Origin of the sequence: Cellulomonas fimi, from assembly GCF_028527925.1 — a bacterium.
Taxonomy (GTDB): domain Bacteria; phylum Actinomycetota; class Actinomycetes; order Actinomycetales; family Cellulomonadaceae; genus Cellulomonas; species Cellulomonas fimi_C.
In genome coordinates, this window is record NZ_JAPESW010000001.1 from 1 (window position 1) to 115098 (window position 115098).

Here is a 115098-nt window from a genome sequence, read left to right on the forward strand (position 1 = left end):
GACCGTGCACCAGCTCGCGTTCCTCCGGCTGCTCGGGTCCGGCGCGTACGACCGGCACCTGCGGTCGTCACGCACCCGGTACCGGCGGCGCCGCGGGGGTGCTGGAGGCGGGGCGCGCGGTCATCGCTTTCCATGGTCGCACCCGATCCGCATCGACGCGAATCGATTCGATATGTCTCCGGTCACCCTGCCCCGGCCGCTCCCGCGACGACCTCCACCGCTGCTGCGAGCCGCGCGACGGCCTCCTCGAGCCGCGCGTCCGCGAGGTTCCCGTACCCGACGACGAGCCCATCCGGCGGCGCGGAACCCGCGGAGACGCGGTACCGCCGCACGTCGGCGACGCGCACGTCCCGGGCGGCAGCCGCCTCGACGACCTGCCCGGCGCTCGTCCCTGCGGGCAGCGTCACGACGACGTGGAGCCCCGCAGCGATGCCCCTGACCTGCGCGTCCGGCAACCGCGTCCCGAGCGCCTCCACGAGCGTCGCGCGGCGCCGCCGGTACCGGGTGCGTGACGACCGCAGGTGCCGGTCGTACGCGCCGGACCCGAGCAGCCGGAGGAACGCGAGCTGGTGCACGGTCGCCGGGGCCGACGCCCCGTCCCGCCCCACGAGGTCCCGCCACCGCGGCGGCAACACCGCCCAGCCGAGCCCGAACGCGGGCGCGAGCGTCTTGCTCACGGACCCGAGCAGCACCGTCCGCCCGGGCGCGAGCCCCTGCAGCGCCGCGACGGGGCGCCGGTCGTACCGGAACTCGGCGTCGTAGTCGTCCTCCACGAGCACCCCGTCGGCCGTGTGCGCCCACCGCACGAGCGCCTCCCGACGCTCCGGCGACAGCGCCGCACCGACGGGGAACTGGTGCGCGGGCGTGACGAGCGCCGCGCGCGCACCGGTCCGGGCGGCCGCGGCGACGAGCGCGTCCACGTCGACCCCCTGACCGTCGACCGGCACGGGCACCGGCGTGAGACCGGCGCTCGCCGCGACGTCGCGCAGCCGCGGCCAGCTCGGGTCCTCGACCAGCAGCGCACGGTGCCCGGAGCCCGCGAGCGCCCGCACGACGCGCGCCATGCCGTCGGTGGCCCCGTGCGTCACGACCACGTCGTCGGCCGTCACCTGCGCCGCGCGCGTCGCGGCGAGCCGGGCCGCGAGAGCGTCGCGGAGCCGGGCGTGCCCACGCGGGTCGGCGAGCCCGAGGTCGTCGCGGGCCGCGTCCGCGAGCGCGTCGCGCGTGGCGCGGGCCCAGTCCGCGCGCGGCACGTGGCGAAGGTCGGGCACCCCGGGCGCGAGGTCGTACGGCGGGCGCCCGGGCGGTGCGAGTGCGAGGGCTGGTACGGGTGCGACCGCCGGCGCGACGAGGACCCCGGTGGGGTCCGACGCGACCCGCGTGCCGGACCCCGTGCGGGCGTCGAGGACCCCTTCGGCGACGAGCTCGCCGTACGCCTGCGTGACGACCCAGCGGGAGACGCCGAGGTGCGTGGCGAGCGTCCGGCTCGGCGGCAGCAGCGCGCCGCGGACGAGCCGACCGTCGCGCACGGCCGTCCGCAGCGCGTGCGTCAGCCGCACGTGCACGGGCCCGTCGCCGGCGAGGTCGAGGTGGACGTCGGCCGTCAGATTGGTCTGGTCGAGGGACATCGGATCGGACAGTACTCCCGGTCCGATGCACATCTAGCGTGGACGCGACGACAAGGAACCGACACGGAGGACGGCCATGCGCTACCGCACGATCGGCACGGGCGAGCACGCCGTCGAGGTCAGCACGCTGTGCCTCGGCACCATGTACTTCGGCACCCGGACCGAGGAGGCGACGGCGGTCGCGATCCTCGACCGCTTCGTGGAGGCGGGCGGCACGTTCGTCGACACCGCCAACAACTACAACGCGTGGGTGGGCGGCAACGGCCGCGACAGCGAGGACGTCCTCGGCCGCTGGCTCGCCGCTCGCGGCCTAGCCGGGACCGTGCGCGTCGCGACGAAGTGCGGCGCCGCGGCCCGCGACACGAGCCGTCCTCTCGCACCCGACAACTTCCAGGGCCTCGCCCCCGACACCATCAAGCGTGAGGCGCACGAGAGCCTGCGCCACCTCGGCGTCGACCGTCTCGACGTGCTCTACGGGCACGTCGACGACCGCGACACCCCGCTCGCGGAGACCGTCGGCGCGTTCGGCGAGCTCGTCGCCGACGGCGTCGTCGGCTCCGCGGGCATCTCCAACGTCGCCACCTGGCGGCTCGTCGAGGGCCGCGACCTCGCGACCCGCGCCGGCACGGCGCCCTGGACCGTGGTGCAGCAGCGCGGCGGCTACGTCTACCCGCGCGCCCTGCCGCCCCGCACCGACTGGGTCACGGGCGACCTGCTCGACTACGCCGCGTCGGCCGGCGTCGACGGCCGTCCTCGGCTCGCCGTCGTCGCCTACTCGCCGCTCCACCAGGGCGCGATGAGCCGCCCCGACAAGCCGCTGTACGCCGGGGCCGACCACAGCGGGAGCCGCGAGCGGGTGCGCGTCCTGCACGAGGTGGCTGCCGCGGTCGGCGCCACTCCGAACCAGGTCGTGCTCGCGTGGATGCTCGGCGGCGACGTGCCGCTCGTCCCCGTGATCGGCCCGAGCAGCGTCGCGCAGCTCGACGAGCTCCTCGCCGCCGCCGACCTCGACCTCGACCCGGCCCTCCGCGCGCGCCTCGACGCCGCCTGACGACGACGGCCGGCCGTGGCCGGCGGCGCCGGGCCGCAGGCGAGTGTGTCACCGGCGCCTGGCAGGCTGGGCGCATGTGCGGTCGCTACGCCTCCTTCCGCGAGGACCAGGCCCTGGCCGACGAGTTCGCGATCGCGACCGTCGCCGACGACGTCCGGCTGCTGCCGCCGTCGTGGAACGTCGCCCCGACCGACGGCGTCCGGATGGTCGTCGAGCGCGCGGACAAGGAGACCGGCGAGATCACGCGCCAGCTCCGCGTCGCCCGCTGGGGCCTCGTGCCGTCGTGGGCCAAGGACCCGTCGGTCGGCGCGCGCATGATCAACGCACGCGTCGAGTCCGTCGCCGAGAAGCCCGCGTTCTCGCGTCCCTTCGCGTCGCGCCGTGCGCTGCTCCCCGCCGACGGCTACTACGAGTGGAAGAAGCCGGAACCGGGCGCGCTGACCCGCACGAAGCAGCCGTTCTACCTGCACCCCACCGACGACGACCTCGTCGCGCTCGCCGGGCTGTACGAGTTCTGGAAGGACCCGACGAAGTCCGACGACGACCCCGACCGGTGGCTCGTCAGCGCGACCGTCATCACCCGGCCCGCCTCCGAGGAGCACGCGCACATCCACGACCGGCAGCCGCTCATGCTGCGCCGCGACGTCTGGGATGCGTGGCTCGACCCGTCGGCGGGCGCCGACGAGGCGCGTCGCCTGCTGGAGGCACCGGCGCCCCGCCTCATCGCGACCCCGGTGTCCACGCTCGTCAGCTCGGTCCGCAACAACGGCCCCCAGCTCCTCGAACCGGTCGACCCGGAGGAGGAGACGCTGCTCTGACCCTCGGGCCGCGTCAGGCCGGCGCGGCGGTGAGGCGGTAGGGGGTGACCGTGCCGATGCCCTGGAGGTCGAGGGCGGGGCGCTCGTCGAGGACGAAGCGCGGGTCGCCGCCGAGCACCTGGGCGGTCTCGGGGTCGGTGAGGACGGTGCTCGGCTCGGCGATGTCCGTGAGGCGCGCGGCGAGGTTCACGTCGGGGCCGAAGACGTCGCCGAACCGGGACAGGACCCGACCCCAGACGAACCCGACGCGCACGGGCGTGACGCCGCGCGCCCCCTCGGCGAGCCCGCCGACGGCCTGCTCGCGGTCGACGTCGAGCGCACCCCCGAGCGCCTCGGCGAGCCCGAGCGCGACGCGCGCGCCGGTCGCGGGGGTGTCGGCGACGAACAGGACGGCGTCGCCGATGGTCTTGACGACGCGACCCCCGGCGCCGGTGACGACGTCGCGCGCGGCGGCCTCGAAGCGCTGCACGAACTGCGAGAGGTCGGTGGACCCGAGCCCGGCGGTCCGGCGGGTGAACGACACCATGTCGGCGAACCCGACGGCCCGCGCGAGCGGCAGCGCGGACGCGTCGACGCCGGGCGAGCGCTGCGCGCCGAACTCGGCGGCGTACCGGCCGGCGATCGCAGCGAGCTGCCGACGGTAGGCGTGCACGAGCTGCGCCTCGAGCAGGGGCGCGAGGTCCGCGAGCCGGTCGAGGGTCAGCAGGCGCGCGGTGGTGTCGTCGAGCTCGTAGCGCGTCGCCATGTCCTCGACGAGCGCCTCGACCTGCCACAGCGCGAGACGGTCGGCGGTGTGGCCGAGCGCGCGCGTGACGGTGAGCACGGTGCGGATGTCGAGCCCGTGCTCGCGCACCAGGGCGACCGCCCGGTCGACGGCCTCGGCGTCGCGCTCGGTGTAGACCGCGTCGTCGGGGTCGGCGTGCGGGAGGCCGACGGTCGTCCAGAAGCCGCGGACGATGTCGACGTCGATGTGCGCGCGTCGGGCCAGGTCGTGCGCGCTGTAGCGACGGGCACCGCCGAGCAGCTGGGCCTCGAGCTCGCCGACGGTCGACTCGGCGACCGCGGTCTCGTCGACGGGTCGCCCGGCACCGGTGTCGGGCGGGGAACCGTCGTCGGGCACGTGCCGAGCCTAGTTCACGCCCCGGACCGCACGTGACGGACGTCACCCGCGAGGACGTGGTGCTCGACCCCGGCGGCGTCGACCACGACGAGGCCGCCGTCGTCGTCGAGCCGCTCCGCCACCCCGCTCAGCTCCGCGCCGCCCGGCAGTTCGACGCGCACGCGTGCGCCGATCGTCGCGCACACCGCGGCGACCTCGTCGGCGAGCCCGGACGCGGCGGCGTCGCCCCCGGCGTCGCGCCACCGCGTGGCGACGTCGTCGAGCGCGGTGACGAGCGCGACGAGCAGCGCCTCGCGCGTGACGTGCTGCGCTCCCGCGAGCGCGAGCGAGGTGGCGTGCTCGACGGGCAGCTCGTCGGCGCGCTGCGCGACGTTGATGCCGATCCCGATGACGACGGCGGGCGTGACGCCGGCCGGCGTCGGCACGACCTCGGCGAGGATCCCGCCGACCTTGCGCGCGGCGCCCCAGCCGGCGACCTCGGTGTCGGCGGGGACGAGGAGGTCGTTGGGCCACTTGAGGACCGCGGGCACACCGGCGGTCGCGCGCACGGCGGTGACGGCGCCGAGCCCGGCGAGCAGCGGGAGCCACCCGAAGGAACGCGTCGGGAGGGCGGGCCGCGCGACGAACGAGCAGGTCAGCGACGTCCCGGGTGCCGTCTCCCAGCCGCGGCCGGCGCGCCCGCGGCCCGCGTCCTGCTGGTCCGCGACGAGCACGCTGGCGTGCGGCCACGCGTCCGGGTCGGCCGCGACGGCCGCGACCAGGTCGGCGTTGGTCGAGCCCGTGCGCGCGACAACGTCGATCCGCGCGAGCGGGCCGGCGGGCAGCAGCAGGAGCGAGGCGAGCGCGTCGGCGTCGAGCGCGGGACGGTCGGGCGGCGGGGACGACGTCATGCCGCCCATGATGACGCCGGGACGAGCGGCCCGACAGGTGGACGGCCACCGCGGTCACCGGCGAGCGGTCACGCACAACGCCCGCCGCGCCCGGTTGTGGGGTTCCGACGACCTGACGCCCCGAACACGGTCATCGCCCTGCAGGTGCCTGGTGGGGTTCCACAACTAGCCTCGGTCGGGTGACCCAGACGGACCAGACAGGCGTCCCCGCCCCCGGCACCGCCCCGCGCGGCACCGCGGCCCGCCTCGCCGACCTCGCCGAGCGCACCCGTGCGGCCGAGGCCGCGGAGCAGGGCGCGGCGGACAAGCAGCACGCGCGCGGCAAGAAGACGGCACGCGAGCGCATCGAGGCGCTGCTCGACCCGGGCTCGTTCACCGAGCTGGACGCGCTCGTGCGGCACCGCTCGACGAACTTCGGGCTCGAGAAGAAGCGCATCCCGGGCGACGGCGTCGTCACCGGGTACGGCACGGTCGACGGCCGGCCCGTGTGCGTCTACTCGCAGGACTTCACGGTCTTCGGCGGCAGCCTCGGCGAGGTGCACGGCCAGAAGATCACCAAGGTCATGGACCTCGCGCTGCGCACCGGCGTGCCGCTGGTCGGCATCAGCGACGGCGGCGGCGCGCGCATCCAGGAGGGCGTCGCGGGCCTCACGCAGTTCGCGGAGATCTTCCGCCGCAATGTCGCCGCGTCGGGCGTGATCCCGCAGATCAGCCTCATCCTCGGCCCGTCGGCGGGCGGCGCGGTGTACTCCCCCGCGCTCACCGACTTCATCGTCATGGCCGACGGCACGTCGAACATGTTCATCACCGGGCCGGACGTCATCCGCGCGGTCACGGGCGAGGACGTCGGCTTCGAGGAGCTCGGCGGTGCGACGACGCACAGCACGCGCTCGGGCGTCGCGCACTACATGGCGTCCGACGAGGACGACGCGATCGACTACGTCCGTTCGCTGCTGTCGTACCTGCCGCAGAACAACCTCACCGACGCGCCCGCGTTCCCGCACGAGGCGCCGCTCGAGGTGACCGAGGAGGACGCCGAGCTCGACGCGATCGTCCCCGACTCGGACACGCAGCCGTACGACATGCGCGCGGTCGTCGAGCACGTGCTGGACGACGGCGTGCTGCTCGAGATCCAGCCGCTGTACGCGCAGAACGTGCTCATCGGCTTCGGGCACGTCGAGGGGCAGCCCGTCGGGATCGTCGCGAACCAGCCGATGGCGATGGCCGGCACGCTCGACATCAACGCCGCCGAGAAGGCGGCGCGGTTCGTGCGGACGTGCGACGCGTTCAACATCCCGGTGCTGACCTTCGTCGACGTCCCGGGCTTCCTGCCGGGCACGGACCAGGAGTGGAACGGCATCATCCGGCGCGGCGCGAAGCTCATCTACGCGTACGCGGAGGCGACGGTCCCCCTGGTCACGGTCATCACCCGCAAGGCGTACGGTGGCGCATACATCGTCATGGGGTCCAAGCAGCTGGGCGCCGACGTCAACCTCGCCTGGCCGACCGCACAGATCGCGGTCATGGGTGCCGGCGGCGCCGTGAACATCCTCCAGCGGGGTGCGCTGAAGGGCGTCGCGGAGGCCGGTGGGGACGTCGAGGCCGAGCGCCGACGCCTCACGGCGGAGTACGAGGAGGCGATCGTCAACCCGTGGGACGCGGCGGACCGCGGCTACGTGGACGCCGTCATCGCCCCCTCGCAGACCCGGTCCGAGATCACCCGGGCGCTGCGCCTGCTGCGCACCAAGCGCGCGAGCCTGCCGCCCAAGAAGCACGGGAACATCCCCCTGTGAGCACGGAGGACGCGTGAGCGAGCACGACCACGACGAGCACACCCACGGCCTGGAGCCGCTGACGGGCGTCGACGCCCTGGAGCTGCACGCGGCCGTCGACCGGCTGGCGACGGCGCTGCACGCGTACGTCGAGACGGCCGTGGGGGTACGCGCGGAGTTCGGTGCGCACGAGGCCGACGAGGACCCGCGGGTGCTGTCGCTCGAGTCGGAGATCGGCGGGCTCAACGCGCAGCTCTACGACCTGCTGCACAGCCGGCTCGGCCTGCACGCGGACCTCACGGGCATGTCGTGGTCGGACGACGACGAGGGCGACGCGGACGCCGCGCCCGAGCGCACCGACGTCGACACGTTCCACCTCGGGTTCGTCGTCGGGCAGCCGCTCGCGACGTCCGACCTCTCGCTCGACTCGGTGCTCGACCTGGTCGACGCGGGCGGTGCCGACGTCGCGCAGCGCCTGGTCGACGCGGGCTTCGAGGTCACCGAGTGGGGCGCCTCGCGCGGGGCGCCGGTCGCGTTCGACGAGGACGAGGAGGGCGACGGGTGAGCGACGCGGAGACCGGCGCGCACGTGCACGTGGTGCGCGGCGCGCCCGACGAGGTCGAGCTCGCGGCGCTGGTCGCGGGCCTGGTCGCGGCGTCGACGCAGGACGCGCACGTCGTCGACGACCACGCCGGCACCCCGTCGGCGTGGTCCGACCGTCGCCGCGTGCTGCGCGGTGCGACGGGCCTCCAGCCGGGTCCCGACGCGTGGCGCTGGAGCCTGCGCGGCTGACGTCCGGGGCGTCGTACCCGCGGGTAGGGTCGTCCGGGTGACGACGACGCCCACCCCCAGCGGAGCCCGCCGACCGACCCCGATCGACGCGGTCGCCGAGGCCCACATCACCGCCTCCGCCGCCCTGCACCCGCTCGCCGCGACGGCGATCGGCCTGCCCGGCCACGAGCACGAGATGACCGACTTCTCGCCCGCGGGCCACGACGCCCGGGCGGACCAGACCCGCTCGACGCTCACCGCCCTCGACGGCCTCGCGCCCGTCGACGCGGTCGACGCGCTGACCCTCGCCGCGATGCGCGAGCGCCTCGGCCTCGAGCTCGAGCTGCACGACGCCGGCGAGCCGCTGCGCGACCTCAACAACATCGCCTCGCCGGTGCAGGAGCTGCGCGACGTCTTCGACATCATGGCGACCGGCTCGATCGAGGACTGGGAGAACGTCGCCGCCCGCCTCAACGCGCTGCCCCAGGCGGTCGACGGGTACGTCGAGTCCCTGCGTCTGGCCGCCTCGCGCGGCGACGTCGCGGCGATCCGCCAGGTCGAGGAGGCCGCCCGCCAGGCGACCGAGCTCGCCGACCCGGCGTCGTCGTTCTTCACGTCGTTCGTCACGGGCGCCGACGTCGACGCGGCCCTCGACGAGTCCGCCGCGTGCGCGCTCGTGCGCGGCGAGCTCGAGCGTGGCGCGGCCGCCGCCCGGCAGGCGTACGGCACGCTCGCGACGTTCCTGCGCGACGAGCTCGCGCCGCAGGCGCCGCAGCAGGACGCGGTCGGCCGGGACCGGTACGCGCTGTTCTCGCGCGCGTTCCTGGGCGCGACCGTCGACCTCGAGGAGACGTACCGGTGGGGGCTCGAGGAGCTCGCGCGCGTCGTCGCGGAGCAGGAGGAGGTCGCCGCCCAGATCGCCGGGCCCGGGGCGACGGTCGAGCAGGCCGTCGCCGCGCTCGACGCCGACCCGTCGCGACAGCTCCACGGCACGGAGGCCCTGCGCGCGTGGATGCAGGAGACGTCCGACGCGGCGATCGACGCGCTCGACGGTGTGCACTTCGCGATCCCCGACGCGCTCCGGACCCTCGAGTGCCGCATCGCCCCGACGCAGACCGGCGGCATCTACTACACGGGCCCGAGCGACGACTTCACGCGTCCCGGCCGCATGTGGTGGTCGGTCCCGGCCGACGTCACGACGTTCAGCACGTGGCGCGAGAAGACGACCGTCTACCACGAGGGCGTCCCCGGCCACCACCTGCAGATCGGCCAGGCCGTGCACGCCCGCGACACGCTCAACCGGTGGCGCCGGCTCGCGTGCTGGACGTCCGGCTTCGGCGAGGGCTGGGCGCTGTACGCCGAGCGGCTCATGGCCGACCTGGGCTTCCTCGACGACCCGGGCGACCGGCTCGGCATGCTCGACAGCCAGCGCCTGCGCGCCGCGCGCGTCGTGTTCGACATCGGCGTGCACCTCGGCCTGCCTGCCCCCGCGGAGTGGGGCGGCGGCACGTGGGACGCCGACAAGGGCTGGGAGTTCCTGCGCGCCAACGTCAACATGCCCGAGTCGTTCGTGCGGTTCGAGTGGACCCGCTACCTCGGCTGGCCCGGGCAGGCACCGTCCTACAAGATCGGCCAGCGCCTGTGGGAGCAGACGCGCGACGCCGCGGCGGGTTCGGCGCGCACGCGCGGCGACGCGTTCGACCTGCGCGCGTTCCACGCCACGGCGCTCGAGCAGGGCGCGCTCCCGCTCGACGTGCTCAAGCAGGTGTTCGCGACGTCCTGAGACGCCCGCGCACGACGCGAGGGGCGGCACCCGGGTGATCCGGGTGCCGCCCCTCGCGTGCGTCCGTCGGCGGGCGCGTCAGAGACGGGTGCGCGCCGTCAGAGCAGCGACCAGCCGTAGCCGAAGAACACGAGCGCGGCGAGGACGACGAGCACCGCGATCGTCACGAACCAGTCGTTGCCGGCCGCGACGAAGCGTCGGGCGCCCGGGCCGAACCGGCCGGGCAGGTTCAGGTGCCCGTCCCTGATGTTGATGCGCGTCAACCCTGCCCAGACCAGCGTCGTCGTCACCGTGATGAGCAGGCACCACGGGCACAGCGCCTTGATGTCGGTGTACGCCTCGTAGAACAGCCACCACGCGAAGACGAGGCCCGCGGTGTAGACGACCTCCGCGGCGAGCATGAACCAGCGCGGGAACAGCACCCCGCCGATCATCGCGACGGCCATCGTGAGGACCACGGCCTCGGCGGCGATGCCGAGGAACGCGTTCGGGAAGCCGAACAGCGACGCCTGCCAGCTCTTCGCGACGGTCGCGCAGTTGATGACGCTGTTGATGCTGCACCCGAGCTCGGCGTCCGCGTCGGCCGCGAGGACGACCGCCTCGATCGACAGGACGAACGACGTGTAGAGGCCGATCGCGCCCGAGACGGCCATCTCGATCGCGGTGCGGCGTCGCCAGGCGACGGGGGCCGACTCCAGCAGGTCGGGGTCGTCGTCGACGAGCTCGTCGTCGTCCCAGTCCTCGTCGTGCTCGTCCACCGCCGCGTCGTGTGCGGCCGCGCTGGTCGCGTCGTTCACCGGGCCTCCTCGGGTGTCGGTGCGCGCGGTACCCCCGCCGCACCAGGATCGGCCCCATTGTGCCCGCCCGACCTGTGCGATCAGCCCGACCTGGGTCCCGATCCGGCAGCGGGTCCGTCGTCGCGCGGAAACCCGTCAGCCCGGGACGGTCAGTCCGACCGCCGCCACGACAGCCGCCGCGGCCCACGCGGTCACGACCGCGCCGTACACCAGCCGCAGGGCGGTGTCGTGCTGGACGGGGGCGATCGACGCACGTCTCGCTGCATACACGCCCCGCTCGACGCCGAGCGCCGTCTCGACCACGCGGGCTCGGCTCACCAGGTCGTCGTGCAGCTGTGAGTTGCGGACGTCGTACAGCCGGATGCCCACGACGACGACCAGCCCGAGCAGCGCCGCACCCACGCGGACGGCCCGGGGCACCCCGGCGAACGGGCCGCCGGGCGACACCACGCCGACGAGCGCGAGCGCGGAGACGGCCGGCACGAGCGCGAGCAGCTTGAACCGCACGTCGACGAGGGTGCGGTGCTGGGTCGCCAACTCCTTGTAGACCATGCGCAGCGTGTCGAGCGCGTCACCGGGCGTCGGGGTGACGTCGGGCAGCACGGGACGCCCGCTGGGCCGTGCGAGGCGTTCGGCGCCGAGGGACACGGCGACGGCAACCTCGCCACGGGCGACGCCCGTCACGTCGCGCGCATGGCCGGCGTGAACGAGGAGCCACGGGCGCCGGGCCGCGTCGGCGTGCTGCACGAGGCGGTCGACCGAGCCGTGCACGGGCCGCAGGTGCACGACCTGACCCTGCTCCGCACCCGGGAGGTCGATCGATGCTCCGTCGTCGTCCGCGACGAGCCGGACGACCCACCCGCCGCGCACCAGGTGGCGGCGGTCGGTGAGCAACGCGGTCCGGCCGTCCGGCGCGGTGCCCCATGCGCGGCCGGCATGGTGCACCAGCACCCGCAGCATCCGCACGACGTCGGCCATGCGCCCACTGTCCCGCGCGGCTGCCCGCCCGTCACCCCGCGAGCCTGCGGCAGGCCCACGAACTAGGCTCGCGCGACGTGACCCGCCTGCTGCTCGCCTCCGCGTCCCCCGCCCGCCGCGCCACGCTCCAGTCGGCGGGCATCGACCCGCTCGTCGTGGTGTCGTCGGTCGACGAGCCTGCGGTGCTCGCGGCCGCCGCCGAGCGGTTCGGCACGCTCGACCCGGCCGACGCGGTGCTCGTGCTCGCGCAGGCGAAGGTCGAGGACGTGGCGCGCGCGGTCGCGGACGGCACGCCGGCCGAGCTGGCCGACGCGGACGACCTCGTGCTGCTCGGCTGCGACTCGATGCTCGAGCTCGACGGCGAGGTCCTGGGCAAGCCCGACGACGCCGAGGACGCGGTCCGCCGCTGGCGCGCGATGCGGGGACGCACGGGCGTGCTGCACACGGGGCACTGGCTGATCGACGAGCGCGCGACCCCCGACGAGGGCGGCGCGGGCACGCGCGGCACGCTCGGCGCGACGTCGTCGACGGTCGTGCACTTCGCGGACCTGTCCGACGACGAGGTCGCGGCGTACGTCGCGACGGGCGAGCCGCTCGCCGTCGCGGGTGCGTTCACGGTCGACGGCCTGGGCGGGCCGTTCGTCGAGCGCATCGAGGGCGACCACCACGGGGTCGTCGGGGTGTCGCTTCCGCTGCTGCGCGGGCTGCTCGCGGAGATCGGCGTGACCGTCCCGAGCCTGTGGCGCACGGCCTGACCGGCACCCGCCGGACCGCCCGGGTTGTGCCCTCCGGACAACGCACACGGGGCAGGAGGGACGTCGGGCACCCGTCCTCGTCGGATCCCTACAAAAGCCTTCCGGGCGGGGTTGGGCGGATCCCCAATCTTGGACGACCGACCCCGACGGAGCCGCGGAGCGCCGGGTCCCGCACGTTACGGTGGACCGTGCCCGTGATCTCCAAGGTCCTCATCGCGAACCGCGGTGAGATCGCCGTCCGCATCGCCCGCGCCTGCCGTGACGCACGGATCGGCTCCGTCGCCGTCTACTCCGACCCCGACCGCGAGGCCCTGCACGTCCGGGTCGCCGACGAGGCGTACGCGCTGAACGGCGCCCGCGCGGCCGAGACGTACCTCGTGGTCGACAAGCTGCTCGACGTCGCGCGCCGCTCGGGTGCCGACGCCGTGCACCCCGGCTACGGGTTCCTGTCCGAGAACGCCGAGTTCGCGCAGGCCGTCATCGACGCCGGCCTCACGTGGATCGGTCCCCCGCCCGCCGCGATCGACGCGCTCGGCGACAAGGTCAGCGCCCGGCACATCGCGCAGCGCGCCGGTGCGCCGCTCGTCGCCGGCACGCCCGACCCGGTGTCGGGCGTCGACGAGATCCACGCGTTCGTCGCCGAGCACGGCCTGCCCGTCGCGATCAAGGCCGCGTTCGGCGGTGGTGGCCGCGGCCTCAAGGTCGCGCGGTCGGCGGACGAGATCGACGAGCTCTACGAGTCGGCGGTCCGCGAGGCCGTCGCGGCGTTCGGTCGCGGCGAGTGCTTCGTCGAGCGCTACCTCGACAAGCCGCGGCACGTCGAGACGCAGTGCCTCGCCGACCAGCACGGCACCGTCGTCGTGGTGTCGACGCGCGACTGCTCGCTGCAGCGCCGCCACCAGAAGCTCGTCGAGGAGGCGCCCGCGCCCTTCCTCACGGACGCGCAGCGCGCGCAGCTCGTCGAGTCGAGCCAGGCGATCCTGCGCGAGGCCGGCTACGTCGGCGCCGGGACGTGCGAGTTCCTGGTCGGGGCCGACGGCACGGTGTCGTTCCTCGAGGTCAACACGCGCCTGCAGGTCGAGCACCCGGTGACCGAGGAGATCAGCGGCATCGACCTCGTCCGGGAGCAGCTGCGGATCGCGCAGGGCGAGCCGCTCGGCTACGACCACGTCGAGACACGCGGCCACTCGATCGAGTTCCGGATCAACGGCGAGGACCCCGCGCGCGGCTTCCTGCCCGCCCCCGGCCGCATCTCGACGCTGCGCTTCCCCGCGGGCCCGGGCGTGCGGGTCGACTCGGGCGTCGTCGAGGGCGACAGCGTCTCGGGCCTGTACGACTCGATGATCGCGAAGCTCGTCGTGACCGGCGCCGACCGGCCGCAGGCGATCGAGCGCGCGCGCCGGGCGCTGGCCGAGCTCGACGTCGTCGGCATCCCGACCGTCGTCCCGTTCCACCGCGCGGTGCTCGACGCGCCCGAGTTCGCCCCCGCGGACCCCACCGAGCCGTTCTCCGTGCACACCCGTTGGATCGAGACCGAGTTCGCCGACCGCCTCACGACGCTCGGCACCGGCGCCCCCGCGCCCGCCGCCGAGGACGAGGAGGAGGCGCCCGCGCTCGAGCGCGTCGTCGTCGAGGTCGGCGGCAAGCGGCTCGAGGTCGTGCTACCCGCGGCGCTCGCGCTCGGCCGCGGCCCCGGCGCCGCGCGTCCTGGCGGCCGGGCCGGTGCGGCCGGTCCTGCGGGTCCCCGTCGTCCCGTGCGACGCGCCGCCGCGAAGGCCGGCAGCAACGGCACGACGCTCGCCTCGCCCATGCAGGGCACGATCGTCAAGGTCGCGGTCGCCGAGGGCGCGGAGGTCGCCGAGGGCGACCTCGTCGTCGTGCTCGAGGCCATGAAGATGGAGCAGCCGCTCGTCGCGCACCGCGCCGGCACCGTGACCGGCCTGTCGGCCGATGTCGGCTCGAGCGTGAGCGCCGGGACGGCCATCTGCGAGATCGTCGGCTGACGCGTGGCGGACGCGACACCCGGGGGGACGCGGGGGTCGCGCGTGCCCGGCGACGGCCCCGGACCGACGGGGACGTCGGCGCCCGTCGTCCCCTCCGACGTCCCGCACCACCGGACGGCCGGCGACGGCTGGGTCGAGTGCGCGTGCGGTCGTCGGCACTGGGGTCGGTTCGGTGCTGCCGGGCTGCTGCTCGCCCGACGTGACGCGTCGGGGTGGCCCGTCGCGGTCGTCCTGCAGCACCGTGCACCGTGGAGCGACCAGGGCGGGACGTGGGGCCTGCCCGGCGGCGCGCTCGCGCCCGACGAGGATGCGGTCACGGGGGCCCTGCGGGAGGCCGCGGAGGAGGCCGGGATCGACCCGGACCACGTGCGCGTGACGGGCACGTCGGTGCTCCGGCACCCCGACTGGTCCTACACGACCGTGCTCGCCGACGAGACCGCCCCCGCGGAGCCCGCCGCGACCGACGCGGAGAGCGTCGAGGTGCGCTGGGTGCCCGTCGACGAGGTGGCGGCGCTGCCGCTGCTCACGGCGTTCGGCGACGCGTGGCCCGACCTGCGCCGACGTCTGGAGGCCGGGTCGCGCGCGGCCCGCAGCGCGGACGACGGTTCGCCCGCCGCGTGAGCGGCGTCACAGCACACGGCGCGGACAGGCGTCGCGGGGACGATCCGGACGGGAGTATCGTCGCGCCCCGGTGAGGTGAGCCTCACCTCACCGTCCCCCTCCCGGGAAGCATCATGGTCGCGAACTACCTGATCGGCCTGCGCGAGGGCCTCGAAGCCGCCCTCGTCGTCAGCATCCTCGTCGCCTACCTCGTCCGTACCGACCGCCGGCACCTGCTGCCCGCGCTGTGGACCGGGGTCGGCGTCGCCGTCGCCGTGTCGCTCGGCTTCGGCGCGCTGCTCACGTTCGGCCCGTCGGGGCTGTCGTTCGAGGCGCAGGAGGCCATCGGCGGCACGCTCTCGATCCTCGCCGTCGGGCTCATCACCTGGATGATCTTCTGGATGGCGCGCACCGCGCGGCACCTCAAGGCGGACCTGCAGCACAGGCTCGACGACGCGGTCGAGGCCGGCAAGCGGGCGGTCGTCGTCATGGCGCTGCTCGCCGTGGGCCGCGAGGGGCTCGAGACCGCGCTGTTCCTCTGGGCGGGTGCGCAGGCCACGGCCGGCTCGGACGGCGACGTCACGCCGCTGCTCGGCGCGGCGCTGGGCCTCGCGACCGCCGTGCTGGTCGGGTGGCTGCTCTACCGCGGCGCCGTGCGCGTCGACCTCCGCCGCTTCTTCGCCTGGACCGGTGCGTTCCTCGTGCTCGTCGCCGCCGGGGTGCTGTCGTACGGCGTCCACGACCTGCAGGAGGCCGGCATCCTCCCCGGCCTGCACGACCTCGCGTTCGACGTCTCCGCGACGATCCCGCCGGCCAGCTGGTACGGCACGCTGCTCAAGGGCGTCCTCAACTTCTCCCCCGCGACCACCAAGGTCGAGGCGATCGCCTGGGTCGCGTTCGTCGTGCCGACGATGTGGTTCTTCGTCCGCACCACGTGGGGGCGCCCGTCGCGCCCGACCCCGCCCGCACCGTCCCCGACGCCCGCGGTCGCCACCACCGCCGCAACCGCCGCGTCGCCCGCCGCCGGCTGACCGGCCCGCGCACCGACCCCTCCACGGTCCCGACCCGCGTGGACCCCGCCTGCTCGAGGAGCCCGATGTCCCACCGGCCCACCGCCGCGCTCACCCTGGCCGCCACGTTCGTCCTGCCGCTCGCCGCCGCGTGCGTCCCGAACGACGCGCCGGCCGACGACGCGACCGCCGCGGGCGCGATCACGGTCTCGTCGACCGCCGACGCGTGCGACGTGTCCACCACGGAGGCCGCGTCCGGCACGCTCACGTTCACGGTCACGAACGACGGCCAGGACGTCACCGAGTTCTACCTGCTCGGCGAGGACGGGCTGCGCGTGGTCTCCGAGGTCGAGAACATCGGCCCGGGCCTGAGCCGCGACCTCGTCGTCCAGGCACGCCCCGGCACCTACTGGACGGCGTGCAAGCCGGGCATGGTCGGCGACGGCATCCGCGCGAAGTTCACCGTGACAGACTCGGGCGCCGACACCGGCCCGACGGGTGACACCGCCGAGCAGCTCTCCGCCGCGGAGGCGTCGTACGTCGCCTACGTCAAGGACCAGGTGGGCGCGCTCGTCGCGGGCACGCAGGAGTTCGCCGACGCGTACGCCGCGGGCGACGACGCGACCGCGCGCGACCTGTACGCCGCGACCCGCGTGCACTGGGAGCGCGTCGAGCCCGTGGCCGAGTCGTTCGGCGACCTGGACCCGCTGCTCGACCTGCGCGAGGCCGACCTCGAGGACGGCGCCACGTGGACGGGCTGGCACCTCGTCGAGAAGGACCTGTGGCAGCCGACGCCCGACGCGAACGGCGGCGTCGCGTACACGCCGCTCACGCCGGAGCAGCGCCAGGCCGCCGCCGACGACATCGTCGCCAACACCGCGAAGCTCCAGGAGCAGGTCACCGACCCGGACTTCACCTTCGAGGCCTTCCAGATCGCGAACGGCGCGAAGGAGCTGCTCGACGAGGTCGCGACGGGCAAGGTCACGGGCGAGGAGGAGATCTGGTCGCACACCGACCTGTGGGACTTCCAGGCCAACGTGGACGGTGCGCGCGTCGCCTACGAGGTGCTCGCGGACGTCGTGCAGGAGCGGGACGCCGACCTGGCCGACCAGCTCGACGAGCGGTTCGCCGAGCTGCAGGACCTGCTGGCCGCGCAGGGCAGCGTCGAGACGGGCTTCACGCCGTACGACCAGCTGACCGAGGACCAGGTCAAGGACCTCGCCGCCGCGGTCGACGCGCTGTCCGAGCCGCTGTCGCGCCTCACCACGACGGTCACCGGGGCCTGAGGACCGATGACCGACGCCCCCGAGACCACGCCCGACCCGGTCGCGCCCGACGCCTCTGCGCCGCGGTCCGAGGGGCTCTCCCGGCGCGCGCTGCTCGGGCTGGGCGGCGGCGTCGCGGCGGTCGCCGCGGCGGCCGGCTTCGGTGCCGCACGCGCGACGACGGCCGCCGCGACCGCACCGACCGCAAGCGGGGCCCCGGGCACCTTCCCGTTCACGGGGGTGCACCAGGCGGGGATCGTGACGCCCGCGCAGGACCGCCTGTACCTCGCGGCGTTCGACGTCACGACGGACTCGCGCGACGAGCTCGTCGCGCTGCTCCGTCGCTGGACCACGACCGCGGCCAGGCTCACGCAGGGCCTGTCCGCGGGGCCGTTCGGCCCGGCGTCCGGGCCGTACGACGCCCCGCCGGACGACACCGGTGAGGTCGCGGACCTGCCGCCCGCCGGGCTCACGCTCACGTTCGGCTTCGGACGCTCCCTGTTCGTCGGCACCCCCGCGCCCGACGGCACGCCCGGCACCGACCGGTTCCGGCTCGCCGACCGGCTGCCCGGTGGGCTCGTCGAGCTGCCGCACTTCCCCGGCGACGCGCTCGACCCGGCGCGCAGCGACGGCGACCTCGTGGTGCAGGCGTGCGCGGACGACCCGCAGGTCGCCGTGCACGCGATCCGCAACCTGTCCCGCGCCGCGTTCGGTGCGGCCGCGATCCGGTGGACGCAGCTCGGCTACGGGCGCACGTCGTCGACGAGCACCGCGCAGCGCACCCCGCGCAACCTGTTCGGCTTCAAGGACGGCACGGCGAACGTCAAGGCCGAGGAGGACGACGCCCTCGACGCGCACGTCTGGGTCCCCGAGCAGGCCGCGCGGGACGACGCGGGCGGCGGCGTCGACTCGGCCTGGCTGACGGGCGGCACGTACCTTGTCGCGCGGCGCATCCGGATGATCATCGAGACGTGGGACCGCACGTCGCTGCGCGAGCAGGAGACGCTCGTCGGCCGCACCAAGGGCGAGGGCGCGCCGCTGTCGGGCGGCACCGAGTTCACCGAGCCCGACTTCGCGGCGACGGGCCGCGGTGACGCGCCGCTGATCGCGACGAACAGCCACGTCCGCCTCGCGCACCCCGACCAGAACGACGGCGTGCGCATGCTGCGCCGGGGCTACAACTTCACCGACGGCAACGACGCGCTCGGCCGACTCGACGCCGGCCTGTTCTTCCTCGCCTTCGTCCGGGACCCCCGCACGCACTACGTGCCCATGCAGAACCGGCTGTCGGCGCAGGACGGGCTCATGGAGTACCTGCAGCACACCGGGTCGGGCCTGTTCGCCGTCCCGCCGGGCGTCCCCGACGGGTCGCTCGTGCTCGGCGCCGACGGCACGCCGGTGACCACGGACGACAGCCCGTTCATCGGCTCGGCGCTCTTCGCCTGACGAACGCCCCCACGGCGGGCGCTCCGCCCGTCGGCGGTCTCCGGCGCCCCGGGACGGGTACCGTGCGGCGCGTGACCACCCCTCCCGGCGGCAGCCGCACCTCGACCCCCGCCGGCAGCGCCCCCGATGTCGACCCCACCGCCGCCGCCGGCAGCCCGACGTCGGCGGCGAGCGGGCGCAGCACGACGCCGCCGGACGCCGGCACCCCGACGCGCGTGTGGCTCGTCGCGGCGCTCACGCTCGCCGCGCTGGAGGCCGTCCGCGCGAGCGGCCCGATGCTCGACCGGTGGTTCGCGGTCGGCACCGTCGCCGCGGGCGGCGCGGCCGTCGCGACGTACGCGGGCGCGGGGATCGTGGCCTCCGCGCTGCTGCTCGCCCGTCGCCGCACGTCGGGCACGCCGGACGCGCGCACGGTCCTCGCAGGTGCGGGCGTCCTGGCCCTCCTGCGGCTCGTCGTGCAGGCGCTCGACGGGCTCGCGCTCGACATCACCGGGCTGGTCTGGGTGGCCGTCACGGTCGCGGTGCTGACGCTCGGCGTCGCGCACGTCGCCGGCCGCAGCGGCGGGGCCCGCCAGGCCGCGACCGGTCTCCTCGTCGGGTCCGGGCTCTCCGTGGGCCTCCAGCTGCTGCTCGGCACGTGGGACGCCGTCTGGCGGTCGGGAGCCGTCGGGTGGGTCGTCGCCCTGGCGGTCGCGATCGCGCCGTTCCTCGTGACGCGCGGGCTCGTCGGCCCGGACGCCTCCCCCGAGCCGACCGGCCGCCCCCGCCGCCTGTGGGCGCTCGGGCCGTTCCTCGCCGTCACCGTGATGCTGCTCGCCAACCCGGCGTTCGCGGCGTCGCAGGCCGACGTGCCGCTCGACGTCGCGGGCCTCGTGCTGCTCGGCGCCTCCGCGCTCGGCGCGTGGCCGCTGCTGCGCCCCGACGTGTGGCCTGCCGCCGTCCGGGTCGGTGCCGCCGCGCTCCTCGCGGTCGGCACGGGCGTGAGCCTCTGGACGTCCGGCCCGGTGGCCCTCGTGGCGCTCGCCGGGACGCAGGTCGTCGCCGGCCTCGTCGTCGCGACCGTCCTCAGCACCCGCCGCCCGGCGCCGCCCGGGATCCCGCGGACCGCGATCAGCACGGGCGCGGCCGGGCTCGGGGTCGTGCTGCCGCTCCTGCTCTACATGCTCGACTACGACGTGCCGCTGCCGATCGACAACGCGTGGGTCGTGGTCCTCGCGGCTGCGGTCGTGGGTCTCGCGGGGCTGCGGCGCCGCACGCCCGAGGTCGCCGCGCAGGTCGACGAACCGCCGCTCGACGACGAGAAGGTCCCCGCTCGGGTCAACGCCGCGCGCCTGCTGCTGATCCCGGGGGTCGTGCTCGCCGTCGTGGGCGTCCTCGCCGGACACCGCGGCTGGAGCACCACCGGCGCGACCGTCCCCACGGCGGCCGCCGACGGGCCGCTCACCGTCGTCGACTGGAACCTGCACTACGGGGTGTCCCCGCTGACCGCGGTCGACCTCGAGGGGATCGCCCGGACGATCGAGGCCCTTGACCCCGACGTCGTCACGCTGCAGGAGCTCGAGCGCGGCTGGGTCTTCGGCGGGGGCGCCGATATGGCGACCTGGCTCGCGCACCGGCTCGACATGACGATCCGCTTCGCCCCGGCCGCGGACCGGCAGTTCGGCAACGCCGTGCTCGCGCGCTCGGGTCTCACCGACGTGGCCGTGCACCCGCTCCCCTACGGGGACGGACCGCAGCAGCGGTCGGCGCTGTCCGCGACGGTGACGACCGCGTCCGGGACCTCGGTGCGGGTCACCTCCGTGCACCTGCAGCACCGCGCGTCCAACACCCCGACCCGCCTCGACCAGCTCGACGCGCTGCTCGCCGCCGAGCCCGTCTCCGGGGCCGCGATCCTCGCGGGCGACCTCAACGCCGAGCCGGGCTCGCCCGAGCTCGACCTCCTCACGGACGCCGGGTGGGTCAGCGCGGTCGACGAGGCGGGCGACCCCGACGCGCTCACCGAGCCGAGCACCGACCCCGGGCACCGCATCGACTGGGTGCTCGGTCAGGGCGTGACGTTCACCGCCGCGACCGTGGGCACGTCGACGCTCTCCGACCACCTCCCGGTGACGGCCACGTTCACGCCCTGACGGGCCGGCCGCGCTCCGGGCTCAGTCCGCACCTAAGCGGCCCGAGCCCTGCGCTCCGCTCCCGGCGCGTGCCGCTGCGCGACCCGCACCGTCCGCTGCGCTCCGGCCTCAGTCCGCGGAACGGTGGTGGAGCATGCGCGCGACCTCGCCGATCGTCCCCGACATCGACGGGTACACCGTCGACGCGTCGGCGACCTGGTCGGCGGTGAGGCGGTGGGTGACGGCGAGCGTGAGCGGGAAGATCGACTCGCTCGCACGCGGGCCGACGACGACCGCGCCCAGGATCGTGCCCGTCCCCTCGGCGGCGAAGATCTTCACGAACCCGTCGCGCACGCCCAGCATCTTCGCGCGCGGGTTCCGGGCGAGCGGCAGCGTGCTGACGGTGTAGTGCACGCCGAGCTCGGCGAGGCGTGCCTCGGACGAGCCGACGGTCGCGATCTCGGGCGCGGTGAAGATGTTCGCCGACACCCCGCGCACCGACAGCGGCTTCACGGCGTCGCCGAGCGCGTGCGACATCGCGATGCGCCCCTGCGTCGCCGCGACGGACGCGAGCGGGAAGACCCCGGTCACGTCGCCGGCCGCGTAGACGCCGCGCACGGACGTCCGGGACACCTTGTCGACCTCGATGTGCCCCGACGGCGTGAGGCGCACGCCCGCCTCCTCGAGCCCGAGCCCCGCGGTGGTCGGGATCGAGCCGACGGCGAACAGCACGTGCGACGCCTCGATGACGCGCCCGTCGGCGAGCGAGACCTCGACCCGGTCGCCGACGCGCCGCGCCCCCGCGGCGCGCGAGCGCGACAGCACGGTCATGCCGCGCGCCTTGAAGACGTCCTCGAGCACCTGGGCGGCGTCGGCGTCCTCTCCGGGCAGGACGCGGTCGCGCGACGACACGAGCGTCACGTCCGCGCCGAGCGACGTGTACGCGCCGGCGAACTCGGCACCCGTCACGCCGGACCCGACGACGACGAGCTTCTCGGGCAGCTCCTGCAGGTCGTACAGCTGCGTCCACGTGAGGATGCGCTCGCCGTCGGGCACGGCCTCGGGCAGGACGCGCGGCGTCGCGCCGGTCGAGACGAGCACGACGTCGGCGTCGAGGACCTGCTCCTCACCGTCGGCCGACGTCGCGACGACGCGCGACGGGCCGTCGAGCCGGCCGTGGCCGAGGACGGTCCGGACGCCCTCGCGGTCCAGTCGCGCGCGGATGTCGGCGGACTGCGCGGCCGCGAGCGCCTTGACGCGCGCGTTGACCGCGGCGAGGTCGATGCTGTGCCGCACGAGCGAGCCGACGCCCGACTCGGCGATCGAGCCCGGGGTGCTGATCCCGTCGAGGCGGATGCCGAGCTCGGGCGCGCGGTCCGCGATCGTCATCCACTCCGCGGTGGCGATGAGCGTCTTCGACGGCACGACGTCGGTCAGCACCGCGGCACCACCCAGGCCCGCCCGCTCGACGACGGTGACGTCGGCGCCCAGGCGGCGTGCGACGAGCGCGGCCTCGTAGCCGCCGGGTCCGCCGCCGACGACGACGACGCGGGGCGCTCGGGAACGGTCGGTGTCCTGCGACGGGGTGCTCACGGGTGCCCATTCTGCCTGCCCGCCCCGCTCGCGGCGTCCTGCGTCGGAGCCGTCGGTGCGGGCTAGCCTTCGAGCATGAGCGACCTCACCGACGTGCCCGACCTCGACGACCCCGCGACCGACCCGTTCGAGGTGGCCCGTGCGGCCGCCGCCCACCTCGCGAGCGCGACCGGTGTCGCGAAGCACGACGTGGCGCTCGTGCTCGGCTCGGGCTGGGGCGGCGCGGCGGACCTGCTGGGCGAGACGGTCGCCGAGCTGCCGAGCACCGAGGTGCCCGGGTTCAGCGCGGCGGCGGTCGTCGGCCACGTCGGCACGATCCGTTCGATCCGCATCGCGGGCTCGCCCGACGACGCCCCCCGGCACGCGCTCGTGCTCGGCTCGCGCACCCACCTGTACGAGGGCCGGGGCGTGCGACGCGTGGTGCACGGCGTCCGGACCGCGGCCGCCGCGGGCGCGTCGGTGCTGGTCCTGACCAACGGCTGCGGCGGGCTCAACCCGGCGTGGGGTCCGGGCACGCCCGTCCTCATCAAGGACCACATCAACCTCACGGCGACGTCGCCGCTCGAGGGCGCGACGTTCGTCGACCTCACCGACCTGTACTCGGCACGGCTGCGCGACGTGGCCCGCACGGTCGACCCGTCGCTCGACGAGGGCGTGTACGTGCAGTTCCGCGGCCCGCACTACGAGACGCCCGCCGAGGTCGCGATGGCGGGGCGGATCGGCGGGGACCTGGTCGGGATGTCGACGACGCTCGAGGCGATCGCGGCCCGTCAGGCGGGCCTGGAGATCCTGGGCGTGTCCCTCGTGACGAACTTCGGCGCGGGCATCAGCGACCAGCCGCTGTCGCACGCCGAGGTCCTCGAGGCCGGTGCGGCCGCAGGCCCGCGGATCAGCGCGCTGCTCGCGGAGGTCGTCCGGCGCGTCTGACGCCGGCCTCGCACGAACCTCGCACGACCCCGCACGACCCCGCACGACGACGGACGCCCGCGGCCACCGGATCCCGGCTGCGGGCTTCCGCGCACGTCAGGAGCCTCGGCACACGTGCCCGCCGCGCCACCGGGACCTTCGGCGGGACCTTCCGCGACGCTTTCAGTACGTTGGCCCCATGACCGGCGACGTGGTGTGGGCGGACCTCGAGGCGCAGGTGCAGGCGTGGATCGACGACGACCCTGACCCGCGGACGGCGCAGGAGCTGCGCGACCTGCTGACGACGGCCCGGACCGGGCCCGTGGGGCTCGCCCCGGGGCAGGAGCCCGACCCGACGCAGCGGCAGGCGCTCGACGCCCGACGCGTGGCGCGCAACGAGCTGGCCGACCGCTTCCAGGGGCTGCTGCAGTTCGGCACGGCCGGGCTGCGCGGGCGCCTCGCGGGCGGTCCGCACCGGATGAACCGCGCGGTCGTCATCCGCGCCGCGTCGGGCATCGCGGACTTCCTGCTGGGCGAGCTCGACGGTGTGACCCCGCCGCCGCGCGTGGCCGTCGGGTACGACGCGCGCCACAACTCGCGGCAGTTCGCGCTCGACACCGCGGGCGTGCTGACGGCGGTGGGCATCGAGGTCCTGCTGCTGCCCGAGGAACTCCCGACGCCCGTGCTCGCGTTCGCGGTGCGCCACCTCGAGGCCGACGCCGGGATCATGGTGACCGCGTCCCACAACCCGCCCCAGGACAACGGCTACAAGGTCTACCTCGGCGGTCGCGTCGTCACGGACGGCGGCCAGGGCGCCCAGATCGTGCCGCCGACCGACACCGCGATCGCCGCCGAGATCGCGCGCGTGCCGTCGGTCGCCTCGGTCCCGCGCGCCGACCACGGCTGGACCGTGCTCGGGCCCGAGGTGCTCGACGCCTACGTCGGCGCGGTGGTGGGCCTCGCGGACCGGTCGCCGGAGGCCCGTGCGGCCGCCAAGAAGCTGCGCATCGTCCTCACGCCGCTGCACGGCGTCGGCGGGAAGGTCGCGCAGCGCGTGCTCGCCGCGGCGGGGTTCACGGACGTGCTCGTCGTGCCGGAGCAGGAGTTCCCCGACCCGGACTTCCCGTCCGTCGCGTTCCCCAACCCCGAGGAGCCCGGCGCGATCGACCTCGCGATCGGCCTGGCCGGCGACGAGAACGCGGACCTCGTGCTCGCGCTCGACCCGGACGCCGACCGGTGCGCCGTCGCGGTCCAGGACCTGCGGACGCGTTCCTACCGCGGCCCCGACACCGCGGGCGCCGAGGGCTGGCGCATGCTGCACGGCGACGAGACGGGTGCGCTGCTCGGCGACCTGGCCGCGCGCCGGGCGACGGCCGCGGGGACCGACCACGCGGTCCTCGCGAGCTCGATCGTCTCGTCGCGCCTGCTCGGTGAGATCGCCACCAGCGCGGGTCTGCGCCACGCCCAGACGCTCACGGGCTTCAAGTGGATCTCGCGCGTCGACGGCCTGGTGTTCGGGTACGAGGAGGCGCTCGGGTACTGCGTCGACCCCGCGCACGTGCGCGACAAGGACGGCATCTCGGCCGCGCTCACCGTCGCCGGGCTCGCGGCCTCGCTCAAGGCGCAGGGTCGCACCCTCGTCGGCGCGCTCGACGACCTCGCGCGCACGCACGGCCTCCACCTCACCGACCAGGTGTCGGCGCGGTTCGCGGACCTCGCGGACATCGCCGCGACCGTGCAGCGCCTGCGCGAGGCGCCGCCGCAGCACATCGCCGGGGTCCGGGTCACGTCCGTGGTCGACCTCGCCGCCGGCACCGACGACGACCGGGACGGCCTGCCGCCGACCGAGGGGCTGCGGCTCCTCACGGCCGACGGGACGCGTGTCGTCGTGCGGCCCAGCGGCACCGAGCCCAAGGTCAAGTGCTACCTCGAGGTCGTCGAGCCCGTCCCGGCGGGGGCGGACGACGACGCCGTCGGGCATGCGCGGCACGCGGCGCGTGCCCGGCTCGACGCGGTTGCGGCCGACGTCCGCTCGGTGCTCGGGCTCTAGCGCCGACCGGCGCCGACGCGCTCGGGCCGCTGACGGACGCCTCGTGCGCGCGTCAGCGCGTCTGCGTGCAGGCGACGGGATGCACCGCCCGGGCGACGTCGGGTGACGGCGCGGTTCCTTGCAGGCCGAACGTCGCGGTCTCACCCGCGCGGAGCGTGCCGTTGTACGACATGTTCTCGGCGGTGACGGCGGAGCCGGACGTGCCGAGCTGCGCGTTCCACACCGCCGTCACGTTCTTGCCCGCGGGCAGGGTCCACGACACGGCCCACCCGCTGACGCCTGCCGACCCGGCGGTGACGACGAGCTCCGCCTGGTACCAGGCACGCCCCTCGCTCTCCCACGTGGTGGTCACGCGGTACGTCGCGGAGCAGCCGCCGGCGGTCACGGGCTCGGGGGGTGCCACGCCGCCGTCCGTCCCGCCGCCGTTCGCGGGCGGCGGCGCCGGCGTCCCCGTGCCAGCGCCTCCGCCCCCGGCCGGCGGCACGGGAGGGCGCGAGGCCTGCTGGGTCGGCTGCTGCGACGGCGAGGACGACGGACCGGGCTCGGGCTCGGCCGTCGCGGTGACGGCGGGCTGCGGTGGCGCGAGCTGCGGGTCCGCGAAGACGAGGGCGTCGGCGGGCAGCGGCGTGGGGGCGACGTTGACGTCGGCGCCCGCGGGCTGCCCGTCGCACGTGCGGGCGGGCTCGTACGCGACGTAGCCGCCCGCGTCGCACGAGAAGGACACCACCGCGTCCCCGCCCACGACGACCGAGCCGGACAGGCGCGCCGACGAGCGCACGACGGCCATGTCCTTCACGACCGCGTCCCCGCCGACGACCGCGCCCGGCTCGACCCACGCACGTCCCTCGACCCGCGCCGACCCGGTCACGCGCGCGTCGCCGCGGACCACCGCGTGCGGGCCCACGTAGGCGGTCGCGTCCACGCGGGCCGCGTCGTCGACCCAGCCGCCGCCGTTGGGGTGCCGGTGGCCGCCGGGCGCCGCGGGCTGGGTCGACTCGTCGACGACCGTCGCACCGGCGAGCCGGAACTCGTACGGGTAGCGCGGCACGTCGCCGAACCCGCTCGCCGAGTCGACCACGTGCGCGCGCGCGGGGGTGCCCGTCACGACGAGGTAGACCTCGCCCTCGCCGTCGCGCAGCGAGAACTGCAGCTCGGCGTCGTCGCCCTCCGTCACCGGGCTGTACCGGGGGGACTCGCCGCCGAGCGCGACGAACCCGACGGACCAGCCGGCGTCCGGCGCGGCGCTGTTGCCACGGAGCCGCACGTGGACCGTGCGCGCACCGGGCTCGGGCTCGAGGCGGACGACGTTGAACCCGTAGTCGGACGGCGCGAACGCGTCCGGCACCCGGTAGTGACCGGGGTCGTCCGGGACCGCCTCGACGGGAGTCGTGCGCCCCGCGAGCAGCACCGGGTCGAGCGCCGCGACGGCGTCCGCGAGCTCGCGGGACGGGCCGAGGTCCCACGCGACCGTCCGCATCGCGTACTCGGCGACCCGGCGGTTGAGGGCGGACTCGGTGAGCCCCGCGACGCCGCGGTAGGCCTCGAGCGCGGTGCGCGTCCCGTCGGCACCACGCCAGATGCGCGACACGACGCGGTCGTCGTCGCGCTCGGCGAGGTACTGCAGGAGCAGCCACCCGCCGTCCCCGAGCCGCGCGCTCGACCACGGCACCGAGGGGCTGCGGACCAGGTCGGCGAGGTCGCCGATCCCCTCCGCCGCGCCGATGGTCGCCAGGTACGCGGCGCTGGCGTCGGCGAACGCCCCGGCGGAGTCCCCCGCGACGCTCCCCTCGGGCGACTCGCTGCGGGCGAAGTCGAGGACCATCTCGGCGAAGCCGCGCGCGAGGTCCCAGGACGGCGCGGGCGCCTCGGAGCCGCCGCCGCCCGCGAGGGCCGGAACCGTCGCGCGGACCAGGCCCACACCGCCGTCGACGGCACCGCTCACCGCACGCGTCCCGGCCGACAGACCGCCGTGCGCGGGCGCCACGGGCTGCTCGCGACCCGACCCGGGCCCCTGCGTCCACGTGCCGTCGACCACCACCACGACCTTCGACGCGGCGATCGCCCCGTCGGGTGCGGCGACGGCGAGGTCCTCGACGGTCGTCCCGTACAGCTCGTCGAGCGCGGCGACGGTCCGCGCGGGGTCGAAGCGCAGGTCGAGCGTCGCGTGCGTCGGGTCGGCTCCGGGCAGGTCACCCCACGCGAGGACGACGGCGTCACCCTCGCGGACGTGGCCGTCCTCCCAGGCCTGCTCCCACCCCGTGGGCACGACGACCGGGGGCGTCTCGTCGGAGCGCGAGAGCGCGACGGCGACGACTCCACCAGCGGCGAGGACCGGCACGACGAGGGCGGCGACGACCGCGGCGCGTCGGATCCGTGCCATCCCGGCGCGTCCTCCCGTCCGTCGGTCGTCGCGCGGGCAGCGCGACGCGACCGCGCCGGAGCGCGCGGCCCGCCCCACTGTCCCGGGGCGGCGCGGCAGGAGTCAATCGACGGAGGTCCCGCATCCGGGTGAATCGGCCGCACCGGACACGCGAGACGCGCCGGTCACGGCGCTCGCGGCAGGTCGAGGGCCGGCCGAGGGCGCGGGTGCGCGCTCAGTACCCCGCGTCGGCCTCGAGCCCGGCGAGGACCGCGGCGGTGCCGGACAGGCCCAGGCGCGTCGCGCCCGCGTCGACCATCGCGACGGCATCGGCGGCCGTGCGGATGCCGCCCGACGCCTTCACGCCGAGGCGTCCGCCCACGGTCTGCGCCATGAGGGCGACCGCGTGCACGGTCGCGCCGCCCGCCGGGTGGAAGCCCGTCGACGTCTTCACGAAGTCCGCGCCCGCGCGCTCGGCCGCCTGGCACACCGCGACGATCTGGTCGTCGGTGAGTGCCGCCGACTCGATGATGACCTTGAGCACGACGTCGCCGGGCGTCGCGGCACGGACCGCGGCGATGTCGGCCTCGACCGCGTCGTACCGCCCCTCGCGCGCCGCGCCGACGTCGATGACCATGTCGACCTCGTCGGCGCCGTCCCGCACCGAACGCGCGGCCTCGGCCGCCTTGACGTCGCTGTGGTGCTTGCCCGACGGGAACCCGCACACGGTCGCGACGTGCAGCCCGGGCGCCGCGGAGGTATCGACCGGCAGGAACGACGGCGAGATGCAGATCGAGTACACGCCGAGCCGGGCGGCCTCCTCGACCAGGGCCTGCACGTCGGCGACGGTCGCCTCCGGCTTGAGGAGCGTGTGGTCGACGAGCCGGGCCAGCCCGGCGGCGTCGTGCGTCGTGGTCATGCGCGGTGCCTTCCTCCCCGGGCAGCCGCGTAGGCCGGCCGGATCACGGTGTCGATGAGTGCGTCGCGCTCGTCGTGGTGGGCGAACGCGTAGGCGGCCGCGGTCACGGCCACGTCCTGCAGGTCGTCGAGCGTCCAGCCGGCCTCCTGCACGAGCAGCGTGAGCTCGCGCGAGAGAGTCGTGCCGGACTGCAGACGGTTGTCGGTGTTGACCGTGACCTTGAAGCCGAGGCGCTTGAGGCGCGTCACGGGGTGCTCGGCGACGGTCGCGGCGATGCCGGTCTGGAGGTTCGACGACGGGCAGAGCTCGAGCGGGACGCGACGGTCGCGCACCCACTGCGCGAGCGGTCCCAGCCGGTCGCCGAGGTCGTCGGTCGCGATGTCCTCGACGAGCCGGGCGCCGTGACCGAGGCGGCACGCCTGCGCGACGTGCAGCGCCTGCGCCACCGACTCGAGGCCGGACCCCTCCCCCGCGTGCACGGTCGCGGGGACGTGCGCGTCGGCGAGCGTGCGGAACGCCGACGCGTGCCGCGACGGCGGGAAGCCCTCCTCGGGCCCGGCGATGTCGAAGCCGACCACGCCGTCGCCGCTGCGGGCGATCGCGAGCGCCGCGATCTCGTCCGCGCGGTCCGCCTGGCGCATCGCCGACAGGATCGTCCCGACGCGGATCGTCCGCCCCTGCGCCGCGGCCTCGGCGACGCCCTCGGCGAAGCCCTGCTGGACGGCGTCGACGACCTGCTCGAGCGTCAGCCCGGCGCGCTGGTGCTGCTCGGGCGCGTACCGCGACTCGGCGTACACGACGCCGTCGGCGGCGAGGTCGAGCGCGGCCTCGCGCGCGACCCGCCGCAGCCCGTCGACGGTCTGCATGACGGCCACGGTGTGCTCGAACGTCTCGAGGTAGCGCTCGAGGCTGCCCGAGTCGGCGGACTCGACGAACCAGCGCCCGAGCGCGTCGGCGTCGGTCGTCGGCAGCTCGTGGCCCACCTCCGCCGCCAGCTCGACGATCGTCGCGGGCCGCAGCCCGCCGTCGAGGTGGTCGTGCAGCAGGATCTTCGGCAGCCCGGGGACGAGGGCGACGAGCGCCGCCGTCGCGTCGTCGTCGGCGGTGCGCGCGTCGGGGGACGTCATGACGTCACCGTACCGGCGCACGCGCGACGTGCCAGGTCAGGCCACCGGCACCGCGGTCGACGCTGGGGACAGCCGCTCACCCGGCGGCGCCCGGCTCGTCGTCGTCGGCGGGCACCTCGGTGTCCTGCTCGACGACGTCGGCCTCGTCCGCGCGGCCGTCGCGGTCGGCCCGGGGGAACCCGGGCTGGTACTCCTCGGGGTCGGCGGACCCGTCGGTGGCGTCGTCGGTCAGCCGCAGCGGCGTCTCCGGAGCCACGGGCTCCAGGCCCGCGTCACGCCACGTCTCGTCGCCGGGGACGGTGCTCATCGGTCCTCCCTCACGCTCGGCGGTCGTCTCCATCGTGCTCCGGTACCGCCCCCGCCGCCACGGTCACGGCGGGAGCAGCGCGGGATCAGGCGGTGACGCGGTCGAGCACGAGCGGGCGCGGCTCCACACGTGTGCCCGCGGGTGCGACGACGAGGCCGCCGTCGAGCGCCTCGCGCGCGCGGCCGAACCGCTCGGGGGTGTCGGTGTGCAGCGTGAGCAGCGGCTGCCCGGCGCGGACCTCGTCGCCGGGGCGCACGTGCAGCTCGACGCCCGCGCCCGCCTGCACCGGGTCCTCCTTGCGCGCCCGCCCTGCGCCGAGCCGCCACGCGGCGATCCCGACGGCGTACGCGTCGACGGTCGTCACGACGCCGTCGGTCTCGGCGACGACCTGCTCGGTCTCGCGCGCGACCGGCAGCGGCGCGTCGACGTCGCCGCCCTGCGCCGCGATCATGCGCCGCCACACGTCCATCGCCCGCCCGTCGGCGAGCGCCGCGGCGGGGTCGGCGTCGGGGCGTCCCGCGGCGTCGAGCATCTCGCGCGCGAGCGCGACCGTGAGCTCGACGACGTCGGCCGGGCCGCCGCCCGCCAGGACCTCGAGCGACTCGCGGACCTCGAGCGCGTTGCCCGCGGTGAGGCCCAGCGGCGTCGACATGTCGGTGAGCAGCGCGACCGTCGTGACGCCCGCGTCGGTGCCGAGCTCGACCATCGTCTGCGCGAGCTCGCGCGCCCGGGCCTCGTCCTTCATGAACGCGCCCGACCCGACCTTGACGTCGAGGACCAGCGAGCCCGTGCCCTCGGCGATCTTCTTGCTCATGATCGACGACGCGATGAGCGGGATCGCCTCGACCGTGCCCGTCACGTCGCGCAGCGCGTACAGCTTGCGGTCGGCAGGGGCGAGGCCCGAGCCGGCCTGGCAGATGACCGCGCCGACGTCCTCGAGCTGCCGCATGGTCTCGTCGTTGGAGAGCGCCGCGCGCCAGCCGGGGATCGACTCGAGCTTGTCGAGCGTCCCGCCCGTGTGGCCGAGGCCGCGGCCCGACAGCTGCGGGACCGCGACCTCGAACACCGCGACCAGCGGGGCGAGGGGCAGCGTGATCTTGTCGCCCACGCCGCCCGTCGAGTGCTTGTCGGACGTCGGGCGCGACAGCGACGAGAAGTCGAGCCGCTCGCCGCTCGCGATCATCGCGGCCGTCCAGCGCGCGATCTCCGCGCGGTCCATGCCGTTGAGCAGGATCGCCATCGCGAGCGAGGACATCTGCTCGTCCGCGACGACGCCGCGCGTGTACGCGTCGACGACCCAGTCGATCTGCGCGTCGGTCAGCCTGCGCCCGTCTCGCTTGGCGACGATGACGTCGACGGCGTCGAACGGCTCGCTTGCTGTGCTCATCGGTCGGCCTTCCCTGCGTTCCGTTCCCGGCGGGCGCCGCCTGCGGCGCCCCCCACCGTCCACTGCACTCCGGGTGCGGCCTCCGGCGTCACGCCCGCGTCTCCAGGTCCTCCGGGCCGAACGCGTCCGGCAGGACCTCGGTCATCGGCTTGATGCCCGACACCGTCTCGACGAGCAGCCGCGCGCCGCCGTGCTCCCACAGCAGCTGCCGGCAGCGCCCGCACGGCATGAGGACGTTCCCGTGCCCGTCGACGCACGTGAACGCGACGAGCCGCCCCCCGCCCGAGACGTGCAGACCGGAGACGAGCGCGCACTCGGCGCACAGGGTCAGGCCGTACGACGCGTTCTCGACGTTGCAGCCGACGACGACGCGGCCGTCGTCGACGAGCGCCGCGACGCCCACGGGGAACTTCGAGTACGGCACGTACGCCCGGTGCATGGCCTCGGTGGCCGCGGCGCGCAGCGCCTCCCAGTCGATCTCCACGGCGGTCACTCCTTGACGTACGGCTGGCCGGCCGCCGCGGGCGCGCGCGAGCGGCCGACGAGCCCGGCGACCGCCAGGATCGTCACGACGTACGGCAGCATGAGCATGAACTGGCTGGGTACGGGTGCCCCGACGATGCTGAGCGCGCCCTCGAGGTTCGACGCGAAGCCGAACAGCAGCGCGGCGAGCGCGGCACGGATCGGGTCCCAGTTGCCGAAGATGACGGCGGCCAGCGCGATGAAGCCGGCCCCCGCGGTCATCTCCTTGCCGAAGCTCGACACGGACACGACGGTGTAGAACGCCCCGCCGACGCCCGCGACACCGCCGGCGATGAGGACCGCGCGCCAGCGTGTGCGCTCGACCTTGATGCCGACGGTGTCCGCGGCCTTCGGGTGCTCGCCGACGGCCCGCACGCGCAGGCCCCAGCGGGTCCGGCTCAAGGCGAACCACACCGCGGGCACCGCGACGTACATGAGGTAGACGACCACGGTCTGGTTGAACAGCGCCGGTCCGATCACGGGGATCTTCGACAGCACCGGGATCGCGATGCGGTCGAAGCGGGTCGTGTCGTTGAGCTGCTCGGCGCTCGGCACCAGCACCTGCGAGTAGAAGAAGCTCGTGAGCCCGATGACGAGGACGTTGAGCACGACGCCGACGATCACCTGGTTGACGCGGTACTTGATCGCGAACAGCGCGAGCACCGCGGCGACGAGCACACCCGAGACGATCGCGGCGAGCAGGCCGAGCCACGGGGAGTCCGTGATCGACCCGACGACGGCCGCGGTGAACGCACCCGCGAGCAGCTGGCCCTCGATCGCGATGTTCACGACGCCCGCGCGCTCGCCGATCACGCCGCCGAGCGCCCCGAACACGATCGGCACGGCCAGGAGCACCGAGCCGCCGATGAGCCGCACGAACGGCACGTCGCGGTCGCTGCCGGCGGCGGCCCACGCGAGGAAGCCGAACAGGAACACCACGGCGAACAGCACCGGGACCCACAGCGGGACCTTCCGGCCGCGGGCGGACAGCGCCGCCACGACGCCGACGAGGCCGGCCATGATCGCGACGCACACCCACGCGGTGGCCATGCCGGGCACGGAGAGGTCGGGCAGCGTGAACAGGTCGCCCTCGGTCGCGAGGCGGAACGCCGCGTTGCCCGCGCGCGGGGCGAGGAGCAGCAGCAGCGCGAACAGCACCGTGACGATGCCGAAGCCGATGGTGGCCTTCCAGCTCACCACGGTGACGTGACGGTGCTCGACCACCGCCTGGTCGGGGACCGGGGCCAGGGTCGTCATCGCTCCACCGCCGTCGTCGTGTCCTGCGTCGTGGCCGTGTCCTGCGTCGTCGCCGCGTCCGGTCGTCTCCGGGGCGGCCGCTTGCGGTCGGGCTGCGGCAGGCGGAACACCGCGCGCACCAGCGGCGGCGCCGCGATGAACAGCACGATGAGCGACTGCACGACGAGCACGATCTCGATCGGGATCCGCTGCGAGGCCTGCATCGCGGAGCCACCGGCCTTGAACGCGCCGAACAGGAGGCTCGCGAACAGCACGCCCACGGGGTTGGAGCCGCCGAGCAGGGCGACGGTGATCGCGTCGAACCCGATCCCGGCGTCGATGTCGGAGCCGAACCCGGTCGTGATGAGCCCGAGCACCTGCGTCGACCCGGCGAGGCCGATCAGCGCACCCGACGTCACCATCGCGAGGACGGTCGTCCGCGGCACGTGGATGCCCGCGACGCGCGCGGCGTGCGGGTTCTCGCCGATCGCGCGGAACGCGAACCCGGCGCTCGACCGGTTGAGCAACCACCACACGACGACGACGGCCACGAGCGCGAGCAGGAACCCGAGGTGCAGCGCGTACCGCGGCCCCAGCAGGTCCGGCAGCACCGCGGTGTCCTTCATGCGCGGCGTCTTCGGGTTCGCCGAGCCGGGCGCCTGCAGCAGCCCGGGGGTCGCGAGCAGGTACGACAGCAGGTAGAACGCGACGTAGTTGAGCATGATCGTGACGATCACCTCGTGCGCGCCGGTCGTGGCCTTGAGCAGGCCCGCGATGCCGGCCCACAGCGCACCGGCGAGGATGCCGACCACGAGGGCGACGACGAGGTGCACGCCCGGCGGGAGGTCGAACGCGAAGCCGACCCAGCCCGCGCCGGCGGCCGCCGCGAGCATCTGCCCGAGGCCGCCGATGTTGAACATGCCGGCGCGGAACGCGAGCGCGACGCCCAGACCGGCCGCGATGAGCGGCGTGGCGTAGGTGAGCGACTGGGTGAGCGGGCGGATGCCCGTCGCGAAGTCGTCCGCGCGGAAGTCGTACACCGCGCCCCGGAACAGGGCCGCGTAGGCGCCGCCGACCGCCTGGCCGATGGCCGCGAGCGTGTCGCCCGGCCGCGCGAAGAAGTAGCTGGACGCCTCCTGCACGCCCTCGTCCGTGAACGCGATCATGATCGAGCCGGCGAGCACCGCCAGCACGACCGCGCCGAGCGAGACCGCCCACCCGCCCGAGACGACGCGCTGGAACGCGTCCCCCCAGCGGTTGTCGCGCGTGTCCGGGAGCTTCGCGGCGTCGTCGCCGCCGGCGTCCGTCACGACGGGCGTCGTGGGCTGCTGCGTCGAGCCGCTCATGCGACGTCCGCCGTGTCCTGCGGCGCGATGCCGGCCATCATGAGGCCGAGCACGTCGCGCGGGGTGGTCGCGGGGACGATCCCGACGACACGTCCTCGGTACATGACCATGATCCGATCTCCGAGCGCCACGGCCTCGTCGAGCTCGGTCGACACGACGATCACGGGGATCCCCGCGTCACGCGTCTCGACGATCCGCTTGTGGATGAACTCGATCGAGCCGACGTCGACGCCGCGCGTGGGCTGCGCCGCGACGAGCAGCCGCAGGTCGCGCGACAGCTCACGGGCCAGCACGACCTTCTGCTGGTTGCCGCCCGAGAGCCGCCCGACGGGCGTGTCGATGCCCTGCGTGCGGATGTCGAACTCGTCGACCTTCTCGCGGGCGAAGGCGTCGCGGGCCTTGAGCTGCAGCGCGCCGCGCCGCACGAACGGCGGCCCGTCGGTGCGGTCGAGCACGAGGTTCTCGGCGACGGAGAACGAGCCGACCAGGCCGTCCTCGTTGCGGTCCTCCGGCACGAACCCGACCCCGGCGTCGAGCACCTGGCGGACCGGCCGCCCGACGAGCTCGGCGCCGTCCAGACGGATCGAGCCGGTGACGTTCGGCTGCAGACCGCCGAGCGCCTCGGCGAGCTCGGTCTGGCCGTTGCCCTGCACGCCCGCGACGACGAGCACCTCGCCGCCGCGCACCTGGAAGCTCACGTCGTCGACCAGCACGGCGCCGCGGGAGTCGGAGACCTGCAGGTCCGTGACCTCGAGCAGCGACTCGCTGTGCTGGGGCGCGTCCTTCTGGACGGTCAGCTCGACCGCGCGGCCGACCATGAGCGACGCGAGCTCGGCGTCGCTCGCCTGGGGGCTGGCCTCGCCGACGACCGCGCCACGGCGCACGACGGTGATCCGGTCCGCGACCTCGCGGACCTCGCGCAGCTTGTGCGTGATGAAGACGATGGCGGCGCCGGACTCCTTGAGCTGGCGCATGATCGCCATCAGCTCGTCGGTCTCCTGGGGCGTGAGCACCGCGGTGGGCTCGTCGAACACGAGCACGCGGGCGTCGCGCGACAGCGCCTTGATGATCTCGACGCGCTGCTGCACGCCGACCGGGAGGTCCTCGACGCGCGCGTCGGGGTCCACGTGGAAGCCGAACCGGGCGGCGATCTCGCGCACCTTCGCGCGGCCCGCCTCGAGGTCCAGCCGCCCCCCGGAGGAGGTCTGCTCGTGCCCGAGCATGACGTTCTCGGCGACCGTGAACACCGGGATGAGCATGAAGTGCTGGTGCACCATGCCGATACCGGCGGCCATCGCGTCGCCCGGCCCCGCGAACGCCTGCGGGACGTCGTCGAGCAGGATCTGGCCCTCGTCCGCCTGGTACAGGCCGTACAGGACGTTCATCAGGGTGGACTTGCCGGCCCCGTTCTCGCCGAGGAGGCAGTGGATCTCCCCGGGCTCGACGGTGAGGTCGATGTGGTCGTTGGCCACCAGCGCCCCGAAGCGCTTGGTGATGCCACGCAGCTCCAGCTTCATGTCGTGATCCTCGCGCGACGGACGGTCTCGGCGCAGCAACACGCTGCGGGGAGGTCGTCGCGACCTCCCCGCAGCGGTGTCGTCACTCGGACAGGTACGAGGTGACCGTGACCTCGCCGTCGATGATCGCCTGACGCAGCGCGTCGACCTCCTCCACGAGGGCCGGGTCGACCTTGTCCTCGAAGTTGTGCAGCGGGGCCAGGCCGACGCCCTCGTTCTCGAGCGTGCCGACGTAGGCCTCGAAGTCGAAGTCGTCCTCGGCGGAGGCGAGCACGGCCTCGTAGGTGGAGACGTCCATCTTCTTGAGGATCGACGTGAGGACGAGGTCCTGCGTCGACGGGTCGGTCTCGTAGAAGTCGGCGTCGACGCCGATCAGGGCGATGTCACGGCCCGAGTCGGCGATGGCGTCCATCGCGGACTGGTAGATCGGGCCACCGACGGGGAGCAGGACGTCGACGCCCTGGTCGATGATGCCGGCCGCGACCTCCTTGGCGGTGTCGTTGGCCTCGAAGCCACCGGTGAACGAGCCCTGGTCGCCACCCTGGTAGCCGACGACCTGGACGGACGTGCCCTTCTGCGCGTTGTAGTACTCGACGCCCTGCTTGAAGCCGTCCATGAAGATCGTGACGGTCGGGTAGGGCTGGCCGCCGAAGGTGCCGACCTTGCCGGCCTCCGAGTAGCCCGCGGAGAGGTAGCCGGCGAGGAACGCGGCCTGGGCCGTGTCGTAGAGGAGCGGCTTGATGTTCTCCGCGTCCTTCTCGCCGTCGAAGTCGTTGTCCGCGGCGTCGTCGACGAGGACGTAGCTGATGTCGGGGTTCGACGTCGCCGACTCGACCGTGTCGGCCGAGAGCGCGAAGCCGACGGAGACGATGGTGTTGCAGCTCTCCGAGACGAGGCTCTGGAGGTTGCCGGGGAAGTCGGCCGACGAGTCGGACTGGACCTCGGCGAACTCGGCGCCGAGCTCGTCGGCGGCCTTCTTGGTGCCCTCGTAGCTGAGCTGGTTGAAGCTCTTGTCGTCGAAGCCGCCCGCGTCCGAGACGATGCAGGCCTTGAAGTCCGAGGCGGCGTCGCCGCCGCCTCCGGCGGTCTCCTCGGTGTCCTCGGGGGCGCTGCCACAGGCCGTGAGGGCGAGCGCGACCGCTCCACCGAGGGCGGCCACACGGATGATCTTCTTCACGCGTCTCTCCTGATCTCGTCAGCCGACCGCCGGGACGGCAGGTGGCCGTCGCCGGGACGGTCTCCTGCCCGGCGTCGATGCTCAGGACAGTAGTGAGCCGCAGGTGACGCGCTTGTTACCAGGTGGTATCCGCCGAGGTTCCGTTACCTAGTTGGAATGTCCGCCCAGGTGACGGACACGGCATCTCGCGGAGAGAGACGGACGACCCGGACACCGGACGCCGGTCCGGCGACCTGCGGAGTCAGTGCCGCCCCGCGAGCAGCGCCGCCCTGGCCAGCAGCAGGGCACCCGACTCGACCGCACGCTCGTCGACGCGGAGGTCGCCCTGGTGGATGTCGTACGTCCGCCCGCCGGGCGTGCGCGTGCCGAGCCGCGCCATCGCTCCCGGCACCTTCGTCAGGTACCAGGCGAAGTCCTCGCCGCCGAGCGACTGCTCGGTCAGCAGGACGGCGTCGGGCCCCAGCACGTCGCGCGCGGCGGCCTCGAGGATCCCGGTCGAGCGCTCCTCGTTCTCGACCGGCGGCACGCCGCGGTGGTGGCGGACCTCCGCCTCGAGCCCGAGCGGCGCGACGACCTGCTCGACCGCCTGGTGGAACACGTCCGACGCCTTCTCCCAGGCACGCACGTCGAGGCAGCGCAGCGTGCCGCGCACGGTCCCCGACGCGGGGATCGCGTTGTGCGCCGAGCCCGCCTGGACCGCACCCCACGTCAGGTTGACGCCCGAGCGCGGGTCGAGCCGACGCCCCAGGATCGCGGGGACCTGCGTGATGACCTGCCCGAGCCCGAACACCAGGTCGCCCGTCAGGTGCGGGCGCGACGTGTGCCCGCCCGAGCCCGTCAGCACGACCTGCACCTCGTCGCTCGCCGACGTGATCGGCCCGATGCGCGTCCCGACCTGGCCGACGTCGACCTTCGGGTCGCAGTGGATGCCGAAGATCTGCGCGACGCCGTCGAGGCCGCCCGCGTTGATCACGTCGATCGCGCCGCCGGGCTGCACCTCCTCGGCGGGCTGGAACACCAGCCGCACGCCCGTCGCGAGCTCGCCCGAGGCCGCGAGCTCGGCGAGCGCGAGTCCCGCGCCCAGCACCGCCGCGGTGTGCACGTCGTGGCCGCACGCGTGCGCGACCCCGCGGTTCCTCGACGCCCACGGCAGGCCGCAGGCGTCGGCGACGGGCAGCCCGTCGAGGTCGGCGCGGAGCGCGATGCGCCGGCGCCCCGAGACCGCGGGCGACGGGCCGATGTCGCAGACGAGGCCCGAGCCGGGCAGCAGGTGCGGCGACAGGCCCGCCCGGCGCAGCCGCTCGGCCACCACACGCGTGGTCCGCTCCTCGGTGCGCCCCAGCTCCGGGTGCGCGTGCAGGTCGCGGCGGATCTCGACGAGCTCGTCGCGCAGCGCGTCGAGCAGCGTCACCAGCCGCACCACCTGCGAGTCGGTCGACCGTGCGGGGACGTCGAGCGCCGGGACGAGCGTGGGGACGGAGGTGGACGTGTCGGGCACGCACTCGACCTTAGTGGGCGTGTCGCCGACCGGCCCCGGCGTCCACCGCGGGTCGCACCGGTGGGTGCAGGTCAGCGCGGTCGTGCGGCCCCTGACGGGTCAGACGAGGTCGTCGCGGCCGCGCTCGCGCCACCCGTCGACGGCCGACTTCACGGACTGCGCGTGCGCACGCGTCGTGACGAGGACCGCGTCGGGGGTGTCCACCACGACGGCCCCGGGCAGGCCGACGACCGTCACGGTCCGCCCGCCGCCCGCGACGACGAGGGCGTCGGGAGCGCCGACCCGCAGCACCACCGCGTCGTCACCGAGCGTCGGGCTCGGCAGGAGCTCTGCGAGCGACGCGAAGTCGCCGACGTCGTCCCACGTGAAGTCACCCGGCACCACGGCCACGCCTCCCGCCGCCGCCACGGGCTCGGCGATGGCGTGGTCGATCGCGATCTTCGTCAGGCCCGGCCACACGCGGTCGAGCACGGCGTCGCGGTCGGGTCCGTCCCACGCCGCGGCGATCTCGACGAGGCCCGCGGCGAGCTGCGGCAGCTGCGCCGCGAGGTGGTCCAGCAGGACGCGCGCCCGCACGATGAACATCCCGGCGTTCCAGCGGTACTCGCCGGTCGCCAGGTAGGCCGTCGCGGTCTCCTCGTCGGGCTTCTCGGTGAAGCCGAGCACGTGGTGGACGCTCGGCGCGTCCGCGAGGCCCAGCGGCTCGCCCGACCGCACGTACCCGAACGCGGTCGACGGACCCGTCGCCCGGATGCCGACCGTCACCACGTACCCGGCGCGCGCCGCGACGACGCCCTCACGCACGGCGCGCTCGAACGCCTCGGTGCCGCTGATGACGTGGTCCGCCGCGAACGACCCGATGACGACGTCCTCGCCGTGCCGCTCGAGCAGCACGGCCGCCGCGAGCCCGATGGCGGCCATCGAGTCGCGCGGGGACGGCTCGGCGAGCAGCCGGTGCGGCACGCCGCCCGGGCCGTCGAGGAGCGCGGGCACCTGCTCGGCGACGGCGCCGGCGTGACGGTGGCCGGTCACGACGAGCACTCCCTCGGGCCCGGTCAGCGGCACCAGCCGGTCCACGGTCGCCTGGAGCAGCGTCCGGCCGGACCCGGTGAGGTCGTGCAGGAACTTGGGGTGGCCCGCGCGCGACAGCGGCCAGAGTCGGGTGCCCGCGCCACCGGCGGGCACGACCGCGTAGAGACCGGGCACCGGACCCTCGGCGGCTGCGGACGGGGACGCGGAGGCGGCGCTGGGCATGGCGCCCAGGCTAGCGGCCCCCGACCTCGCCCCGGCCGCGTCCGGCGTCGCTGTGGAGTTGCTCACAAACGGCCCTCCGGGCGGGACCAAGGGCCCAGCCCGGCGGGGAGTGAGGGAGACGTGTCTATACAGTGAGACCGACAGGCACGGCGAGGTCAGGGACGTCCCCGCCGTGGCTCACCCCTGACCCGCCAGGAGGCCCCCCAGTGCCCGCAGCGCCTGCCAAAGCGCCGGCTGGAACGCTCTACCGAGGGCGCGAAGGCATGTGGTCGTGGGTCGCGCACCGCGTGACCGGCGTCGCCATCTTCTTCTTCCTGCTCGTGCACGTGCTCGACACGTCGCTCGTGCGGGTGTCGCCCGAGGCGTACAACGAGGTCATCGCCACCTACAAGAACCCCGTCATGGGTCTGGGTGAGGCGGGGCTCGTCGCCGCGATCGTGTTCCACGCGTTCAACGGCATCCGGATCATCCTGGTCGACTTCTGGTCCAAGGGCACGAAGTACCAGCGCGTGATGCTCTGGATCGTGCTCGGCCTGTTCGTCGTGACGATGGCCGGCTTCCTGCCGCGTCACCTCATGCACGTCTTCGGAGGTGAGTGATGAGCCTCGTCGCCGACCCCAAGGCACCGCGTCCGCCGAAGGCGGGCCCCGGCCGACGCACCACGCGCGGCAACACCGAGCTCTACGGCTGGGTGTTCATGCGCGCGTCGGGCGTCCTGCTCGTCGTGCTGATCTTCGGGCACCTGTTCGTCAACCTCGTCGCCGGTGAGGGCGTCTCGCAGATCGACTTCGGGTTCGTCGCCGGCAAGTGGGCGTCGCCGTTCTGGCAGGTCTGGGACCTGCTCATGCTGTGGCTCGCGATGATCCACGGCACCAACGGCATGCGGACGATCGTCAACGACTACGCCGAGAAGGACACGACGCGCCTGGTCCTCAAGGGGCTCCTGTACTTCGCGTTCGTCCTCGTCGTCGTGCTCGGGACGCTGGTCATCTTCACGTTCGACCCGTGCCCGACGGGCAGCCCGGCGGACCTGCTCCCCTCGTTCTGCACGGCCTGACGCCGACGTCGGACCACCCCCACCCCCAGCTCGCCAGCAGGAAGGCATCGCCACCGATGCAGACCCACCAGTACGACGTCGTCATCGTCGGCGCGGGCGGCGCGGGCATGCGCGCGGCCCTCGAGTCGTCGACGCGCGTGCGGACCGCCGTCATCTCCAAGCTCTACCCGACGCGCTCCCACACGGGTGCCGCGCAGGGCGGCATGTGCGCCGCGCTCGCGAACGTCGAGGAGGACAACTGGGAGTGGCACACGTTCGACACCGTCAAGGGCGGTGACTACCTCGTCGACCAGGACGCCGCCGAGGTCATGGCCAAGGAGGCCATCGACGCGGTCCTCGACCTGGAGAAGATGGGCCTGCCGTTCAACCGGACGCCCGAGGGCAAGATCGACCAGCGCCGGTTCGGCGGCCACACCCGCAACCACGGCGAGGCGGCCGTGCGCCGGTCCTGCTACGCCGCGGACCGCACGGGCCACATGATCCTGCAGACGCTCTACCAGCAGTGCGTGAAGAACGACGTCGAGTTCTTCAACGAGTTCTACGTGCTCGACCTGCTCGTCGACCACGACCTCGCGGCGGGCCACGTCCCCGACGGCGAGGAGGTCAACGTCTCGGGCGTCGTCGCCTACGAGCTCGCGACGGGCGAGATCCACGTCTTCCGCGCCAAGTCCGTGGTCCTCGCGACCGGCGGCGCCGGCAAGATCTTCAAGACGACGTCGAACGCGCACACGCTGACGGGCGACGGCATGGCGCTCGCGTACCGCCGCGGCATCCCGCTCGAGGACATGGAGTTCTTCCAGTTCCACCCGACCGGTCTCGCGGGTCTCGGCATCCTGCTGTCGGAGGCCGCACGCGGTGAGGGCGGCATCCTGCGCAACGCGCAGGGCGAGCGGTTCATGGAGCGCTACGCGCCCACCATCAAGGACCTCGCGCCGCGCGACATCGTCGCCCGGTCCATGGCCAACGAGGTGCGCGAGGGCCGCGGCGCCGGTCCCAACAAGGACTACGTGCTGCTCGACCTCACGCACCTCGAGCCCGCGCACATCGACGCCAAGCTGCCCGACATCACCGAGTTCGCGCGCACCTACCTCGGCGTCGAGCCGTACACCGAGCCCGTGCCCGTCTACCCGACCGCGCACTACGCGATGGGCGGCGTCCCGACGAACATCGAGGGCGAGGTCCTGCGGAACTCGACCGACGTCATCCGCGGCCTGTACGCCGCGGGCGAGGTCGCGTGCGTCTCCGTGCACGGGTCCAACCGCCTCGGCACCAACTCGCTGCTCGACATCAACGTCTTCGGCAAGCGCGCCGGCATCAGCGCCGCGCAGTACGCCGCCGGCGCGCAGTGGGTCGACATCCCCGAGAACCCCGCCGCGACGGTCGAGGCCGAGCTCGAGACCATCCGCACCCGCGGCGACGGCGAGCGCGTGGCCGACATCCGCCGCGCGCTGCAGGAGACGATGGACGCCAACGCGCAGGTGTTCCGCACCGAGGAGTCGCTCGAGCAGGCGCTGTCCGACCTCAAGGCGCTCCGCAAGCGGTTCGCGGCCGTGAGCGTCCAGGACAAGAGCCGCACGTTCAACACCGACCTGCTCGAGGCCGTCGAGCTCGGCTTCCTGCTCGACATCGCCGAGACCGTCGTCGTCGGCGCGCTCAACCGCAAGGAGTCGCGCGGCGGGCACTTCCGGGAGGACTACCCGGACCGCGACGACAAGAGCTACATGCAGCACACGATGGCGTACCGCCGGCCGCTCGCCGCCAAGGGCCACCGCCTGTGGGGCAGCGACTCGGACGGCGACCGCAAGGGGTCGTTCGCGCACACGACGGTCTTCGACGACTACCAGGTGGTGCTCGGGTCCAAGCCCGTCACCGTCACCCGCTACCAGCCGATGGAGCGCAAGTACTGATGACTGCCACGCTCGACGCCACCCCCGAGGTCGGGGCCGTGCCCTCGTTCGAGGTCACGCTCAAGGTCATGCGCTACCTGCCGTCCGACGACGGCTCCACGCCGGTCCCCCACTGGGACGAGTTCCGCGTGCAGGCGCACGGCACCGACCGCGTGCTCGACGCCCTGCACAAGGTCAAGTGGGAGCAGGACGGCTCGCTCACGTTCCGCCGCTCGTGCGCGCACGGCGTGTGCGGCTCCGACGCGATGCGCATCAACGGCCGCAACCGCCTCGCGTGCAAGACGCTGCTCAAGGACCTCGACCCGTCCAAGCCGATCACCGTCGAGCCCATCAAGGGCCTGCCGGTCGTCAAGGACCTCGTCGTCGACATGGAGCCGTTCTTCGCGTCGTACCGCGAGATCATGCCGTTCCTCGTCACGACCGGCACCGAGCCCACCAAGGAGCGCCGCCAGTCCGCCGAGCAGCGCGAGCGGTTCGACGACACCACCAAGTGCATCCTGTGCGCCGCGTGCACGTCGTCCTGCCCCGTGTTCTGGACCGACGGGCAGTACTTCGGCCCGGCCGCGATCGTCAACGCGCACCGGTTCATCTTCGACAGCCGTGACGAGGGCGGTGCGCAGCGCCTCGAGATCCTCAACGACAAGGAGGGCGTGTGGCGTTGCCGCACGACCTTCAACTGCACCGAGGCGTGCCCGCGCGGCATCGAGATCACGAAGGCGATCCAGGAAGTCAAGCGCGCCATGATCACGCGCGCCTTCTGACCGTCTCCCGCGTCCTCGTGAGGCCGTCCCGCACGTCGGGGCGGCCTCACGGCGTTCGCGGGACCTCGGGCCTCTCGACGGGTGCCGGGCACGGTGCTTGGCTGGGCGCATGAACGCCGAGTGGCACGACGCGCACGTGCTGGGTCAGGGTGCGCCGATGGACGAGCGCGTGACGTGGCACCTCGCGCACGCGCAGGAGTGCGGGTGCCGCGACATCCCGCGCACGGTCCGCGAGGAGCTCGAGCGTCGCGGCGTCGAGATCCCGGAACGGGCGGCGCGCTGACGGGGCCCTCCCGTACGGTGTCGGCCGTGCTCACCCCCGACGCCTTCGACGCGCCCGACGCACCCGACGCCTCCGACGCCCCGGGCACCGACGAGGTCGAGGTCGCGCTGGAGGGCGGCAACGTCGGCGGCGCGGTGCGTGTCGGCGACACCGTCCGCCGCCCCACCGGCCCGTGGACCCCCGCGGTGCACGAGCTCCTCGACTTCCTCGCGACGACGGACCTGCCGCACGTGCCGCGCGTCCTCGGCATCGACGACCGCGGCCGCGAGATCCTCACGTACCTCCCGGGCCGCGTCGTGCCGATCGGCGTCGAACCGCTCACGGACGGCCAGGTCCGCTCGGCGATGCGCTGGCTGCGGCACTTCCACGAGGTCGTGGCGGACTTCCCGCGTGAGACCCGTCGGTGGCGGTTCGTCGAGCGCGCGCTCGAGCCCGGCGAGATCGTCTGCCACCACGACAGCGCGATGTACAACCTGGCCTTCGACGGCGACGAGCTCGCGGGCGTCTTCGACTGGGACGCCGCCGGACCGGGCCGCCCGATCGACGACCTCGCGATCTTCGCGTGGAACGCGCCGCTGCTGTTCCCCGACCGTGACCCGGCCGCGTCGGCGCACGGTCTGCGGGTCATGGCGGACGCGTACGGCGACGTCGACCCGGCCGCGATCCTCGACCACGTGGCGGTGCGCATGACGGACGCGTCGGACCGCATCGAGGAGGCCCAGCGGCGCGGCGACCCCGGGATGCTGCGGCTCGGTGAGATCGGCGAGCCGGCGTCGACGCGCGCCCGCATCGTCACGCTGCGCGCGTGCACCCCCGCGATCCGCGCGCTGCTCTGACCGCGCCGCTCGACACGCACCACTCGCTGTCCGGTCCCGCGACCGTCGGGCCCGTGCCGACGACGGCGCGCGGGCGACCGGGCCGGAGCGCCCGACCGCAGGCGCGCGTCAGTCGGCCCCGACCGGGCTGTCGACGTCCTCGGGCTTCTCCTGCGGCGGGTCCGCCGTCCACGCGGCCGCGAGCAGCATGATGCGGGCCAGCAGGTTGATCCAGATCAGCAGCGTGACGATGACGGCGAACGACGCCAGCACCGGGTTGCGCGTCGCGCTCCCGGCGACGACGGACGTCCCGAGCAGCCGGACGACGCCGATGCCGACGGCCGCGATGACCGAGCCCCAGAAGAGGTCCTTCCAGGCGGGCCGCTGCCCGGCGAGGAACCACACGATCAGCATGAACATCGCGGCGTCGACGACGAAGGACACGAGCGCCGCCGCCACGGTGCCGGAGGTGTCCGGCCACCCGACCAGCGTCGTGAGCCAGTCGGACGCCGCGGTCGCCGCGGTCGTGAGCACCGCGGACACGAGGACCGCGAGGGCGATCCCGACGAACCCGCCGAGCTCGCGCAGCTTCGAGAACACCGCGTTGTCGCCCGTGACGCGCCCGAACATCGCGCGCACCCCCGTGCGCAGCGCCGCGGTCGCGGAGAGCGCGCTCAGCACGAGGACGACCAGGGCCACGATGCCCGCGACCGTGAGCGCGGGGTTCAGCACGAGCGAGTCGGGGTCGATGAGCCCCTTGTTCGTGCCCGTGTCGATGAGCCCCGGCAACGTGTCGTCGATCGCCGCGAGCACCTGCTGGCGGAGGTCGTCGTTGTCGCCGAGCACCGCCATGAAGATCGTGTAGCCGATGGTGAGCCCGGCGAAGACGGAGAACAGCGCCGCGTAGGCGATCCCGCCGCTCAACAGCCCGCCCCCGGCGGCGCCGAAGCGCGCGTTGGCCCGCGCGGGACGCGTCTGCTGCCACCACGCGAAGAGCGCCTTGGCTCGCTCGACGAGCGAGGGGCGCTTCCGGGGCAGCGACGCCTCCTCGGTCCGCTGCGCACGCGCCTGGGCGGCCCCCGAGCCGGCCGCCGGGCGGGTCACGTCCGTCGGCTCGCTCGTCATGGCTCGACCCTAGGTCGGGCGCACCGCTCCGGCATCCGCGTCGGACGCGTCGTCCGACGTGAGCAGCCCGACGGGCGCGGACCCCAGGTCGAGCGCGAAGTCCTGCACCGGACGCCACACGCCGTCGTCGCCGTGCAGGTAGCTGTGGAACTCGGTCACCACGAAGGCGGCCTCGAAGTCGGCGAGCCCGGCCGCCGCGGCGTCGAGCCGGTCGTCGGGCACCTCGTGCGCGACGGTCACGTGCGGGTGGTAGTCGAACCGCAGGTCCTGGTCGAGCACACCGGTCCGGACGCTGCGCTCGAGCGCCGCGCACCCCGGCGCACCGTCGACGAGCTCGACGAACACCACGGGCGAGACCGGCCGGAACGTGCCCGTCCCGCGCAGCCGCACGACGAACGGCGTGTGCCGTGCGGCGGCCTTCGTCAGGTGCTCCTCGACCTCGACCATCTGCTCGGGATCGACGACGGTCGGCCCGAGCAGCGTGATGTGCGGCGGGATGAACTCGGCGAGCGGGTCGCCGTAGCGGGACCGCGCGGCGCGCAGCTCGCTGCCCCACGGCTCGGGGACCGTGACGGCGACCCCGATGCGGAGCTGGTCGCCGGAGCGTTCCGGCAGCCTCATGCCCCGATCCCCACCCCGGCGTCGACCTCGTCGCGGACGACCCGGCGCGACCCGCGACGACGCAGCAGGCCGAACCGGTCGTAGAGGCGCTCGAGCGTCGGGGCCGCGATCTCCTGCGCCCGGTCGGCGCCGTCGGCGAGCACCGCGTCGAGCGACGCCGGGTCCGCGAGGTAGCCGTGCACGCGCTCCTGGAAGGGCGTGAGGAACGCGAGCACGACCTCGGCGACGTCCTTCTTGAGGTCCCCGTAGCCCTTGCCCTCGTACTCCGCGACGAGCGCGTCGACCGGCCGGCCCGCGAGCGCCGAGTAGATCGTCAGCAGGTTGGAGATGCCGGGCTTGGCAGCCGGGTCGAAGCGGATCTCGCGCTCCGTGTCCGTCACTGCCGACCTGATGCGCTTCGCGACGACCTTCGGGTCGTCGAGCAGCTCGATCAGGCCGTTCGGGCTCTCGGCCGACTTGCTCATCTTCGACGTGGGGTCCTGCAGGTCGTAGATCTTCGCCGTGGCCTTGACGATGTGCGGCTCGGGCACGACGACCGTGTCCTTGCCGAACCGGTGGTTGAGCCGCTGCGCGAGGTCGCGGGACAGCTCGAGGTGCTGACGCTGGTCCTCGCCGACGGGCACCAGGTTCGTGTCGTACAGCAGGATGTCCGCCGCCATGAGCACGGGGTAGGTGAACAGCCCGACGGTCGTGCCCTCGGTGCCCTGCTTGCTCGACTTGTCCTTGAACTGCGTCATCCGTCCGGCCTCGCCGAAGCCGGTCTGGCACGACAGCAGCCAGGCGAGCTCCGCGTGCTCGGGGACGTGCGACTGCACGAACAGGATCGACCGTGCCGGGTCGACGCCCGCGGCGAGGAACTGCGCCGCGGTGCGCCGCGTCCGGTCCCGCAGGACAGCCGGGTCCGGGTTGACGGTCAGGGCGTGCAGGTCGACGACGCAGTAGATCGCGTCGTGGTCGTCCTGCAGCGCGACCCACTGCGTGAGGGCGCCCAGGTAGTTGCCGAGCTGGAGCGAGTCGGACGTCGGCTGCATCCCGGAGAAGATGCGCGAGCGGTGCGTGGCCATGCGGACCCTCAGTCCATTCTGTCGGTGCGCCGTGCCCGCCCGGGAGCGGGACGACGGGGTGTGCGGGGGGTGCGTCTGCGCGGGCGGCGGGACCGGTGAGGCAGGGCCTCGACCGGCCACGTCGGCGACCGCGCGCCGACGCGGTACGTCAGGTGGCTTCGTCGTCGAACGGTGCGCTCCGCCATCGCTCGCCCGGGTCCCCGGCCACCCCGACCCCGCCGCCCTTCGTGGCGGCGGCAGCAGCGGCTGCACCGCCGGCCGCGGCGGCGGCACGGGCGGACGGCGAGGGTCGCGCGGGGGCGCGTCCGGACGTCGGCGGCAGGTCGTCGAGCAGGGCCTCGCGCACGATGCGGCGCGGGTCGTACTTGCGCGGGTCGAGCGCCGCCCAGTCGACGTCGCGGGCCTCCTCGCCGAGCTCCTCGTCGACGCGCGCCTTGGCGTCGGCGGCGAACTGGCGTGCACGCCGGACCCACTGGCCCAGCTGCTCCGCGTACCTCGGCAGGCGCTCGGGGCCGATCACGAAGGCCGCGACGAGGAAGAGCACGAGCAGCTCCCCGCCGTTGATTCCGAACACCGGGTCAGGGTACCCCGCGCGACCCGCCGGCAGGCCCCCGTCGGGCGGCCGCCGGCGGCCGTCTCAGCGGGCGTCGGCCTCGTCGAGCCGCACGCGCACGTCGCGCTCGTCGGAGCCCGTCCGCACGCGCAGCACGACCGTCTCCCCCGGTGTCCGGGCGCGGATCGCCACGATGAGCTCGTCCGGGTCCGTGACCGGCCGGCCGTCGATCGCGAGGATGACGTCGCCGCGCCGGATCCCGGCACGCTCCGCGGGGCCCTCCGGCGACACGGCGGGCGTCCCGTCGCGGTCCTCGGTCGACACCTGCACGCCCTCGCCCACGTACCGCTGGTCCAGCAGCACGCCGATGATCGGGTACGTCGCACGGCCCGTCTCGATGAGCTGCTCGGCCGTGCGCCGGACCTGCTCCGACGGGATCGCGAAGCCGAGCCCGATGCTCCCGCCCGACGTCGACGGCGTGCCGGGCGGCTGCGCGATCGCGGAGTTGACGCCGATCACCTCGCCCTTGGCGTTGACGAGCGGGCCTCCCGAGTTCCCCGGGTTGATCGCCGCGTCCGTCTGGATCGCGTTGATGAAGGCCGTGTCCTCCTCGTCGCCCGCCGACACGGGCCGGTTGAGCGCGCTCACGATGCCGGTCGTGACGGTGCCGGCCAGCCCGAGCGGGGCGCCGATCGCGACCACCGGGTCGCCGACGACGACCGCGTCCGAGTCCCCCAGCAGCAGCGGCGTCAGGCCCGTCACGTCGACCTTGAGCACCGCGAGGTCGTACTCGGACGTGCGGCCGACGACCGTCGCGCTCTCCTCGCTGCCGTCGGCGAACGTCACGACCATCGACGTCGCGGCGTTCGCGGCCTCGGCGACCACGTGGTTGTTCGTGACGAGGTAGCCGTCGGCACGCAGCACGAACCCCGACCCCGTCGCGGTGCCCTGCGGCCCGTCGACCTCGATCGACACGACGCTCGGCAGGACGGTGGCCGCGATGCCCGCGACCGACTCGGGCGCGCGCGCGACGTCCGCCGCACCCGGCACCGTCGTCGGGAGGCCCGCGTCGGCGAGGCGGTCGTCATCGCCGAACCGTGCGCCGAGCACACCTCCGACGACACCCGCGACGAGTGCGAGCACCACGAGCGGCACCACCCACGCGGCCGAGAGCGTGCGGCGACGACGCCGGGGCGCGGCGAGCACCGGCAGGTGCGCCGTGCCGTCGGGGCCGTCGGTCCGCGTCGGCGCGCCGAACGGAGGTGCGCCGTCGGCCGTCTGGCCCGGCGGGAGGACGCGGTACTGCCCGGCGGGGAGGCCGCTGCCGTGCGCGGCGACGTCGGGACCGGCGTGGCGCCGCGCGAACCGCGGGTCACCACCCGGACCCGGCTGCGCGAACCGCGGGTCACCGCCCGGACCCGGCTGCTCGAACCGCGGGTCGCCGCCGTGGCGGGGCTGCGCCACGCGCGGGTCGGACGCGCGGACCTGCTGCGGGGTGCCGTGGTCCGGGTACGCGGGACCGGCGCCGTGCGGCGTCGAGGGCGCCGGGCGGTCGCCCGCCGGCGTGCCGGGCTCCACGCGCGGCGCGGGGTCCGGCGGCAGGACGCGCCGACCCGACGGGGACGCGAACGGGTTCTCGAACGTCTCGGCCGCGGCCGGCGTCGTGGGACGGCTCGCGGGCGCGGGCGTCACGTGCTCGGCAGGCGCGGCCGGCGACGCCGACCGCTCCGTCGGGGCGTCGGCGGGTCGCGGAGTCGCACCCGGGGCGGCTGCCGGCTCGGTCGGTCGGCTCGCCTCGTCGGGGGTCGTCATGGGGTCTGCAGGGCTCCCGTCACCGTCTGCCAGCCGCGCGTGATGCGCGCGGGCACCCCGTCGTCGTAGGCGCCTCCGGGAAAGGCTGCCACGAGCGGCGCCAGGACGTCGTGCCCGTCGGCACCCACGACCTGCACGACGGTCGCGTCCGCCTGCCAGGCGAGGTGCGACGGCTCCGACGCGAGCACGTACACGGCGCGCCCGCCGAGCTCGTGCACGCGCGCACCCGCGATCGCGTCGGTGTCGAGCCGTCCCTGCTGCTCGGTGACGACGATCGTGCCCGCGGGACCGGTGACGTCGACCTCGAGCACCGAGCCGCCCTGCGCCCAGCGCAGGCCCGTGACCGACCATCCCTCGGGCAGGTCGGTCGGGAACGACCACGCGTGCGCGCGCAGCCACGCCGTGGTCGCGGGGTCGACCTGGCCCGCCCGCACGGCGTCGTCGAGGACGGGACGCCCGTCGACCTGGTCCGGACCGACGGCCGGCTGCGCGAGGAGCGCGAGGTCGGCACCGGGGTGGCTCACGGGGACGATCTCCGGGCGCTCGCCGAGCACGAAGAGCATCGCGGCGACGGCTCCCAGGCCGGCGACCGAGCCGACCGCGAGGCGCGTCGGGTGCCGGCGGGAGGTGAGGTCGGGGCGCAGACCCGCGGACGAGCGACCCGTCCACGAGCGCGGCACGAGGCCGGCCGACGCGAGCGCGAACCGGTCGGGCGGCGCGGCGAACGGATCGCGCGGCGGCTGCGGGCGGCGGGTCTCGGACGCATCGGGCTCGGGGGCGAGCGACAGGAGCCGGGCCGTCAGGTCCGGTGCGGGTGCGACGTCATCGGCCGCGGACGCGAGCGCGCGTCGGGCCGCGCGGGCCGCGGCGAGCTCGGTGGCGCACTGCGCGCACAGCGCGACGTGCGCGAGCGCCCGCTCCGTCTGGGCGACCGAGAGCTGGCCGTCGACGAGCGCGCTGATCCGGGACCCGAGGTGGCTCACCCCACGCTCCCCCGGCCCGTGCCGACGGTGTGCAGGTCCGGCTCGACGGCCGTGACAGGGACCGCGGGCGCACCCTGGACGTCGGGCGCGCGGTGACCGAGCGAGTCGCGCAGCCGCGCGCGCGCCCGGTGGATGCGCGAGCGGACCGTGCCGAGCTTGATGCCGAGCGTGACCGCGATCTCCTCGTACGAGAGTCCCTCGATGTCGCACAGGACGACCGCGGCGCGGTACTCGGGCGGCAGCTCGTCGAGCGCGCGCTGCACGTCGTGGTCGAGGTTGCCGTGCTCGTACGCGCGCTCGGGGCTGCCCAGGCTGTCGACCGACGCGTAACGGTCGGAGTCGTCGCCCATCGCGTCCATGCGCACCCGCTGCTTGCGGCGCGCCTGGTCGAGGAAGAGGTTGGTCGTGATGCGGTGCAGCCAGCCCTCGAACGTGCCCGGCGTGTACGTGTTGAGCGAGCGGAACACGCGCACGAAGGTCTCCTGCGTGAGGTCCTCCGCGTCGTGCCGGTTGCCCGTGAGGCGGTACGCGAGGCGGTAGACGCGCGCCGAGTGGTCCCGGACGATCTGCTCCCACGTCGGCGGCTGCCAGGCGGCCGGGGGCGTGGTCATCGGGTCGGGCTCCTTCGGGGTCTGCGGACGGGGCACCAGTCTCCCAGGTCGCGCGGCGGTCTTCGAATCGTGACGTGCGTCCTGGTGGAACGCGCCGACGGCCCGGAAAGTTCCGCGGACGCCCCGCCCGCCTCCCTCGGGCGCCGGGGGCGCACCGATAGGCTGGCCGCATCCCACGCCCCACTGCACCGCCCCGGGAGGCTGCCATCTCCACCGACAAGGCCCAGAGCTGGGTCTACTGCGAGGAGTTCCTCCCCGAGGACGACGTGCTCCTGCGCGCCCGCGAGCGTGCGGCGCAGCTCGGCTGCACGCCCGTGCTCCCGGGGTCGGGGGCCGCGCTGTCGGTGCTCGCCGCGGCGGCCCAGGCGCGCGCCGTGGTCGAGGTCGGCACGGGTGCGGGCGTCGGGTCGCTGTACCTGCTGCGCGGCATGCCGGCCGACGGCGTGCTGACGACGATCGACCTCGAGGTGGAGCACCAGCGCGCCGCCAAGGAGGCGTTCGCGGAGGAGGGGGTGCGGGGCACGCGCACGCGCACGATCTCCGGCCGCGCGCTCGACGTGCTGCCGCGCCTCACCGACGGCGGTTACGACCTGGTCTTCGTCGACGCCGACAAGGAGTCCTACCCCGGCTACGTCGAGCAGGCCGTGCGCCTGCTCCGCCCGGGCGGCGTGCTCGCCGTCGACAACGCGCTGTGGCACGACCGCGTGGCCGACCCGGCCCGGCGCGACGAGACCACGACGACGATCCGCGAGGTCGGCCGTGTCGTCCGCGCCGACGACCGGCTGCTGCCCGCGCTCCTGCCGACGGGCGACGGCCTCCTGGTCGCGGTCCGCCGCTGACGGGACCAGCCCGACGCACGGGCGTGCGCCCGGCGGCCGCGGCCGTCAGCGCAGCTGGGCGAGGAACTCCAGCAGCAGGCGCGCCCCGTAACCGGTCGCGCCCTCGGTGACCTCGTGCTTGTCCGCCGCCGCGCGGGCCGGCCCCGCGATGTCGAGGTGCGCCCACCGGCGGTCACCGACGAAGTGCTGGAGGAACAGCGCGGCCGTGATCGACCCGCCACCGATCCGGCGGTCGGACGGCACGTGCCGCAGGTCGGCCACGTCGGACGACACGGCCTCCTCGTACTCGGCCACGAGCGGCATCGGCCACGCGAGCTCGCCCGACGTCTCCCCCGCGGCGACCAGGGCCGCGACCAGCGCGTCGTCCGTGCCGTACAACGCCGCGTGCTGCTTGCCGAGACCGAGCGTCGCGGCGCCCGTGAGGGTCGCGACGTCGACGAGCACGTCGGGGTCGAGGTGCGCGTCGGCCCAGGCGAGCGCGTCCGCGAGGACCAGGCGGCCCTCGGCGTCGGTGTTCGCGATCTCGACGGTCGTGCCGCCGAACAGCGTGAGCACGTCACCGGGCCGGTAGGACGCGGCGCCGACGTGGTTCTCCGCGAGCGGCAGGACCGCGGTGACGCGGTGCGCGACACCCGCCTCGGCCGCGCCGAGCACGGTGGCGAGCGCGACGGCGGCACCCGTCATGTCGGTCTTCATCGGGACCATCGCCTCGCGCGGCTTGATCGAGAGGCCGCCCGTGTCGTACGTGATGCCCTTGCCGACCACGACGACGTGCTGCGCGTCGGGGCCGGCGGTGGCGGGCCGGTAGGCGACGGTCACGAGCCGCGGCGACGAGGCCGAGCCGGCGCCGACCGCGAGGATCCCGCCGAAGCCCTCGGCGGCGAGCTCGCGCGGGGTGCGCACGGTGACCTCGAGCCCGGCGGCACGGCCGAGCCGGCGCGCCTGGTCCGCGAGCCACGCGGGGTTCTTGATGCTCGACGGGGTCGCGGCGAGGTCGCGCGCGAGCCAGGTCGCGCGCGCTGCGGTCCGGCCCGCGTCGACCGCCGCGGCGACGCGCGTGCCGTCCCGGCCGAGCAGGACGAGGGGCGCGGGCGCGGGGTCGGGCTTGCCGGTCGCGAGCGTCGGCGTGCGGTACGCGGCGAGCAGGTAGCCCTCGGTGAGGGCACGAGCGGCGGCGGCCTCGTCGGACGACGACTGACCGGCGTACGCGCCGACGGTCGTGACGACGCGACGCAGGCCGCGCGTCGCGCGCGCGAGCGCGGCTCCGGCACGGCGGACGTCGCGCGGGGAGCCGTCGCCGACCCCCACGACGACCAGGCGCGGGGGCAGCCCGGCCCAGGGCAGCGTCACCGCGGACCCGACGGGTCGCGGGAGCTGCAGGACGTACGCCTCGCCGGCCGCGCCCGTGAGGCGCACGCGCTCGGCGATCTCCGCGAGGTCGACGCCGTAGCGTGCCGCGGCGTCCGCGGTGCCCTCGCGGGCCTCGACGCCCTCGTCGCCCGGTCCCGGCGGGGCGACCGGGACGGCGACGGCGTCGACCGAGCCGTCGGTCAGCAGCGGGCTCGTCGCGAGCCCGCCGCCGACCGTCGTCACCTCGGGCGGCGTCCGGCCGATGGAAGCGGTGAAACCAGTCGTCGGCCTCGCCATGTCGTGCGGTCCGTCGTCAGGAGACGACGGACGTGAGGGCCTCGCCCAGCTCGGCGGCCTCGGTCGCGTTGAGCTCGACCACCAGCCGTCCACCGCCCTCGAGCGGGACGCGCATCACGATGCCGCGCCCCTCCTTCGTCACCTCGAGCGGTCCGTCGCCGGTCCTCGGCTTCATCGCGGCCATACGGGGGGCCTCTCCTTCGCTCGTGCGTCCCGGCCGGGTGCTCGTGCGCGGAGCGCGCGACGAGAGGCCCGCTTGGCCGGTGGTCCGCCGACCATCTTAGTTCACCCGAGGGTCCCCCACCTCGACCGATGCGACGCGGACCGCCCGATCGGCTCCCGTCAGGACGCCGGTCCAGGTGCACCGGTCACGGCGGCCACCCCTGCGGCGGCGTCAGCCGCCACATGTTCCAGACCCAGACGAGCTGGAGCGCGAGCATGAGGACGAGCACGCCGGTGAACCAGAGCCGCCGCGCCGCCGCGGGTCGGGTCACGACTCCGGCCGTGACGGCGCCCAGCGGGAAGGCGAGGACGAGGAACCGCGCGAGGCTGCTGCCGGGCTCGATCACCGCCGCGATGTAGAGGAGGTACGCCGCCGGCCAGGCGTGCAGCTCGTTGCCGAGCCGCCAGGCCGCGGGGACGACGAGCACGGCGATCACGAGCGCGAAGCCCGCGACGAGCACCCACGGCGCCCACTCGCCGAACCAGAACCGCGACACGTATCCCCAGGCACCGAAGGGCTGGACCTCCCGCAGCCCGCGCCACGACTCCTGCGTCTGCAGGTACCCGTCGGGCACGCCCGTGACCCAGCCGCAGATGAGAGGCCACGCGACCCCCGAGACGCCCGCCGCGACCGCGAGCGCCGCGAGCCCGCCGAGGTCCCGGCCGCCGAGGTGGTCCTGGCCGCGCCGGCTGTGCCACCAGCGCACCGCCGCGTGCACCACGATCACCGCGGCCATCGGCAGCGCGACCGCTCGCGTGAAGCCGAGCGCGAGCACGACGACGGACATCGCGAGGTAGCGCCGCTCGACGAGCAGCAGCAACGCAGCGGCGATCAGCAGCAGCGCGAGCGACTCGGTGTACGCGACCTGGAGGACGACGGCGGTCGGGAACGCGGTGACGAGCGCGACGGTCGCGAGCGGTAGACCGGGTCGTGCGGCGACGGCGCGCGGCGCACCGCGCTCGACGAGCCGGTGGATCACGACGGCGGCAGCGGCACCGAGGACGAGCGCCGTGAGCGGGGCGACCACGTACCAGGGCCCCGTGGTCAGCACCATGAGCCCGCGGACGAGCATCGGGAACAGCGGGAAGAACGCCCAGACGTTCTGCTGGACCAGCCCGTCCTCGCCGACGGGCAGCGTATCGGGGTAGCCCTGCTCGGCGGCCTGGCGGTACCAGCTCGCGTCCCACATGAGCCCCGTGAACTGCAGGTACGACGGCTGCGCGGGCGTCCAGTAGTTCTCGACCTGCCCCTGCGCGGTGACGATCAGCGCGACCGCGCTGAAGGCCCGGCCGGCGAGGTAGACGGCGAGCGCCTGCACCCACCACGGCCAGCCACGCGGGTCGGCCCTCCGTCGAGCGGCGGGGACCGCGTCTCCGCGGGGCGCGTCCGTCGTGACCGGCGGGAGCCCGCCGTCGGCCGAGGGAGCCGACGTCGCCTCGTCCGCCGCCGTCGCGGTCGTGGTCGCGGTCGTGGTCCCGTCGCCGGGCGAGGTCGGGGCCGTCGCCCCGTCGGCCGCCGTCTCGTCGTCGGTCGGCCCGGCCGTCGTGCGCTCGCCGCTCATGCGAGCCCTCGCACGGCGCGGGCGGGCGCGGCGTCGCCCCGCAGGACGGCGACCATGTCCACCGTCCGCCGCGTCGCCGCGACGTCGTGCGCCCGGAAGACGCGTGCCCCGAGCCACGCCGCGACCGACGTGGCCGCGAGCGTGCCCTCGAGCCGCTCGTCGACGGGCAGGTCGAGGCTCTCGCCGACGAAGTCCTTGCGGGACAGGGCCATGAGGACGGGGAACCCCGTCGCGACGAGCGCGCCGGTACGCCGCAGCAGGTGCACCGAGTGCCAGGTGTTCTTGCCGAAGTCGTGCGTCGGGTCCACCAGCACGGAGGCGGGGTCGACGCCGAGCGCGACCGCCCGTCGTGCGCCTGCGGTGACCGTCGCCACGACGTCGTCGAGCACGCCGTCGAGGCCGTCGCCGGGGTACGCGACGCGGAACGGGTCCGTGCGGGGGCGGGCACCGCCGGTGTGCGAGCACACGACGCCCAGCCCGCGCTCGGCCGCGACCTCGACGAGGTGCGGGTCGTGGCCGGCCCACGTGTCGTTCACGAGGTCGACGCCCTCGTCCGCCGCGGCGCGTGCGACGTCCGCGCGCCACGTGTCGATGCTGACCAGCAGGTCCGGGTGCCGGGCACGCACGCGGGCGACGAGCGGCACGACCCGCGCGATCTCCTCCGCGACGTCGACGGACGGCCCGCGGCCGGCCCGGACACCGCCCAGGTCGACGATGTCGGCCCCCTCCTCGAACGCGCGCGCGACGGCGGCGTCTGCGGAGTCGTCGTCGTGCCGCGCGGCGGCGTAGAACGAGTCGGGCGTGCGGTTGACGACCGCCATGACGACGGGGCCGCCGGAACCCACGTCACGACCGCGCAGCCGTAGCGGCGCACCCGCCGGTGGGACACCGTCCACCGCGGCACCGGGCCCGGCGGCGCCGGGCGCGACCGCGGCCGTCACCGGCCCGCCGGTCACCCCGCGGCCTCGGGCGACGACTCCGCCTCCGCGGTCGCGCGCGCGGCGGCCTCCTCCTGGGCGCGCAGCTCGGCACCGCGTTCCCGGACGATGTCGACGGCCTCCTCGGCGTCGTCGACGACCTTGAGCAGCTCGAGGTCCACGGCGGAGATCATGCCGCGCTCGAGCACGGGCCCGCTCACCCAGTCCAGGAGGCCCTGCCAGTAGGAGCGCCCGACGAGCACGATCGGGAAGCTCGTGACCTTGTGCGTCTGGACGAGCGTGAGCGCCTCGAACAGCTCGTCGAACGTGCCGAAGCCGCCGGGGAGCACGACGAACCCCTCGGAGTACTTGACGAACATCGTCTTGCGGGCGAAGAAGTAGCGGAAGTTCACGCCGAGGTCGACGTACGGGTTCATGCCCTGCTCGAAGGGCAGCTCGATACCCAGCCCGACGGACAGGCCACCGACCTCGAACGCGCCGCGGTTCGCCGCCTCCATGATCCCCGGGCCGCCGCCGGTGATGACCGCGTAGCCCGCGTCCGCGAGCAGGCGCCCGACCTCGACGCCGAGGCGGTACTCGGTGCTGTCCGCGGGCGTCCTGGCGGAGCCGAACACGCTGACCGCCGGCCCGACCTCGGCCAGCGCGCCGAAGCCCTCGACGAACTCGCTCTGGATCCGCATGACGCGCCACGGGTCGTCGTGCAGCCAGGACGCGCCGTCGCCGCGGCTCAGCAGCCGCTGGTCGGACGTGCTCGAGGGGATCTGCCGGCCGCGCAGGATCACCGGGCCCTTGCGGTACCCCTGGCCGGGTGCGGGCTGACCGTCGTCGCTCATGGGGTGACTCTAGGCGCGGCGTCGCGCGGTCGCGGCCCGGCGCGTCAGGCCGTGAGCCACGCCCGCAGCGCGGCGTGCGACACCTCGATCTGGTCGACCGGGCAGCGCTCGTCGGCCTTGTGCGCGAGCAGCGGGTCGCCCGGCCCGAAGTTGACGGCCGGGACGCCCAGCGCGGAGAACCGTGCGACGTCGGTCCAGCCGAGCTTGGCCGCCGGCACACCCCCGGTCACGGCGAGCACGACGTCGGCGAAGGCGGCCGCGGCGGGGTGGTCGAGCCCCGGTCGGGCGCCCGGCGCCGCGTCGGTCACGACCACGTCGTAGCCGTCGAACAGGTCGCGCACGTGCTGAGCGGCCACCTCGACGGTCCGCGACGGCGCGAACCGGTAGTTCACGGTCACGACGCACGCGTCCGGGATGACGTTCGCGGCCGTGCCGCCGGAGATCAGCACCGCGTTGAGGCCCTCGCGGTAGACGAGACCGTCGACCTCGACCGACGCGGGCTCGTACGCCTCGAGCCGGCGCAGCACCTCACCGGCGGCGTGGATCGCGTTGCGGCCCGTCCAGGCGCGCGCCGAGTGCGCGGCGACCCCCGCCAGGCGCACCTCGGCGCGCAGCGTGCCGTTGCAGCCGCCCTCGAGGCCGCCCGCGGTCGGCTCGCACAGCACCGCGAAGTCGCACGCGAGCCACTCCGGGTGCGTCCGGACGAGCCGGCCCAGGCCGTTGAGGTCCGCGTCGACCTCCTCGTGGTCGTAGAACACCCACGTGACGTCGTGCGTCGGAGCGTCGAGCTCGGCCGCGAGCGCGAGCTGCACCGCGACGCCCGCCTTCATGTCGACGGTCCCCCGGCCCCACACGACCCGGTCGGCACCCTCGCCCTCCACGCGGGTCGGCAGGTTGTCGGCGAGCGGCACCGTGTCGATGTGCCCCGCGACGACGACGCGCGTCGGGCGGCCGAGGTGCGTGCGCGCGACGACCGCGTCGCCGTCGCGCAGGACCTCGAGGTGCGGGTACGCGCGCAGCGCCGCCTCGACCGCGTCGGCGATCGCCGTCTCGTCGCCGCTCACCGACGGCACGTCGCACACGGCGCGCGTGAGAGTGAGCAGGTCGGCGCGCAGGTCCAGGGCGGGCGTCGTCGGGTCCGGGGCGGGCGTCGTCGGCGAGGTCACGCGTCGACCCTAGCCGTCCGGCGCGGCACGCTCGGGGCGTGCGACGTCGCGGTGCGCGGCCACGCTCGGCCCGTCGCGGGGGGCTACCGCACGGTAAGCGCCTGCACGTTGTCTAGGGTTGTCCGCATGACAGCACGCACGGCTTGGGGCTTCGGCCTGGCCACGGTCGCCGGCGACGGCACGACGCTCGACACCTGGTACCCCGCTCCCGCGCTCGGGGAGCCGCCCGCCGACGCGACGGCCCCGGCCGAGCTCGTCGCGGGCGAGCGCGTCGACGAGGCCCGCGGCGTGCGCGTGCAGGTCGTGCGGACGGTCGTCGACCTCGACGCCCCGCCTGCCGACACGGCCGACGCCTACCTGCGCCTGCACCTGCTGTCGCACCGCCTGGTCCAGCCCCACGGGCAGAACCTCGACGGGATCTTCGGCGTCCTGCCGAACGTCGTGTGGACCGACCGCGGACCGTGCGCGGTCGACGGCTTCGAGACGACGCGCGCGCGCCTGCGCGCCGCGACCGGCGTCCCCGTCACCGTCCTCGGCGTCGACAAGTTCCCCCGCATGGTCGACTACGTCGTCCCGTCCGGGGTGCGCATCGCCGACGCCGACCGCGTCCGCCTGGGCGCGCACCTCGCGAGCGGCACGACCGTCATGCACGAGGGCTTCGTCAACTTCAACGCCGGGACGCTCGGCACGTCGATGGTCGAGGGCCGCATCTCCGGCGGCGTCGTGGTCGGCGACGGCTCCGACGTCGGTGGCGGCGCGTCGATCATGGGCACGCTGTCCGGCGGCGGCCGCGTCGTCGTGTCGGTCGGGCGGCGCAGCCTGCTCGGCGCGAACTCCGGGCTCGGCATCCCGCTCGGCGACGACTGCGTCGTCGAGGCGGGCCTCTACGTCACCGCGGGCACCAAGGTCACGCTGCTCGGCTGGGCTCCCGACGGCACGCCCGACCCGAGTGCCGAGCCGCGCGTCGTCAAGGCCCGGGAGCTCTCCGGCGCGCACGGCGTGCTGTTCCGCCGCAACTCGCTCACGGGCGGGGTCGAGGCCGTCGCGCGCGCCGGCGCGGGCGTCGAGCTCAACGCCGCCCTGCACGCGAACTGACGCCGTGGCCCGCCGACGCCCCCGGCGGCGCCGCGCAGGACGTGCCGGCTGCCTGGCCGTCGCGCTCGTCGTCGCCCTCGGCGGCGGCGTCGCGGCGGTCGTGACCGTGCTGCGCCTGCAGGACGAGGCGCCGCCCGTCGTGCAGCGCTGCGCCGCGACCGTCGACGGCACGGCGTGGTTCCTGTCGCCGGAGCAGGCCGACAACGCCGCGCTCATCGCCGCGACCGCCGTCCGCCGCGGCCTGCCCGCCCGCGCGGTGACGATCGGCCTGGCCACGGCACTGCAGGAGTCGAAGCTCGTCAACGTCGACTACGGCGACCGCGACTCGCTCGGCCTGTTCCAGCAGCGGCCGTCGCAGGGCTGGGGCACGCCCGAGCAGGTCCAGGACCCCGTCTACGCGACCGGGATCTTCTACGACCGGCTCGTGCAGGTCCCCGGCTACGAGGAGCTGCCGATCACCGAGGCGGCCCAGGCCGTGCAGCGCTCGGGCTTCCCCGACGCGTACGCCCAGCACGAGGTCCGCGCCCGCGCCTACGCGTCCGCGCTCACCGGCTGGTCGCCCGCCTCGCTGTCCTGCACGCTCCGCGACCCGGTGCCCGGCACCGGCAGCGTGGACGCCGTCACCGCGCGCCTGCACCGCGACCTCGGCGAGCTGCCCGTGACGTCGGCCCCGCGGGAGGACGGCGCCGTCGACGTCGTGATCGACGTCGTGCCGCTCTCCGCACCCGACGAGGCAGCCGTCGAACGGCTCGGGTGGTCCGTCGCGCAGTGGGCCGTCGCCGTCGCCGAACCTCTCGGGCTGACGCAGGTGGCGACCGCCGGCCAGGTGTGGGACCGCGCCGAGGCGTCCTGGACGGCCGCGACGGCCGCGGACTCGCCGGCGACGGGTCAGGTCAGGTTGACGCTCGCGCCCTGAGGCGCGGCGCCGCCCGACACCGCCACCCGCGCGGCAGAGCGCCACCCGTCCGACAAGCCGCCGCCCGTGCCGCGACGGCCGCGGCCGCGGCCGCGGCTCGGTGGTTACGCGGACGGCCCGGCACGTCGTGCGTGCCGGGCCGTCGCGTGCAGGTGAGGTGGGGCGTCAGCGGTCCGCGACGGGCGTGTAGTCGCGCTCGGTCGCGCCCGTGTAGACCTGCCGCGGGCGGCCGATCTTCGTCTGCGGGTCGTTCATCATCTCGCGCCACTGCGCGATCCAGCCGGGCATGCGACCCAGCGCGAACAGCGGCGTGAACATCGACTCCGAGAAGCCCATCGCCTTGTAGATGAGGCCCGTGTAGAAGTCGACGTTCGGGTAGAGCTTGCGCGACACGAAGTAGTCGTCGTTGAGCGCGATCTCCTCGAGACCGCGGGCCAGGTCGAGCAGCTCGTCGTTCTTGCCGAGCGCCGAGAGCACCGCGTCGGCGCTCTCCTTCACGATCGCCGCGCGCGGGTCGTAGTTCTTGTAGACGCGGTGGCCGAAGCCCATGAGGCGGACGCCGGGCTCCTTGTCCTTCACGCGCTTCATGAACGCGGTCGCGTCGCCACCGTTCGCCTTGATCTCGTCGAGCATCTTCAGCACGGCCTCGTTCGCGCCGCCGTGCAGCGGGCCCGACAGCGCGTTGATGCCGGCCGCGACCGACGCGTACAGGTTGGCGTTCGACGAGCCGACGATGCGGACGGTCGACGTCGAGCAGTTCTGCTCGTGGTCGGCGTGCAGGATGAGCAGCTTGTCGAGGGCCTGCACGACGACCGGGTCCGGCTCGTACTGCTGGTACGGCACCGCGAACGTCATGCGCAGGAAGTCCTCGACGTACCCGCGCGAGTAGTCGGGGTACAGCAGCGGCTCGCCCTTCGACGTGCGGTGCACGTACGACGTGATGGTGCGCGTCTTCGCGAGGATGAGGACGGTCGCGAGCTCGACGGCCTCGGGGTCGTGCGGGTCGAGCGACTCCGGGTAGAACGTCGACAGCGCGTTGAGCGCCGACGACATGACGGCCATCGGGTGCGCGTTGCGCGGGAACGTCCCCATGAACGTGCGGAAGTCCTCGTGCACCAGCGTGTGCCGGTTGACGCGCTCCTCGAACGCCTCGAGCTCCGACGGCGACGGCAGCTCGCCGTGGATGAGCAGGTAGGCGACCTCGAGGAACGACGACTGCTCCGCGAGCTGCTCGATCGGGTAGCCGCGGTAGCGCAGGATGCCCTCGTCGCCGTCGATGTACGTGATCTTCGACTCGCACGAGGCGGTGTTCATGAAGCCCGGGTCCACCGTGACCAGGCCCGTGTCGCGCAGGAGCGAGGAGACGACGATCCCGTCGTTCCCCTCGGACGCGGTCACGACGGGCAGGTCGCGGGACTGGCCGTCGACGATCAGCTGGACCGGCGCGGTGACGACGTCCGACATGGTGGTTCCTTCCTGCGACGACCCTGGCCCAGGGGATGCGCTGGGCGTCCGGCGGTCGGTTCGTGCGGCCTGCTCGGCCAGCTGCTCCGGCCCTCGTTGGCCAGCCTTGACGGTACCTGCGGCTAGCCTGCCGTGACCAATCCGTGACGGGACCTGGGTCCCGGTGTGACGGTCCTCACAGACCGTCGACGACGTGGTTCATGCGCCGGTCAGGCGCGCGGCCGCCTCGGCGACCTTCTCGTCCGAGGCGGTCAGTGCGACCCGCACGTGCCCGGCCGCCGCCGCGCCGTAGAACGCACCCGGCGCGACCAGGATCCCCTGCTGGGCGAGGTCGCCCACCGTCGACCAGCAGTCCTGGCCCCCGCCATCGGGACGCACCCACAGGTACAGCCCGGCGTGCGACCGGTCGACGACGTAACCGGCCTCCTCGAACGCGCCGCGCAGCAGCCGGCGGCGCCGCCGGTACCGCTCGCGCTGCTCGGCGACGTGCTCGTCGTCGGCGAGCGCGGCCGTCGTCGCCGCCTGCACGGGCCCCGGCACGATCATGCCGGCGTGCTTGCGCAGCTCGAGCAGCCGCGCGACCAGCGCCGGGTCGCCCGCGACGAACGCCGCCCGGTAGCCCGCGAGGTTGGACTGCTTCGACAGCGAGTACACCGCGAGCAGCCCCGTGAGGTCGCCGCCCGTCACGCGCGGGTCGAGCACGCTCGGCACGCCCGACGACGCCCACGGCTCGTCCCACGCGAGCTCGGCGTAGCACTCGTCGGACGCGACCACGACCGGCCGGCCGTCACGCTCCGCCGCGGCGCGCGCCGCGTCGACCACGCGCCGCAGGTCATCGACACCCAGCACCGAGCCGTCCGGGTTGCCGGGCGAGTTCAGCCACACGAGCCGCACGCCACCGCCGGTCGACGCGTCCGCGAGCACCTCCGCGGGGTCGTCCGTCGGGACCGGCGTCGCACCCGCGAGCCGCGCACCCACGTCGTACGTCGGGTACGCCGTCGCGGGGTGGAGCACGACGTCACCGTCGCCCAGGCCCAGCAGCGACGGCAGCAGCGCGACGAGCTCCTTGGAGCCGACCGTCGGGAGCACCGCAGCCGGGTCCAGCCCCGGCACGCCGCGGCGTCGCGCGAACCAGCGCACCACGGCCTCGCGCAGGTCGGCCGTGCCGTGCGTCAGCGGGTAGCCCGGCGAGTCCGCGGCAGCGGCGAGCGCGTCACGCACCACCGCGGGCGTCGGGTCCACCGGCGTGCCGACCGACAGGTCGACGATCCCCCCCGGGTAGGCGCGCGCCCGCTCGGCGTACGGGGTGAGCGTGTCCCAGGGGAAGTCCGGCAGCGCGCCGGTGAGGAAGCCCACGCAGGTGGCGTCAGTCGCCGTGCACGCGCAGCGGCAGCGTGGCGATGATCGGGTGGTCCTTGTCGATCTCACCCATCTTCGCGGCACCGCCCGGCGAGCCCAGGTCGTCGAAGAACTCGACGTTCGCCTTGTAGTACTCGCTCCACTGCTCGGGGACGTCGTCCTCGTAGTAGATGGCCTCGACCGGGCAGACCGGCTCGCAGGCCCCGCAGTCCACGCACTCGTCGGGGTGGATGTACAGCGACCGCTTGCCCTCGTAGATGCAGTCCACGGGACATTCCTCGATGCACGCCTTGTCCTTGACGTCCACACAAGGTTCGGCGATGACGTAGGTCACGGTGCGTCCTCCAACGCGCAGGGGGTCTGCCTAGTATCCCCCACATGCGAGCGCACGTGAGGTCGTGTCCACGGCGAGGAGCCCGACGGTCGCCGAGCGCGGTCGGCCAGGTGGTTCGGTGAGCCTCGACTGGCGCGCGTTGCACCCCGGAGAGCGCGTGGTCGTGCGACGCCGACGCGACGACGAACCGGCTCCGGGCGAGCCGCGGCTGACCGACGTCCTCGGCGAGGTCCTGCGCTGCGACGACGACGGCCTCACCGTGCGCACGCGCGGCGGTGACGTCGACGTACCGGGTGCGGACGTGGTCCTCGCCAAGCGCGTCCCGCCCCCGCCGCCGCGCCGGCCGCGCTGACCGGCGCGCGCCGACTGCGGCCAGGCACGCGCGAACCCGCCGGGCAGCAGCCTCGGCGGGTTCGCGCACGGTCGGTCAGGGGGTCGCGGGCGGGGTGGCCGTCGGCGGGGCGCCGCACACGATCTTGTTCTGCGGCTTGTACCGCCACGAGTTCGTGTCCGTGTCCTTGAGCTCGCCGTTGAGGTACAGCTTGCGCGTCACCGTCACCGAGAAGCCCGGGTTGCCCGCCGACTGCGGCTCGCACGTCGGCGACTGCGAGTAGACCGTCGTCGGCGCGACGACGCCCGAGCGCGGGCTCGTCGTCGACTCCACGGTCCAGTACTTCGTGCCCCAGATGCGCACGTAGACGCGGCCGCCCTCGACCCACGACTGCACCAGCGCGCCGTACGGGGTGTTGTTCTTCCAGCGCATGTCGAGCGTGCCCGTGAAGATCGTCGCCTCACGGCCCTCCGGGTAGCGCGCGAACCACTCGCTGTGCGGCTTGTGCTCGACGTCCTCGAACCCCGCGAAGTGCGCCGCGTTGTACGTCGTCGTCGAGATCTGCGACAGGCCGCCGCCCCACGCGTCGACGTGCTCGCCGCTCACGATCGCACCCGCCTGCACGAAGCCGTGCGCCGCGTCCACCGGACCCAGCGCCTCCGTCAGGCTGAAGGTCTCGTCCGGGCGGATCAGCGTGCCGCTGATCTTCGACGCGCCGTTCGCGATGTTCTGCGTGCGGCGCGGCTCCGACGTCAGCGGCGTCGAGAACTCCGAGACGATCTCCTTGATGCCGAGCGCCTCGAGCTCCGCCGTCGACTCCGCCGGGTCCGCCTGCACCAGCTCGACGGTCGCCGAGCGCTCGCTCGCCACCGCCGCGTCCGCGACCGCCGTCGCGAGCGACGCCGGGTCCAGCGTCGTGCCCGGCGTGCCCGGCACGATCACCGGCGTCCCCGACGACAGGTCGAAGTGCGCGTCCTCCGACGCCGTCAGCAGGTCCGGCAGCTCCTCGAGGACCGCGGCGGTCAGCGCCTCGCCGTTCATCTGGAGCACCAGGTCGCCGTCCACCGGGACGAACGACGCGTTCGCCGTCACGGTCGCCGGCTCGAGCGTCGTCGACCGGTCGCCCACGGTGACCGACACGGGCCCCGACGCGACCTTCTTCGCGACCTCCAGCGCCGCGTCCGTCTCCGCCTGCGTGATCGCCGGCTCGACCGTCGTGGTCGGCAGCGTCAGCGGGCGCGCACCGTCGAGCCAGCTCTCGTGCAGCACCTGCGACGCGCCGTCGACGTCCAGCTCCCAGCCGTCGGTCGCCTGCGTGGCGTTCGCCGTGCCGTCGGCGAACACGATGGTCCCGTCGACCGGCGCGAGCACCAGCGACGAGCCCAGGTCCTCGAGCGCGGCGGACAGCGCAGCGTCGTCGACCCGCGTCACCGGCGTCTGCGCCCCGACCCCGACGACCTGGTCCCACAGCCGCAGCGGGTCCGCGAGGTCCACGCCCGTCATCCGGTCGACCGTCGCCTGCGCGTCGAACGCGAGGCCCGCGGTCGCCGGGTCGACCGACGCCTGCACGTCCTGCGCCTCGACCGGCACCGGCTCCGTGGCGGTGCTGCTGAGGGACTCCTCCAGCCGGTCCACCGCCTCCGACGACGACAGCCCGCCGACGTCGACGCCCGCGACCGTCGCACCGCGCGGCACCCGGTCGGCGAGCGCGAACGACGCGCCGACGTACAGGCCGCCCAGCACGACGAGGATCCCCGCGATCACCAGCACGGGCCGCACCCAGCGCCGCCGCCCGTCGTCCGGCTCGAACACGTCGAGCGGCGACGCCTCACGGTCGTCCTCACGGTGCGGGACCGGGCCTGACGCGATGCGCGGTGCGAGCGGGTCCGGGCCGCGCGACCCGATCGGCGCGAAGGCGCCACCGCTCGCCGCCGCAGCACCCGCGGCCGCGGCCGCCGGCCCGTGCGGCGCGGGCGCCGTGGGGGGAAGCACCGCCGTCGGCTCGCCGGCCGCGGCGGGGCGCGTCGGGGCGGCCGAGGACGCCGCGCCCGACGCGGGGAGCACGGCCGTGGACTCGGCCGCCGGACCCGGCCGGGCTCCCGGCTGGGGGGCCGGTGCCGTCGGCGGGATCACCGCCGTCGCGTCACCTGCCGACGACGTCGGAGAGGCCTGCGAGGTCGAGGGCGTCGAGGGCGGCGGCACCGTCCGCTCGGCGGGCGCCGCTGCGGCCGCCGGCGGGACCGGCGCCGCCGATGCGGGCGCGGCATCGGGAGGCGTCGTCGCGGACGCGGGCGGAGCAGCCGGGAGCACCGGCGCGGCCGCGGTCGAAGCCGCCGGAGGGACCGGAGCCGCCGCGGACGGAGCGGCGGGTGCCGCCGCCGCAGCAGCCGGATCACTCGGAGCCGCCGCCGGAGCGACGGCTGCCGCCGGAGCAGCCGGGGGAACGGGGGCGCTCGCCGTCGGAGCAGCGGGAGACGTCGCGGCCGCCTGCGCCGGAGCGGCCGAGGACTCCCCGCCGGGCGCGGAGGGCGACGCCGGCGTGCCTGCCGGGGTGGCCGTCGGGCCGCCCGGGCTCGGCCGGCCGGCCAGCGGCGACGCGGGCGCACCGTCCACCGAGGCCGTCGCGTCGCTGGTCACGCGAGGAACGGCACGCGTGGCAGCGTCCGCCGGCTCGGCGCCGCCCGCGGTCGTGTCGTCGCGCTCCGCCGCGGCGATCGTGCCAGGACCGGTCGCCCCGGCCGACGGCGGGACCGAGGGAGCGGACGCGTCGCCGACGATCGCGACGTCGCCGTCGGTCGCCGTGTCGCCGACGGTGGACGTGTCGCCGACGGTCCCGGCGTCGCCGGCGGTTGCGGTGTCACCGGCGGTTGCGGTGTCGCCGGCGGTTGCGGTGTCGCCGATCGTCGCGGCGCCACCGTCACCGGACGTGGTCGTGGCCTGCTGCGTCTGCGGGACGGTGTTCGCGTCCGACGGCGCGCTCGGCGACGCCGACTGCGCGCCCCATACGGGCCAGACCGTCGCGGCGGCGGGCGCCGCCTCTGTCGCCGGGGCGGAGTCGTCGGCCGTGGTGTCCGTCGACGACTCGGCGCCCTGTCCCTCCGAGACGGGGGCGGCTGCAGCGGAGGTGTGCGATCCGGCCCGGCCGTCCTCGGTGGCGGGGACGGCGTCGGACGCCTCGGCGGCGGCGCTCGGACCGTGCTCCTCCGCGTCCGCCGTGCTCGCAGCGACGGGCTGGACCCGGGAAGCCGTGCTCTGCGTGGGGGCGTCCTCGCCGGCGGCCGCTCCGTCCGCTCCGCGGTCGGTCGGGGCGTCGACGTCGGCGGGCCCCTGGCTGTTCTCGGCGGCGCGGTCCGTGGCGGGATCCACCTCGGTCGCACGGTCGGCGGCGTCACGCACCTCGTCGGCGCCGTGGCCACCGGCGGCCGCGTCGACCGCGACCGGCTGGTCGGCGGTGGGCTGGTCGACCACGGTCACGGCGTCCGCGGCGGCCTTGGCGTCGACGCTCGCGTCACCCGTGGCCGACTCGTCGACGACGTCCGCCTCGCCCCTGGCGGACTCGCGGTCGACGCTCGCCGCGCCCGCGGGGGTCTCGTCGTCCGCACCCGCCTCGCTCGTGCCGGGCTCGTCGACGACGCTCTCGTCGCCCGCGGCCGACGCGCCGACGACGCTCGCCTCGCCCCTGTCCGACTCGCCGACGACGCTCGCCTCATCCGCGCGGGTCTCGTCGTCCAGCCCCGGCTCGTCCGTGGCGGGCGCGTCGACGACGCTCGCCTCGTCCGTGCCCGCCTCGCCGTCGGGGCTTACCTCGTCGCTCGCGGGCACGTCCTCGGTGGCCGTGCCGTCACCGACGACGTCGTCGGACTCGCCGAGCTCGGCAGCGGGCGGCGTCGGGGCCTCGGCCGCGTCCTCGCCGGGCCGACGCGTGGCGTCCTCGGGCGTGGTCACGTCGGCCTCGGCGGCGGGGGTCCCCGGCCGCACGGAGTTGTCGCGGTCGGTCCGCTCGGTCATCCTGCTCCCCTGCTGATGCGCACGTCGGCGCGCGTGGCTGGACGCTGTCACGCGCCCGCGCGATTCTACGGTGCGCGCCTGAGGCGACGAGGTGGGACGGGCCGCGCGTCGGCGGTTCTCACCCGGCACGCACAGCACCCGCGCACGTCCGCCACCGTTCGACCCGCGGCGCGGTGGGCGTGGACGTCCCCGGATGACGTCAGCGGACCGGGCGCACGCGTCCGCGCAGGTGGACGAGGCCGCCGGCGGAGGGATCCCCCTGGGCGACGGCGAGCACGCGGCCCACGACGACGTCGTGGTCGCCCGCCCGGTGGATGTCGGTCGTCCGGCAGTCGAACCAGGCGGCGGCACCGTCGAGCCACGCCGCACCGGACACGGGCGCGCTGCGGTGCGGCACGCGCGCGAGCTGGTCGAACGCGGGCCTGCCGGCGGACGCGAGCCAGTCGGCGGTCGGCGCCTGGTCGTCGGCGAGGACGGAGACCGCCCACGTGTCGACGTCGTCGAGGGCGTCGCGCAGCCGCGCGTCGACGTGCACGCAGAACAGGAGGAGCGGCGGGTCGAGCGAGACCGAGACGACGCTGCCCACGGTCGCCGCGTGGTCGGTCCCCCGCCAGCGCAGCGTCACGACGGCCACCCCGGCCGGCAGCCGTCCGACGGCGGAGCGGAAGTCGTCCGACGCGACGGTCGCGTCGTCGGTCATCGCGCCGCGTCCGGCGTCGCCCCGTCCGGCCCTCGCCCCTCGCGACCCGGCTCGCCGTCGCGCGACGACACCGTGCCGGCCGCCGGAGCACCCTCGACGAGGCCGGCGACCTGCTCGGTCCGCGGCTCCGGCACGTCCCCCGACGGCACCGGACGCGGCCGCTCGCCGCGTGGCTCGTCGCGGAAGAGCGCGCGGGGCGCGACTGCGGCGGCGACGAGCGCGACGACGGCGCCGACGACCCAGGCCCAGCCGATGCCCTGCTGCGCGGGGACGAGGACGTCACCGCCGGGGCCCGAGCGGGACAGGGTCGTGACGCTGAGGAACATGCCGCCCGCGAGCCCGGCGAGCGCGACACCACCGCCCCACGCACGGGAGAGGAACCCGGCGCACGCGACGAGCAGCAGGCACAGGACGAGGCCCCACGGCTGCGCGCTGCGGTGCATCGCGGTGCCGACGGCGCCGACGACGAGGCCGAGGACGAACGTGGACGCGGCCTTCGTGAGGACGTCGGTGCTCAGTGGCTGCACGGCGGTCAGGCTACCGGCCGGACGCCGGGCGCCCCGGCGAGCACGTCGACGCGGCCGGCGGCGAGCCGGTACCCCTCGACGGGCAGGACGGGCGCGAGCACGTCGTTGCTGAGCGCGTAGCAGCCGACCAGACCGGGCGTCCCGTCGAGCGCGCGGACGGCGCGGACCTGCGTCCCGTGGGCCCGCATCGCGCCCAGGACGGCGTCGCGGACGGGGAGCACGTCGACCGCGAGGTCGAGCGTGTCGACCGCGACGGACGGGAGGGCGCCGTCGGGGTCGGGCAGGGTGAGGTCGGCCCGCTCGTCGCCCAGTGCGAGCGTCACGGAGCCACCCGCGAGCGCGCGGTACGCGGCCCGCAGGTGCGTGCGCCGCTGGGCGGCCCACAGCACGGTCGGGTGCAGGTCGTCGGCCGCGACCAGGTCGACGGCGCGCATCGTCACGCGGTGCGCGTGGACGTGGTCGGGGTGGCCGTAGCCGCCGTCGGGCTCGTAGGCGACGACCACGTCGGGCTGGCGCGCCCGCAGGACGTCGGCGAGCAGCGCGGCGGCCTTCTCGACGGGGACGCCCACGAAGGCCTGGTCGGGCAGGTCGGCCGCCACGCCCGCACGCCCGGTGTCGAGCCAGGCCATGCCCGAGTCCTCGAACCGCTCCCCCGCGGGCGCGGTCGCGTCGAGGAAGACGTGGTCGGACACGCCCAGGGACGCCAGCGCGGCGGCGAGCTCGGTCTCCCGGTGGGCGGCGAGCGCCGGACCGTCGCCCTCGAGGTGCGCGAGCGTGTCCCCGATGACCTCGCCGCGCTCCCCGCGGGTGCACGTGACGACGGTGACCGGCAGTCCGGCGCGAGCCCACGTGGCGAGCAGGGCGCCGGTCGACAGGGTCTCGTCGTCGGGGTGCGCGTGCACCGCGACGAGGCCGCCGACCGGCGCCACCGGCGTCAGGACTTCTTGTTGCGCGCGGTGATGCGGGCGCGCTCGGTCTGGTCGAGCACCACCTTGCGGATGCGCACGATCTCGGGCGTCACCTCGACGCACTCGTCCTCGCGCGCGAACTCCAGCGACTCCTCGAGCGTGAGCTTGCGCGGCGGGACGAGGTTCTCGAAGTTGTCCGCCGTGGAGGAGCGCATGTTGGTGAGCTTCTTCTCCTTGGTGATGTTGACGTCCATGTCCTCGTTGCGGGAGTTCTCGCCGACGATCATGCCCTCGTAGACCTCCTGCGTGGGGTCGACGAAGAACGAGCCGCGCTCCTGCAGGTTGATCATGGCGAACGGCGTCACGACGCCCGCGCGGTCGGCGACGAGCGAGCCCGACTGGCGGGTCTCGATCGGGCCGGCCCACGGCTCGTATCCCTCGGAGATGGACGACGCGATGCCGGTGCCGCGCGTGTCGGTGAGGAACCGCGTGCGGAAACCGATGAGGCCGCGCGCGGGGACCAGGAACTCCATGCGGACCCAGCCGGTGCCGTGGTTCGACATGGTCTCCATGCGGCCCTTGCGCTGCGCGAGGAGCTGCGTGACCGCGCCGAGGTACTCCTCGGGGACGTCGATCGTCATGCGCTCGACGGGCTCGTGCACCTGGCCGTCGACCTTCTTCGTGACGACCTGCGGCTTGCCGACCGTGAGCTCGAAGCCCTCGCGGCGCATCTGCTCGACGAGGATCGCGAGCGCGAGCTCGCCACGGCCCTGGACCTCCCACGCGTCGGGGCGGTCCGTCGGGACGACGCGGAGCGACACGTTGCCGATGAGCTCCTTGTCGAGGCGGTCCTTGACCTGGCGCGCGGTGACCTTGTGGCCCTTGCCGCCCTTGCCCGCGAGCGGGCTCGTGTTGATGCCGATCGTCATCGAGATGGCCGGGTCGTCGACCGTGATGAGCGGCAGCGGGCGCGGGTCGTCGGGGTCGGTCAGCGTCTCGCCGATCGTGATGTCCTCGATGCCCGCGACGGCGACGATGTCACCGGGCGCCGCGGACTCCGTGGGGACGCGCTCGAGCGCCTTGGTCTCGAGGAGCTCGGTGATGCGGACGTTCTGGAGCGAACCGTCGGACCGCGCCCACGCGACGGTCTGGCCCTTGCGCAGCGTGCCGTTGAAGATGCGCAGCAGCGCGAGGCGGCCGAGGAACGGGGAGGCGTCGAGGTTCGTGACGTGCGCCTGCAGCGGCGCGCCCTCGTCGAACGTCGGGGCGGGGATCTTCTCGAGGATCGTCGCGAACAGCGGCTCGAGGTTCTCCGAGTCCGGCAGGCCGCCGTCGGCGGGCTGGTTCAGCGACGCGCGGCCGGCCTTCGCGGCGGCGTAGACGACGGGCACGTCGAGGATCGCGTCGAGGTCGAGGTCCGGGACCTCCTCGTGCAGGTCGGACGCGAGGCCCAGCAGCAGGTCGGTCGCCTCGTGCACGACCTCCTCGATGCGGGCGTCGGGGCGGTCGACCTTGTTGACCACGAGGATGACGGGCAGCTTCGCGGCGAGCGCCTTGCGGAGCACGAAGCGGGTCTGCGGGAGCGGGCCCTCGGACGCGTCGACGAGCAGCACGACGCCGTCGACCATCGACAGGCCGCGCTCGACCTCGCCGCCGAAGTCGGCGTGGCCCGGGGTGTCGATGACGTTGATCGTGATGCCGTCGGGCTGACCCGCCGCTGCCGCCGCGGGACCGGCGTACCGGACCGCGGTGTTCTTCGCGAGGATCGTGATGCCCTTCTCGCGCTCCAGGTCGCCGGAGTCCATCGCGCGCTCGTCGACGTGCGCGTGCTCGCCGAAGGCGCCGGACTGCCACAGCATCGCGTCGACGAGGGTGGTCTTCCCGTGGTCGACGTGGGCCACGATCGCGACGTTGCGCAGGTCGGCGCGCACGCCGGTGACGGTCGTGGACTCAGGCATGGGTGTACTCGGCTTTCGCAGGTGGGGAGCGCGCCGGGACGTGGCGCCGGACGATTCTACCCGCCCGACCCCCGTCTCCGCCGTGGCGCCCGTCACCCCGGGCGGCTCAGGCGTCCGTGCGCGCCCAGTCCCACCACGACGTGAGGTCCGCGCGGCTCAGCGCGAGCGGCGGCACGGGATCGAGCTGCGGCAGCCGGCCCTCGTCGTCCGGGTCCGCGTCGCGCGTCGCGACGACGACCGGCTGGCGCACGAGCGAGAGCACCGCGGCGCCGTCCGCGAGCGTCGTGGCCACGGCGTCGAACGCGTCCGCCCGGGCCGCGGGGTCGACCATCGCCGTGAGCGCGTCGACCGCGGCGTCCGTCTCGGGCGAGGTCCACCCGGTGACGTTGGTCGACCCCTGGCTGCGCCAGCGGGCCGCCGTCGCGGTCGCGCCCAGCTCCGACTGCGGCACGGGGAGCAGCGCGACGTCCCACGCGGACGGGGCACCACGCAGGTCGGCGACCATGCCGTCGGCCTGCTCGTACCGTCGCACGGCGAACCCGGCCTCGGCGGCCTGCTCGGTCACCAGGTCGAGCACGCCGAGGCGCACGGGGTCGGCGGTGTCCGTGAGCACGCGCACGACGACGGGCGTCGTGACGCCGGCGTCGGCGAGGGCCCGCTCCGCGTCCGCGACGTCACCGTCCGGCACGTCGACCTCTCCGACGCTCGCGCCCGCGGCGGGCAGGAGCGCGTCGGCCGGCGCCGCGTCTGCCCACAGCGGCTCCGCGACCGACGAGACCACCGCGTCGCGCGGCACCGTCGCGAGGAACGCCGCGCGCACCGCGGCCGCCTTCGCGGCGTCCCCGTCGTACGTCGCGGGGTCGAACGCCCCGCCCCCGGCCACCTGGAGCTGCATCTGCAGCGTCGCGTCGCCGCCCGAGCGCGTCGTCACGCCCTCGACGTCCTCGAGCGCGTCCAGGACGTCGGCGGTGTCGGTCGGCGCGATCACGTCGACGTCGTCGCCCCGCAGCGCGGACACCTGGTCGAGCGGGTGCAGCCCGGTGCGCAGCACGACGCGGTCGAACGCCGCCGGCCGCGCGCCCTCGTACGACTCGTTCCGGGCGAGCTCCACGCGCTCCTGGCCGACGACGCGCTCCACGACGTACGGGCCGGTCGTCACCGCGGCGGTCGCGTCCTCGGCGAGCAGCTCCGCGGTGAGGCCGGTCCGCCACGCGAGCGACAGCGACCGCAGCGCTCCCTTGTCCTCACCGGTGATCGCGGCGGTCACGGCCGCCGCGGCCTGCGCCGGGTCGTCGATCCCCAGCACCGAGGCGCCCAGGACGTGCGCGGGCACGTTGACGTCGAGCGCGACCTCCCAGTCCGCGACCGGTGCGTCGTACACGAGCGTGACGCTGGACCCCTCGACCGTCGGGACCGCCGGGACGTGCACCAGCGCGGCCGACGTCGCGGAGAACGCGACCCCCGCGTCGAGCGCGTCCGCGTTGGTGATCTCGCCCGACGCGTCGAGCTCGGGCGTCACGTCGTCGTACAGGCCGCTGCGGGCCGCCCACTCGAGCACGAGGTCGTCGGGGGTCACGGGGACGCCGTCCGACCACAGGGCCGTCGGCGAGATCGTGTAGCGGACCGTGAGCGGCGCGTCCGCGATCTTCTCGACCGTGCCGAACGACTCGTCGAACACGGCCGCGCCGTCCTCGTCGACCGACACGAAGCCCGACTGCGCGAGCGACCGGACGAGCGTGCTCCCGGGGGTGCGGCCGAGCGTCGTGCCCGCGTTGAGCGACCCGAACGTGCTGGCGACCGCGACGACGACCGTCCCCGCCCGCTCCGGGTCGGGCTCCGGCTGCGTGCAGCCGCCGAGCACCAGCCCGAGGACCGCGAGGAGCGCGGCACCCCCCACCGTCGACCTGCGCACGCCTCGGACCTCCCGGATCGCCTGCCGCACGGGACTCCCCCGTCGGACGTCTCGCCTGGACGGTCTCATACCGCCGCCACCTGCGGATATCGGTCGTCACCACCCGGAACTGAACTCTGCCGGACAACTCGGGTACCGAGAACACCGGCGACGCGTCGTGCGCGACCACGCGGGCCGCGTCCGGGTCCGCCTGCCGACGACGAGGCCGCGACCGCACGCGCGGTCACGGCCTCGTCGGACGTGTGTGACCCAGGACTCCACCCGGGTCGGTCGGGTCAGACGCTGCCGCCGCCGCGGGGCGGGTTGGTCGCGTCGAACTGGCCCTTGGTGCGCTGCTCCTGCTGCTCGAACTCGTCGAGGTTCTTGCCGTGCGCGACCGCGTCCGCCTGGGCGTCGGCCTGCCGCAGCGCGGCCTCGGCCTCCTCGATGAGGCGGTCGCGCTCCTCGCGGCGGAGCTTCTGCTCGGCCGGGTTCGGCACGGGCACCGCCGCCAGCAGGCGCTTGGTGTAGTCCTGCTGCGGGTTGCGCAGGATCGCGTCGCGGTCGCCGACCTCCACGAGCAGGCCCTTGTTCATGACCGCGATGCGGCTGGACAGGATCTCGACGACGGCGAGGTCGTGGCTGATGAACAGGCACGCGAAGCCGTACTCGCGCTGCAGCTCCTGGAACAGCTCGAGCACGCGGGCCTGGACCGACACGTCGAGCGCGGAGGTCGGCTCGTCGGCGATGAGCAGCTTGGGGCTCAGGGCGAGCGCACGGGCGATGCCGACACGCTGCCGCTGACCGCCGGAGAGCTCGTGCGGATACCGGTTGCGCATCGACCGCGACAGGTGGACGCGGTCCAGCAGGTCCTCGACACGCTTGCCGAGCTCGGCGCCCTTCGCGACGCCGTGCAGCTTGAGCGGCTCGCCGATGGACTCGCCGATCGGCAGGCGCGGGTTGAGCGACGAGCCCGGGTCCTGGAAGACGATCGAGACGTCCTGGCGGACCTCGCGCAGCGTCTTCGGCTTCACGCCCGCGAGCTCGACGCCGTTGACCTTGAGCGACCCGCCCGCGACGGGCAGCAGGCCGACGGCGGCACGGCCGACGGTGGTCTTGCCCGAGCCGGACTCGCCGACGAGGCCGAGGACCTCGCCGCGCGCGATGGTCAGGTCGACGCCGTTGATCGCCCGGAACGCGGGGATCCGGCCGCGCGACGGGTACTCGATGATCAGGTCCTTCGCCTCGAGCGCGTAGCCCGTGGCCGTGTCCGCCGGCGCGGGCGCCTGGACGGGCGTCGCCGTCGTGGCGGAGGTCGAGGTCACGTCGTGCTCGGCACCCGGCGCCTGGAGCGTCGCCGAGCCCAGGTGCGGCACGGACTCGAGCAGCTGGATCGTGTAGGGGTGCGTCGGGCGGTTGAAGATCGTGTCCGACACGCCCGACTCGACGATGCGCCCGTTCTTCATGACGAGCACGCGGTCGGACAGGTCGGCGACGACGCCCATGTCGTGCGTGATGAGCACGATGCCGGAGTCGATGCGGCTGCGCAGGTCGCGCATGAGCTTGAGGATCTCGGCCTGGACCGTGACGTCGAGGGCCGTGGTCGGCTCGTCGGCGATGAGCAGCTTCGGGTCGCACGCGAGGGCCTGCGCGATCATGCCGCGCTGACGCTGACCGCCGGACAGCTGGTGCGGGTACTTGTCGACCGCGCGCTCGGGGTCCGGGATGTCGACGAGCTTGAGCAGCTCGATCGCGCGCTGGCGCGCCGCCTTGGGGCCCATGTCGAAGTGCACGCGCAGGGTCTCGATGATCTGGAACCCGACCGTGTAGACGGGGTTCAGCGCGGTCATCGGCTCCTGGAAGATGACCGCGACCTCCTTGCCGCGCACCGAGCTGAGCTGCTTGTGCGTGAGGCCGAGGAGCTCACGGCCCGCGAGCTTCGCGGAGCCCGACGCACGGCCGTTCGGCGGCAGCAGGCCGATGAGGGACATCGACGACTGCGTCTTGCCCGACCCGGACTCGCCGACGATGGCGAGGACCTCGCCGGGCCGGACGTCGTAGGTGACCTCCGTGGCGGCGGGGTACCACTCGCCGTCGACGAAGAACTCGACGGTCAGGTCACGGACCTCGAGGATGGGCGCCTTGCCGTCCGGCGTCGGGGCCGGGGCGTTCGCGAGGGTCTCGGTGCTCACTGGTCGAGCAGTTCCTTCCGTGCGGGGGCCGGGGCGGTCGCGCGGTGGCGCGCAGCCGGTCCGGAGCCGTCTGGGACGATGACCGCATGGTGGCGGACGTCGTGGAGTTCCGGCCGGGGTTCGGCCGATGGGTTGCCGGTGGTGTCGTGGTGCTGTGCCTGGTGGGCGCGGTGACGGGGCTGGTGGACGACGCGTCGACGACGCTCCCCTACCTGCCGCTGCTGGCGCTCGTCGCCGTCGGCGCCTGGGCCGCCTACTGGCGCCCCGCGGTGATCGTGACGCCCGCGGGCGTCGAGATCCGCAACGTGCTGCGGACCGTGGAGATCCCGTGGCCGGCGGTCCAGGAGATCGGCACGCAGTACGCGCTGACGCTGCGCACCGTGTACGGCCAGTACTCCGCCTGGGCCGCGCCCGCGCCGAGCGCCGTCCGGACCGGCCGCACGCAGGCCGGCGCCGACAAGAACCTGCCGAGCAGCACCTACGGCCCCGGCGGCGGCGTCCGCCCCGGCGACCTGGCGGGCACCGACTCCGGCGACGCGGCCGCGATCGTGCGGCAGCGCTGGGAGGAGGCCCGTGACGCCGGGCTCCTGGACGACCCGCGGTTCGAGCGCGAGCGCCCGCGCGTGCGCTGGCACACCGGCACGATCGCCGCGCTGGCGATCCTGCTGGTGGCCAGCGTCCTGGCGCTCGCGCTCTGAACCGCGGGTCACGGGATCAGGCTCCGGCGGTGGCCGGGACGCCGGACTTGCGCTCGGCGCGACGCGACGCCCGGGCGAGGGCCCGACGCGTCGGGATGCGCCGCTGACGCGGGTCGAACGCGTCGCGCAGGCCGTCGCCGATGAAGTTGATGCAGAGCGCGATCGTCACGATGAACAGACCGGGCCACCAGAAAAGCCACGGCCGCGTCGCGAACGCCGTCTGGTACTCGTTGATGAGGTTGCCCAGCGAGACGTCGGGGAACGCGATGCCGAAGCCGAGGTAGCTGAGCGCCGTCTCGAGCAGGATCGCCGCGGCCATCAGGAGCGTCGCGTTGACGATGATGACGCCGACCGCGTTCGGCAGGATGTGCTTGAACATGATCCGGCCGTTGCTCGCGCCGGCCACGCGGGCCGCGTCGACGAACTCCCGCTCGCGCAGCGACAGGAACTCGCCACGGACCAGACGGGCCATGGACGTCCAGCTGACCGCCGCGAGGGCGAGCGCCAGGGTCACGGGGTTGGCACCGCCGACCCACGCCCCGAGGATCGCGCCGACCATGATCACGGGGATCGTGATGACCATGTCCGTGAACCGCATGAGCAGGTTGTCCAGACGGCCGCGGAAGAAGCCCGCGGAGGCGCCGATCGCGATGCCGATCGCCGACGCGAGCAGGCCGATGATCACCATGACGGTGAGCGACTGCTGCGTGCCGCGCATGACGAGCGCGAACACGTCCTTGCCGATGTTGTCCTGGCCGAACGGGTGCTCGCCGATCGTGATGCCGCCCGAGAACGACAGCGTCGGGGCGCCGCCCGAGTTGACGATCGGCGACAGGTCCGTCGGCGTGTACTTCCACCAGCCGGGGATGGGACCCCAGCCGATGGACGTCGTCGCCAGGACGACGACGCACAGGAGGACGAACGCCGACGCCATGGCGCCGCGGTGGCGGAGGAACCGGCGCAGGACGATGCGGCCCTGCGAGAGGCCCTCGACCTCCTTGAGCTCGATCGCGTTCTCGACGACGTCGTGGTGCTCGGGACCGTCGAGCTGCTGGGGCGTGATGGGGGTGGGGGTGGTCATGCGTTCACCCGGATCCTGGGGTCGAGGGCGGCGTAGACGAAGTCCACGACGATGTTGGCGAGGACGAGCAGCGTCCCGACGACGAGGAAGTACCCCATGATCGGGTCGGCGTCTCTCGCCCCCAGCGAGTGGATGAAGAGCGAGCCCATGCCGCTCCACGAGAAGATCCGCTCGGTGATGATCGCGCCGCCGAACAGGGCTGCGATGTCGAGCGGGATGATCGTCGCGAGCGGGATCAGCGCGTTGCGGAACGCGTGCCGCACGGTGACGACCCGCTCCGGCAGGCCCTTGGCCCGCGCGGTGCGGATGTAGTCCTGGTTCATGACCTCGAGCAGGCTCGCGCGCGAGTACCGGGTGTACGACGCGAACGAGATGAGGATGAGCGCGATGGTCGGAAGGATCAGGTGCGTGAACCGGTCGAGCGACTCGACCCAGTAGTCGCCGTTGAGGCCAGGCGTCTGCGAGCCGATGGTCGCGATCGGGCGGCCGTTGATGTAGCTCGAGTCGCTGTAGGGCTTCCAGACCTGCATGATCCGGTCGACGAAGATCAGGCCGGCCACGACGAACGCGGTGATCGCGGCGTTGCGCATCGACTGGCCGTAGTCGGGGCCGCCGTACAGACGACCGACGACGAGGCCGACGACGACCGACAGCACGCCGAGGCCGAGCACCCACAGGCCGTTGAAGCCCGGGACGACGAACAGGTACTGCAGCGGGAACCACAGCGCGACGCCGATGGCGACGACCGTGAGGGAGGACAGCAGCGCGCGGCGGTTGTGCAGCCCGGTGGTCATCGCGGTGAGGCCGACGGCGGCACCGGCGCCGAGGACGGCGATGCCGACCATGCCGAGGCTCGGGTCGAGCAGCCAGCCGCTCTCCAGCACCGCGAAGATCACGACGCCGGTCGAGAGCGCGGACGTCGCGAACGTGATGAGCCGTCGTCGCAGGTCCCCGCCGATCAGCACCTGCCAGATCAACCCGGCCAGGACGGACAGGAACACGATCATCGCGGTGCTCAGCGTCGGGTCCGCGAGGAAGTCGTTGAAGCCGATCGCGCCCCACAGCTTGAGGAGCACGGCGACCCAGAAGGACGGCAGCGAGTACAGGACGAACGACATGAACGTCACCGAGTAGTCGAACCCGGTGTACTGCCGCAGCGCCGAGGCGATGCCGACGGTGATGCCGAGGACGACGGCCAGCACCGTGGCGCCGCCGACGAGCTGGACCGTCGACGGGATCGCGCTTGCGAGGAGGTCCGTGACCTCCTGGTTGGTGACCCAGCTCTGGCCGAGCGTCCCGCGCCCGATGAGGTAGCCGAGCACGCCGGCGAGCCACTTGAAGTAGCGGATGACCGGCGGGGTGTCGAGGTCGAGCGCCCGGATGCGGGCCTCGATCAGCTGCTCCTTGTTGGGAGCGCTGCTGGCGTACAGGTCCTCGAGGGGGTCCAGCGCGTACGCGAGGAGCATGTAGACGATGAACGTCGCCCCGAGAAGGACGATCGCCGAGGACAGCAGACGGCGACCGATGAAGGTCAACGTCGGCGCGGAGGCGCTGAGGCTTCGGCGCCGGGGGGCCTGCGCGGCCGGTGCGGCTGTGGCCGCTGCCGGAGCCGGCGCGAGGCTCTTCTCAGAGGTGACCATGGGGTCCCAACCTCGTTCGCGTGGGGATGGTGGCGAAGGACGATTCTACGAGGGCTCGGCGGTGTCGGTGGTGCCGCAGGTCCCACGTCTGTGTCTGCCCAGGTCAGCGACCATGCTGTCGGTGCCCGGGCGAACGACGAGGGTGCCGCGGCCTGGTGGCCGCGGCACCCCCTGTCGTGCGTGTCACAGCGAGCTGAGGGTCAGCCCTCGGTCTCCTCGGTCGCGGCCGGCGTCGCCGTCGGCGCGTCGAGCGAGTCCTCGGCGCTGATCTCCCACTCCCAGTAGTTCCAGAAGATCGTCGGCGACAGCGGGATCGTCGAGACGCCCTTCAGGACGGAGCGGTTCGCCACCACACCGGGGAACTGGAAGATCGGGACACCGAACGCGTCGGCGAAGAGCTGCTTCTCGATGTTGGTCGTCAGCTCCTTCTCCTCGTCGCCCTCGGCCGTGGCCATCTCGCCGTACCAGGCGTCGACGTCGGGGTTGGAGTAGCCACCGAAGTTGTTCAGGCCGCCGGTGACGTAGTTGCCCTCGGAGTTGAGCGCGAACGTGTTCGTCGACTGCCAGCCGAACAGCGACGCGTCGTACGAGGCCGTGTCGGACAGACGCGAGCCCCACTGGTCGTCGCCCTCGTCCACGACGTTGAAGCCGGCCTGAGCGGCCGAGGCAGCGATGAGCTGGTACTCGTTCGCACGGCGGACGTTCGACTTGCCGTAGAGGAAGCGGACGTTGACCGGGGTCGCGACGCCGGCCTCGGCGAGCAGCGCCTGCGCACCCGGGATGTCGACCTCGGCGAACGCGTCGGAGCCGTTGTTGGCGATGACGTCGTCGTAGGTCGGCGAGCCCGGGACCACCGTGAAGGAGTCACGCGTCTCGGCGTCCTCCTGCAGCGGCTTGATGAGCTTCTCGATGATCTCCTGGCGCGGGATCGTCTTGAGGAACGCCTCGCGGACCTTGCGGGCCTTCTCGGCGTCGCCGCCGTAGGTCGCCGGGTCGAACGGACCACCGTTGTTCATGATCGTGTCGACGTGCTCGAACGTGCCCTCGGGCGCGGTCGTGTACTCGATGTTGTCGAGGCCCTCGAGGGTCTTGATGACGTCGACGGACGACTGCGGCTGGATGAGGTCGACCTCACCGTTCTGCAGGGCCGTGACGGACGCCAGCGGGTCCTCGGTGTAGCGGATCGTGATCGACGAGACCTTGGGCTTCGGGCCCCACTCGTAGTCGTCACGCGCCGTGAGCGTCATGTACTGGTTCTCGACGTACTCCGACATGACGTACGCGCCGGACGACAGGTACAGCGACTCGTCGTCGGGCAGCGAGGTGAAGTCGAACGAGGAGTTCCAGACCTTGGCGATCTTCGACAGGTCCTCGGTCTTGTTCTCCGAGAACGCGTCGATGATGGCCTGCTTGCCCTCCTCGGCGTCGTCGATGCCGAGCGCGAGCTTGGCGACGGCGTGCGCGGCGACGGGCGAGGGCTGGAAGGAGACCTCCCAGTCGGAGCGGGGCTCCGAGTAGACCAGCGTGACCGAGCGGCCGTCGTCCGAGATCTCGGGAGCCTCGTTGATCAGGGTCATCGCGACGGAGGAACCGTCGAAGTAGACGCCCGCGTCGATGGCGTCCTGGTTGGTGACGTTGCCCTCCTCGTCGTACTCCGGCTGGACGTTGTCGAAGTCGTCGTCCTGCGGGCCCCAGTACAGGAGGAGGTCGGCCGCGTCGACGGGGGTGCCGTCGGACCACTTCACGCCCTCGTTGATCGTGTACTTGATCGTCAGCGGGTCGTCGGAGACCTTCTCGTACGTGCCGACGTCCTCGTTCTTCACGAGGTTGAGGTCGCCGTCGTAGTAGTTGAACTGCGCGTTCGTCAGGTACAGAACGTTCGCGTTGGTGGTCGCGTTGCCGACCGACGTGAGGTTGTTCTGCGAGTAGAACGGCTGGTTCCAACCGACGCTGACCGAGGTGTCCTCCTCGATCTCCGAGCCCGTCTCAGGTCCGGAGCACGCTCCGAGCACCAGGGCGCCGACGGCGACCGGGGCCGCCATGGCGCTGATTCGCCTGATCTTCAATGTTCCTCCTGGGAAGGGGAGGACGTGCGGCGCCGCCGAGCGCCCGGGGTCACCGTGCGCCTGGACGGCGGGCAGGTACACGTCCGCCGTGAGTTGGGCACACGCTAGTCAAGCAGCGTCGGACAATTCGGGCACGTGGTGACTCGCGGCCCGATCGTTACCTGATTGATACTGGCTGGTACCGTCCACGATACGAGACGGGTGGCCTGGGGAAACATCGAGGAAACATGTCCGATCCGGTGATCGCGAGCCTCTGAACGGGCAATTCGTTCCCGCTCCCCCCAGAAGTGTGCTACGGCGGGCGTCTCACGTCGTCAGGTCAGACCTCTCGCCGGCATGCCCCAGGATTCACCCGTGACCTCCCTCCTACGACGCCTCGGCCGCACGCGCGCCTTCGCACGGCTCGGGCGCGCCGTCTCCGGCCTCGACCGGCGCATCCAGCAGGCCACCGACGGCCGCTGGAGCGTCCTCGGCCGGCCCACCCTCCCCCAGCTGGTCCTCACGACGACCGGCCGGCGCAGCGGCGAGCCGCGCGACGCCGTCCTCCTCTACGCGCGCGACGGCGACCGGTTCGTCGTCATCGGCTCCAACTGGGGCCAGCAGCACCACCCCGCCTGGTCGCTCAACCTCCTCGCCGACCCGCGGGCGCGCGTCGCCGTCGACGGGCGCGCTGTCGACGTCGTCGCGCACCTGGCGTCGGACGCCGAGCGCGACCGCCTCCTCGACGCGCTGCGCGCCGTCTGGCCGGGCTACGACGAGTACGCCGCGCGCTCCGGCCGCGACCTGCGCGTCTTCGTCCTCGACCCGGTCGCAGGCTGACCGACGGCACCGGTCAGGATCGAAGAAGCGCTCGCGACGAGGCCGTTCCTAGCATCGGGACCACGGAACGACGCACCACGACCCGGAGGACGACGTGAACGCCGCCAGCACCGACGAGCAGGACCAGAACTTCACCGCCGAGGAGCGCGCCGCGATGAAGGAGCGCGCCACGGAGGTGCGGACCGCGAAGCGCAAGGGCTCCGACGCGGGGCTGGCGGACGTGCTCGAGAAGATCGCCGAGATGCCCGACGCCGACCGGGAGATCGCCGAGACGGTGCACGCCATCGTCACGGAGGTCGCGCCCGACCTGCAGCCGAAGACCTGGTACGGACAGCCGGCGTACGCGAAGGGCGGCAAGGTCGTGCTCTTTTTCCAGGCGTCGTCGAAGTTCAAGACCCGCTACGCGACGCTCGGGTTCAACGAGGACGCGGCGCTCGACGACGGCGAGATGTGGCCCACGGCCTTCGCGGTCACCGCGGTGACCCCGGCCGTCGAGTCGACGATCCGCGACCTCGTGGCGCGGGCGGCCGGCTGACCGGACGCGCGCGGCGCGTGCGGGCGCGCGTCAGTACGCGTTCTTGATGACGAAGAACGAGCCGCGGATCGTGCCCGCGAGCTTCGACCGCTGCCTGGCGAACTTGAAGCGGTCGGCGAGCTCGTCGGGCACGTCCATCCCGTCGGACAGCTTGAAGCCGACCGCGCGCTTGCCACCCTCGGCGAGCGTGTACAGGACGTTGACCGACAGTCCCGACTCGTAGAAGACGTACGTCCAGCGGACACCGTCGACCTCGAACGAGGTCGCCTCGAGCGGCCGCGAGGCGATGACGAGGTCGCGCTCCTCCTTCAGGATGCGGTGCACGTACTCCACGGCCTCGGCGGCCTCGGACGCCGGCTCGGTCGCGAACACGTGGTCGTACTTCGTCCGGAAGTACCGCGCCTCGTTCGCCCGCAGACCGGCGAGGGCGTCCGCGACGGGCGACGTCTCCAGCCCGACCGTCGAGACGTGCTGGTAGTCGACGACGTACGACACGTGCTCTCCCTCTCCTCGTCCCGCCCTCGGCGGGCGGTCGTCGCCCGTCGACGCGTGCTGTCGCCATTGAAGCGGACGCGCGCGCCCGCTGTCGTCGGGCACCTGTCGTCCGTCCCGTCGTGCGTCCCCTGGTCGACGGCACGGTCGCGCGCCACGATCTCCTCATGCCGCGCTACGCGATCGACGCCCGGACCCTGCTGTGGCTCGTCGACCAGGACCGACTCCTCGCGCCCGACGTCCAGCTGGTCGCCCCGAAGTCCGTGCTCGTCGACGGCCTCGACCTGCTGCTCACGGCGGTGCGCGCCGGCGAGCGCCACCGCGCCGACGCGCTCGACGCCCACACGCGCATGACCGAGACGAAGATCCGGCTCCTCGGCGACCGCGTCTCCCGCCGCCGCGCGTGGGACCTCGCGCTCGAGCACGGCTGGACCGGCGTCCGCACCGGCGAGTACGTCGCGGTCGCGCAGCTCCAGTCCGACGCCCTCGTGGCGAGCGACGCCGACCTCCGTGCGGCGGCGGACGGCCTGGTCCCGCTCGCGGACCCGACCGACCTGGTCGGCTGACGGTCGCGCCGGCGTCAGCGCATCGCGGGCACGCCGATCACGGAGAGGAGCTGGAGCTTCTCGTAGGTCTCCGAGCCCGGGACGGCCGTGTAGACGAGCAGCGAGTGCGACTGGCCGGGGTCGATCAGCGTCTGGCACGTCAGCTCGAGGGTCCCGAGGTCGGGGTGCACGAAGTGCTTCACCTCGGGCGGCAGGACACCGACCTCCTGCCGGTCCCAGAGGGTGCGGAACTCGTCGCTGCGCGCGAGCAGGTCGTCCGCGAGCGCCGCGGCACGCGAGCCCCGACCCCGGACCGCCGAGACCTCGCGCAGCCCGGACACCCACAGCCGCGACAGGTGCGCGTGGTCCTCGGGCGCGTACAGGAGGCGGCTCGACGGGTCGGTGAACCAGCGGTAGCCGATGCTGCGCGCGGGGCCGGTGTAGCGCATGAGGTCGCCGGTGAGCGCGACGCCGAGGGGCGTCTGGCGCAGCGTCTCGCCGAGCTCCGTGACGATCTCCGCCGGGGTGTCCTCCAGCCGGTCGAAGATGCGCAGCAGGCCGGGGCTGACGTGCTCGCTCGGGGTCCCGCTCGGCGGCGGGCGGTGCCCCGCGAGCCGGTACAGGTGGTCGCGCTCGGCGACCGTCAGGTGCAGACCCTGGGCGATCGACGCGATCATCTGCTCCGACGGCTGCGGCCCGGTCCCGCGCTCGAGCCGCGCGTAGTAGTCGGTCGACATGTGGCACAGCGCGGCGACCTCCTCGCGGCGCAGCCCGTCCGTCCGCCGGCGTCGCCCGCGGGGCAAGCCGACGTCCTCGGGCTGCAGGACCTCGCGTCGGTGACGCAGGAACTGCGCCATGCCGGGCCGGTCGATCGCCACGTGTGTCCTCCTCAGGTCGTCGGGACCGTTCTACCCGGCGGTGATCTGCGGAACCACTGACTGGCAGGTCCTGGATAGCGGCCGCGGCCCGGGCGAGGGTCGTGCCATCCCCATCCACGAAGGAGCCCACCCATGGCACGCGCACCCCACGACGTCACCGTCCCCGACCTCACCGGCACCCGCGCGGTCCTCACCGGCGGGAGCGACGGCATCGGCCTGCGCATCGCGACCCGCCTCGCCGCGGCCGGCGCGCACCTCGTGCTGCCAGTCCGCAACGTCCGCAAGGGCGAGGCGGCGGTCGCCACGATCCGCTCGACGGTGCCGGACGCGACGGTGTCGCTGCATGCGATGGACCTCGACAGCCTGGAGTCCGTCGCCGCGTTCGGCGACGTGATGCGGAGCGAGGGCGACCCGATCCACCTGCTCGTCAACAACGCGGGCGTCATGACGCCACCCGACCGGCAGACCACCCGCGACGGGTTCGAGCTCCAGCTCGGCGTCAACCACCTCGGTCACGTCGCGCTTGTCTCGCACCTGCTCCCGCTGCTGCGGGAGGGGCGTGCACGTGTGACGTCGCAGGTCAGCATCGCCGCGCGGCGGGGCAGCATCCACTGGGACGACCTCAACTGGGAGCGGTCGTACGACGGCATGGCCGCGTACCGGCAGTCGAAGATCGCGTTCGGGCTGTTCGCGCTCGAGCTCCAGCGCCGCAGCGACGCCGCCGGCTGGGGCATCACGAGCAACCTGTCCCACCCCGGCGTCGCACCGACCAGCCTGCTGTCCGCCCGCTCGGAGCTCGGACGCGGCGACGACACGCGTGCCGTCCGCGTCATCCGCTGGCTGTCCGCGCGGGGCATCCTCGTCGGCACCCCCGAGACCGCCGCGCTCCCGGCCCTCTACGCCGCGACCTCGCCCGACGCGCAGCCCGGCGTGCTCTACGGCCCGCAAGGCCCGGGCAACCTCGGCGGCGCACCCGGCGAGCAGGCGCTCTACCCGTCGCTCCGCAGCGCGGACGAGGCCCGCCGCGTCTGGGAGACGTCGCAGGAACTGGTCCGCGAGACCTTCCCCGTGGCCTAGGCCCGGGGGCTCGTCCGTCAGGCGGCGAGCGGGTGCCCGCCCGTCGCTGTGACGGGGGGCGGTCGCCACGCGTCCCCGTTCCGGGCATCAACCCTCTGCGGCGCCGCGAGCCCCGCGGCAGGGGGGGACATCCACCTCGGGTGCGTGCGCGAGTCGACGCACGAACGGCAGATCGGTGTCGCTCACCCGCTCGACAGGTCCCGCTGCCCGCGTCACGATGTCGAGCCCCCGGCGCCGGCCGTGTCGCCCGACCGCGCCGAATGACGACGCGTCACCTCACCTCTGGCGGACCGCCATGACCCGCTCGACGGCCCGCTCGCGCTCAGTCATGGAGCCAGGCCGAAGCGCGGCATCGTCCATCGCTTCTCCGCGGCGTCAGACGTTGAAGCGGAACTCCACCACGTCGCCGTCGGCCATGACGTAGTCCTTGCCCTCGACGCGGGCCTTGCCGGCCGCGCGCGCGGCGGCGACGGAGCCGGCGGCGACGAGGTCGTCGAACGAGATGACCTCGGCCTTGATGAAGCCCTTCTGGAAGTCCGTGTGGATGACCCCGGCGGCCTGCGGCGCGGTCCAGCCCTGGCGGATCGTCCAGGCGCGGGCCTCCTTCGGGCCGGCCGTGAGGTACGTCTGCAGGCCCAGGGTGTGGAAGCCGACGCGGGCGAGCTGGTCGAGGCCCGCCTCGTCCTGGCCGTTCTCGGACAGCATCTCGGCGGCCTCGTCGGGCTCGAGCTCGACGAGCTCGGACTCGAACTTCGCGTCGAGGAAGATCGCGTCGGCGGGCGCGACGAGGGCGCGCAGCTCGTCCTGCATCGCGGTGTCGGCGAGGCCGGCGTCGTCGGTGTTGAAGACGTAGATGAAGGGCTTGCTCGTCATGAGCTGGAGCTGCGCGACGTGCTCGTCGTCGGCGAGACCGGCGGCGAACAGCGTCTGGCCCTTCTCCAGGACCTCGCGCGCGGAGACGGCGGCGGCCAGGAGTGCGGCGTCGGCCTTCTTGCCCTTGACCTCCTTCTCCAGGCGCGGGATGGCCTTCTCGAGCGTCTGGAGGTCGGCGAGGATCAGCTCGGTGCTGATGATCTCGATGTCGTCCTTCGGGTTCACCGCACCGGACACGTGCACGACGTCGGGGTCGGCGAACGCACGCGTGACCTGGCAGATCGCGTCGGCCTCGCGGATGTTCGCGAGGAACTTGTTGCCCAGGCCCTCGCCCTCGCTCGCGCCCTTGACGATGCCGGCGATGTCCACGAACGACACCGTGGCCGGCAGGATGCGCTCGGAGCCGAACAGGTCGGCGAGCACCTGCAGCCGCGGGTCGGGCAGCGGAACGACGCCGACGTTCGGCTCGATCGTCGCGAACGGGTAGTTCGCCGCGAGGACCTGCGCCCGGGTCAGCGCGTTGAAGAGGGTGGACTTGCCGACGTTGGGCAGGCCGACGATGCCGATGGTGAGTGCCACGGGCGGCAAGTCTACGGGGGGCGCTCGACGACGGCGCCGTCGCGCGCGTCAGGCGAACGCGACGAGCTGCTTGAGCAGGTCCGTCTGGCGGCGCTCGAGGATCCGTCCGCCGACGCGGACGCCGACGACGAGCGCGACCGTCCCGAGCACGAGCCCCACGACGAGCGTCACGGCCCCGAGCCACGCGAGCTGCTGGCGCACCGCGACGAACGCCAGGATGCCTTCGGGGAGTGCCGCGGCCGCGACCGCGAGCGACCCGGCGAACTGCGAGACCACCGCGGTCGTGCCGCCGTTCGACTTCGTCTGGAACGGGTTCTCCCCCGCCTTCTGCACGGGGTAGACGACGAGCGCCGACGCGATGCTCGACGCGCCCCAGGCGGTGAGCAGGACGCCGAACGAGACGCCCAGCAGCGCGGGCAGCGCGTCAGCTCGGCCGACGACGAGCGCGGGTGCGACGACGCAGACGAGCACGAGCGGCACGCCGAGCACGGCGGCGGACAGCACGCGGCCGAGCCGGTCGACCGAGCCGCGCAAGGGCGCGGCGACGTGCGTCCAGAACGCGGAACCGTCGTAGGCGACGTCGGCGGAGATGCCCCAGCCCATGAAGTACGCCGCGACCGGCCCGAGGATCAGCAGGAGCTCGCCACCGGGCGAGGAGAACCACAGGAAGATCGGCACGATCGGGATGAACACGAGCGACGCCGCGTAGCGGGGGTCGCGCACCCAGTAGGTGAGGCAGCGGGCGGTGACGGCGCCGAGCGGCGTCGCGGGGAGCCGCGTGAACCAGCCGAGGTCACGGCCCTTGCCGCCGACCCGCTCCTGGATCGGGTTGACCAGGCTGTGCGCGAGGCTCCGGTCCCAGGCGACGGCCAGCACGAGCAGCGTGACGGCGGCGACCGCCAGCCGGCCGAGGGCGACCAGCCACTCGCCCTCGACGACCGCGGCGGGCACGCCCCACGCGGCGCCGAGCGGCGACCACGCGAGGCCCGCCACCAGACCGTCGAGCTGGGCGCCGTCGAACGCGCCGTCGAGGCTCGACAGGATCGGGCCGATGAGGAAGATCGGCAGCAGGGCGACGATCGCGAGGACCTCGCGCACGCGCCGACGCGCGACGAGTGGTGCGACGAGGGTCGTCGTCGCGCGGCTGCCGACGACGGCCGTGGCGAGGAAGAGCAGCGCCGCCGGGACCGCGGCGACGAGCGCGGCCGGGTCGCGCCACCACGCCGCGACGGTCCCGATCGACACGAGCGTCGTCATCGCGCCGGGCACGCCGATCAGGCCGCCGAGCGCGAGGCCCGTCACGAGCTGGCGGCGCGGGATGGGGAACGTCGCGAACCGCGCGGGGTCGACGGTCGAGTCCACGCCGAACGCGACGAGCGGCACGACCCACCAGCCGAGCATCACGGCGGACCCCGCGAGGACGACGACGGTGGGCAGCAGGTCGGGCGACGCGACGGACACCGTGATGACGGCCGCGACCGCGATCACCGTGACGAACAGCCCGTAGAGCAGCCCGACGACGAGCCCGATCACCTGCCAGACGCTGCGCTTGAGCCCGTTGCGCAGCAGCGTGAGCTTCAGTCGGACGAGGTGCGCAACCACGCGAGCCCCTCCCCGCTGACGCGCCCGCCGACGAGGTCGACGAACCGGTCCTCCAGGCTCGCGTCGCCGCGCACGTCGTCGACGGTGCCCGCGGCCAGCACGTGACCGCCCGCGATGATCGCGACGTGGTCGCACATGCGCTGCACCAGGTCCATGACGTGCGACGAGACGATGACGGTCCCGCCCGAGCGGACGTACGACGCGAGGATGTCGCGGATGTTCGCGGCGGACACCGGGTCGACGGCCTCGAACGGCTCGTCGAGGACGAGCAGGCGCGGCACGTGCACGAGCGCGCACGCGAGCGCGACCTTCTTCGTCATGCCCGCCGAGTAGTCGACGACGAGCGTGCCCGCGTCCTTCGTGAGGTCCATCGCGGCGAGCAGGTCGCGCGTGCGCTCCGCGGTCGTGTCCCGGTCGAGGCCGTGCAGCAGGCCCGCGTAGGTGATGAGCTGCTCGCCCGTCAGGCGGTCGAAGAGCTTCACGCCGTCGGGCAGCACGCCGAGCATCGCCTTGACGTCCAACGGCGACGCCCACAGGTCGTGGCCGTGCACCCAGACGCCGCCCGCGTCGGGCTGCAGCAGGCCCGTGGCCATCGAGAGCGTCGTCGTCTTGCCCGCCCCGTTCGGGCCGACGAGCCCGTAGAACGACCCGGCCGGCACGTCGAGGTCGATGCCCGCGACGGCGACCTTCTCGCCGAACCGGCGCCACAGGCCGCGCAGCGCGAGCGCGGGCGCGGCCGCCGTAGCGTGCGGGACGTCGTCGGGCGCGGGCGCCGGCGCGGGGCCGGGGTCCGGGACCGACGCGGTGGACGGGGTCGGGGCGACGTCCTCGGGCGGCATCGGCCCAGCATAGGCAGCGGGTCGGGCCGTGCGGGGCGGGTCGGCGCCACGCCGACGCGCACGACCGCCGGTGTCGGTGGCGGCTGAGAGGGTTCCGGCATGGACACGACCGCGCTGCTCGTCGGCCTCCTGATCGGCCTGCTCGCCGGCGCGACCGTCGCGTGGGCCCTGGCGTCGTCGTCGGCCGGGCGTCGGTCCGCCGCGCGCCTGCACGCCGCCGAGGTCGAGGCGGCCCGCGTGCGCGCGGTGCTCGACGCCGAGCGCGCCGCGACCGCCGACCGGATCGCCGCGGCGCAGGCCGACTCCGAGCGGGTGTCCGAGCAGTTCCGCGCGCTGGCGGCCGACGCGCTCGCGACGAGCTCCGACCAGTTCCTCGCGCTCGCGCACCAGCGGTTCGCCGCGGACCACCAGACCCAGGTCGGCGAGCTCGCCCAGCGCGAGCAGGCCGTGCGCGCGCTCGTCGAGCCGCTCACACGCACCCTCGACCAGGTGCGCGCCGAGCTCGCCGAGGCTGAGAAGGCGCGCGTCGAGGGCCACGCCGCGCTCGGCGAGCAGGTGCGCGCGATGCGCGTCGCGTCCGAGCAGCTCCGTGGTGAGACGGCCCAGCTCGTGACGGCGCTGCGGTCGTCGCAGGTGCGCGGCCGGTGGGGCGAGGTGCAGCTGCGCCGCGTGGTCGAGGCCGCGGGGATGCTCGCGCACGTCGACTTCGTCGAGCAGGAGCAGGTGCGCACCGACGACGGGCTCCTGCGCCCCGACATGGTCGTGCGGCTCGCGGGCGGCAAGCACGTCGTCGTCGACGCCAAGGTCGCGTTCCTCGGGTTCCTCGAGGCGTCGCAGACCGACGACTCCGCCGTGCGCGCCGACCGGCTGGCCGCGCACGCCCGGCACGTCCGCAAGCACGTCGACGACCTCGCGTCGAAGCGGTACTGGGACCAGTTCGCGCCCGCGCCCGAGTTCGTCGTCATGTTCGTGCCCGCCGAGTCGTTCCTGCACGCCGCCGCCGACCAGGACCCGACGCTCGTCGAGTACGCGTTCGAGCGGAACGTCGTGCTCGCGACCCCCGTCACGCTGCTCACGCTGCTGCGGACCGTCGCGTACGCGTGGCGGCAGGACGCGCTCGCCAGCAACGCGCAGGCCGTCCTGTCGCTCGGCAAGGAGCTGCACGGGCGTCTCGCGACGATGGGCGCGCACCTCACGCGCCTCGGGCGGGCGATCGACTCCGCGGCGGGTGCCTACAACCAGGCGGTCGGCTCGCTCGAGACGCGTGTGCTCGTGAGCGCGCGGCGGTTCGCCGACCTGCACGTGGTCGACGGCGACCTGCCGACGCCGACGCCCGTCAACCCGCAGCTCTCCGTCGTCAGCGCACCCGAGCTCGTCGCGTCCGCCGAGGAGCAGATCGTGGCGCTCGACGACCGCGTGCTCGGGGAGGGCGTCGAGCGGCGCGACGCGCGGGCCTTCGACGACGAGACCGTCCGTACGGAGCCGGACCTCCGCGAGGCGGGCGGCGCGACGACGGCCTGAGCCGACCGCCGACCGCGCGCGGACGGGCGGAGCCGTCAGGCGGGCTGGACGTCGAGCGAGCGCCGACCCTCGCGGCGCGGCCGCTCCGGTGCGGCGCCGGAGGCCTTGAGATCGGCACGGAGCTCGCGCGGGAGGGAGAACATGAGGTCCTCGGTCGCCGTCCGGACCTCCTCGACCTCGCCGTAGCCCAGCCCGGCCAGCAGCTCGAGGACGTCGCGGACCAGGATCTCCGGCACGGACGCGCCGGACGTGACGCCGACGGTGGTCGCACCGTCGAACCAGGCCGGGTCGATCTCGGACGCCTTGTCGACGCGGTACGACGCGCGCGCGCCGGCGTCGAGCGCGACCTCGACGAGGCGGACCGAGTTCGACGAGTTCGCGGAGCCCACGGTGATGACGACGTCGCAGTGCGGCGCGAGCTTCTTGACCGCGACCTGGCGGTTCTGCGTGGCGTAGCAGATGTCGTCGCTCGGCGGGTCCTGCAGGTGCGGGAACCTCTCGCGCAGGCGGCGGACCGTCTCCATCGTCTCGTCGACGGACAGCGTGGTCTGCGAGATCCAGACGAGGCGCTCAGGGTCGCGCACGACGACGTCGTCCACGGCCTCCGGCGAGTTGACGACCTGGATGTGCTCGGGCGCCTCGCCCTGCGTGCCCTCGACCTCCTCGTGGCCGTCGTGGCCGATGAGCAGGATGTCGTAGTCCTCGGCCGCGAACCGCACGGCCTCCTTGTGGACCTTCGTCACCAGGGGGCACGTCGCGTCGATCGTCTGGAGCGAGCGGGCCGCGGCCGCGGCGTGCACCGCCGGGGAGACGCCGTGCGCGGAGAACACGACGCGCGCACCCTCGGGCACCTCGTCGGTCTCGTCGACGAACACGGCGCCGCGGGCGGCGAGCGTCTCGACGACGTACTTGTTGTGCACGATCTCCTTGCGGACGTACACGGGCGCACCGTAGTGCTCGAGGGCCTTCTCGACGGCGACGACGGCCCGGTCGACGCCGGCGCAGTACCCGCGGGGCGCGGCGAGCAGCACACGCTTGGTCGGGGGCACGCCGGGGGCCTGGTCGGTCGCAGAGGTCACGTCACGAGTCTACGTTCGCGACCTGCACGCACGGCCCCCGCGCCGGTGTGCGTTCGCGCACCTCCACGCGACGTCCACGGGCCTCGCACGCGTTCGACCGGACCGCGTCCCCGTCATGACGCCCGCACGGCGGACGTGAGCGGGCGTCATGACGGGGTCAGGTCGCCGAGCGGGCCCGGCCCGGCCGGTGACGACGGGGTGTCCGGGGTGTGGGGCAGGCTGTGCGGGTGAGCAGCGAACCCCAGGAGCCCGCCGCGCGGCTGCCGCTGCCGCTGCGTGCGGCGGAGACGACCCCCGAGCGCCCGTGGCCCGTCCGGCACCTCGCGCCGAAGATCGCGGACTACATCGCGAAGATGCCGCCGGTGTGGGTCGAGGGGCAGGTGCTCAACCTCAAGCGGTGGAACACGATGTACTTCCTCACGCTGCGCGATACGGACCTCGACATGTCGCTCTCCGTGACCGCGCCCGCGGGGGCGATCCGCCGGCTCGGCGACGCCGCGACCGACGGCGCGCACGTCGTGGTGCGCGCGAGCCCGCGGTTCCACGCCAAGAAGGGCGACCTGACGTTCCAGGCCGACGACGTGCGCCTCGTCGGGCTCGGCGAGCTGCTCGCGCGGATCGAGCACCTCAAGGGCGTGCTGGCCGCCGAGGGGCTCTTCGACCCGGCCCGCAAGCGGCCGCTGCCGTTCCTGCCGGCCGTGGTCGGGCTCGTGTGCGCGCAGCAGGGCGACGCCGAGCACGACGTCGTGTCGAACGCGCGGGCGCGGTGGCCCGGGGTGCGGTTCGAGATCCGGCGCGTGACCGTGCAGGGCCCGCGCGCGGTTCCCGAGGTGTCGGCGGCGATCGCCGAGCTCGACGCGGACCCGCGTGTCGAGGTCGTCGTCGTCGCGCGGGGCGGCGGGTCGTTCGAGGACCTGCTGCCGTTCAGCAACGAGACGCTCGTGCGCGCGGCGGCGGCGTGCCGGACGCCGCTCGTCTCCGCGATCGGGCACCACATGGACTCGCCGCTGCTCGACCTCGTCGCGGACTTCCGCGCGTCGACGCCGACGGACGCCGCCAAGCGCGTCGTGCCCGACGTGAGCGAGGAGCGGGCGCGCGTGCTGCAGCTGCGGCACCGGTCCCGCGGTGCGCTCGTGCACCGGCTGACCCGCGAGCAGGCGGGGCTCGACCACTGGCGCAGCCGCCCGGTGCTCGCGAACCCGACGGCGCTCGTCGACGGTCACGAGGCGCGCGTGCACGTGCTGCGCGACGCGGCCCGGCGGGCGCTGCACACCGAGCTCGTGCACGGCCGTGCCGAGGTCGCGGGGCTCGCGGCCCAGGTCCGGGCGCTGTCGCCGGCGGCGACGCTCGAGCGCGGGTACGCGGTCGTGCAGCGCGCGGACGGCCGCGTCGTGCGCGACCCCGTCGACGTCGACCCCGGCGACCGGCTGCGCGTCCGCGTCGCGCAGGGCGAGATCGCCGCGGAGGTCGTCGCCCCCTGAGAGCGGAGTCGGGCCGCTTCGGCTCGAGGCGACAACGGCTCGGGCGTGCGACATCGATGTGTCGTCCTCGAGCCGTTGTCACGCTCGCGGCGAGGGGCACGCCGGTGTTGCCGGTCGTCCGCGGGGTGGACGTCCGGTCGGTGGGGGGCGGACGGCTGCGTGGGCCGCGGGTGGTTGACTGTGGGTCGTGCCGACGACGCCCTCCCGCAGCAGCTCCGACACCCCTCCCCCGCAGGACGCCGACGTGTCGGCGCTGACCTACGAGGACGCCCGGGACGAGCTCGTCGCGGTGGTCGCGCGGCTCGAGGCGGGCGGTGCGTCGCTCGAGGAGTCGCTGCGGCTCTGGGAGCGCGGCGAGGCGCTCGCCGCACGCTGTCAGCAGTGGCTCGACGGCGCACGCGAGAGGCTCGCCGCCGTGCGCGCGGCGGACGGACCCGACAGCCCGACGGCCGGGACGGCCGCGGACGAGCAGGAGGACGACCGGTGAGCGAGCGGGCCCTGGTGATCGGCGAGGCACTGATCGACGCGGTGCGTCGACCGGACGGCTCGCGCGCGGAGCACCCGGGCGGCAGCCCGGCGAACGTGGCGCTCGGCCTCGGGCGGCTGGGGCGCGACGTCGACCTGCTGACGTGGCTGGGCCTCGACGCGGAGGGGGACGCGGTCCGCCGCCACCTGGAGGCGTCGCACGTGCGCGTGCTGCAGGGTGACCGGTCGCCCGCCCGGACGCCGGTCGCGACGGCGCACCTCGACGGGCAGGGCGTCGCGACGTACGAGTTCGACCTCGAGTGGGATCTGCCGACGTCGTGGGACGAGCCGCCCGGTGACCCGGTCGTCGTGCACACGGGGTCGATCGCCGCGGTGCTGCAGCCCGGGGGCACGCGCGTCGCGCACGAGGTGTCGCGGCGGAAGGCGACGTCGACGATCACCTACGACCCGAACCTGCGGCCCGCCCTCATGGGATCCCCCGCGCACGCCCAGCCGTACGTCGACGCGCTCGTGCGGCTGGCGGACGTGGTCAAGGTCAGCGACGAGGACCTCGCGTGGCTGCACCCGGGCGTCGCTCCGGCGGAGATCGCCGAGGAGTGGAGCCGGTCGGGCCCCGCGCTGGTGGTCGTCACGCACGGCGGCGAGGGCGCGTTCGCGAGCACGTCGGCGGGTGCCCGGATCACGGTGCCGGCTCCGAAGGTGCAGGTCGCGGACACCGTGGGCGCGGGCGACTCGTTCATGGGCGGGCTGATCGACGGGCTGTGGTCCGCGGGCCTGCTGGGCGGTCACCGCCGCAAGGCGCTGCACGACGTCGACACGGCGACCGTCGAGCGGGTGCTCGAGCGGTGCGCACGGATCGCCGCGATCACGGTGTCGCGCCCGGGCGCGAACCCGCCGACGTCGGCCGAGCTCGACGCCTGACGCCTCCCGTCGGGTCCCGGCGCGGCGGCGACATCCCAGACGTCACGCGCGTGAGGGGGTGGCCCACGTCCGGCGGCACCGCGCACCGGCGACGACGCCCGGCCGCGCGGCCGACGCCTCGCAGGTCGCCGACGGTCAGGCCGTCTTCGTCCGCTCCCGGTCGCGCTGCTCGCGCGCGTGCGCACGCTCGAGCGACGCCTTGCGGTCCTGCTCGTTCTGCTCGTCGATGGCCTTGGCCTCCCGCTCGTCGAACGTGAGGTTCTCGCCCGTCTCGGGGTCGAAGACGAGGATCTTCGAGGCGTCGAACCAGAGCGGGGCCCGGTCGCCGTCGCGGACCCGGGAGTCGGACGCGAGCGCCACGACGAGCTGCGTGCGCAGGCCCTCGCCGTCGAGGTCGCGGTCGAGCTCCTCGAGCTTGCCGCGGACCGACTCGTGCGTCTCGAACGGGATGTAGGCGAACAGGTCGGAGCCCAGCCACTCGGTGACGTCGACGTCCGCCTCGAACGTGACGCCGCCGGTCCGGCCCTGCCGCTGCGCGACCGTGCCGTCCTCGAAGTGCTCGGGCCGGATGCCGACGATCACCAGCTGACGCGACCCGATCCGGCGCCGCAGGTCGTCGCTGAGCGGGACCTCGGCGAACGGCAGGCGCAGCGTGTCGCCGGACATCTCGCCGGGCACGAAGTTCATGGGCGGCGAGCCGATGAACCCGGCGACGAACAGGTTGACGGGGTGCTCGTAGAGGGCGCGCGGCGACGCGACCTGCTGGAGCTCGCCCTTGCGCAGGACGGCGACGCGGTCGCCGAGCGTCATCGCCTCGGTCTGGTCGTGCGTGACGTAGACGGTCGTCGTGCCCATGCGGCGCTGCATGCGGGCGATCTCGGTGCGCATCTGGCCGCGGAGCTTGGCGTCGAGGTTGGACAGCGGCTCGTCGAACAGGAACGCGCGCGCGTCGCGGACGATCGCGCGGCCCATCGCGACGCGCTGCCGCTGCCCGCCGGACAGGTTCGCGGGCTTGCGGTCGAGGTGGTCCTGCAGCTCGAGGGTCTCGGCGGCGAACCTGACCTTCTCGCGGATCTGCGCCTCCGTGAACTGGCCCTTCGTGAGCCGCAGCGGGAACGCGATGTTCTCGGCCACCGTCAGGTGCGGGTAGAGCGCGTAGTTCTGGAACACCATGGCGAGCTGGCGGTCGCGCGGCGCCTTCTCGTTGACCCGCTCGCCCCCGATCGTGAGCTCGCCGTCGGTGATGTCCTCGAGCCCGACGATCATCCGCAGCAGCGTCGACTTCCCGCAGCCGGACGGCCCGACGAGGATGACGAACTCGCCGTCGGCGATGTCGAGGCTGACCCCCTTCACGGCGTGGAAGCCGTCGGGGTAGCGCTTCTGGATGTCGGTGAGGGTGATCGCAGCCATGGAGGTCTCCTTCGGGTCAGCCCTTGACCGCGCCCTGGGTCAGGCCCGCGACGATCTGGCGCTGGAACAGCAGCACGAGGATGACGACGGGGATCGTGACGATCACCGCCGCGGCGGAGATGGCACCGGTCGGCTCCTCGAACTGAGAGGCGCCGGTGAAGAACGCGAGGGCCGCGGGCACGGGACGCGCGCGGCTCGTCGAGGTGAGCGAGATGCCGTAGACGAAGTCGTTCCACGCGATGAAGAACGCGATCAGGGCGGTCGTGAACACGCCGGGTGCGGCGAGCGGCACGATCGCCTTGCGGAACGCCTGCCAGTTCGTCGCGCCGTCGACCTGCGCGGCCTGCTCGAGCTCCCAGGGGATCTGCCGGAAGAACGCGGCCAGGGTCCAGATGGAGATCGGGAGCGTGAGGGACAGGTACGGGATGATGAGGCCGGCCCACGTGTCGTACAGGCCGATGTTGCGCCACAGGTTGAACAGCGGCGTGACGATCGAGATGACGGGGAAGATCGAGACGCCCAGCGCGGTCGTGAGGATGAGCCGCTTGCCGGGGAAGTCGAGCCGCGCGATCGCGTAGGCGGCGAGCGTGGCGAGGACGACGGCGATGGCCGTGGCGATGAGCGAGATGCCGATCGAGTTGCGCAGCGCCGGCAGGAACAGGTCCCGCGCCGACCCGTCGGGCCCGAGGATCTCGTTGTAGTTCGTCCACGTCCACTGCGACGGGAGGAACGTGCCGGTGTTGAGCTCGCTGGGCAGCTTGAACGACGTCGCCATGATCGACAGCACGGGGAACAGCGCGTAGGTCAGCACCAGGACCGTGATGACGGCCCATGCGACCTTCATGCGGGTGGACAAGGCGCTCATCAGCTCTCCCCCCTCGCGCCGGCCAGATCGACCTTGAAGAGCTTGATCGCGATCCAGCAGATGCCGATCACGGCGAGGAACAGCAGCACCGAGATCGCGGACCCGAGGCCGATCTCGAGTCTCCCGATGGACGTCCGGTAGGCCAGCAGCGACAGCACCGTCGTGCCCGCGGAGCCGTTCGTCATGATGAAGACGTTGTCGAAGATGCGGAACGCGTCGAGGGCCCGGAACAGGACGGCGACCATGATCGCGGCCTTCATGTTCGGCAGCGTGACGCGCCGCAGGCGCTGCCACCACGTCGCGCCGTCGACCTCGGCGGCCTCGTCGAGCTCGCCGGGCACCTGCGCGAGACCGGCCAGGAGCAGCAGCGAGATGAACGGCGTGGTCTTCCAGATCTCCGAGGCGATGATGACGAAGATCGCGGTGCCGAACTCGGCGAACCAGTTGAGGTTCTCGTCGATCCCCGGCACCCAGTCGAACCACGTGTTCACGTAGCCGGAGTTGATGTCGAACGCGTAGAACCACGCGAACGCGGAGACGACGGTGATGATGCCGTAGGGCACGAGGATCGCGGTGCGCAGCAGGCCGCGCAGCCGCTTGATCGCGCGGTGCATGACGAGCGCGAGCGCGAAGCCGAGGACGAGCTCGACCGCCACCGTGATGACCGTGATGAGGACCGTCACGCCGAACGCCTGCCACCACACCGCGTCCGACAGCACGACGCCGTAGTTCGCGAGGCCGACGAAGGTGCGGTCGTCGGGCGCGGTGAGCCGGTACCGGAACAGCGAGTCGTACGTCGCCTGCAGGATCGGGTACAGCGTCACCGCCAGCATGACGACGAACGCCGGTCCCGCGAGGTACCAGCCGAGCCGTGCCTCGGCCCGCGCGCGGTCGGACCGCAGCGCCTTCGCGGGTCGCCCGGCCGTGCCGCTGATCTCCGCCGCCGCGGGGGCGGTCGCCTGGCTCGTCATGACCCCTCCCCTCTCACAGCAGCTGGTCGCCGCGGAGGACCGCGGTGATGAAGTCGGTCGACCTCTGCGGCGTCGTCTCGGGGTTCACCGACGACGGCGGGTGCCAGGTCTCCTGCAGACCGGACGACACCTCGTTGTAGTAGGGCGTCTGCGGTCGCGGTGCGGCCTGCTCGAGCGACTGCCGGATGACGGGCGCCATCGGGAACGCCTCGATCACCTGCGGGTCGTCGAAGGCCGTCGTGTTGGACGGCGGGTTGCCGTTCTCGACGAAGTAGAAGACCTGGTTCTCGGGCTGGACGATGCACTCGGCCGCGGCGAACGCCTGGTCGACGTACCGGCTGTACGCGCCGACGCCGAGGTTGATCCCGCCGTAGGGCGGCCGGGACTCCTGCGCCCCGTCGACCTGCGGGTACAGGGCCCAGCCGATGTCGTCGAGCACCGACTGCTCGATCGCGCCGTCCTCGACGCCCGCCTTCGTCGCGGGCCAGACGAACGGCCAGTTGACCATGAACGACCCGCGGTCCCCCTGGAAGATCGTCATCGACGCGTTCTCGTCCTCGGTCGGCAGCGCGGGCCCGGCGAGGTTGTCCTTGCCGATCGTGCCGATGATCTCGGCGGCGGCGCGGCCGGCGTCGGAGTCGAGCCCGAGCTTCAGCTCGTCCGCCGGCGCCTCGGGGTTCTCGAGGATCTGCCCGCCCGCCGACTCGACCAGCGCGTTGATCCACACCGTGAGCGACTCGGCCTTCGCGCCCTGCACGCTCAGGTACTTGTCCTGCGACTGCGACGCCTCCATGATCTGCTGCCACGTCACGGGCGCGGTCGCCGGGTCGAGCCCCGCGGCCTGCGCGACCGACTTGCGGTACCAGAGCAGCTGCGTGTTCGCCCAGAACGGGACCGTGACGAGCTCGTCGCCCCAGGTCGCGCCGTCGAGCGCACCCTGCACGACGTCCTGCGAGACGCGCTCGGCGACGTCGTCGGGGATCGGCGCGAGGAACCCCGGCTCGGCGAGCTCCGGGATGAACGGCGGGTCGAGGCTCATGAGGTCGATCGACGTGTCCTTCGCGGCGAGGCGTCGGGCCAGCTGCTCGCGCTGCGACGCGGCGTCGCGCGGGAGCACCGAGACCTCGATCCGGTACTCGCCGCCGGCCTCGTCGGTGCAGCGGCTCGCGATCTCCGCCTGACCGCCGTCGTCCGGGTTGATGTACCACGTGAGCACGGGCGGTCCCGACTCGGCCGCGCACGCCGCCAGCGGCGCGAGCAGACCGACCGCCGCCACCATCACGAGCGCTCTCGTCCGGCGTCGCACGAGCCACCTCCCCCGTCGGCGCAGCGTCGCGCCATGACCTTGCCTACTCCTGTCGTCGCAGGTCCGCCACGGGAGCGCGGTGCCGCAGCGAGCGTGCGACCGCCTGACGGTCACGCGCTGCCGGTCGGGCTCGTTCCTGCCACGATGTCCGTCGTGCCGAACGTGACGCCCGCCGAAGCCTGGTCCGCACTGCGTGAGGGGAACGCCCGGTTCGTCCGCGGCGAGATGGAGCACCCGTCGCAGGGCATCGACCGCCGCACCGAGGTCTCCACCGCCCAGCACCCGTTCGCCGTGATCTTCGGCTGCTCTGACTCGCGGGTCGCGGCCGAGATCATCTTCGACCAGGGTCTCGGCGACGTGTTCGTCGTCCGGACCGCCGGTCACGTGCTCGACACGACCGTCATCGGGTCGATCGAGTACGGCGTCGAGGTGCTCGGTGCGTCGCTCGTCGTCGTGCTCGGCCACGACTCGTGCGGCGCCGTCGCCGCTGCGACCGCCGCGCTGCAGGAGGGGTCGCTCCCCCGCGGGTTCGTGCGGGCCGTCGTCGACCGCGTCATCCCGTCCATCGTCAACCTCGCGGGCGAGGGCGGCATCGGGAACGTCGACGCCGCGACGCTCGGCCACGAGCACGTCCGCCACACCGTGCGGATGCTGCAGGGCTACTCGGTGTCGCTCGCCGAGGCCATCGCCGAGGGGCGCTGCGCGATCGTCGGCCTCGAGTACACGCTCGCGGACGGCCAGGTGCACCTGACGGAGTCCGTCGGCGACATCGGCTGACGCGCGCGCGGACGGGACAGGGGCCCGCGGACCACACGGCAGGCCACCGCCGGGAGGCCGGTGTCAGAGCCAGGAGTCCTCGGGGCTCGGCCGGGCGCCGGGCTCGTCGTCGTGAGCCGTGAGGCGCTCGCGCCAGTACAGCCCGCCGTCCTGACGGCGTCCGACGAGACCCGCCTCGACGAGGTCACGGCGCAGGCGGACGGGGTCGTCGGAGACCTCGGCGAGCCGTGCCGTCAGGGCCGGCTCGGGCGCTGCCTCCCCCGGCGCGAGCAGGCGCGCGGCCAGGTGCTCGAGCACGAGCATGCGGTCGTCGAGGCGGCGCGGGGTCCGCACGAGGCGGCCGTGCTCGAGGAACCTCTCGGCCGCGCACGCGGGCGTCTCGGACGTCATGTGGCCATCGTCACGCGTCCGGCGCCCGGGCGCCGTGCGGCAGGATGGACCGCATGACTTCCGCACCTGTCACGGGCACGTCGTCGTCGCCCGAGTTCCGGATCGAGCACGACACGATGGGCGAGGTCCGGGTCCCCGCGGCCGCGCTCTACCGCGCGCAGACGCAGCGGGCCGTGGAGAACTTCCCGATCTCCGGCAGCACCCTCGAGCGCGGGCACATCGAGGCGCTCGCCCGGATCAAGAAGGCCGCCGCCCGCGCGAACGCCGAGCTCGGCGTGCTGCCGCAGGACGTGGCCGACGCGATCGTCGCCGCCGCCGACGAGGTCGCGGCGGGCGCGCACGACGCGCACTTCCCCGTCGACGTCTACCAGACGGGCTCGGGGACCTCGTCGAACATGAACACGAACGAGGTCCTCGCGACCCTCGCCACGCGCGGGCTCGGCAAGGACGTGCACCCGAACGACCACGTCAACGCGTCGCAGTCGTCGAACGACGTCTTCCCGACGTCCGTGCACGTCGCGGCGACGGCGGGCGTCGTCCGCGACCTCGTGCCGGCGCTCGAGCACCTCGCCGCCGCGCTGCAGGACAAGGCCGACGCGTGGGCGACCGTCGTGAAGTCGGGCCGCACGCACCTCATGGACGCGACCCCGGTGACGCTGGGCCAGGAGTTCGGCGGGTACGCCGCGGCCGTCCGGTACGGCGTCGAGCGGCTGCAGGCCGCGCTCCCCCGCGCCGCGGAGGTCCCGCTCGGCGGCACGGCCGTCGGCACGGGCATCAACACCCCCGCGGGCTTCCCGCAGCGCGTCATCGAGCTGCTGCGCGAGGACACCGGCCTGCCGCTGACCGAGGCGCGCGACCACTTCGAGGCGCAGTCGTCGCGCGACGGCCTCGTCGAGCTGTCCGGCGCGCTGCGCACCATCGCGGTCAGCCTCACCAAGATCTGCAACGACCTGCGGTGGATGGGCTCGGGCCCGAACACCGGCCTGGGCGAGCTCTTCATCCCCGACCTGCAGCCCGGGTCGTCGATCATGCCCGGCAAGGTCAACCCCGTCGTGCCCGAGGCCGTGCTCATGGTCGCCGCGCGTGTCGTCGGCAACGACGCGACCGTCGCGTGGGCCGGTGCGTCGGGCTCGTTCGAGCTCAACGTGCAGATCCCCGTCATCGCGTCCGCGGTGCTCGAGTCGATCCGCCTGCTCGCCAACGCGAGCCGCGTGCTCGCCGACAAGACCGTCGCGGGCCTCGAGGCGAACGAGGAGCGCGCCCGCGCGTTCGCCGAGTCGTCGCCGTCGATCGTCACGCCGCTCAACCGCGTCATCGGGTACGAGGCCGCCGCGAAGATCGCCAAGCACGCGGTCAAGAAGGGCCTCACGATCCGGCAGGCCGTCGTCGACCTCGGCTACGTCGAGCGCGGCGAGGTCAGCGAGGAGCAGCTCGACGCGGCCCTCGACGTCCTGAGCATGACGCGCCCGCCCCAGGCCTGACACGACCGCGCGGACGGTCCGGTGCTGGACCGTCCGCGCGATCAGGACCGACGCCCACCGGCGTCCGTCGCGACGTCAGGCCTCGGCGCGCGCCGGCTCGGGGGCCTGCTGGGGCGCACCGTGGTGCGCGGGTCGCACCGCGTGCATCGCGAGGCACGCGACGAGGCCGAGCGCGAGCACGGCGACGGTGAGCAGCAGCGTCTGCGCGACGGCCGTCGAGAAGCCCGCGTGCACGGCCTGCGTCGCCGCGTCGGTGATCTGCCGCGCGACGTCCGCCGGGACCGAGTCCGGGAGCTGCGGTGCGGCGGCGGCACCCGCGCCCGTCGAGAACTGGTCGGGGTCGACGCGCGAGAAGCCCTCGAGGAACGCCTGGCGCGCCTGCTCCGGCAGCGCCGCCGCCTCGTCCTGCGCGGCCGCGGGGATCGCGATGCCCAGGCGCGACGAGAGCATCGCGACGACGGCCGCCGACCCGATGACGCCGCCGATCTGCCGGTTGGTGTTGAACGCGCCCGCGCCGGCGCCGGCGTTGCGCTGGTCGAGGCCCGCGGTCGCGGTCGCGGCCAGCGGCGAGAAGAGCATGCCGGTGCCGATGCCGAACACCGTCATGGGCAGCACGAGCTGCCACACGGGCACCTCGGGCCGGATGACGGCCGCGAGCCACGCCACGACGACCACGAGGATCGCGAATCCGGTCGCGACGATCCACTTCGCGGGGACGCGGTCGGACATCCGACCGGCGACGGGCGCGACGACGCCCGACAGCAGCGAGCCGCCGAGGCCGATGAGCGCCGCGTGCAGCGGCGACAGGCCGAGCACCAGCTGGGCGAAGATCGTGAACGGGAAGAAGATGCCGGTCATCGCGAACGTCACGGCGAACCCGGCGACGTTGGACAGCGAGAAGTTGCGCACGTGGAACAGCCGCAGCGGCATGAGCGCGTCGTCGCCCAGGTGGCGCTGCCACAGCACGAACCCGACGAGGACGAGGACGCCCAGCCCGACGATCTCCCAGATCGTGATCGGCCCGACGACGGTGCCCCAGTCGTAGGTGTCGCCCTCCTGCAGACCGAAGACGACCAGGAACATGCCGAGCACGGACAGCACGACGCCGAGCCCGTCGAACGTCCGCGCGTGCGTGGGCAGCGCGGGCAGGCGGCGCAGCGCGAGCCACAGCGCGACGACGCCCACAGGCACGTTGACGTAGAAGATCCACTCCCAGCCGACGGTCTCGACGAGCAGGCCGCCGAGGACCGGCCCGGTGATCGTCGCGACACCCGCGACCGCGCCCCAGACGCCCATCGCCGCACCCCGGCGCGCGGGCGGGAAGACGCGCGTGATCATCGACATCGTCTGCGGGGTCATGAGCGCGCCGCCGATGCCCTGCACGGCCCGCGCGGCGATGAGCATCCCGATCGAGCCCGACAGCCCGCACCACAGCGACGCGAGCGTGAAGACGACGAGGCCGACGACGAAGACCGGCTTCGGGCCGAACCGGTCGCCCAGGCGTCCGGTGACGAGCAGCAGGACCGCGAACGTCAGCAGGTACGCGCTGTTGACCCAGCCGACCTCAGTGAACGACGCGTCGAGCTCGGTGACGAGGGTGGGCACGGCGATGTTCACGATCGTGGTGTCGATCATGATCATGAAGAAGCCGAGGCACAGCGGCGGGAGCACGCTCCACGGGCTGCGCCCGTGCAGGTCGACGAGCGCGCGGGGCTGCTCGGTGGTCATGGGTCCTCCGGGACGGTGTGTGGGGTGCGGCGCGGGTCGCGGGCGTGGCGTGCCGGGTGCGACCGCTCCGGTCAGCGGCTGGGTGCGGTCGCCGCAGGGCGGCCGTACCGGGCCTCGAGGAAGGCGGCCGGGAACGGGTCGTCCCAGCCGAGGGAGTCGTCGTCGAGCTCGGCGACGGTCCGGTCGAGCCACTCGACCTCGTGGCGCAGGTGTGCGACGTCGTGCTCGACGTCGAGCAGGTGGCGGCGCGGGAGGCCCTCCGCGCGCACGCGGGTGTAGGCGGACTCGAGCTCGGCGAGGCGCTCGGCCTCCCGCTCGCGGCGCCGGACGAGCGCGTCGCGGACGACGTCGCGCGGCAGGTCGACGGCCTCGGCGAGGCCGACCGAGAACACGGGGTGCACGGGGTGGTCGTCCCCGAGGAAGCTCACCAGCCGCCGCTCGTAGGCGGTGCGGCCGGCGTCGGTGAGCCGGTAGGTGGTGCGCTCGGGGCGGTTGCCGCTGCGCTCGGTGCCGACGGCCTCGACGAGGCCGTCGCGCGCCAGCCGCTCGACCGCGTGGTACACCGCGCCGGGGTTGACGCGCACGAGCCGGGTGTCGCGCCGGTCGACGAGCGTCTGGAAGACGTCGTACGGGTGCCGCGGGTGCTCGCGCAGGAGGCCGAGGACGAGCACGGCGACCGCGGACAGCTCAGCAGGCACGTGTCTCCTCCTCCGGACGGACTATTCCACCCGGAATATACACGCGCCTGCGGCGCGCGCGATCCCGGCATCCGCGCGCGAGTCTTGACCGCGCCAGTTGCCAAGGTCACAGGTCGGTCTCGGACTTGCGGAATCGCTCCCACGCCCGCGGACGGGCTGCTTAGCATCGACGCATCCCGCGCCCGTCGCCCCGTCGGCGCGTGCTGACGACGAGGTCCCCGGAGGCTCGATTGGGCTGGACGCTGCGTGTGCTGCGGCACCGCGCCGCCGCGCAGAGCACGCTGCTCGCCGCCGTGCTCGCCGTCGCTCTCGTCGGTGCCACGCTGCTCGGCACGTTCGCGCTGCTGCTGCACACGAGCGAGACGCGGGCGCTCGGCGAGGCGCTCGGCCGGGCGTCGGCGACCGACACCGACCTCGACGTCGTGCTCACGCTCGGCGACGAGGCCCCGGGCGAGGCGCTCGGGGTGGCCGGCGGCTACCTCGACGACCTGCTGGGCGACATCGACTCCGACCGGTCGACGTGGCTCACGTCCGCGCTGTACCACGTGGGCACCGGCAACCGGATCGGCCTGCCGATGGCCTACCTCGCGTCGGAGCCGACGATCCCCGAGCACGCGACCCTGGTCGCCGGCGCGTGGCCCGACGTCGCCGTCGATGCGGACGGCCGCGTACCCGTGGCCGTGCCGAGGACCGCGGCCGACGCGCTCGGCTGGACCGTCGGGACGGTGCTCCCCGGGCGCAGCTCCGAGACCCGCCAGGACCTGCCCATGGTCGTCGTCGGCGTGCACGAGCTCGACGGGCCGGGCTCGCTGTGGACCCGGGACCTGCTCGACGGTGCGCAGTACCACCCCGCGTGGCCGATCCCCGGCACGTTCGGCTTCAACACCGCGCCGCTCTACGGGCCGCTCGTCACCGTGCCCGAGGCGCTCGCCGACGGACCGGTCCAGGTCGCGAACGCGCGCGTCGTCGCCGCACCGCAGCTCGGCGACGCGTCCACGGCCGACATCGCCGCGCTGCGCACCGCGCTCACCGACGGGCAGGCGACGCTCAGCGCCGCCGCGTCGCCCGTCTCGACCGGTGCGGTGCTCCTGACGGTCCTGCCGATCACGGTCGACGAGGCCGTGGCCGGGCTCGCGGTCACGCGCATCACGCTCGTCGTGGTCGGGCTGCTCCTCGTCGTGCTCGCCGTGACCGTCCTGCTCCTCGCCGCGCGCCTGCTCGCCGAGCGGCGCGCCGCCGAGCAGACGCTCATGGCGTCGCGCGGCGCGACCGCCGGCCAGATCCTCCGGCTCGCCGCGATCGAGGCTGCGGGCGTCGCCGCCGTCACCGCGCTCCTCGCCCCGTGGCTCGCCCGCCTCGCGTACGACGCGATCACGCGCCTCGACGTCCTGCGCGACGCCGGGCTGCACCAGGACCCCGGCGCGCCGGTGTCGCTGTGGGTGACCTGCGCGGTCGCCGCGCTGCTGCTCGCGGGCGTGCTGCTGCTGCCGCTGCTGCGGCGCCGCGGCAGCGTCGTCGAGGCCGAGCAGCAGCTCGTCCGGCAGGACCGGCGCGGAGCGCTCGCACGCTCGGGCGCCGACGTCGCGATCCTCGTGCTCGCCGGCCTCGGGATCTGGCAGCTCCAGGGTTACCGCTCCCCCGTGCTGGCGGGCACCGGGCCGGCGCGGATCGACCCCGTGCTCGTCACCGCGCCCGCGCTGCTCCTGCTCGCCGGGGCGGTCCTCACGCTGCGGCTCCTGCCGCTCGTGGCGGGGCTCGGCGAGCGCGTCGCGTCGCGCAGCCGGTCGCTCGTCGTGCCGCTCGGTGCGTGGGAGGTCGGCCGGCGCCCCGCGCGTGCGTCGGGGGCGGTCCTGCTGCTCACCCTCGCCGTGGCGGTCGCGTCCTTCGCGCAGGCCTTCCTCGGCACCTGGCGGACGTCGCAGCACGACCAGGCCGACCTCGCGACGGGCACCGACCTCCGTCTGGACCGGCTCCCCGGTGCGCCCCTCGAGCAGACGGCCCGCGTCGCCGCGATCGACGGCACGACCGCCGTCAGCGCGGTGACGGACCGGCAGGTCGCGGTCGGCGGGTCCATCGACACGCTGAGCGACGCCCGCCGGCCCTGGGCCGAGCTCCTGGCGGTCGACACGACGCAGGCCGACGCGCTGCTGCGCGGCCGGATCGGCGACGGCTGGGCGGACGTCACCGCACCGCTCGCGCCCGAGGGGACCGACGACGCGGGCGGCGTCGCGCTGCCCGGCCCGGTGCGCGCGCTCGTCGTCGACGTCGGGACCGACGCCCAGCCGCCGGCCGGCGTGCTCGCCACCGTCACGCTGGTCGTCGAGGACGCGCTCGGCGTCCGCACACCCCTCGCCGTGCCCGGCACGTTCGAGCTGGGCGAGCGCGCCGACGACGTGCGCATCGAGCTGCCCACGCCCGCCGACGGGCTGTCGCTCGTCGGCGCGGTCGTCGACCTGGAATCCGGCACGGACGAGGCCGCGCCGGAGGACCGCGGGAGCCGCGTCCGTGGCGAGGCGTCCGCGATGACCGTGGCGCTCTCCGACCTGCGCGTCGTCGCACCCGGCGCGGACGGCAGCGCCACCGGGACGGTCACACCCGCCCCGGTCGACGGCGTCGCGTGGCACGCCCGGCAACCCGTCCTCGGTACGCCGAAGCCCCCGGGCGTCGCCGTCGTCGACGGCAGCCTGCGGCTCGGCGTCAGCGTCATCCCGGAGTTCCTGCGCGCGGGCGGCATGACGTTCGCGGGCACCACGTTCGAGCCGCCCGAGGTCGTGCCGGCCGTCATCACCGACACGCTCGCCACCGCGACGACCGCCGAGGTCGGGGACGAGGTCGCGCTCGACCTGGGCGACGGCCGCGCCGTGGCGATCGAGGTCGAGCGGATCGTCCCCTACCTGCCCGGTCACCCGCGCGGGTCCGCGCTCGTCGTGGACCGCGACCTGCTCTCGCGCGCGACGCTCGGGTGGGGCTGGGCCGACCCGATGCTCGACGAGTGGTGGTTCGGGGTGCCCGACGACCGCGCCGCCGACGTCGCCGCCGCGGTGGTGCGCGACGAGCTCGGCGACCCGACCACGCGCGTCGAGGCACGGACCGTCGCGACCGACGGCCCATTGCGGGTCGGCGTCCAGGCCGCGCTGTGGGTGGTGACGATCGCGGCGCTCGCGCTCGCGTTCGCCGGCTTCGCGATGAGCGCGACCGTCTCGGTCCGGACCCGTCGCCTCGAGCTCGCGCGGCTCCAGGCGCTCGGCGCCCCGCGTGGCGGCATCGTGCGCGCCGTGCTCGTCGAGCACGGGATCATCGGCGTCCTCGGTGTCGCCGCCGGGCTCGCGATCGGCGGGCTGCTCGCGGGCGTCGTCGGGCCGCTGCTCACGGTCTCCGGCCAGGGCCGCCGACCGGTGCCGCGTCCGCTCGTCCAGTGGGAGTGGCCCGCGCAGGCCGTGCTCGTCGCGGTCCTCGTCGCGCTGGTCGCCCTCGCGGTCGCCACCACGACGAACGCCCTGGTGCGCCGGGCGTCGGGCACGCTGCTCCGGCTGGGGGACGAACGATGACGACCACGACGACGCGCCCCGGCACGCCCGCCGTGACGCCGACCGACGAGGGGCGCGGCGGCTCGCTGCGCGCGGCGACGGCGCTCGCGCCGCTGGTCAGCCGCCGGCGCAGCCGCGACGACGCAGGGTTGCTCACGCTCGCGGCGGTGCTGCTCGCGGTGACGGTGATGCTGTCCGTGGCCCTGCCGCGGCTGCAGGCCCGGACCGCGGACGCGACCGTGCGCGGCGTGGTCGCCGAGTCCGGGACCGACGCCGACGTCTCGATCCGGCTGCCGAACCGCGACGACATCGGACCGCGCGAGCCCGACCCGGACGAGGCGACGCTCGTCGCGAACCTGGCCGCGGTCGTGCGGGACAAGACGCCCGCCACGATCCGGTCCGTGACGTCGTCCCCCGTGACCGCGGTGGAGACGGTCGCGGGCACCTCGCGCGTCGCGGGCGCCGGCCAGGTCGTGCGGCTCGTCCACGTCGGCGGCGTCGAGCTCGGCGCACCGCTGGTCCGCTGGGTCGCGGGCGCAGCCCCGGGCGCGGCGCCGGCGCCCGCGGCGCCCGAGGACACCCCGAGCACGGGCCCGGGCGTCGTCGACGTACCCGCCCCCGAGCGGGAGATCCGCGTCGGCCTCGCCGCGCGCACGGCCGAGGAGCTCGGGATCGAGGTGGGCGCCCGCTTCCCGATGACGCTGCCCGCGGAGGGACGCGTCGTCGCGCAGGTCACCGGCTTCTTCGAGCCGCTGGACCCGGCCGCGCCGCAGTGGCGCACGTACGACGACCTGCTCGCGCCGCTGCCCGCCCCCACGGGCAGCAAGGCCGACCACCGGGTCGCGTACCTGCTGTCCGACGAGTCGCTGCCCGACGCGATGGCGGCGCTGCACGTCACCGCCTACTCGCGCCTCGTGCGGATGCCGGCCGAGCCCGACGCCTTCTCCGAGCGCACCGCCGCGCGGGTCGCGCGGGACCTCTCCGTGCTGCTCGCCACGCCCGGCAGCTACGCGACGCCGGACGGGCAGCCCGGGATCGAGACCGACCTGCCGGTCGTGCTGCAGGACGCCGTCGACCGGCTCACCGCCGCGCGCGCCCAGGCGTCGGTGCTGCTCGTCGGTCTCGCGACCGTCGGCGCGCTCGCGCTCGTGCTCGCCGCGCGCCTGCTCGTCGGGCGGCGCGAGGGGCTGCTGCTGGCCGAGCGTGCCCGTGGTGCGTCGGTCGCGTCGGTCGTCGTGCGCGCGCTCGCCGAGAGCGTGCCCGTCGGTCTCGTCGCCGCCGCGACGGGAGCGCTCCTGGCGGTGCTGCTGGTCCCCGGCGCGGAGGGGAGCTGGCTGGTGGCCGGCACGGTCACGGTCGTGGCGATGACCGCGCCCGCGGTCGCCTCGGCGCTCGTCGTGCGGCGCGCGTGGACCGGTGCGCGCCAGCCCGCCAACCGCAGCGACCGTGACCGGCTCGCCCGCCGCCGCGGGGCGCGCCGGGTCACCGCGGAGCTCGCGCTCGCCGCGGTCGCCGCCGCCGCGGTCGTGTCCGTGCGCGGCCGCGGTCTCGTGCCCACGAGCACGGGTGACGTGGACCTGCTCCTCGCGGCCGCCCCCGCGCTGCTCGCCGCGGCCGCGACCGTGCTGGCCGCGCGCCTCCTGCCGCCCCTGCTGCGCGGGCTCTCCCGGGCCGCGACCCGGCGTCGCGGACTCGTGGGCGTCGTCGCGTCCGCGCGTGCGGCACGCGCGACCGGCACGCTCGTGCCGATCCTCACGCTCACGACGGCCGTCGCGCTCGTCGTGTTCAGCGGGACCACCGCCGTGACGGTCCGCGCGGGTCAGCTCACGGCCGCGGACGTCGTCGTCGGCGCGACCGTGCGGCTCGACGGCCGCGTCACGAGCGAGCAGGTGGACCTGCTGCGCACCGCGCCCGGCGTCACGGCCGTCGCGTCGGCCGCGGAGCAGATCGGCCGGTCGTTCGGGCGGTCCAGCGGCGTCAAGGCGCGGCTGCTGCTGGTCGACACCGCCGACATGGCCCGCGTGCTCGAGGCGCGGGGCGAGCCGTCCGACGGCTGGGCCGCTCTCGCGGAGCCGTCCGCGGCGGGCCTGCCGACGCTGCTCACCGCCGACCTCACCCGGACCGCGCAGATCCTCGAGCCCGAGTTCATGGCCGCGGACGGCTTCGTCCCGCTCGACGTCCAGGGGACCGTCGCCGACGTGCCGCGCGTGACGCCGCTCGACGAGGAGGAGCTCGCGGAGCTCCAGGCGGGCGGCGAGGACCCCGCCTTCGTCGTCGACCGGACGCGCTACCAGGAGGCCGTGGGCGCTGCGGTCACGCTGCAGACCGTGTGGGTCGAGGGACCGGGGGCCGCGGCCGCGGTCCGCGACGCGGGCCTCGAGGACAAGCCCGGCGTGACGGTGACCGTGCGCGACGAGTGGCTCGAGTCGGCGCGCACGTCGCCCGTCGGCGCCGGGCTCACCGTGCTCCTGCTCGCCTCGGCAGGGCTGCTCGCGATGTACGCCGCCGTGGCGCTCGCCCTGACCGTGGTCGCGACGTCCCGCGAGCGCGGCCGGACCCTGTCGGCGCTGCGCACGCAGGGCCTCGACGCCGCGACCGCCCGCGCGCTCACACTCGGCGAGCTCGCGCCCCTGGCGGTCGTCTCCGTGGTCGCCGGCACCGCGATCGGTGTCGTCGTGCCGTGGGCGCTGACCGACGCGCTCGGGCTCGACCTGCTGACCGGCGCGCCGGGCACCGCCGAGCTCCGGCTCACGTGGGTCCCGGTCGCGGGCGCCGCCGCCGTCATCGGCGTGAGCCTCGTCGCCGCCGTGCTCGTCGAGTCCGCCGTGCGCCGTCGCGACCGGCTCGGCGAGGTCCTCCGGGTCGGCGAACGATGACCGCCCCACCGCGGCCGCCCGCCGCCTCGTCCCCGTCCGTCCCGCTCCCGTCCCGTCCCCCTCGGAGGTCCTCGTGAACGCCACGCCGACGGCACTCGCGCCGACGCTGGGCACGCTGGAGGAGCGCGCCCGGCAGCGGACCGGCGCGTTCGGGGAGGACGCGCTCATCGTGTGCGACTCCCTCGTCCGCATCTACCAGTCCGAGGGCGTCGAGGTGCAGGCGCTGCAGGGCCTCGACCTGCTCGTCGAGCAGGGCGAGCTCGTCGCGATCGTCGGCGCGTCCGGCTCGGGCAAGTCGACGCTGCTGTCGGTGCTGTCGGGGCTCGACGTGCCGACCGCGGGGCGCGTCCGCGTCGGGCCGTGGGATCTCATGTCGATGACCTCGAAGCAGCGCGTCGCGTACCGGCGGTCGATGGTCGGGTTCGTCTGGCAGCAGACGGCGCGCAACATCGTCCCGTACCTCACCGCTGCGGAGAACGTGGAGTTCCCGCTCGCGCTCGCGGGTGCCCGGCGACGCGTGCGGCGCGCACGGGCCGCGGAGCTCCTCGACGTTCTCGGCGTCGGCTACTGCGCCGACCGCCGCCCGTCGCAGATGTCCGGCGGCGAGCAGCAGCGCGTCGCGATCGCCGTCGCGCTCGCCAACAGCCCGCAGGTGCTGTTCGCCGACGAGCCGACCGGTGAGCTCGACACGGCGACGTCGCACGACGTGCTCGAGGGCCTGCGCACCGTCAACCGCGAGCTGGGCACCACCGTCGTCGTCGTGACGCACGACTCGGGCGTGAGCGAGCACGTCCAGCGCACCGTCGCGATCCGCGACGGCCGGACCAGCTCCGAGGTCGTGCGGCGCACGCACACCGCCGACGACGGCACCGAGCACGTCGTCGCGGAGGAGTTCGCGGTCCTCGACCGCGCGGGCCGCGTGCAGCTCCCGCGCGAGTACCGCGAGGCGCTCGACCTGATCGGCAAGGTCCGGCTCGCGCTCGAGTCGTCGCACGTCAGCGTGTGGCCCGACCGCCTGCCGCCGGACCGCCCGCAGGAGCCCCCGACGCGCACCGGCCGCCACCGCGCCGTCCCCGCCCCCGAGGAGCAGCAGTGACCACCACGACCGAGGCCCGTCACGGAGGGCCGGCACCGGCCGGCGTCCCGCTCGTCAGCGTCGAGCACGTCGGGCGCACGTACGGCACCGGCAGTGCCGCCGTCCACGCGCTCCAGGACGTGTCGTTCACGATCGCGCCGGGGGAGCTCGTCGCGCTCGTCGGCCGGTCGGGGTCGGGCAAGACGACGCTGCTCAACATCATCGGCGGCCTCGACAAGCCCGACGCGGGCCGCGTGGTCGTCGACGGGCGCGAGGTGTCGTCGCTCGACGAGGGCGGCCTCGTGGAGCTGCGGCGCGACGTCGTGTCGTTCGTCTTCCAGACGTTCGGGCTCGTGCCCGTGCTGTCGGCGGCGGAGAACGTCGGCGTCCCGCTGCGGCTGCGCAAGCTGCCGACGGCGGACCGCGAGGCGCGCGTCGAGCTGCTGCTCGACCTGGTCGGGCTCGGCGCGCACGCGCAGCAGCGGCCCGGCGAGATGTCGGGCGGTCAGCAGCAGCGTGTGGCGATCGCACGCGCGCTGGCGAACTCGCCGCGCCTGCTGGTCGCCGACGAGCCGACCGGGCAGCTCGACACCGAGACCGGCACGGCCGTCATGGCACTGCTGCGCGCGGTCGTCGAGGCCGAGGGGATGACGGCGATCGTCTCGACGCACGACCCGCTCATGATGTCGCTCGCGGACCGTGTGCTGCGGATCGCCGACGGGCGGCTGGTCGAGGGCTGACGCCCCCGCCACGCCCGGGACAGCGCGACGGCCCCCGACCAGCGCGGTCGGGGGCCGTCGTCCGTCGTCAGCAGGTCACGTCCACTGCGTGAGGACGCGGCCCTCCTTGTCGGTGAACTTGCCGATGATGAGGATCACCAGGTCGATGAGGGTCCAGATGCCGAGGCCGCCGAGGGTCACGAGCATGAGGACGCCGGTGCCGATCTTGCCGACGAAGAAGCGGTGGACACCGAGCGTGCCGAGGAAGAAGCAGAGCAGGACCGTCGGGAGCAGCAGCTTCGGGCTCGTCTCGGTCGCGACGGGAACGGTCATGGAGGGCCTCCTGGAGGGATGGTCGGCACCGGCGACACTGACGGCGCCGCGTGGGTCGAGCGCAGACTAGTGAGTCGCGACACCACGCGTGGCCGTTTCGCCAGGTGACTTCGCGCGAAGTCGTCCGTCCGGCCGAACGGCCGGCCCAGGCGGTCGGACGGGGACGGCCCCGCACGCGACGGCCGGCCCGCGTCGCACCGGGCCGGCCGTCGCGTCGCTCAGACCTCGATGCCCTCGAGCAGCTCGGTGACGAGCGCCGCGACAGGCGAGCGCTCGGACCGGGTGAGGGTCACGTGCGCGAACAGCGGGTGGCCCTTGAGCGCCTCGATCACGGCGGCGATCCCGTCGTGCCGGCCCACGCGCAGGTTGTCGCGCTGCGCGACGTCGTGCGTGAGGACGACGCGCGACGACTGCCCGATGCGGGACAGCACGGTGAGCAGCACGTTGCGCTCGAGGGACTGGGCCTCGTCGACGATGACGAACGCGTCGTGCAGCGAGCGCCCGCGGATGTGGGTGAGCGGCAGCACCTCGAGGATGTCGCGGTCGAGGACCTCCTCGACGACCTCCTTCGACACGAGCGCGCCGAGCGTGTCGAAGACCGCCTGCGCCCAGGGGCTCATCTTCTCGGCCTCGCTGCCGGGCAGGTAGCCGAGCTCCTGGCCGCCGACGGCGTACAGGGGGCGGAACACCATGACCTTGCGGTGCTGGCGCCGCTCGAGCACGGCCTCGAGGCCCGCGCACAGGGCGAGCGCGGACTTGCCGGTCCCGGCGCGGCCGCCGAGCGAGACGATGCCGACCTCCTCGTCGAGCAGCAGGTCGATCGCGACCCGCTGCTCGGCGCTGCGGCCGTGCACCCCGAAGACGTCCTGGTCGCCCCGGACGAGCTGCACGTGCTTGTCCGCGGTGACGCGTCCGAGCGCCGAGCCGCGGGGGCTGTGCAGCACGAGCCCGGTGTGGCAGGGCAGGTCGCGAGGCGCCGTCACGAGGCCCGACGAGTCGTAGTCGGCGACGTCCGCGAGCGCGAGCGACTCGTGCTCCCAGAGGTCGGCCATCTGCTGCTCGGTGAGGTCGAGCGCGTCCATCCCGGTCCAGCCGGAGTCGACGGCGAGCTCGGCGCGGTACTCCTCGGCCCGGAGCCCGACCGCGGACGCCTTGACGCGCATCGGCAGGTCCTTGGAGACGACGGTGACGTCACGCCCCTCGGCGGCCAGGTTCGCCGCGACGGACAGGATGCGGGTGTCGTTGTCGCCGAGCC

General features: G+C 74.3%; 99 protein-coding genes (1 of these 99 only partly in view). 40 read left to right on the forward strand and 59 right to left on the reverse strand.

The genetic code is table 11. The features are described from left to right. Positions 1 to 182 precede the first annotated feature (182 nt). Positions 183 to 1628 (reverse strand): MocR-like pyridoxine biosynthesis transcription factor PdxR, encoded by a 1446-nt coding sequence (gene pdxR, locus OMK64_RS00005; RefSeq protein WP_272725909.1) that lies wholly within the window; start codon positions 1626 to 1628, stop codon positions 183 to 185. 76 nt (positions 1629 to 1704) lie between these two features. Here pdxR and OMK64_RS00010 point away from each other — a divergent pair, with 76 nt between their 5' ends. Together OMK64_RS00010 and OMK64_RS00015 are read left to right on the forward strand one after the other, a co-directional pair. After that, on the forward strand, positions 1705 to 2679 hold the full coding sequence (locus OMK64_RS00010) for an aldo/keto reductase (RefSeq protein ID WP_272725910.1): 975 nt from the start codon (positions 1705 to 1707) through the stop codon (positions 2677 to 2679). 74 nt (positions 2680 to 2753) lie between these two features. Beyond that, positions 2754 to 3497 (forward strand): SOS response-associated peptidase, encoded by a 744-nt coding sequence (locus OMK64_RS00015; RefSeq protein ID WP_272725911.1) that lies wholly within the window; start codon positions 2754 to 2756, stop codon positions 3495 to 3497. 13 nt (positions 3498 to 3510) lie between these two features. Here OMK64_RS00015 and OMK64_RS00020 read toward each other — a convergent pair whose 3' ends face one another. Then, a complete protein-coding gene (locus OMK64_RS00020; protein WP_272725912.1) occupies positions 3511 to 4617 on the reverse strand; it encodes an adenylate/guanylate cyclase domain-containing protein in 1107 nt (368 codons plus the stop codon). 14 nt (positions 4618 to 4631) lie between these two features. Then, positions 4632 to 5507: a biotin--[acetyl-CoA-carboxylase] ligase gene (locus OMK64_RS00025; protein ID WP_272725913.1), complete on the reverse strand. Its 876-nt coding sequence runs from the start codon at positions 5505 to 5507 to the stop codon at positions 4632 to 4634. Between the two features lie 179 nt (positions 5508 to 5686). Here OMK64_RS00025 and OMK64_RS00030 point away from each other — a divergent pair, with 179 nt between their 5' ends. Genes OMK64_RS00030 through OMK64_RS00045 form a run of 4 tightly spaced genes read left to right on the forward strand, consistent with a single transcriptional unit; the run spans position 5687 to position 9833 of the window. Further along, the gene (locus OMK64_RS00030) at positions 5687 to 7300 is read left to right on the forward strand and encodes an acyl-CoA carboxylase subunit beta (RefSeq protein ID WP_272725914.1); all 1614 of its coding nucleotides are present in this window, start codon (positions 5687 to 5689) and stop codon (positions 7298 to 7300) included. Between the two features lie 13 nt (positions 7301 to 7313). Next, the gene (locus OMK64_RS00035; protein ID WP_272725915.1) at positions 7314 to 7844 is read left to right on the forward strand and encodes a hypothetical protein; all 531 of its coding nucleotides are present in this window, start codon (positions 7314 to 7316) and stop codon (positions 7842 to 7844) included. Continuing rightward, complete coding sequence (locus OMK64_RS00040; RefSeq protein WP_272725916.1) at positions 7841 to 8071, forward strand: acyl-CoA carboxylase epsilon subunit; 231 nt, start codon at positions 7841 to 7843, stop codon at positions 8069 to 8071. The genes OMK64_RS00035 and OMK64_RS00040 overlap by 4 nt, the downstream gene beginning before the upstream one ends. A gap of 37 nt (positions 8072 to 8108) precedes the next feature. After that, complete coding sequence (locus OMK64_RS00045) at positions 8109 to 9833, forward strand: DUF885 domain-containing protein (RefSeq protein WP_272725917.1); 1725 nt, start codon at positions 8109 to 8111, stop codon at positions 9831 to 9833. Between the two features lie 98 nt (positions 9834 to 9931). On the opposite strand, the gene OMK64_RS00050 is transcribed toward OMK64_RS00045, so the two are convergent. Together OMK64_RS00050 and OMK64_RS00055 are read right to left on the reverse strand one after the other, a co-directional pair. Then, positions 9932 to 10630, reverse strand: coding sequence for a vitamin K epoxide reductase family protein (locus tag OMK64_RS00050; protein ID WP_272725918.1), 699 nt, complete (start codon positions 10628 to 10630; stop codon positions 9932 to 9934). Positions 10631 to 10765: 135 nt separating this feature from the next. Beyond that, the gene (locus OMK64_RS00055; RefSeq protein WP_272725919.1) at positions 10766 to 11608 is read right to left on the reverse strand and encodes a hypothetical protein; all 843 of its coding nucleotides are present in this window, start codon (positions 11606 to 11608) and stop codon (positions 10766 to 10768) included. A 77-nt stretch (positions 11609 to 11685) separates the two neighbouring features. On the opposite strand from OMK64_RS00055, the gene OMK64_RS00060 reads away from it, so the two are divergent. From OMK64_RS00060 to OMK64_RS20965, 7 genes are all read left to right on the forward strand, one after another. Next, positions 11686 to 12363: a Maf family protein gene (locus tag OMK64_RS00060; RefSeq protein WP_272725920.1), complete on the forward strand. Its 678-nt coding sequence runs from the start codon at positions 11686 to 11688 to the stop codon at positions 12361 to 12363. Between the two features lie 188 nt (positions 12364 to 12551). Beyond that, a complete protein-coding gene (locus tag OMK64_RS00065; RefSeq protein WP_272725921.1) occupies positions 12552 to 14366 on the forward strand; it encodes an acetyl/propionyl/methylcrotonyl-CoA carboxylase subunit alpha in 1815 nt (604 codons plus the stop codon). Positions 14367 to 14408: 42 nt separating this feature from the next. Next, entirely contained in the window at positions 14409 to 14987 is a 579-nt protein-coding gene (locus OMK64_RS00070; RefSeq protein WP_272725922.1) for an NUDIX hydrolase, read from the forward strand. Between the two features lie 113 nt (positions 14988 to 15100). Next, positions 15101 to 15997, forward strand: coding sequence for an iron uptake transporter permease EfeU (gene efeU, locus OMK64_RS00075; protein WP_272725923.1), 897 nt, complete (start codon positions 15101 to 15103; stop codon positions 15995 to 15997). 65 nt (positions 15998 to 16062) lie between these two features. Further along, positions 16063 to 17262 (forward strand): iron uptake system protein EfeO, encoded by a 1200-nt coding sequence (gene efeO, locus OMK64_RS00080; RefSeq protein ID WP_272725924.1) that lies wholly within the window; start codon positions 16063 to 16065, stop codon positions 17260 to 17262. A gap of 6 nt (positions 17263 to 17268) precedes the next feature. Beyond that, positions 17269 to 18687 (forward strand): iron uptake transporter deferrochelatase/peroxidase subunit, encoded by a 1419-nt coding sequence (efeB, locus tag OMK64_RS00085; protein WP_272725925.1) that lies wholly within the window; start codon positions 17269 to 17271, stop codon positions 18685 to 18687. Positions 18688 to 18758: 71 nt separating this feature from the next. Next, positions 18759 to 20816, forward strand: a complete 2058-nt coding sequence (locus tag OMK64_RS20965; RefSeq protein WP_272725926.1) for an endonuclease/exonuclease/phosphatase family protein — start codon at positions 18759 to 18761, stop codon at positions 20814 to 20816. 108 nt (positions 20817 to 20924) lie between these two features. Here the strand turns inward: OMK64_RS20965 and OMK64_RS00095 are convergent, their stop codons facing one another. Continuing rightward, positions 20925 to 22388, reverse strand: coding sequence for an NAD(P)H-quinone dehydrogenase (locus OMK64_RS00095; protein ID WP_272725927.1), 1464 nt, complete (start codon positions 22386 to 22388; stop codon positions 20925 to 20927). 75 nt (positions 22389 to 22463) lie between these two features. Here OMK64_RS00095 and OMK64_RS00100 point away from each other — a divergent pair, with 75 nt between their 5' ends. Both OMK64_RS00100 and OMK64_RS00105 read left to right on the forward strand, forming a co-directional pair. Continuing rightward, positions 22464 to 23315, forward strand: a complete 852-nt coding sequence (locus tag OMK64_RS00100) for a purine-nucleoside phosphorylase (RefSeq protein ID WP_272725928.1) — start codon at positions 22464 to 22466, stop codon at positions 23313 to 23315. A gap of 178 nt (positions 23316 to 23493) precedes the next feature. Then, the gene (locus OMK64_RS00105) at positions 23494 to 25344 is read left to right on the forward strand and encodes a phospho-sugar mutase (RefSeq protein ID WP_272725929.1); all 1851 of its coding nucleotides are present in this window, start codon (positions 23494 to 23496) and stop codon (positions 25342 to 25344) included. Between the two features lie 52 nt (positions 25345 to 25396). Here the strand turns inward: OMK64_RS00105 and OMK64_RS00110 are convergent, their stop codons facing one another. The 12 genes from OMK64_RS00110 to OMK64_RS00165 form a co-directional block, all read right to left on the reverse strand. Continuing rightward, positions 25397 to 27724 carry a DUF6055 domain-containing protein gene (locus OMK64_RS00110; protein WP_272725930.1) on the reverse strand — a complete coding sequence of 776 codons (2328 nt, stop codon included), beginning with the start codon at positions 27722 to 27724 and terminating at the stop codon, positions 25397 to 25399. Positions 27725 to 27938: 214 nt separating this feature from the next. Beyond that, positions 27939 to 28622 (reverse strand): deoxyribose-phosphate aldolase, encoded by a 684-nt coding sequence (deoC, locus tag OMK64_RS00115; protein WP_218051813.1) that lies wholly within the window; start codon positions 28620 to 28622, stop codon positions 27939 to 27941. Continuing rightward, a complete protein-coding gene (locus OMK64_RS00120) occupies positions 28619 to 29749 on the reverse strand; it encodes an adenosine deaminase (RefSeq protein ID WP_272725931.1) in 1131 nt (376 codons plus the stop codon). Before OMK64_RS00120 ends, deoC begins: the two co-directional genes overlap by 4 nt. A gap of 76 nt (positions 29750 to 29825) precedes the next feature. Next, positions 29826 to 30056 carry a hypothetical protein gene (locus OMK64_RS00125; RefSeq protein WP_272725932.1) on the reverse strand — a complete coding sequence of 77 codons (231 nt, stop codon included), beginning with the start codon at positions 30054 to 30056 and terminating at the stop codon, positions 29826 to 29828. 85 nt (positions 30057 to 30141) lie between these two features. After that, positions 30142 to 31443 carry a thymidine phosphorylase gene (locus OMK64_RS00130; protein ID WP_272725933.1) on the reverse strand — a complete coding sequence of 434 codons (1302 nt, stop codon included), beginning with the start codon at positions 31441 to 31443 and terminating at the stop codon, positions 30142 to 30144. An 88-nt stretch (positions 31444 to 31531) separates the two neighbouring features. Continuing rightward, positions 31532 to 31927, reverse strand: a complete 396-nt coding sequence (locus OMK64_RS00135; RefSeq protein ID WP_272725934.1) for a cytidine deaminase — start codon at positions 31925 to 31927, stop codon at positions 31532 to 31534. A gap of 5 nt (positions 31928 to 31932) precedes the next feature. Next, complete coding sequence (locus OMK64_RS00140) at positions 31933 to 33222, reverse strand: ABC transporter permease (RefSeq protein WP_272725935.1); 1290 nt, start codon at positions 33220 to 33222, stop codon at positions 31933 to 31935. Next, a complete protein-coding gene (locus tag OMK64_RS00145; RefSeq protein ID WP_272725936.1) occupies positions 33219 to 34547 on the reverse strand; it encodes an ABC transporter permease in 1329 nt (442 codons plus the stop codon). Before OMK64_RS00145 ends, OMK64_RS00140 begins: the two co-directional genes overlap by 4 nt. After that, positions 34544 to 36064, reverse strand: coding sequence for an ABC transporter ATP-binding protein (locus OMK64_RS00150; RefSeq protein ID WP_272725937.1), 1521 nt, complete (start codon positions 36062 to 36064; stop codon positions 34544 to 34546). The genes OMK64_RS00145 and OMK64_RS00150 overlap by 4 nt, the downstream gene beginning before the upstream one ends. Positions 36065 to 36146: 82 nt before the next feature. Then, complete coding sequence (locus tag OMK64_RS00155) at positions 36147 to 37241, reverse strand: BMP family lipoprotein (RefSeq protein WP_272725938.1); 1095 nt, start codon at positions 37239 to 37241, stop codon at positions 36147 to 36149. A gap of 241 nt (positions 37242 to 37482) precedes the next feature. Further along, positions 37483 to 38739, reverse strand: coding sequence for an amidohydrolase (locus OMK64_RS00160; protein ID WP_374694042.1), 1257 nt, complete (start codon positions 38737 to 38739; stop codon positions 37483 to 37485). 99 nt (positions 38740 to 38838) lie between these two features. Further along, a complete protein-coding gene (locus OMK64_RS00165; protein WP_272725939.1) occupies positions 38839 to 39993 on the reverse strand; it encodes a mannose-1-phosphate guanylyltransferase in 1155 nt (384 codons plus the stop codon). Between the two features lie 206 nt (positions 39994 to 40199). Here OMK64_RS00165 and sdhC point away from each other — a divergent pair, with 206 nt between their 5' ends. The 6 genes from sdhC (at position 40200) to OMK64_RS00195 (ending at position 44837) form a co-directional block, all read left to right on the forward strand. Next, on the forward strand, positions 40200 to 40592 hold the full coding sequence (gene sdhC, locus OMK64_RS00170) for a succinate dehydrogenase, cytochrome b556 subunit (RefSeq protein ID WP_272725940.1): 393 nt from the start codon (positions 40200 to 40202) through the stop codon (positions 40590 to 40592). After that, positions 40592 to 41050, forward strand: coding sequence for a succinate dehydrogenase, hydrophobic membrane anchor protein (sdhD, locus tag OMK64_RS00175; RefSeq protein WP_272725941.1), 459 nt, complete (start codon positions 40592 to 40594; stop codon positions 41048 to 41050). Before sdhC ends, sdhD begins: the two co-directional genes overlap by 1 nt. A gap of 56 nt (positions 41051 to 41106) precedes the next feature. After that, positions 41107 to 42957 carry a succinate dehydrogenase flavoprotein subunit gene (gene sdhA / locus OMK64_RS00180; RefSeq protein ID WP_272725942.1) on the forward strand — a complete coding sequence of 617 codons (1851 nt, stop codon included), beginning with the start codon at positions 41107 to 41109 and terminating at the stop codon, positions 42955 to 42957. Further along, on the forward strand, positions 42957 to 43718 hold the full coding sequence (locus OMK64_RS00185) for a succinate dehydrogenase iron-sulfur subunit (RefSeq protein WP_272725943.1): 762 nt from the start codon (positions 42957 to 42959) through the stop codon (positions 43716 to 43718). Before sdhA ends, OMK64_RS00185 begins: the two co-directional genes overlap by 1 nt. Before the next feature lie 109 nt (positions 43719 to 43827). Beyond that, positions 43828 to 44001 carry a hypothetical protein gene (locus OMK64_RS00190; protein WP_272725944.1) on the forward strand — a complete coding sequence of 58 codons (174 nt, stop codon included), beginning with the start codon at positions 43828 to 43830 and terminating at the stop codon, positions 43999 to 44001. 26 nt (positions 44002 to 44027) lie between these two features. Continuing rightward, positions 44028 to 44837 carry a phosphotransferase gene (locus OMK64_RS00195; protein WP_272725945.1) on the forward strand — a complete coding sequence of 270 codons (810 nt, stop codon included), beginning with the start codon at positions 44028 to 44030 and terminating at the stop codon, positions 44835 to 44837. 108 nt (positions 44838 to 44945) lie between these two features. On the opposite strand, the gene OMK64_RS00200 is transcribed toward OMK64_RS00195, so the two are convergent. From OMK64_RS00200 to sigE, 7 genes are all read right to left on the reverse strand, one after another. After that, positions 44946 to 45941: a YihY/virulence factor BrkB family protein gene (locus OMK64_RS00200; RefSeq protein WP_272725946.1), complete on the reverse strand. Its 996-nt coding sequence runs from the start codon at positions 45939 to 45941 to the stop codon at positions 44946 to 44948. Positions 45942 to 45950: 9 nt separating this feature from the next. Further along, on the reverse strand, positions 45951 to 46562 hold the full coding sequence (locus OMK64_RS00205) for a 2'-5' RNA ligase family protein (protein WP_272725947.1): 612 nt from the start codon (positions 46560 to 46562) through the stop codon (positions 45951 to 45953). Beyond that, positions 46559 to 47626 carry a tryptophan--tRNA ligase gene (gene trpS, locus OMK64_RS00210; RefSeq protein ID WP_272725948.1) on the reverse strand — a complete coding sequence of 356 codons (1068 nt, stop codon included), beginning with the start codon at positions 47624 to 47626 and terminating at the stop codon, positions 46559 to 46561. The genes OMK64_RS00205 and trpS overlap by 4 nt, the downstream gene beginning before the upstream one ends. A gap of 148 nt (positions 47627 to 47774) precedes the next feature. After that, entirely contained in the window at positions 47775 to 48200 is a 426-nt protein-coding gene (locus OMK64_RS00215) for a twin-arginine translocase TatA/TatE family subunit (RefSeq protein WP_272725949.1), read from the reverse strand. Positions 48201 to 48263: 63 nt separating this feature from the next. Continuing rightward, on the reverse strand, positions 48264 to 49991 hold the full coding sequence (locus OMK64_RS00220; protein ID WP_272725950.1) for a S1C family serine protease: 1728 nt from the start codon (positions 49989 to 49991) through the stop codon (positions 48264 to 48266). Beyond that, on the reverse strand, positions 49988 to 50974 hold the full coding sequence (locus tag OMK64_RS00225) for a serine/threonine-protein kinase (protein ID WP_272725951.1): 987 nt from the start codon (positions 50972 to 50974) through the stop codon (positions 49988 to 49990). Before OMK64_RS00225 ends, OMK64_RS00220 begins: the two co-directional genes overlap by 4 nt. Next, positions 50971 to 51585, reverse strand: a complete 615-nt coding sequence (sigE, locus tag OMK64_RS00230; protein WP_272725952.1) for an RNA polymerase sigma factor SigE — start codon at positions 51583 to 51585, stop codon at positions 50971 to 50973. The genes OMK64_RS00225 and sigE overlap by 4 nt, the downstream gene beginning before the upstream one ends. 206 nt (positions 51586 to 51791) lie before the next feature. Here sigE and OMK64_RS00235 point away from each other — a divergent pair, with 206 nt between their 5' ends. Then, positions 51792 to 52424 carry an O-methyltransferase gene (locus tag OMK64_RS00235; protein WP_124344264.1) on the forward strand — a complete coding sequence of 211 codons (633 nt, stop codon included), beginning with the start codon at positions 51792 to 51794 and terminating at the stop codon, positions 52422 to 52424. Positions 52425 to 52469: 45 nt separating this feature from the next. Here the strand turns inward: OMK64_RS00235 and OMK64_RS00240 are convergent, their stop codons facing one another. From OMK64_RS00240 to dapE, 6 genes are all read right to left on the reverse strand, one after another. Beyond that, the gene (locus OMK64_RS00240; protein WP_272725953.1) at positions 52470 to 54071 is read right to left on the reverse strand and encodes a leucyl aminopeptidase family protein; all 1602 of its coding nucleotides are present in this window, start codon (positions 54069 to 54071) and stop codon (positions 52470 to 52472) included. A 16-nt stretch (positions 54072 to 54087) separates the two neighbouring features. Next, positions 54088 to 54255, reverse strand: a complete 168-nt coding sequence (locus OMK64_RS00245) for a DUF3117 domain-containing protein (protein ID WP_013772033.1) — start codon at positions 54253 to 54255, stop codon at positions 54088 to 54090. 184 nt (positions 54256 to 54439) lie between these two features. Continuing rightward, positions 54440 to 55855 (reverse strand): hypothetical protein, encoded by a 1416-nt coding sequence (locus OMK64_RS00250; RefSeq protein WP_272725954.1) that lies wholly within the window; start codon positions 55853 to 55855, stop codon positions 54440 to 54442. After that, positions 55852 to 56700: a dihydropteroate synthase gene (folP, locus tag OMK64_RS00255; protein ID WP_308201768.1), complete on the reverse strand. Its 849-nt coding sequence runs from the start codon at positions 56698 to 56700 to the stop codon at positions 55852 to 55854. The genes OMK64_RS00250 and folP overlap by 4 nt, the downstream gene beginning before the upstream one ends. A gap of 107 nt (positions 56701 to 56807) precedes the next feature. Continuing rightward, on the reverse strand, positions 56808 to 57626 hold the full coding sequence (locus OMK64_RS00260; RefSeq protein WP_272725955.1) for an LOG family protein: 819 nt from the start codon (positions 57624 to 57626) through the stop codon (positions 56808 to 56810). Positions 57627 to 57670: 44 nt separating this feature from the next. Beyond that, positions 57671 to 58792, reverse strand: a complete 1122-nt coding sequence (gene dapE / locus OMK64_RS00265) for a succinyl-diaminopimelate desuccinylase (protein WP_272725956.1) — start codon at positions 58790 to 58792, stop codon at positions 57671 to 57673. A 126-nt stretch (positions 58793 to 58918) separates the two neighbouring features. Between dapE and dapD the strand changes: the two genes are divergently transcribed. Both dapD and OMK64_RS00275 read left to right on the forward strand, forming a co-directional pair. Then, positions 58919 to 59887, forward strand: coding sequence for a 2,3,4,5-tetrahydropyridine-2,6-dicarboxylate N-succinyltransferase (gene dapD / locus OMK64_RS00270; RefSeq protein WP_272725957.1), 969 nt, complete (start codon positions 58919 to 58921; stop codon positions 59885 to 59887). A 4-nt stretch (positions 59888 to 59891) separates the two neighbouring features. Continuing rightward, positions 59892 to 60803 carry a hypothetical protein gene (locus OMK64_RS00275; RefSeq protein ID WP_272725958.1) on the forward strand — a complete coding sequence of 304 codons (912 nt, stop codon included), beginning with the start codon at positions 59892 to 59894 and terminating at the stop codon, positions 60801 to 60803. Positions 60804 to 60968: 165 nt separating this feature from the next. Here OMK64_RS00275 and OMK64_RS00280 read toward each other — a convergent pair whose 3' ends face one another. The 3 genes from OMK64_RS00280 to fdxA all read right to left on the reverse strand — a co-directional run bounded on the left by OMK64_RS00280 (position 60969) and on the right by fdxA (position 63960). Beyond that, positions 60969 to 62267 (reverse strand): citrate synthase, encoded by a 1299-nt coding sequence (locus tag OMK64_RS00280; RefSeq protein WP_272725959.1) that lies wholly within the window; start codon positions 62265 to 62267, stop codon positions 60969 to 60971. A 198-nt stretch (positions 62268 to 62465) separates the two neighbouring features. After that, positions 62466 to 63623: a succinyldiaminopimelate transaminase gene (gene dapC / locus OMK64_RS00285; protein WP_272725960.1), complete on the reverse strand. Its 1158-nt coding sequence runs from the start codon at positions 63621 to 63623 to the stop codon at positions 62466 to 62468. Between the two features lie 10 nt (positions 63624 to 63633). Then, the gene (gene fdxA / locus OMK64_RS00290) at positions 63634 to 63960 is read right to left on the reverse strand and encodes a ferredoxin (protein WP_013772042.1); all 327 of its coding nucleotides are present in this window, start codon (positions 63958 to 63960) and stop codon (positions 63634 to 63636) included. A 118-nt stretch (positions 63961 to 64078) separates the two neighbouring features. Between fdxA and OMK64_RS00295 the strand changes: the two genes are divergently transcribed. Continuing rightward, positions 64079 to 64312, forward strand: coding sequence for a putative acetyltransferase (locus OMK64_RS00295; RefSeq protein ID WP_272725961.1), 234 nt, complete (start codon positions 64079 to 64081; stop codon positions 64310 to 64312). Positions 64313 to 64387: 75 nt separating this feature from the next. Here OMK64_RS00295 and OMK64_RS00300 read toward each other — a convergent pair whose 3' ends face one another. The 7 genes from OMK64_RS00300 to OMK64_RS00330 all read right to left on the reverse strand — a co-directional run bounded on the left by OMK64_RS00300 (position 64388) and on the right by OMK64_RS00330 (position 76475). After that, positions 64388 to 68299 carry a VanW family protein gene (locus tag OMK64_RS00300; protein ID WP_272725962.1) on the reverse strand — a complete coding sequence of 1304 codons (3912 nt, stop codon included), beginning with the start codon at positions 68297 to 68299 and terminating at the stop codon, positions 64388 to 64390. A 199-nt stretch (positions 68300 to 68498) separates the two neighbouring features. Then, the gene (locus tag OMK64_RS00305; RefSeq protein ID WP_272725963.1) at positions 68499 to 68999 is read right to left on the reverse strand and encodes a flavin reductase family protein; all 501 of its coding nucleotides are present in this window, start codon (positions 68997 to 68999) and stop codon (positions 68499 to 68501) included. Beyond that, on the reverse strand, positions 68996 to 69526 hold the full coding sequence (locus OMK64_RS00310; RefSeq protein WP_272725964.1) for a hypothetical protein: 531 nt from the start codon (positions 69524 to 69526) through the stop codon (positions 68996 to 68998). The genes OMK64_RS00305 and OMK64_RS00310 overlap by 4 nt, the downstream gene beginning before the upstream one ends. 5 nt (positions 69527 to 69531) lie before the next feature. After that, a complete protein-coding gene (locus OMK64_RS00315) occupies positions 69532 to 70455 on the reverse strand; it encodes a PIG-L family deacetylase (RefSeq protein ID WP_272725965.1) in 924 nt (307 codons plus the stop codon). 5 nt (positions 70456 to 70460) lie between these two features. Then, on the reverse strand, positions 70461 to 72392 hold the full coding sequence (gene typA, locus OMK64_RS00320; protein ID WP_272725966.1) for a translational GTPase TypA: 1932 nt from the start codon (positions 72390 to 72392) through the stop codon (positions 70461 to 70463). 106 nt (positions 72393 to 72498) lie between these two features. After that, positions 72499 to 74304 (reverse strand): ABC transporter substrate-binding protein, encoded by a 1806-nt coding sequence (locus OMK64_RS00325; protein WP_272725967.1) that lies wholly within the window; start codon positions 74302 to 74304, stop codon positions 72499 to 72501. A gap of 275 nt (positions 74305 to 74579) precedes the next feature. Continuing rightward, positions 74580 to 76475 carry an ABC transporter ATP-binding protein gene (locus OMK64_RS00330; protein WP_272725968.1) on the reverse strand — a complete coding sequence of 632 codons (1896 nt, stop codon included), beginning with the start codon at positions 76473 to 76475 and terminating at the stop codon, positions 74580 to 74582. A gap of 86 nt (positions 76476 to 76561) precedes the next feature. Between OMK64_RS00330 and OMK64_RS00335 the strand changes: the two genes are divergently transcribed. Beyond that, the gene (locus OMK64_RS00335; RefSeq protein ID WP_272725969.1) at positions 76562 to 77173 is read left to right on the forward strand and encodes a PH domain-containing protein; all 612 of its coding nucleotides are present in this window, start codon (positions 76562 to 76564) and stop codon (positions 77171 to 77173) included. A gap of 16 nt (positions 77174 to 77189) precedes the next feature. Here OMK64_RS00335 and OMK64_RS00340 read toward each other — a convergent pair whose 3' ends face one another. The 3 genes from OMK64_RS00340 to OMK64_RS00350 all read right to left on the reverse strand — a co-directional run bounded on the left by OMK64_RS00340 (position 77190) and on the right by OMK64_RS00350 (position 81960). Continuing rightward, positions 77190 to 78254, reverse strand: a complete 1065-nt coding sequence (locus tag OMK64_RS00340; RefSeq protein WP_272725970.1) for an ABC transporter permease — start codon at positions 78252 to 78254, stop codon at positions 77190 to 77192. Next, positions 78251 to 79894, reverse strand: coding sequence for an ABC transporter permease (locus tag OMK64_RS00345; RefSeq protein WP_272725971.1), 1644 nt, complete (start codon positions 79892 to 79894; stop codon positions 78251 to 78253). The genes OMK64_RS00340 and OMK64_RS00345 overlap by 4 nt, the downstream gene beginning before the upstream one ends. A gap of 200 nt (positions 79895 to 80094) precedes the next feature. After that, on the reverse strand, positions 80095 to 81960 hold the full coding sequence (locus OMK64_RS00350) for an ABC transporter family substrate-binding protein (protein ID WP_272725972.1): 1866 nt from the start codon (positions 81958 to 81960) through the stop codon (positions 80095 to 80097). 354 nt (positions 81961 to 82314) lie between these two features. On the opposite strand from OMK64_RS00350, the gene OMK64_RS00355 reads away from it, so the two are divergent. Continuing rightward, on the forward strand, positions 82315 to 82779 hold the full coding sequence (locus OMK64_RS00355) for a nitroreductase/quinone reductase family protein (protein WP_272725973.1): 465 nt from the start codon (positions 82315 to 82317) through the stop codon (positions 82777 to 82779). 154 nt (positions 82780 to 82933) lie between these two features. Next, positions 82934 to 83314: an iron chaperone gene (locus OMK64_RS00360; RefSeq protein ID WP_272726083.1), complete on the forward strand. Its 381-nt coding sequence runs from the start codon at positions 82934 to 82936 to the stop codon at positions 83312 to 83314. Positions 83315 to 83344: 30 nt separating this feature from the next. Here OMK64_RS00360 and OMK64_RS00365 read toward each other — a convergent pair whose 3' ends face one another. Continuing rightward, positions 83345 to 83809, reverse strand: a complete 465-nt coding sequence (locus tag OMK64_RS00365; protein ID WP_272725974.1) for a DUF8821 family protein — start codon at positions 83807 to 83809, stop codon at positions 83345 to 83347. Between the two features lie 164 nt (positions 83810 to 83973). Between OMK64_RS00365 and OMK64_RS00370 the strand changes: the two genes are divergently transcribed. Further along, entirely contained in the window at positions 83974 to 84372 is a 399-nt protein-coding gene (locus OMK64_RS00370; protein WP_272725975.1) for a hypothetical protein, read from the forward strand. A gap of 14 nt (positions 84373 to 84386) precedes the next feature. On the opposite strand, the gene OMK64_RS00375 is transcribed toward OMK64_RS00370, so the two are convergent. Next, positions 84387 to 85208 carry a helix-turn-helix transcriptional regulator gene (locus tag OMK64_RS00375; protein WP_272726084.1) on the reverse strand — a complete coding sequence of 274 codons (822 nt, stop codon included), beginning with the start codon at positions 85206 to 85208 and terminating at the stop codon, positions 84387 to 84389. A gap of 153 nt (positions 85209 to 85361) precedes the next feature. On the opposite strand from OMK64_RS00375, the gene OMK64_RS00380 reads away from it, so the two are divergent. Next, entirely contained in the window at positions 85362 to 86306 is a 945-nt protein-coding gene (locus OMK64_RS00380) for an SDR family oxidoreductase (protein ID WP_272725976.1), read from the forward strand. A gap of 375 nt (positions 86307 to 86681) precedes the next feature. Here OMK64_RS00380 and ychF read toward each other — a convergent pair whose 3' ends face one another. Genes ychF through OMK64_RS00395 form a run of 3 tightly spaced genes read right to left on the reverse strand, consistent with a single transcriptional unit; the run spans position 86682 to position 90199 of the window. Further along, entirely contained in the window at positions 86682 to 87758 is a 1077-nt protein-coding gene (gene ychF / locus OMK64_RS00385) for a redox-regulated ATPase YchF (protein ID WP_272725977.1), read from the reverse strand. Positions 87759 to 87806: 48 nt separating this feature from the next. Continuing rightward, positions 87807 to 89360, reverse strand: coding sequence for a hypothetical protein (locus OMK64_RS00390; RefSeq protein WP_272725978.1), 1554 nt, complete (start codon positions 89358 to 89360; stop codon positions 87807 to 87809). Then, on the reverse strand, positions 89336 to 90199 hold the full coding sequence (locus OMK64_RS00395; RefSeq protein ID WP_272725979.1) for an ABC transporter ATP-binding protein: 864 nt from the start codon (positions 90197 to 90199) through the stop codon (positions 89336 to 89338). The genes OMK64_RS00390 and OMK64_RS00395 overlap by 25 nt, the downstream gene beginning before the upstream one ends. Before the next feature lie 99 nt (positions 90200 to 90298). Between OMK64_RS00395 and OMK64_RS00400 the strand changes: the two genes are divergently transcribed. Then, positions 90299 to 91720 carry a DNA recombination protein RmuC gene (locus tag OMK64_RS00400; protein ID WP_272725980.1) on the forward strand — a complete coding sequence of 474 codons (1422 nt, stop codon included), beginning with the start codon at positions 90299 to 90301 and terminating at the stop codon, positions 91718 to 91720. A 35-nt stretch (positions 91721 to 91755) separates the two neighbouring features. Here the strand turns inward: OMK64_RS00400 and OMK64_RS00405 are convergent, their stop codons facing one another. Beyond that, positions 91756 to 92799, reverse strand: a complete 1044-nt coding sequence (locus OMK64_RS00405; RefSeq protein WP_272725981.1) for a 4-hydroxy-3-methylbut-2-enyl diphosphate reductase — start codon at positions 92797 to 92799, stop codon at positions 91756 to 91758. A 227-nt stretch (positions 92800 to 93026) separates the two neighbouring features. Between OMK64_RS00405 and xseA the strand changes: the two genes are divergently transcribed. The 3 genes from xseA (at position 93027) to OMK64_RS00420 (ending at position 95687) form a co-directional block, all read left to right on the forward strand. Beyond that, positions 93027 to 94280: an exodeoxyribonuclease VII large subunit gene (gene xseA / locus OMK64_RS00410; protein ID WP_272725982.1), complete on the forward strand. Its 1254-nt coding sequence runs from the start codon at positions 93027 to 93029 to the stop codon at positions 94278 to 94280. A gap of 244 nt (positions 94281 to 94524) precedes the next feature. Then, the gene (locus tag OMK64_RS00415; protein WP_374694047.1) at positions 94525 to 94767 is read left to right on the forward strand and encodes an exodeoxyribonuclease VII small subunit; all 243 of its coding nucleotides are present in this window, start codon (positions 94525 to 94527) and stop codon (positions 94765 to 94767) included. After that, positions 94764 to 95687 (forward strand): carbohydrate kinase family protein, encoded by a 924-nt coding sequence (locus OMK64_RS00420; RefSeq protein WP_272725984.1) that lies wholly within the window; start codon positions 94764 to 94766, stop codon positions 95685 to 95687. Before OMK64_RS00415 ends, OMK64_RS00420 begins: the two co-directional genes overlap by 4 nt. Before the next feature lie 135 nt (positions 95688 to 95822). On the opposite strand, the gene OMK64_RS00425 is transcribed toward OMK64_RS00420, so the two are convergent. The 4 genes from OMK64_RS00425 to OMK64_RS00440 are packed head-to-tail and all read right to left on the reverse strand — an operon-like array spanning position 95823 to position 100239. Further along, a complete protein-coding gene (locus OMK64_RS00425; RefSeq protein WP_272725985.1) occupies positions 95823 to 97097 on the reverse strand; it encodes an ABC transporter ATP-binding protein in 1275 nt (424 codons plus the stop codon). A 16-nt stretch (positions 97098 to 97113) separates the two neighbouring features. Further along, complete coding sequence (locus OMK64_RS00430) at positions 97114 to 97962, reverse strand: carbohydrate ABC transporter permease (RefSeq protein ID WP_168677611.1); 849 nt, start codon at positions 97960 to 97962, stop codon at positions 97114 to 97116. Continuing rightward, complete coding sequence (locus tag OMK64_RS00435) at positions 97962 to 98933, reverse strand: carbohydrate ABC transporter permease (RefSeq protein ID WP_272725986.1); 972 nt, start codon at positions 98931 to 98933, stop codon at positions 97962 to 97964. The genes OMK64_RS00430 and OMK64_RS00435 overlap by 1 nt, the downstream gene beginning before the upstream one ends. A gap of 13 nt (positions 98934 to 98946) precedes the next feature. Beyond that, entirely contained in the window at positions 98947 to 100239 is a 1293-nt protein-coding gene (locus tag OMK64_RS00440; RefSeq protein WP_374694043.1) for an extracellular solute-binding protein, read from the reverse strand. Positions 100240 to 100383: 144 nt separating this feature from the next. Between OMK64_RS00440 and OMK64_RS00445 the strand changes: the two genes are divergently transcribed. Then, complete coding sequence (locus tag OMK64_RS00445) at positions 100384 to 101016, forward strand: carbonic anhydrase (RefSeq protein WP_272725987.1); 633 nt, start codon at positions 100384 to 100386, stop codon at positions 101014 to 101016. A 63-nt stretch (positions 101017 to 101079) separates the two neighbouring features. On the opposite strand, the gene OMK64_RS00450 is transcribed toward OMK64_RS00445, so the two are convergent. Further along, positions 101080 to 101406 carry a DUF2087 domain-containing protein gene (locus tag OMK64_RS00450; RefSeq protein WP_272725988.1) on the reverse strand — a complete coding sequence of 109 codons (327 nt, stop codon included), beginning with the start codon at positions 101404 to 101406 and terminating at the stop codon, positions 101080 to 101082. Between the two features lie 53 nt (positions 101407 to 101459). Between OMK64_RS00450 and OMK64_RS00455 the strand changes: the two genes are divergently transcribed. After that, complete coding sequence (locus tag OMK64_RS00455; protein WP_272725989.1) at positions 101460 to 102887, forward strand: class II fumarate hydratase; 1428 nt, start codon at positions 101460 to 101462, stop codon at positions 102885 to 102887. Positions 102888 to 102962: 75 nt separating this feature from the next. Here the strand turns inward: OMK64_RS00455 and OMK64_RS00460 are convergent, their stop codons facing one another. Beyond that, positions 102963 to 104615: an MFS transporter gene (locus tag OMK64_RS00460; RefSeq protein WP_272725990.1), complete on the reverse strand. Its 1653-nt coding sequence runs from the start codon at positions 104613 to 104615 to the stop codon at positions 102963 to 102965. 71 nt (positions 104616 to 104686) lie between these two features. After that, on the reverse strand, positions 104687 to 105313 hold the full coding sequence (locus OMK64_RS00465; protein WP_272725991.1) for a PadR family transcriptional regulator: 627 nt from the start codon (positions 105311 to 105313) through the stop codon (positions 104687 to 104689). Between the two features lie 230 nt (positions 105314 to 105543). Here OMK64_RS00465 and OMK64_RS00470 point away from each other — a divergent pair, with 230 nt between their 5' ends. The 4 genes from OMK64_RS00470 (at position 105544) to OMK64_RS00485 (ending at position 113531) form a co-directional block, all read left to right on the forward strand. Beyond that, a complete protein-coding gene (locus OMK64_RS00470; protein ID WP_272725992.1) occupies positions 105544 to 108861 on the forward strand; it encodes an FtsX-like permease family protein in 3318 nt (1105 codons plus the stop codon). Further along, on the forward strand, positions 108858 to 111716 hold the full coding sequence (locus OMK64_RS00475) for an FtsX-like permease family protein (protein WP_272725993.1): 2859 nt from the start codon (positions 108858 to 108860) through the stop codon (positions 111714 to 111716). The genes OMK64_RS00470 and OMK64_RS00475 overlap by 4 nt, the downstream gene beginning before the upstream one ends. Before the next feature lie 106 nt (positions 111717 to 111822). After that, a complete protein-coding gene (locus tag OMK64_RS00480) occupies positions 111823 to 112812 on the forward strand; it encodes an ABC transporter ATP-binding protein (RefSeq protein WP_272726086.1) in 990 nt (329 codons plus the stop codon). Beyond that, positions 112809 to 113531, forward strand: a complete 723-nt coding sequence (locus OMK64_RS00485) for an ABC transporter ATP-binding protein (RefSeq protein ID WP_272725994.1) — start codon at positions 112809 to 112811, stop codon at positions 113529 to 113531. Before OMK64_RS00480 ends, OMK64_RS00485 begins: the two co-directional genes overlap by 4 nt. Positions 113532 to 113606: 75 nt before the next feature. Here the strand turns inward: OMK64_RS00485 and OMK64_RS00490 are convergent, their stop codons facing one another. Both OMK64_RS00490 and phoH2 read right to left on the reverse strand, forming a co-directional pair. Next, a complete protein-coding gene (locus OMK64_RS00490; RefSeq protein ID WP_272725995.1) occupies positions 113607 to 113843 on the reverse strand; it encodes a TM2 domain-containing protein in 237 nt (78 codons plus the stop codon). Positions 113844 to 114061: 218 nt separating this feature from the next. Then, positions 114062 to 115098, reverse strand: the 3' portion of a protein-coding gene (gene phoH2 / locus OMK64_RS00495) for an RNA 5'-3' helicase PhoH2 (RefSeq protein ID WP_374694044.1). Its footprint extends 352 nt past the window's final position; 1037 of the gene's 1389 nt are visible here — the last part of the coding sequence; its start codon lies off the right edge, out of view — the gene reads right to left on this strand; its stop codon occupies positions 114062 to 114064.

Excerpts from the sequence above, each read along its gene's own strand:
- OMK64_RS00125 (WP_272725932.1), bottom strand. The coding sequence starts at position 30,056 with ATGAGCACCGTCCCCGGCGACGAGACGTGGCGTGACGCGGGCCTGGAG.
- OMK64_RS00185 (WP_272725943.1), top strand. The coding sequence starts at position 42,957 with ATGACTGCCACGCTCGACGCCACCCCCGAGGTCGGGGCCGTGCCCTCG.
- OMK64_RS00120 (WP_272725931.1), bottom strand. The coding sequence starts at position 29,749 with ATGACGTCCCCCGACGCGCGCACCGCCGACGACGACGCGACGGCGGCG.
- OMK64_RS00025 (WP_272725913.1), bottom strand. The coding sequence starts at position 5,507 with ATGACGTCGTCCCCGCCGCCCGACCGTCCCGCGCTCGACGCCGACGCG.
- OMK64_RS00200 (WP_272725946.1), bottom strand. The coding sequence starts at position 45,941 with ATGACGAGCGAGCCGACGGACGTGACCCGCCCGGCGGCCGGCTCGGGG.
- OMK64_RS00340 (WP_272725970.1), bottom strand. The coding sequence starts at position 78,254 with ATGACCACCCCCACCCCCATCACGCCCCAGCAGCTCGACGGTCCCGAG.
- sdhD (WP_272725941.1), top strand. The coding sequence starts at position 40,592 with ATGAGCCTCGTCGCCGACCCCAAGGCACCGCGTCCGCCGAAGGCGGGC.
- OMK64_RS00140 (WP_272725935.1), bottom strand. The coding sequence starts at position 33,222 with ATGACGACCCTGGCCCCGGTCCCCGACCAGGCGGTGGTCGAGCACCGT.
- OMK64_RS00455 (WP_272725989.1), top strand. The coding sequence starts at position 101,460 with ATGACTTCCGCACCTGTCACGGGCACGTCGTCGTCGCCCGAGTTCCGG.
- deoC (WP_218051813.1), bottom strand. The coding sequence starts at position 28,622 with ATGACCACGACGCACGACGCCGCCGGGCTGGCCCGGCTCGTCGACCAC.
- OMK64_RS00460 (WP_272725990.1), bottom strand. The coding sequence starts at position 104,615 with ATGACCACCGAGCAGCCCCGCGCGCTCGTCGACCTGCACGGGCGCAGC.
- OMK64_RS00475 (WP_272725993.1), top strand. The coding sequence starts at position 108,858 with ATGACGACCACGACGACGCGCCCCGGCACGCCCGCCGTGACGCCGACC.
- sdhA (WP_272725942.1), top strand. The coding sequence starts at position 41,107 with ATGCAGACCCACCAGTACGACGTCGTCATCGTCGGCGCGGGCGGCGCG.
- OMK64_RS00430 (WP_168677611.1), bottom strand. The coding sequence starts at position 97,962 with ATGAGCGCCTTGTCCACCCGCATGAAGGTCGCATGGGCCGTCATCACG.
- OMK64_RS00015 (WP_272725911.1), top strand. The coding sequence starts at position 2,754 with ATGTGCGGTCGCTACGCCTCCTTCCGCGAGGACCAGGCCCTGGCCGAC.
- OMK64_RS00445 (WP_272725987.1), top strand. The coding sequence starts at position 100,384 with ATGTCCGTCGTGCCGAACGTGACGCCCGCCGAAGCCTGGTCCGCACTG.
- trpS (WP_272725948.1), bottom strand. The coding sequence starts at position 47,626 with ATGGCCACGCACCGCTCGCGCATCTTCTCCGGGATGCAGCCGACGTCC.
- OMK64_RS00345 (WP_272725971.1), bottom strand. The coding sequence starts at position 79,894 with ATGGTCACCTCTGAGAAGAGCCTCGCGCCGGCTCCGGCAGCGGCCACA.
- OMK64_RS00305 (WP_272725963.1), bottom strand. The coding sequence starts at position 68,999 with ATGACCGACGACGCGACCGTCGCGTCGGACGACTTCCGCTCCGCCGTC.
- OMK64_RS00130 (WP_272725933.1), bottom strand. The coding sequence starts at position 31,443 with ATGAGCACAGCAAGCGAGCCGTTCGACGCCGTCGACGTCATCGTCGCC.
- OMK64_RS00260 (WP_272725955.1), bottom strand. The coding sequence starts at position 57,626 with ATGAGCGACGACGGTCAGCCCGCACCCGGCCAGGGGTACCGCAAGGGC.
- OMK64_RS00205 (WP_272725947.1), bottom strand. The coding sequence starts at position 46,562 with ATGAGGCTGCCGGAACGCTCCGGCGACCAGCTCCGCATCGGGGTCGCC.
- OMK64_RS00435 (WP_272725986.1), bottom strand. The coding sequence starts at position 98,933 with ATGACGAGCCAGGCGACCGCCCCCGCGGCGGCGGAGATCAGCGGCACG.
- OMK64_RS00150 (WP_272725937.1), bottom strand. The coding sequence starts at position 36,064 with ATGAAGCTGGAGCTGCGTGGCATCACCAAGCGCTTCGGGGCGCTGGTG.
- OMK64_RS00450 (WP_272725988.1), bottom strand. The coding sequence starts at position 101,406 with ATGACGTCCGAGACGCCCGCGTGCGCGGCCGAGAGGTTCCTCGAGCAC.
- OMK64_RS00370 (WP_272725975.1), top strand. The coding sequence starts at position 83,974 with ATGCCGCGCTACGCGATCGACGCCCGGACCCTGCTGTGGCTCGTCGAC.
- OMK64_RS00380 (WP_272725976.1), top strand. The coding sequence starts at position 85,362 with ATGGCACGCGCACCCCACGACGTCACCGTCCCCGACCTCACCGGCACC.
- typA (WP_272725966.1), bottom strand. The coding sequence starts at position 72,392 with ATGCCTGAGTCCACGACCGTCACCGGCGTGCGCGCCGACCTGCGCAAC.
- OMK64_RS00105 (WP_272725929.1), top strand. The coding sequence starts at position 23,494 with ATGACCGGCGACGTGGTGTGGGCGGACCTCGAGGCGCAGGTGCAGGCG.
- OMK64_RS00220 (WP_272725950.1), bottom strand. The coding sequence starts at position 49,991 with ATGACGACCCCCGACGAGGCGAGCCGACCGACCGAGCCGGCAGCCGCC.
- pdxR (WP_272725909.1), bottom strand. The coding sequence starts at position 1,628 with ATGTCCCTCGACCAGACCAATCTGACGGCCGACGTCCACCTCGACCTC.
- sigE (WP_272725952.1), bottom strand. The coding sequence starts at position 51,585 with ATGACCACGCCCCCGGCCGCCTGGCAGCCGCCGACGTGGGAGCAGATC.
- OMK64_RS00335 (WP_272725969.1), top strand. The coding sequence starts at position 76,562 with ATGGTGGCGGACGTCGTGGAGTTCCGGCCGGGGTTCGGCCGATGGGTT.
- OMK64_RS00240 (WP_272725953.1), bottom strand. The coding sequence starts at position 54,071 with ATGGCGAGGCCGACGACTGGTTTCACCGCTTCCATCGGCCGGACGCCG.
- OMK64_RS00300 (WP_272725962.1), bottom strand. The coding sequence starts at position 68,299 with ATGACCGAGCGGACCGACCGCGACAACTCCGTGCGGCCGGGGACCCCC.
- dapD (WP_272725957.1), top strand. The coding sequence starts at position 58,919 with ATGACAGCACGCACGGCTTGGGGCTTCGGCCTGGCCACGGTCGCCGGC.
- OMK64_RS00490 (WP_272725995.1), bottom strand. The coding sequence starts at position 113,843 with ATGACCGTTCCCGTCGCGACCGAGACGAGCCCGAAGCTGCTGCTCCCG.
- OMK64_RS00375 (WP_272726084.1), bottom strand. The coding sequence starts at position 85,208 with ATGGCGCAGTTCCTGCGTCACCGACGCGAGGTCCTGCAGCCCGAGGAC.
- OMK64_RS00055 (WP_272725919.1), bottom strand. The coding sequence starts at position 11,608 with ATGGCCGACGTCGTGCGGATGCTGCGGGTGCTGGTGCACCATGCCGGC.
- OMK64_RS00425 (WP_272725985.1), bottom strand. The coding sequence starts at position 97,097 with ATGGCTGCGATCACCCTCACCGACATCCAGAAGCGCTACCCCGACGGC.
- OMK64_RS00280 (WP_272725959.1), bottom strand. The coding sequence starts at position 62,267 with ATGTCGGACGTCGTCACCGCGCCGGTCCAGCTGATCGTCGACGGCCAG.
- efeO (WP_272725924.1), top strand. The coding sequence starts at position 16,063 with ATGTCCCACCGGCCCACCGCCGCGCTCACCCTGGCCGCCACGTTCGTC.
- efeU (WP_272725923.1), top strand. The coding sequence starts at position 15,101 with ATGGTCGCGAACTACCTGATCGGCCTGCGCGAGGGCCTCGAAGCCGCC.
- OMK64_RS00100 (WP_272725928.1), top strand. The coding sequence starts at position 22,464 with ATGAGCGACCTCACCGACGTGCCCGACCTCGACGACCCCGCGACCGAC.
- OMK64_RS00250 (WP_272725954.1), bottom strand. The coding sequence starts at position 55,855 with ATGAGCGGCGAGCGCACGACGGCCGGGCCGACCGACGACGAGACGGCG.
- OMK64_RS00245 (WP_013772033.1), bottom strand. The coding sequence starts at position 54,255 with ATGGCCGCGATGAAGCCGAGGACCGGCGACGGACCGCTCGAGGTGACG.
- OMK64_RS00395 (WP_272725979.1), bottom strand. The coding sequence starts at position 90,199 with ATGCCGCCCGAGGACGTCGCCCCGACCCCGTCCACCGCGTCGGTCCCG.
- OMK64_RS00165 (WP_272725939.1), bottom strand. The coding sequence starts at position 39,993 with ATGCCCAGCGCCGCCTCCGCGTCCCCGTCCGCAGCCGCCGAGGGTCCG.
- OMK64_RS00400 (WP_272725980.1), top strand. The coding sequence starts at position 90,299 with ATGGACACGACCGCGCTGCTCGTCGGCCTCCTGATCGGCCTGCTCGCC.
- OMK64_RS00360 (WP_272726083.1), top strand. The coding sequence starts at position 82,934 with ATGAAGGAGCGCGCCACGGAGGTGCGGACCGCGAAGCGCAAGGGCTCC.
- efeB (WP_272725925.1), top strand. The coding sequence starts at position 17,269 with ATGACCGACGCCCCCGAGACCACGCCCGACCCGGTCGCGCCCGACGCC.
- OMK64_RS00190 (WP_272725944.1), top strand. The coding sequence starts at position 43,828 with ATGAACGCCGAGTGGCACGACGCGCACGTGCTGGGTCAGGGTGCGCCG.
- OMK64_RS00010 (WP_272725910.1), top strand. The coding sequence starts at position 1,705 with ATGCGCTACCGCACGATCGGCACGGGCGAGCACGCCGTCGAGGTCAGC.
- OMK64_RS00110 (WP_272725930.1), bottom strand. The coding sequence starts at position 27,724 with ATGGCACGGATCCGACGCGCCGCGGTCGTCGCCGCCCTCGTCGTGCCG.
- OMK64_RS00145 (WP_272725936.1), bottom strand. The coding sequence starts at position 34,547 with ATGAGCGGCTCGACGCAGCAGCCCACGACGCCCGTCGTGACGGACGCC.